Source organism: Phaeobacter sp. JH20_29 (genome assembly GCF_048056175.1).
Taxonomy (GTDB): Bacteria; Pseudomonadota; Alphaproteobacteria; order Rhodobacterales; family Rhodobacteraceae; genus Phaeobacter; species Phaeobacter bryozoorum.
Map to the genome: position 1 here is coordinate 52698 of NZ_JAYMWO010000004.1, position 111027 is coordinate 163724.

108 protein-coding genes and 1 other RNA gene (2 of these 109 running past the window's edge) are annotated in these 111027 nt (G+C 63.4%); 58 read left to right on the forward strand and 51 right to left on the reverse strand.

Going from position 1 to position 111027, the window contains the following annotated elements:
• The 14 genes from VWZ85_RS02020 to VWZ85_RS02085 form a co-directional block, all read right to left on the reverse strand.
• Positions 1–488 carry the 5' portion of an alkaline phosphatase family protein gene (locus VWZ85_RS02020; protein WP_260081714.1) on the reverse strand. 349 nt of this gene lie to the left of the window's left edge, so 488 of the gene's 837 nt are visible here — the first part of the coding sequence; its start codon is at positions 486–488; the stop codon falls past the left edge of the window.
• A 123-nt stretch (positions 489–611) separates the two neighbouring features.
• Positions 612–2249, reverse strand: coding sequence for an ABC transporter ATP-binding protein (locus VWZ85_RS02025; RefSeq protein WP_416586878.1), 1638 nt, complete (start codon positions 2247–2249; stop codon positions 612–614).
• Positions 2246–3061, reverse strand: coding sequence for an ABC transporter permease (locus VWZ85_RS02030; RefSeq protein ID WP_340546085.1), 816 nt, complete (start codon positions 3059–3061; stop codon positions 2246–2248). Before VWZ85_RS02030 ends, VWZ85_RS02025 begins: the two co-directional genes overlap by 4 nt.
• On the reverse strand, positions 3058–4014 hold the full coding sequence (locus VWZ85_RS02035) for an ABC transporter permease (protein ID WP_416535138.1): 957 nt from the start codon (positions 4012–4014) through the stop codon (positions 3058–3060). Before VWZ85_RS02035 ends, VWZ85_RS02030 begins: the two co-directional genes overlap by 4 nt.
• Positions 4015–4028: 14 nt before the next feature.
• Complete coding sequence (locus VWZ85_RS02040) at positions 4029–5615, reverse strand: ABC transporter substrate-binding protein (RefSeq protein WP_061048721.1); 1587 nt, start codon at positions 5613–5615, stop codon at positions 4029–4031.
• 476 nt (positions 5616–6091) lie between these two features.
• A complete protein-coding gene (gene dtd, locus VWZ85_RS02045; protein WP_416535081.1) occupies positions 6092–6538 on the reverse strand; it encodes a D-aminoacyl-tRNA deacylase in 447 nt (148 codons plus the stop codon).
• Positions 6539–6566: 28 nt separating this feature from the next.
• Positions 6567–7238 (reverse strand): nitroreductase, encoded by a 672-nt coding sequence (locus tag VWZ85_RS02050; protein WP_416586880.1) that lies wholly within the window; start codon positions 7236–7238, stop codon positions 6567–6569.
• 50 nt (positions 7239–7288) lie between these two features.
• The gene (locus VWZ85_RS02055; RefSeq protein ID WP_416586883.1) at positions 7289–8443 is read right to left on the reverse strand and encodes a TFIIB-type zinc finger domain-containing protein; all 1155 of its coding nucleotides are present in this window, start codon (positions 8441–8443) and stop codon (positions 7289–7291) included.
• Positions 8444–8454: 11 nt separating this feature from the next.
• The gene (locus VWZ85_RS02060; protein WP_340546078.1) at positions 8455–8982 is read right to left on the reverse strand and encodes a cytochrome b/b6 domain-containing protein; all 528 of its coding nucleotides are present in this window, start codon (positions 8980–8982) and stop codon (positions 8455–8457) included.
• An 87-nt stretch (positions 8983–9069) separates the two neighbouring features.
• On the reverse strand, positions 9070–10257 hold the full coding sequence (locus tag VWZ85_RS02065; protein WP_416539063.1) for an SPFH domain-containing protein: 1188 nt from the start codon (positions 10255–10257) through the stop codon (positions 9070–9072).
• A gap of 56 nt (positions 10258–10313) precedes the next feature.
• The gene (locus VWZ85_RS02070; RefSeq protein ID WP_340546338.1) at positions 10314–11198 is read right to left on the reverse strand and encodes a DUF2927 domain-containing protein; all 885 of its coding nucleotides are present in this window, start codon (positions 11196–11198) and stop codon (positions 10314–10316) included.
• Positions 11199–11284: 86 nt separating this feature from the next.
• Entirely contained in the window at positions 11285–12481 is a 1197-nt protein-coding gene (locus VWZ85_RS02075) for a toxic anion resistance protein (protein ID WP_416535086.1), read from the reverse strand.
• A gap of 22 nt (positions 12482–12503) precedes the next feature.
• Positions 12504–13421: a 5-bromo-4-chloroindolyl phosphate hydrolysis family protein gene (locus tag VWZ85_RS02080; protein WP_416586886.1), complete on the reverse strand. Its 918-nt coding sequence runs from the start codon at positions 13419–13421 to the stop codon at positions 12504–12506.
• A gap of 191 nt (positions 13422–13612) precedes the next feature.
• The gene (locus tag VWZ85_RS02085; protein WP_416586889.1) at positions 13613–14977 is read right to left on the reverse strand and encodes a pseudouridine synthase; all 1365 of its coding nucleotides are present in this window, start codon (positions 14975–14977) and stop codon (positions 13613–13615) included.
• 62 nt (positions 14978–15039) lie between these two features.
• On the opposite strand from VWZ85_RS02085, the gene VWZ85_RS02090 reads away from it, so the two are divergent.
• Both VWZ85_RS02090 and VWZ85_RS02095 read left to right on the forward strand, forming a co-directional pair.
• Positions 15040–15501 carry a nucleoside deaminase gene (locus tag VWZ85_RS02090; RefSeq protein WP_416586891.1) on the forward strand — a complete coding sequence of 154 codons (462 nt, stop codon included), beginning with the start codon at positions 15040–15042 and terminating at the stop codon, positions 15499–15501.
• Positions 15502–15584: 83 nt separating this feature from the next.
• Positions 15585–16208, forward strand: a complete 624-nt coding sequence (locus VWZ85_RS02095) for a DNA-3-methyladenine glycosylase I (RefSeq protein ID WP_416586894.1) — start codon at positions 15585–15587, stop codon at positions 16206–16208.
• Between the two features lie 147 nt (positions 16209–16355).
• Here the strand turns inward: VWZ85_RS02095 and VWZ85_RS02100 are convergent, their stop codons facing one another.
• Entirely contained in the window at positions 16356–17048 is a 693-nt protein-coding gene (locus tag VWZ85_RS02100; RefSeq protein ID WP_340546071.1) for a metal-dependent hydrolase, read from the reverse strand.
• A 193-nt stretch (positions 17049–17241) separates the two neighbouring features.
• Between VWZ85_RS02100 and gatC the strand changes: the two genes are divergently transcribed.
• The 6 genes from gatC (at position 17242) to rpmG (ending at position 21425) form a co-directional block, all read left to right on the forward strand.
• Positions 17242–17529 (forward strand): Asp-tRNA(Asn)/Glu-tRNA(Gln) amidotransferase subunit GatC, encoded by a 288-nt coding sequence (gene gatC / locus VWZ85_RS02105; protein WP_008561736.1) that lies wholly within the window; start codon positions 17242–17244, stop codon positions 17527–17529.
• 3 nt (positions 17530–17532) lie between these two features.
• The gene (gene gatA / locus VWZ85_RS02110; RefSeq protein WP_340546070.1) at positions 17533–19020 is read left to right on the forward strand and encodes an Asp-tRNA(Asn)/Glu-tRNA(Gln) amidotransferase subunit GatA; all 1488 of its coding nucleotides are present in this window, start codon (positions 17533–17535) and stop codon (positions 19018–19020) included.
• 39 nt (positions 19021–19059) lie between these two features.
• Positions 19060–19833 (forward strand): hypothetical protein, encoded by a 774-nt coding sequence (locus VWZ85_RS02115; protein ID WP_340546069.1) that lies wholly within the window; start codon positions 19060–19062, stop codon positions 19831–19833.
• 15 nt (positions 19834–19848) lie between these two features.
• Positions 19849–20559, forward strand: coding sequence for an N-acetylmuramoyl-L-alanine amidase (locus VWZ85_RS02120; protein ID WP_416586897.1), 711 nt, complete (start codon positions 19849–19851; stop codon positions 20557–20559).
• 170 nt (positions 20560–20729) lie between these two features.
• An RNA gene (gene rnpB / locus VWZ85_RS02125) (RNase P RNA component class A) lies at positions 20730–21150 on the forward strand.
• A 107-nt stretch (positions 21151–21257) separates the two neighbouring features.
• A complete protein-coding gene (gene rpmG, locus VWZ85_RS02130) occupies positions 21258–21425 on the forward strand; it encodes a 50S ribosomal protein L33 (RefSeq protein WP_007814563.1) in 168 nt (55 codons plus the stop codon).
• A gap of 400 nt (positions 21426–21825) precedes the next feature.
• On the opposite strand, the gene VWZ85_RS02135 is transcribed toward rpmG, so the two are convergent.
• From VWZ85_RS02135 to VWZ85_RS02145, 3 genes are all read right to left on the reverse strand, one after another.
• Positions 21826–22299: a GNAT family N-acetyltransferase gene (locus VWZ85_RS02135; protein ID WP_340546337.1), complete on the reverse strand. Its 474-nt coding sequence runs from the start codon at positions 22297–22299 to the stop codon at positions 21826–21828.
• Between the two features lie 115 nt (positions 22300–22414).
• On the reverse strand, positions 22415–23191 hold the full coding sequence (locus VWZ85_RS02140; RefSeq protein WP_340546067.1) for a Bax inhibitor-1 family protein: 777 nt from the start codon (positions 23189–23191) through the stop codon (positions 22415–22417).
• 507 nt (positions 23192–23698) lie between these two features.
• On the reverse strand, positions 23699–23914 hold the full coding sequence (locus VWZ85_RS02145; RefSeq protein WP_340546065.1) for a DUF1127 domain-containing protein: 216 nt from the start codon (positions 23912–23914) through the stop codon (positions 23699–23701).
• 127 nt (positions 23915–24041) lie between these two features.
• Here VWZ85_RS02145 and VWZ85_RS02150 point away from each other — a divergent pair, with 127 nt between their 5' ends.
• Positions 24042–24935 carry a LysR family transcriptional regulator gene (locus tag VWZ85_RS02150; protein ID WP_416535096.1) on the forward strand — a complete coding sequence of 298 codons (894 nt, stop codon included), beginning with the start codon at positions 24042–24044 and terminating at the stop codon, positions 24933–24935.
• Between the two features lie 59 nt (positions 24936–24994).
• On the opposite strand, the gene VWZ85_RS02155 is transcribed toward VWZ85_RS02150, so the two are convergent.
• Positions 24995–25963, reverse strand: coding sequence for an NADPH:quinone oxidoreductase family protein (locus tag VWZ85_RS02155; RefSeq protein ID WP_416535097.1), 969 nt, complete (start codon positions 25961–25963; stop codon positions 24995–24997).
• Positions 25964–26330: 367 nt separating this feature from the next.
• Here VWZ85_RS02155 and VWZ85_RS02160 point away from each other — a divergent pair, with 367 nt between their 5' ends.
• The 3 genes from VWZ85_RS02160 (at position 26331) to VWZ85_RS02170 (ending at position 29018) form a co-directional block, all read left to right on the forward strand.
• On the forward strand, positions 26331–26702 hold the full coding sequence (locus VWZ85_RS02160; RefSeq protein WP_340546062.1) for a helix-turn-helix domain-containing protein: 372 nt from the start codon (positions 26331–26333) through the stop codon (positions 26700–26702).
• A 65-nt stretch (positions 26703–26767) separates the two neighbouring features.
• Entirely contained in the window at positions 26768–27562 is a 795-nt protein-coding gene (hisN, locus tag VWZ85_RS02165; protein ID WP_416586900.1) for a histidinol-phosphatase, read from the forward strand.
• Positions 27563–27677: 115 nt separating this feature from the next.
• Positions 27678–29018 (forward strand): 8-oxoguanine deaminase, encoded by a 1341-nt coding sequence (locus tag VWZ85_RS02170; RefSeq protein WP_416586901.1) that lies wholly within the window; start codon positions 27678–27680, stop codon positions 29016–29018.
• A 107-nt stretch (positions 29019–29125) separates the two neighbouring features.
• Here the strand turns inward: VWZ85_RS02170 and guaD are convergent, their stop codons facing one another.
• Positions 29126–30412: a guanine deaminase gene (gene guaD, locus VWZ85_RS02175; RefSeq protein ID WP_416541370.1), complete on the reverse strand. Its 1287-nt coding sequence runs from the start codon at positions 30410–30412 to the stop codon at positions 29126–29128.
• 136 nt (positions 30413–30548) lie between these two features.
• Between guaD and mgtE the strand changes: the two genes are divergently transcribed.
• From mgtE to VWZ85_RS02195, 4 genes are all read left to right on the forward strand, one after another.
• Positions 30549–31937: a magnesium transporter gene (gene mgtE, locus VWZ85_RS02180; protein ID WP_416535100.1), complete on the forward strand. Its 1389-nt coding sequence runs from the start codon at positions 30549–30551 to the stop codon at positions 31935–31937.
• Between the two features lie 60 nt (positions 31938–31997).
• Positions 31998–32558, forward strand: coding sequence for a 5-formyltetrahydrofolate cyclo-ligase (locus VWZ85_RS02185; RefSeq protein WP_340546058.1), 561 nt, complete (start codon positions 31998–32000; stop codon positions 32556–32558).
• Between the two features lie 115 nt (positions 32559–32673).
• Positions 32674–33486, forward strand: a complete 813-nt coding sequence (locus VWZ85_RS02190) for a TIGR00282 family metallophosphoesterase (RefSeq protein WP_340546057.1) — start codon at positions 32674–32676, stop codon at positions 33484–33486.
• 297 nt (positions 33487–33783) lie between these two features.
• The gene (locus tag VWZ85_RS02195; protein ID WP_340546056.1) at positions 33784–35562 is read left to right on the forward strand and encodes an SLC13 family permease; all 1779 of its coding nucleotides are present in this window, start codon (positions 33784–33786) and stop codon (positions 35560–35562) included.
• Positions 35563–35613: 51 nt separating this feature from the next.
• Here the strand turns inward: VWZ85_RS02195 and VWZ85_RS02200 are convergent, their stop codons facing one another.
• Both VWZ85_RS02200 and VWZ85_RS02205 read right to left on the reverse strand, forming a co-directional pair.
• The gene (locus tag VWZ85_RS02200; protein WP_416586905.1) at positions 35614–37284 is read right to left on the reverse strand and encodes an FAD-binding dehydrogenase; all 1671 of its coding nucleotides are present in this window, start codon (positions 37282–37284) and stop codon (positions 35614–35616) included.
• Between the two features lie 111 nt (positions 37285–37395).
• Positions 37396–39171: an SLC13 family permease gene (locus tag VWZ85_RS02205; protein WP_416535104.1), complete on the reverse strand. Its 1776-nt coding sequence runs from the start codon at positions 39169–39171 to the stop codon at positions 37396–37398.
• Positions 39172–39351: 180 nt separating this feature from the next.
• Here VWZ85_RS02205 and VWZ85_RS02210 point away from each other — a divergent pair, with 180 nt between their 5' ends.
• Both VWZ85_RS02210 and VWZ85_RS02215 read left to right on the forward strand, forming a co-directional pair.
• Positions 39352–40092: a YebC/PmpR family DNA-binding transcriptional regulator gene (locus tag VWZ85_RS02210; protein WP_340546053.1), complete on the forward strand. Its 741-nt coding sequence runs from the start codon at positions 39352–39354 to the stop codon at positions 40090–40092.
• An 88-nt stretch (positions 40093–40180) separates the two neighbouring features.
• A complete protein-coding gene (locus VWZ85_RS02215) occupies positions 40181–40651 on the forward strand; it encodes a GNAT family N-acetyltransferase (RefSeq protein ID WP_416586908.1) in 471 nt (156 codons plus the stop codon).
• Positions 40652–40660: 9 nt separating this feature from the next.
• Here the strand turns inward: VWZ85_RS02215 and VWZ85_RS02220 are convergent, their stop codons facing one another.
• The gene (locus VWZ85_RS02220) at positions 40661–41491 is read right to left on the reverse strand and encodes a hypothetical protein (protein ID WP_416586910.1); all 831 of its coding nucleotides are present in this window, start codon (positions 41489–41491) and stop codon (positions 40661–40663) included.
• 110 nt (positions 41492–41601) lie between these two features.
• The gene (locus VWZ85_RS02225) at positions 41602–42486 is read right to left on the reverse strand and encodes a LysR family transcriptional regulator ArgP (RefSeq protein ID WP_416546339.1); all 885 of its coding nucleotides are present in this window, start codon (positions 42484–42486) and stop codon (positions 41602–41604) included.
• 138 nt (positions 42487–42624) lie between these two features.
• On the opposite strand from VWZ85_RS02225, the gene VWZ85_RS02230 reads away from it, so the two are divergent.
• From VWZ85_RS02230 to VWZ85_RS02240, 3 genes are all read left to right on the forward strand, one after another.
• Entirely contained in the window at positions 42625–43230 is a 606-nt protein-coding gene (locus VWZ85_RS02230; RefSeq protein WP_416541376.1) for a LysE/ArgO family amino acid transporter, read from the forward strand.
• Positions 43231–43357: 127 nt separating this feature from the next.
• Positions 43358–44335 carry a DMT family transporter gene (locus VWZ85_RS02235; RefSeq protein ID WP_416546337.1) on the forward strand — a complete coding sequence of 326 codons (978 nt, stop codon included), beginning with the start codon at positions 43358–43360 and terminating at the stop codon, positions 44333–44335.
• Positions 44336–44401: 66 nt separating this feature from the next.
• Entirely contained in the window at positions 44402–45472 is a 1071-nt protein-coding gene (locus tag VWZ85_RS02240) for a DUF1036 domain-containing protein (protein ID WP_416586914.1), read from the forward strand.
• A 55-nt stretch (positions 45473–45527) separates the two neighbouring features.
• Here VWZ85_RS02240 and betI read toward each other — a convergent pair whose 3' ends face one another.
• On the reverse strand, positions 45528–46103 hold the full coding sequence (gene betI / locus VWZ85_RS02245; protein WP_340546046.1) for a choline-responsive transcriptional repressor BetI: 576 nt from the start codon (positions 46101–46103) through the stop codon (positions 45528–45530).
• Between the two features lie 159 nt (positions 46104–46262).
• Here betI and VWZ85_RS02250 point away from each other — a divergent pair, with 159 nt between their 5' ends.
• The 5 genes from VWZ85_RS02250 to VWZ85_RS02270 all read left to right on the forward strand — a co-directional run bounded on the left by VWZ85_RS02250 (position 46263) and on the right by VWZ85_RS02270 (position 52944).
• Positions 46263–47471, forward strand: coding sequence for a BCCT family transporter (locus VWZ85_RS02250; protein WP_416542073.1), 1209 nt, complete (start codon positions 46263–46265; stop codon positions 47469–47471).
• Positions 47472–47653: 182 nt separating this feature from the next.
• Positions 47654–49162: a choline-sulfatase gene (gene betC, locus VWZ85_RS02255; protein WP_340546044.1), complete on the forward strand. Its 1509-nt coding sequence runs from the start codon at positions 47654–47656 to the stop codon at positions 49160–49162.
• A 66-nt stretch (positions 49163–49228) separates the two neighbouring features.
• On the forward strand, positions 49229–50686 hold the full coding sequence (gene betB, locus VWZ85_RS02260; RefSeq protein ID WP_416586917.1) for a betaine-aldehyde dehydrogenase: 1458 nt from the start codon (positions 49229–49231) through the stop codon (positions 50684–50686).
• A 211-nt stretch (positions 50687–50897) separates the two neighbouring features.
• A complete protein-coding gene (gene betA, locus VWZ85_RS02265) occupies positions 50898–52553 on the forward strand; it encodes a choline dehydrogenase (protein WP_416539040.1) in 1656 nt (551 codons plus the stop codon).
• Between the two features lie 151 nt (positions 52554–52704).
• Entirely contained in the window at positions 52705–52944 is a 240-nt protein-coding gene (locus VWZ85_RS02270; RefSeq protein WP_340546041.1) for a YdcH family protein, read from the forward strand.
• A 110-nt stretch (positions 52945–53054) separates the two neighbouring features.
• Here VWZ85_RS02270 and VWZ85_RS02275 read toward each other — a convergent pair whose 3' ends face one another.
• The 4 genes from VWZ85_RS02275 to VWZ85_RS02290 all read right to left on the reverse strand — a co-directional run bounded on the left by VWZ85_RS02275 (position 53055) and on the right by VWZ85_RS02290 (position 57727).
• Positions 53055–53552 carry a hypothetical protein gene (locus tag VWZ85_RS02275; protein ID WP_340546040.1) on the reverse strand — a complete coding sequence of 166 codons (498 nt, stop codon included), beginning with the start codon at positions 53550–53552 and terminating at the stop codon, positions 53055–53057.
• 135 nt (positions 53553–53687) lie between these two features.
• Positions 53688–55076: a helix-turn-helix domain-containing protein gene (locus VWZ85_RS02280; protein WP_340546039.1), complete on the reverse strand. Its 1389-nt coding sequence runs from the start codon at positions 55074–55076 to the stop codon at positions 53688–53690.
• Between the two features lie 162 nt (positions 55077–55238).
• Positions 55239–56450 (reverse strand): multidrug effflux MFS transporter, encoded by a 1212-nt coding sequence (locus tag VWZ85_RS02285; RefSeq protein ID WP_340546038.1) that lies wholly within the window; start codon positions 56448–56450, stop codon positions 55239–55241.
• 47 nt (positions 56451–56497) lie between these two features.
• A complete protein-coding gene (locus tag VWZ85_RS02290; protein WP_416542076.1) occupies positions 56498–57727 on the reverse strand; it encodes a M10 family metallopeptidase in 1230 nt (409 codons plus the stop codon).
• Between the two features lie 217 nt (positions 57728–57944).
• Here VWZ85_RS02290 and VWZ85_RS02295 point away from each other — a divergent pair, with 217 nt between their 5' ends.
• From VWZ85_RS02295 to VWZ85_RS02325, 7 genes are all read left to right on the forward strand, one after another.
• Complete coding sequence (locus VWZ85_RS02295; RefSeq protein WP_416535113.1) at positions 57945–59477, forward strand: acyl-CoA carboxylase subunit beta; 1533 nt, start codon at positions 57945–57947, stop codon at positions 59475–59477.
• A gap of 404 nt (positions 59478–59881) precedes the next feature.
• Entirely contained in the window at positions 59882–60277 is a 396-nt protein-coding gene (locus VWZ85_RS02300; RefSeq protein WP_260104883.1) for a DUF6497 family protein, read from the forward strand.
• Positions 60278–60560: 283 nt separating this feature from the next.
• On the forward strand, positions 60561–60701 hold the full coding sequence (locus VWZ85_RS02305) for a hypothetical protein (RefSeq protein WP_014880466.1): 141 nt from the start codon (positions 60561–60563) through the stop codon (positions 60699–60701).
• Positions 60702–60770: 69 nt separating this feature from the next.
• Positions 60771–61127: a hypothetical protein gene (locus VWZ85_RS02310; protein WP_416535115.1), complete on the forward strand. Its 357-nt coding sequence runs from the start codon at positions 60771–60773 to the stop codon at positions 61125–61127.
• A gap of 552 nt (positions 61128–61679) precedes the next feature.
• Positions 61680–61883: a hypothetical protein gene (locus VWZ85_RS02315; protein ID WP_340546034.1), complete on the forward strand. Its 204-nt coding sequence runs from the start codon at positions 61680–61682 to the stop codon at positions 61881–61883.
• Between the two features lie 227 nt (positions 61884–62110).
• On the forward strand, positions 62111–64156 hold the full coding sequence (locus VWZ85_RS02320) for an acetyl-CoA carboxylase biotin carboxylase subunit (protein ID WP_416586921.1): 2046 nt from the start codon (positions 62111–62113) through the stop codon (positions 64154–64156).
• 9 nt (positions 64157–64165) lie between these two features.
• Positions 64166–64690, forward strand: coding sequence for a hypothetical protein (locus VWZ85_RS02325; protein ID WP_416595421.1), 525 nt, complete (start codon positions 64166–64168; stop codon positions 64688–64690).
• Between the two features lie 97 nt (positions 64691–64787).
• On the opposite strand, the gene VWZ85_RS02330 is transcribed toward VWZ85_RS02325, so the two are convergent.
• Positions 64788–65390 (reverse strand): DUF4174 domain-containing protein, encoded by a 603-nt coding sequence (locus tag VWZ85_RS02330; RefSeq protein WP_416586926.1) that lies wholly within the window; start codon positions 65388–65390, stop codon positions 64788–64790.
• Positions 65391–65592: 202 nt separating this feature from the next.
• Here VWZ85_RS02330 and VWZ85_RS02335 point away from each other — a divergent pair, with 202 nt between their 5' ends.
• The 7 genes from VWZ85_RS02335 to VWZ85_RS02365 all read left to right on the forward strand — a co-directional run bounded on the left by VWZ85_RS02335 (position 65593) and on the right by VWZ85_RS02365 (position 72410).
• On the forward strand, positions 65593–66528 hold the full coding sequence (locus VWZ85_RS02335; protein ID WP_416586929.1) for a hypothetical protein: 936 nt from the start codon (positions 65593–65595) through the stop codon (positions 66526–66528).
• On the forward strand, positions 66491–68617 hold the full coding sequence (gene scpA / locus VWZ85_RS02340; protein ID WP_416535118.1) for a methylmalonyl-CoA mutase: 2127 nt from the start codon (positions 66491–66493) through the stop codon (positions 68615–68617). Before VWZ85_RS02335 ends, scpA begins: the two co-directional genes overlap by 38 nt.
• A gap of 412 nt (positions 68618–69029) precedes the next feature.
• Entirely contained in the window at positions 69030–69632 is a 603-nt protein-coding gene (locus VWZ85_RS02345; protein WP_416586932.1) for a VOC family protein, read from the forward strand.
• Positions 69629–70153 carry a GNAT family N-acetyltransferase gene (locus tag VWZ85_RS02350; protein WP_416586935.1) on the forward strand — a complete coding sequence of 175 codons (525 nt, stop codon included), beginning with the start codon at positions 69629–69631 and terminating at the stop codon, positions 70151–70153. The genes VWZ85_RS02345 and VWZ85_RS02350 overlap by 4 nt, the downstream gene beginning before the upstream one ends.
• A gap of 9 nt (positions 70154–70162) precedes the next feature.
• A complete protein-coding gene (locus VWZ85_RS02355; RefSeq protein WP_340546028.1) occupies positions 70163–70861 on the forward strand; it encodes a molecular chaperone DjiA in 699 nt (232 codons plus the stop codon).
• Positions 70842–71837, forward strand: a complete 996-nt coding sequence (locus tag VWZ85_RS02360) for an endonuclease/exonuclease/phosphatase family protein (protein ID WP_340546027.1) — start codon at positions 70842–70844, stop codon at positions 71835–71837. Before VWZ85_RS02355 ends, VWZ85_RS02360 begins: the two co-directional genes overlap by 20 nt.
• 132 nt (positions 71838–71969) lie before the next feature.
• Positions 71970–72410 (forward strand): hypothetical protein, encoded by a 441-nt coding sequence (locus VWZ85_RS02365; protein WP_416586937.1) that lies wholly within the window; start codon positions 71970–71972, stop codon positions 72408–72410.
• Positions 72411–72474: 64 nt separating this feature from the next.
• Here the strand turns inward: VWZ85_RS02365 and VWZ85_RS02370 are convergent, their stop codons facing one another.
• Genes VWZ85_RS02370 through VWZ85_RS02380 form a run of 3 tightly spaced genes read right to left on the reverse strand, consistent with a single transcriptional unit; the run spans position 72475 to position 75914 of the window.
• A complete protein-coding gene (locus VWZ85_RS02370; protein WP_416586941.1) occupies positions 72475–74019 on the reverse strand; it encodes a Ppx/GppA family phosphatase in 1545 nt (514 codons plus the stop codon).
• Between the two features lie 47 nt (positions 74020–74066).
• Positions 74067–74837: a DnaA ATPase domain-containing protein gene (locus VWZ85_RS02375; RefSeq protein ID WP_340546024.1), complete on the reverse strand. Its 771-nt coding sequence runs from the start codon at positions 74835–74837 to the stop codon at positions 74067–74069.
• Between the two features lie 9 nt (positions 74838–74846).
• Entirely contained in the window at positions 74847–75914 is a 1068-nt protein-coding gene (locus tag VWZ85_RS02380) for an AI-2E family transporter (protein WP_340546023.1), read from the reverse strand.
• Positions 75915–76137: 223 nt separating this feature from the next.
• On the opposite strand from VWZ85_RS02380, the gene proS reads away from it, so the two are divergent.
• The 3 genes from proS to VWZ85_RS02395 all read left to right on the forward strand — a co-directional run bounded on the left by proS (position 76138) and on the right by VWZ85_RS02395 (position 79721).
• Positions 76138–77493, forward strand: a complete 1356-nt coding sequence (gene proS, locus VWZ85_RS02385; protein WP_340546022.1) for a proline--tRNA ligase — start codon at positions 76138–76140, stop codon at positions 77491–77493.
• A gap of 229 nt (positions 77494–77722) precedes the next feature.
• Positions 77723–79015 (forward strand): lipoprotein-releasing ABC transporter permease subunit, encoded by a 1293-nt coding sequence (locus VWZ85_RS02390; protein WP_416586944.1) that lies wholly within the window; start codon positions 77723–77725, stop codon positions 79013–79015.
• Positions 79008–79721 carry an ABC transporter ATP-binding protein gene (locus VWZ85_RS02395; RefSeq protein ID WP_416539029.1) on the forward strand — a complete coding sequence of 238 codons (714 nt, stop codon included), beginning with the start codon at positions 79008–79010 and terminating at the stop codon, positions 79719–79721. Before VWZ85_RS02390 ends, VWZ85_RS02395 begins: the two co-directional genes overlap by 8 nt.
• A gap of 10 nt (positions 79722–79731) precedes the next feature.
• On the opposite strand, the gene VWZ85_RS02400 is transcribed toward VWZ85_RS02395, so the two are convergent.
• The 4 genes from VWZ85_RS02400 to parE all read right to left on the reverse strand — a co-directional run bounded on the left by VWZ85_RS02400 (position 79732) and on the right by parE (position 86469).
• Positions 79732–80418, reverse strand: a complete 687-nt coding sequence (locus VWZ85_RS02400; RefSeq protein ID WP_416586948.1) for a hypothetical protein — start codon at positions 80416–80418, stop codon at positions 79732–79734.
• A 62-nt stretch (positions 80419–80480) separates the two neighbouring features.
• Positions 80481–82547: a molybdopterin-dependent oxidoreductase gene (locus tag VWZ85_RS02405; RefSeq protein WP_416586951.1), complete on the reverse strand. Its 2067-nt coding sequence runs from the start codon at positions 82545–82547 to the stop codon at positions 80481–80483.
• 101 nt (positions 82548–82648) lie between these two features.
• Complete coding sequence (locus tag VWZ85_RS02410; protein ID WP_416546302.1) at positions 82649–83401, reverse strand: hypothetical protein; 753 nt, start codon at positions 83399–83401, stop codon at positions 82649–82651.
• 1109 nt (positions 83402–84510) lie between these two features.
• Positions 84511–86469, reverse strand: coding sequence for a DNA topoisomerase IV subunit B (gene parE, locus VWZ85_RS02415; protein WP_416586954.1), 1959 nt, complete (start codon positions 86467–86469; stop codon positions 84511–84513).
• 226 nt (positions 86470–86695) lie between these two features.
• Between parE and VWZ85_RS02420 the strand changes: the two genes are divergently transcribed.
• Both VWZ85_RS02420 and VWZ85_RS02425 read left to right on the forward strand, forming a co-directional pair.
• A complete protein-coding gene (locus VWZ85_RS02420; RefSeq protein WP_416586957.1) occupies positions 86696–88111 on the forward strand; it encodes a pyridoxal phosphate-dependent decarboxylase family protein in 1416 nt (471 codons plus the stop codon).
• A 231-nt stretch (positions 88112–88342) separates the two neighbouring features.
• Positions 88343–88951, forward strand: a complete 609-nt coding sequence (locus VWZ85_RS02425) for a carboxymuconolactone decarboxylase family protein (RefSeq protein ID WP_416535697.1) — start codon at positions 88343–88345, stop codon at positions 88949–88951.
• Between the two features lie 9 nt (positions 88952–88960).
• Here VWZ85_RS02425 and VWZ85_RS02430 read toward each other — a convergent pair whose 3' ends face one another.
• Positions 88961–89695, reverse strand: a complete 735-nt coding sequence (locus VWZ85_RS02430; protein ID WP_340546012.1) for a DUF2461 domain-containing protein — start codon at positions 89693–89695, stop codon at positions 88961–88963.
• A 169-nt stretch (positions 89696–89864) separates the two neighbouring features.
• Between VWZ85_RS02430 and VWZ85_RS02435 the strand changes: the two genes are divergently transcribed.
• The gene (locus VWZ85_RS02435; RefSeq protein ID WP_416546296.1) at positions 89865–91262 is read left to right on the forward strand and encodes an MATE family efflux transporter; all 1398 of its coding nucleotides are present in this window, start codon (positions 89865–89867) and stop codon (positions 91260–91262) included.
• A 108-nt stretch (positions 91263–91370) separates the two neighbouring features.
• On the opposite strand, the gene VWZ85_RS02440 is transcribed toward VWZ85_RS02435, so the two are convergent.
• The 3 genes from VWZ85_RS02440 to VWZ85_RS02450 all read right to left on the reverse strand — a co-directional run bounded on the left by VWZ85_RS02440 (position 91371) and on the right by VWZ85_RS02450 (position 94208).
• Positions 91371–92237, reverse strand: coding sequence for a delta-class carbonic anhydrase (locus VWZ85_RS02440; protein WP_416586961.1), 867 nt, complete (start codon positions 92235–92237; stop codon positions 91371–91373).
• Positions 92238–92568: 331 nt separating this feature from the next.
• On the reverse strand, positions 92569–92991 hold the full coding sequence (locus VWZ85_RS02445; RefSeq protein ID WP_340546008.1) for a hypothetical protein: 423 nt from the start codon (positions 92989–92991) through the stop codon (positions 92569–92571).
• A 14-nt stretch (positions 92992–93005) separates the two neighbouring features.
• Entirely contained in the window at positions 93006–94208 is a 1203-nt protein-coding gene (locus VWZ85_RS02450) for a pyridoxal phosphate-dependent aminotransferase (RefSeq protein WP_416539018.1), read from the reverse strand.
• A gap of 109 nt (positions 94209–94317) precedes the next feature.
• Between VWZ85_RS02450 and VWZ85_RS02455 the strand changes: the two genes are divergently transcribed.
• From VWZ85_RS02455 to VWZ85_RS02465, 3 genes are all read left to right on the forward strand, one after another.
• Positions 94318–94713 carry a helix-turn-helix domain-containing protein gene (locus tag VWZ85_RS02455; RefSeq protein WP_416535692.1) on the forward strand — a complete coding sequence of 132 codons (396 nt, stop codon included), beginning with the start codon at positions 94318–94320 and terminating at the stop codon, positions 94711–94713.
• Positions 94710–94970, forward strand: coding sequence for a succinate dehydrogenase assembly factor 2 (locus VWZ85_RS02460; RefSeq protein ID WP_340546005.1), 261 nt, complete (start codon positions 94710–94712; stop codon positions 94968–94970). Before VWZ85_RS02455 ends, VWZ85_RS02460 begins: the two co-directional genes overlap by 4 nt.
• Before the next feature lie 73 nt (positions 94971–95043).
• Positions 95044–95541 carry a MarR family winged helix-turn-helix transcriptional regulator gene (locus tag VWZ85_RS02465; RefSeq protein ID WP_416555034.1) on the forward strand — a complete coding sequence of 166 codons (498 nt, stop codon included), beginning with the start codon at positions 95044–95046 and terminating at the stop codon, positions 95539–95541.
• A gap of 436 nt (positions 95542–95977) precedes the next feature.
• Here the strand turns inward: VWZ85_RS02465 and VWZ85_RS02470 are convergent, their stop codons facing one another.
• The 3 genes from VWZ85_RS02470 to VWZ85_RS02480 form a co-directional block, all read right to left on the reverse strand.
• Complete coding sequence (locus tag VWZ85_RS02470) at positions 95978–96406, reverse strand: VOC family protein (protein WP_340546003.1); 429 nt, start codon at positions 96404–96406, stop codon at positions 95978–95980.
• Positions 96407–96522: 116 nt separating this feature from the next.
• Positions 96523–97947 (reverse strand): hypothetical protein, encoded by a 1425-nt coding sequence (locus tag VWZ85_RS02475; protein WP_416586965.1) that lies wholly within the window; start codon positions 97945–97947, stop codon positions 96523–96525.
• Positions 97948–97951: 4 nt separating this feature from the next.
• The gene (locus tag VWZ85_RS02480) at positions 97952–98887 is read right to left on the reverse strand and encodes a thymidylate synthase (RefSeq protein ID WP_416586968.1); all 936 of its coding nucleotides are present in this window, start codon (positions 98885–98887) and stop codon (positions 97952–97954) included.
• A gap of 385 nt (positions 98888–99272) precedes the next feature.
• Between VWZ85_RS02480 and VWZ85_RS02485 the strand changes: the two genes are divergently transcribed.
• Together VWZ85_RS02485 and VWZ85_RS02490 are read left to right on the forward strand one after the other, a co-directional pair.
• A complete protein-coding gene (locus tag VWZ85_RS02485; RefSeq protein WP_340546000.1) occupies positions 99273–100106 on the forward strand; it encodes a thymidylate synthase in 834 nt (277 codons plus the stop codon).
• Between the two features lie 12 nt (positions 100107–100118).
• Complete coding sequence (locus VWZ85_RS02490; RefSeq protein WP_340545999.1) at positions 100119–100595, forward strand: dihydrofolate reductase; 477 nt, start codon at positions 100119–100121, stop codon at positions 100593–100595.
• A gap of 61 nt (positions 100596–100656) precedes the next feature.
• On the opposite strand, the gene VWZ85_RS02495 is transcribed toward VWZ85_RS02490, so the two are convergent.
• The 4 genes from VWZ85_RS02495 to VWZ85_RS02510 form a co-directional block, all read right to left on the reverse strand.
• Entirely contained in the window at positions 100657–101814 is a 1158-nt protein-coding gene (locus VWZ85_RS02495) for a M24 family metallopeptidase (protein WP_416586971.1), read from the reverse strand.
• Between the two features lie 92 nt (positions 101815–101906).
• The gene (locus VWZ85_RS02500) at positions 101907–102701 is read right to left on the reverse strand and encodes an arylmalonate decarboxylase (protein ID WP_416586974.1); all 795 of its coding nucleotides are present in this window, start codon (positions 102699–102701) and stop codon (positions 101907–101909) included.
• A 96-nt stretch (positions 102702–102797) separates the two neighbouring features.
• The gene (locus VWZ85_RS02505; RefSeq protein ID WP_416586976.1) at positions 102798–103235 is read right to left on the reverse strand and encodes a carboxymuconolactone decarboxylase family protein; all 438 of its coding nucleotides are present in this window, start codon (positions 103233–103235) and stop codon (positions 102798–102800) included.
• On the reverse strand, positions 103213–103917 hold the full coding sequence (locus tag VWZ85_RS02510) for a GntR family transcriptional regulator (protein WP_416539014.1): 705 nt from the start codon (positions 103915–103917) through the stop codon (positions 103213–103215). Before VWZ85_RS02510 ends, VWZ85_RS02505 begins: the two co-directional genes overlap by 23 nt.
• A 100-nt stretch (positions 103918–104017) precedes the next feature.
• On the opposite strand from VWZ85_RS02510, the gene VWZ85_RS02515 reads away from it, so the two are divergent.
• The 5 genes from VWZ85_RS02515 to VWZ85_RS02535 are packed head-to-tail and all read left to right on the forward strand — an operon-like array spanning position 104018 to position 108839.
• On the forward strand, positions 104018–104620 hold the full coding sequence (locus VWZ85_RS02515; RefSeq protein WP_416586978.1) for an amino acid synthesis family protein: 603 nt from the start codon (positions 104018–104020) through the stop codon (positions 104618–104620).
• Entirely contained in the window at positions 104592–105404 is an 813-nt protein-coding gene (locus tag VWZ85_RS02520) for an alpha/beta fold hydrolase (protein WP_416586981.1), read from the forward strand. Before VWZ85_RS02515 ends, VWZ85_RS02520 begins: the two co-directional genes overlap by 29 nt.
• Entirely contained in the window at positions 105401–106309 is a 909-nt protein-coding gene (locus tag VWZ85_RS02525) for a flavin reductase family protein (RefSeq protein ID WP_340545992.1), read from the forward strand. Before VWZ85_RS02520 ends, VWZ85_RS02525 begins: the two co-directional genes overlap by 4 nt.
• 14 nt (positions 106310–106323) lie before the next feature.
• The gene (locus tag VWZ85_RS02530; RefSeq protein WP_416586984.1) at positions 106324–107361 is read left to right on the forward strand and encodes an LLM class flavin-dependent oxidoreductase; all 1038 of its coding nucleotides are present in this window, start codon (positions 106324–106326) and stop codon (positions 107359–107361) included.
• Between the two features lie 11 nt (positions 107362–107372).
• A complete protein-coding gene (locus tag VWZ85_RS02535; RefSeq protein ID WP_416586987.1) occupies positions 107373–108839 on the forward strand; it encodes an aldehyde dehydrogenase in 1467 nt (488 codons plus the stop codon).
• 68 nt (positions 108840–108907) lie between these two features.
• On the opposite strand, the gene VWZ85_RS02540 is transcribed toward VWZ85_RS02535, so the two are convergent.
• On the reverse strand, positions 108908–109114 hold the full coding sequence (locus tag VWZ85_RS02540; protein ID WP_340545989.1) for a cold-shock protein: 207 nt from the start codon (positions 109112–109114) through the stop codon (positions 108908–108910).
• Between the two features lie 220 nt (positions 109115–109334).
• On the opposite strand from VWZ85_RS02540, the gene VWZ85_RS02545 reads away from it, so the two are divergent.
• Together VWZ85_RS02545 and VWZ85_RS02550 are read left to right on the forward strand one after the other, a co-directional pair.
• Complete coding sequence (locus VWZ85_RS02545; protein WP_416542097.1) at positions 109335–109655, forward strand: arsenate reductase family protein; 321 nt, start codon at positions 109335–109337, stop codon at positions 109653–109655.
• A 40-nt stretch (positions 109656–109695) separates the two neighbouring features.
• Positions 109696–110064 (forward strand): hypothetical protein, encoded by a 369-nt coding sequence (locus VWZ85_RS02550; protein WP_260102341.1) that lies wholly within the window; start codon positions 109696–109698, stop codon positions 110062–110064.
• A gap of 78 nt (positions 110065–110142) precedes the next feature.
• On the opposite strand, the gene VWZ85_RS02555 is transcribed toward VWZ85_RS02550, so the two are convergent.
• Positions 110143–110679, reverse strand: coding sequence for a DoxX family protein (locus tag VWZ85_RS02555; RefSeq protein WP_260102340.1), 537 nt, complete (start codon positions 110677–110679; stop codon positions 110143–110145).
• 3 nt (positions 110680–110682) lie between these two features.
• Positions 110683–111027: the 3' end of a putative DNA-binding domain-containing protein gene (locus tag VWZ85_RS02560; RefSeq protein WP_416539006.1), read on the reverse strand. The gene runs 411 nt beyond the window's last position; only the last 345 of its 756 coding nucleotides appear in the window; its start codon lies off the right edge, out of view; it ends in the stop codon at positions 110683–110685.

The window sequence follows — 111027 nt, forward strand, 5'->3', positions numbered from 1 at the left end:
CCGTAGTTCAGCCCGAACCGCAGGCAGAGGTTTGTCAGCGTGCCAAACAGATCGACGTCAGACGGGGTCATCTGGTTGTCCAGCCCGTAGCCGGTCATCGAATGGAACCGCCCGTGATTGATCGTGGCGCTGTCCGGTTCGTCATATTCAACGTCGCGCACGGGGTCATAGGGGTGACGGTTGAAGAAGGAGGACCAGAAACTATGCGCCACCGCACCGGTTACGCCGCCGCCCTCGCGAACCTGGCTGAACACATCCTTGTGGCCCAAGCGGAAGACATTGCCATTGCCGGTGCAGCCATGTTCGGCGGGGGCAACACCTGTGTGGATCGAGGCATAGCAGCTGGCGGAGATCGAGGGCAGCACCGACCGGTGTTTCCAGACCCGCGCTTCGCCGCTGTCGACCCAGCCTTCCAGATTGCCAAACAGCCGACGGAAGTTGCGCCACGGCACCCCGTCCAAGATGATAAGGAGAAGTTTGTTGTCCATCGCAGAACCCAAGGTCTTGTAAAGGTGAGTTAAAAAGGCGGCCGTGAGGAGTGTTCCTGCGGCCGCCTTTGAGTGCGTCCCGCCGCAGTTGCCTGCGACGGGGGGATATCAGGTGCTGGGCTGCTAGTTGCCCGCACTTTCCATCTTGCGGTTGGCGATGACCTCTTCCAGCCACCCGAGCCGCATTTCCGGCACCGAGCTGAGCAGCAGATCGGTGTAATCGTCAAAGGGGGGCGACAGCACTTCGGTCTTGCCGCCATAGCGCTGGACGCGGCCCTGATACATCACCGCGATATTATCCGAAATCGCCCGCACCGTGGCGAGATCGTGGGTGATGAACAGATAGGCGACATTCTCGATCTTTTGCAGTTCCAGCAACAGCTTCAGAATGCCATCGGCCACCAGTGGATCCAGCGCCGAGGTGACCTCGTCGCAGATGATCATCTTGGGCTTCGCCGCCAGCGCTCGTGCAATACACACCCGCTGTTTCTGTCCGCCCGACAGCTCCGCCGGGTAACGGTCGATGAAGCTTTCGCCCAGCTCGATCTCATCCAGCAGTTCGATGATGCGCTTGCGCTTTTCGCTGCCCTTCATGCCAAAGTAGAACTCCAGCGGACGGCCGATGATCGTACCGACGGTCTGGCGCGGATTCATCGCCACATCCGCCATCTGATAGATCATCTGCAATTCGCGCAGATCCTCGCGGGTGCGTCCCGCCAGATCGGAGGACAGCCGACGCCCGGCAAACTCGATATCACCCTCGCGCGGTGGCAATAGCCCGGTGATCACCCGTGCCAGTGTCGATTTACCAGAGCCGGATTCTCCGACCACGGCCAGCGTCTGACCGGGGTGCAGGTCGACGTTCACATTATGCAGCACATCGAATTTGGTGCCCTGGTAGCGCGCGGTGATATTGCGCACGCTCAGCACCGGCTCCGAGGTCGGGGCCTTTTCCTCATGCGTGATGGAGCGCACCGAGACCAGCGCCTGTGTGTACTCCTCCTGCGGGGCGTTGATGATCTGATCGACGGGGCCGTATTCCACCATATTGCCGTGGCGCAGCACCATGATGTCGTCGCTCACCTGTGCCACCACCGCAAGGTCATGGGTGATATAGAGTGCAGCCACACCCGTGTCGCGGATGGCTTCCTTGATCGCCATCAGCACCTCGATCTGGGTCGTCACATCCAGCGCCGTTGTCGGCTCGTCAAAGACCACCAGATCCGGCTCCGGGCAGAGCGCCAGCGCCGTCATGCAGCGTTGCAGCTGACCGCCGGAGACCTGATGCGGATAGCGCTCGCCGATATTGTCTGGATCGGGCAGACCCAGCTTGGCAAAAAGCGCGCGGGCGCGGGCTTCGGCCTCTTTCTTGGAGAACTTGCCCTGCTCAACCGCCGCTTCGATCACCTGTTCCATGATTTTCTTGGCCGGGTTGAACGAGGCCGCCGCCGATTGCGAGACATAGGTGACCTCGCCGCCGCGCAGGCGACGGATATCGCGCAGTTTGGATTGCAGGATATCGCGGCCATTCACCCAGACCTCGCCGCCGGTGATCTTCACACCGCCCCGGCCATAGGCCATGGAGGCCAGACCGATGGTGGATTTTCCGGCGCCGGATTCGCCGATCAGCCCCAGCACCTTGCCCGGTTGCAGATCAAAGCTGACACCATGCACGATTTCGATGTCATGGGGCTTTTCCCCCGGCGGGTAGACAGTTGCGCCGATCTTGAGATTGCGCACTTTCATAAGAGGTTCGCTCATCCGCGGCCTCCTTTCAGCGAGGTTGTGCGGTTCAGGACCCAGTCCGCGACAAGGTTGACCGAGATCGCAAGGGTGGCGATGGCGATGGCAGGCAGCAGTGCCGCCGGAATGCCATAGACGATGCCTTCCTTGTTTTCTTTCACGATCCCGCCCCAGTCGGCTTCTGGCGGTTGCACGCCAAGGCCGAGGAAAGAGAGCGTCGAGACAAACAGCACCATGAAGATGAACCGCAGGCCCATTTCGGCCACCAGCGGTGACAGCGCGTTGGGCAGGATTTCGCGGAAGATGATCCAGGCGGTTTTCTCACCGCGCAGACGCGCGGCTTCGACGTAGTCCATCACCTCGATATCCACCGCAACAGCACGGGCGAGACGATAGACGCGGGTGGAGTCCAGCAGACCCATAACCACGATCAGAACCGGCACGGTCACCGGCATCACCGACAGCACCACAAGGGCAAAGATCAGCGTCGGGATCGACATCACCAGATCGACCAGCCGCGACATCACCTGATCCACCCAGCCACCGGCAACGGCGGCAAAGAAGCCCAGCACCGATCCGGTGACAAAGGACAGGATGGTGGCCGCAGTGGCGATGAAGATGGTGGTGCGTCCGCCATAGATCATCCGGCTGAGAAGATCACGACCGATATTGTCGGTGCCAAGGAGATGCTCAGCCGAGCGCGGCTCCCATACGTCACCGACAATTTCAGCCATCCCATAGGGGGCCAGTAGCGGTGCAAAGATCGCCATCAGGAAGTAGAGGGCCGTGAAGAACAGCCCGATCATTGCAGAGATAGGGATATTCTTCATTTCGGATGCCTCAGACGCGGGTTCGACAGGATCGCCACGATGTCGGCAATCATGTTCAGCACGATGTAGACGGCGGCAAAGATCAGACCGCAGGCCTGCACCACCGGGACGTCACGCTTGGACACGTGGTCGACCAGATACTGGCCCATGCCCGGGTAGACAAAAACCACCTCGATCACCACGACACCGACCACCAGATAGGCGAGGTTCAGCATCACCACATTGACGATCGGTGCGATGGCATTGGGAAAGGCGTGACGGGCAATCACGTTGAAGGTGCTCAGCCCCTTCAGCTCCGCCGTCTCGATATAGGCCGATTGCATCACATTGAGGATCGCCGCCCGCGTCATGCGCATCATATGGGCCAGAACCACCAGTGTCAGCACCGCGACGGGCAGGGCAATGGCGTTCAGTTTTTCCAGCAGGCTCATGGATTCATTGATCATTGCGACAGAGCTGAACCAGCCCATCTGCACCGCAACGAAATAGATCAGCAGATAGCCAATCAGGAATTCCGGGATCGAGATCGAGGCCAATGTCACGGCCGAGATCAGTTTGTCAGGCCAGCGGTCGCGGTAACGTACCGCCAGAAGGCCCAGGAAGATCGCCAAGGGAACCGAGATCACGGCGGCCCAGAACGCCAGGAACAGCGTGTTGCCAAGACGGCGGCCAATGCTGGTTGCAATGTCCTGACCATTGGTCAGGGCGGTGCCCAGATCACCTTGCAGGGCGCCGAACAGCCAGTCGAAATAGCGCAGAACAGCCGGTTCATTCAGCCCCAGTTCCTCGCGCAGGTTGGCAAGTGCCTCGGGCGTGGCCGACTGGCCCAGAATGGACTGCGCCACATCGCCGGGCAGGATCAAGGTGCCCATGAAGATGAGCACGGATGCGGCGATCAAGAGAATTAGTCCCAGCGCGAGGCGCTGGGACACAAGTTTCACGACGGGGTGCATGGCATGGACCTCTATCAGGCCAACCAGCACTTATGCGACCATTTGCCGGCCATGGTGTCGCCGGTGGAATCCACCACCCAACCCTGAACCTTGCTGCTGGTCGCTTCGATGAAGTCGTTGAACATCGGGCAGATCAGACCGCCTTCGTCCCGCACCATCATGCCCATCTGGCTGTAGAGCGCCTTGCGCTTGGCTTCGTCCAGCTCGCCGCGGGCGGCAAACAACAGCTGGTCAAAGTCTTCGCGCTTGAAGCGGGTGTCGTTCCAGTCTGCGGTCGACAGATAAGCGGTCGAATACATCTGATCCTGCACCGGACGGCCACCCCAGTAGGAGGCACAGAACGGCTGGGCGTTCCAGACTTCGGACCAGTAACCATCACCGGGCTCGCGCTTCAGTTCCAGCGGGATACCGGCGGCATTGGCCGACTGCTGGAACAGCTGGGCTGCATCCAATGCACCCGGGAAGGCAACATCCGACACCCGCAGGGTGATCGGGCTGCCGTCATGGCCGGATTTCTTGTAGTGCTCTGCCGCTTTGGCCGGATCAAACGGGCGCTGCGGGATGCTGTCATCAAACAGCGGATAGGCGGAGTTGATCGGCATGTCGTTACCGACGGAGCCATAGCCGCGCAGAACCTTATCGACCATTTCCTCACGGTTGATGGCATATTTAAGCGCCAGGCGCAGCTCGTTGTTGTCAAACGGCGCGGTGTCGCAATGCATGATGAACACATAGTGGCCCGGACCGGCTGCGTTGCGCACGGTCAGGTTCGGTGCACGGTCGAGGAGACCTGCAACCTTCGGCTCAACACGGTTGGCGATATGTACCTGACCCGATTGCAGCGCCGCCATACGGGCGGTGGCGTCGTTGATTACCACGATTTCGACTTCATCAACATGGCCGCGGGTGTCATCCCAGTAGTTGGGGTTCTTCTTCCACATATGGCGCACGCCCGGCTCATCGGCGACCAGCATATAGGCACCGGAACCGATGCCCGCTGCCGGGTTGTCAAAGCCGCCATCAGGCTGGATCATCAGGTGATAATCGGCCATCAGATAGGGCAGGTCGGCGTTCGGCGTGGTCAGCGAGACGACGAAGTTGTCGCCATCGGCCTTCATGCTTTCGATGCCGCGCATAATGCCGAGCGCACCCGATTTACTGTCCTCGTTGGAGTGGCGCTCCATGGTGCGCATCACGTCCTCGGCCGTCACCGCCTTGCCGTTGTGGAATTCAACGCCCTTGCGGATCTTGAAGGTCCAGGTCTTGGCGTCTGCACTGGCTTCGACGCTTTCGGCGAGACGGTTTTCGATGCCGCCTTCGGGCGTCACGTTCACCAGCGTTTCACCGAACTGATAAAGATTGTGGTAGGGCACCTGGCTTGCGGCCACGGCGGGATCGAGCGAGTCGGTGCTGCCGCCGCCGATGGAGCCGAGCTTCAGCGTGCCCCCTTTGACCGGGCCTGCGGCCTCGACGGCGCGGGCAAACAGGCTGCCTGCTACTGCGGCGCTGATGCCGAGTGCGGCGGTTTTGCCCATGAATTCACGCCGGGTCATTTTCCCGGAGGTGACGCTTTGCGTCATGAAATCAATCTGGTCTTTCATTGCGGACTCCCTGTCGTATCTAGACGCTGAACACGTCATTTCTTGAATTGTCATTCAAGGTTTGCGCATTTGCTGCGACCTCGCAACCCTTATTAGCGTGCTTTCTGGCGCAGGCGGGGATGGCGAAGGCATAAAGAGACGGTGATCCCGTCGTCTTTTGGAACTGGTATGTCGTATTTGGTAAGAAGTGAATGGCTGGTGGGACAATATGTGGAAAAAACCAATGCACTCGCGATGCCAATTATTATCGCCGCCGCACCCCGTATTTCGCCAATGGATGGTGGACCCCGCCTGATTTTCGGCCAAAACGGGTGATCCGTGCCGGTTTTGCGACAGGCCGCAGCTGCGGGCGCGATGGTCGATCTGGCGTATTTTCGCGATTTTGGATGCTTGCTTTGGCACCAATGGGCGCGTCAGGACATGACGGAAAACGACATCCGCAACCTATCCGCAATCCGCCCGCAGAAAAGCGCAGTTCACCAGTCCGCGCTGTCCATCCAGATGGTCACCGGACCGGAGTTGATCAGCGCAACCTGCATGTCGGCCCCAAAGGACCCGCGCGCCACAGGCACCTCAAGCGCCGCCAGCTGATCGGCAAAACGGGTGTAAAGCGCGCGGCCCAGATCCGGCGCGGCGGCATTGGAGAAGCCGGGCCGGTTGCCACGGCGGGTATCGGCGGCCAGCGTAAACTGGCTGACAACCAGCGCGCCGCCGCCGATGTCCTTTACCGAGCGGTTCATCTTGCCCGCCTCATCGCGGAAAATCCGCAGCTTGCTGATCTTGGCCGCCATCTGATCCGCTTCGGCCGCGCTGTCCCCCGCCATCGCGCAGATCAGGATCAGCAGGCCTTCACCGATTTCACCGATGATATCGCCGTCGACGGTGACAGACGCCTCGGACACTCGCTGGATCAGGGCACGCATGGATTATCCTACTCAGTGATATGCGGCGTCAGTCGCGCCAGGTGGTGAAGTCGTGCAGTTCAGCGCGTTCAGTGCGGAACTGGTTGGCCGGGTGGTCGGGATCGGCATAGCCGAAAGACAGCGCACAAAGGATATTTCGATCCTCCGGTATGTCGCAGAGCTGATGCAGCATCGGCGCATAGGTGGCAACAGCGGCCTGCGCGATGCTGGCAACGCCCGCTGCGGTTGCGGCCAGCGTGAACCCGGTGACAAAGCCACCGCAATCCAGCGCACCATAGGGGCCAAGCTCCTTGGGGCTGGTCAGAATCGCGCAATGGGGGGCGTCAAAAAGCGTAAAGTTGCGCATCATCTGCCGGTGAGAGCCGGCGCGATCGCCGCGTTCAACACCAACCGCCTCATAAAGCGCCCAGCCGCAGGCCTGTCGCCGCGCCTTATAATCGCCACTGTAACGCTCGGGAAAGGGGAGGTCGGGGGCAACAGGATCCTTTGCGACCGCCTCCGCCAGGGCCACCCGCAGCGCATCCGTCGCCGCGCCGCTGAACAGCGTCACCTGCCAGGGCTGGGCATTGCACCAGGAGGGCACTTTCTGGGCGCAACGCAGGATATCCTCGATAACCGCACGGGGTACCGGATCGGGGCGAAAGCCGCGACAGCTGTGACGGCGGCTGAACAGCGCATCAAGCGCAGGAAGGGTGGTCATGGCGGATCCTTATGTCGGCTTCGGGGGGCTCGTGGTCTCGGCGCGGAATGTCAGCGTGATCCGAAATAGGCCACAGCAGCGCCGATCAGCAGTGCCAGAGCAACGGCGGCGGCAATTTTCCACACCGAATAGGGGCGTTCTCCCTGTACCCGACCGGATTGCCCGTTGACCACAAAACGATAAGTCTTGCCCCGATATTTATAAGCGGCCAGCCAGACCGGCAGCAGCACATGTTTGAAGGTGATATCGGAAAAATCGCTGTCGATATGTTCGATCCGTTGCCGATCCCCGCCAATGTCAAAACGCACGTCGCGTTCGATGACCCGGCGCATCCGTGCATTCGCCTCGCCGTAGCCATCGGCCAGTTCCACCGCATAGGCCTCGGCCCGGAACCCGGCCAGATACTGCGGCTGGTAAGGCTCCAGCGCCGAAAGGTCCCAGGGCTCCAGCGCATCGGTGTTCTTTTTCGGCAGGCTCTTGGAGGCGAGCACCAGCACATCGTCAAAGAACCGCTGCACCCGCCCCGAGACCGGCCGCCAGCGTATCTTCGGCACCTGCCGCGACTGGCGCTTGCCGTCGACCATCACGGTTTCGGTGACATAATAGACGGTGCCGCGCTGGCCGCGATACTGCGAGCGGGTGTCGGCGTCGAAGGTCCAGTAGGGGACATAGATGCCGTCCATGCGTCGGCCTTTGCGGGCATATTGTTGCAGGCCGCTCGGCGCAAACCACAGCTGGCCCAGCCAGCCCGACATCGCCTGATGGGCGCTGCGCTCATCAAAGGCGAAGGGCAGCACGCCCTTGGGCTTGATATGACGGTGGATCCCGGTGTCTGTGACCATCGGCGTGGCGCAGAACGGACATTCCCCCGCATGGTCCTTTGGGTCAAATTCCACCTGCGCGGCGCAGTTCGGACAGCGCAACACGCGGGTTTCTTCCATGTCGGCCTCGGCCAGCCCCGAGGAGAGCGCCGTCTCGAAATCCAGCTCCCGCAGGCTGCCACCCCGCCACGGGCCGGATCGGATCGCTTCCCGGTGGCCGCAATGATCGCAGGTCAGCGTGCCGTTTTCAGGATCATAGCGATAATCCGCGCCGCATTGCTCGCAGGGGAACCGATGTTCCTCAAGCGGTGCCTGCGTCTCGGCGCTGGCGGAGCTCTCGGCAGGCGACAGGCCGGAGGGCGGCGGCGGTGGGGGCTGGGTCACGTGGGGAAGCCTCAAAGATATCTATGCAGCAGTTTCGGCACCATGATGCGCAGGGCGTTGTCCTTCAACAGGAAATGGCGCCACAGATGGAACAGCCCATGCAGGACGATGACAATGAGCAGCGCATCAAAGGCAAGTTCATGCAGCTCTTCAGCCAGCTCATGCAGGGTGCGGCTGCCTGCGGCCGGATTGATCGGCAACACCCCAAAAGCGCGGATCGCAAAGGGAGCCAGCACCCCGGCCAGCGCTCCGGTTGCGACCATGACCGGCAGGCCGATCTGCAAGACACGGTGGTTCAACCCGTGGAACCGTCTGGCCCAGCCCGGCAGCTTGGGACCGGCGCGCCCGGCCAGCCCTTTGCGCAGATAGACAAGCGTCCAGATCAGCACGACCACGGCAAGGAGCAGGCCAACGCCCGCGTGGGTGGCCAGCGCCAGCCCCGGATCGGCGCGGTTTTCCTCCGGTTCCACGAGAAAGAAATAGAGGATCAATCCAAGGCTCAGCCAGTGGAGCCATTTGAGCGCGCTGCGTCGGGTCATATGCAGAAGGTCCTTCGTGGCACAGGGGCTGCGGTCTGTCCTGAGAAAGGGCGCCGGTGATCGCAGCGCCCTCGGGATTGTGTGATGTCAGCCAGCCGGCGGTGCGGGCGGCGGTGGCGGAGGCGGCGGTGGCATGATGGTGAACAGCTGCGCCAGTTCGATGACATCGCCTGCCGCCTTCCAGCCGTCCTGACCGGGTGTCCAGACCAGGCTGTCCCGGCGCAATCCGCCCTCCTGTGCCATTCGCCCCAGTCGGGCCTTGGAATAGGGGCCGGTGGTCTGACCGTTCTCGGCGATGTGCCAGACATGTTCCACCGGTGGAGGCGGCGGCGCCACCGGCGCGGCGGCCTGCGGCGCAGCGGGTGCGGGCCGCGCGCCCCAGGGACCGCTGGTCTGACCCGCTGCATGAGCGGCGGCACCCGGCTGCGCCATCTGCGCCATCTGCTGGGCCATTGCCATGCCCATCCCCATGCCCATTCCGGCCCCCATGCCGCTATTGGGCGCCTGGGCGGCGGCGGTCATCGCCTCGGCGGCGGAGAACTGCGTATAGCGGCCAAGATCACCGACGATTCCCATCTGTGTGCGCTTGTCCAGCGCCTGTTCGACCGCGGCGGGCAGCGAGATATTCTCGATATAGAGCTCGGGGATCGCGATGCCGTATTCGGCCACCGTGGCGGAAATCTCAGCCGCCACCAGCTTGCCCAGATCGGCGGTATTTGCAGCCATATCCAGAACCGGAATGCCGGAGCCTGCCAGCACCCGGCTCACCTGCTGGACAATGATATTGCGGATCTGGAAGGAGATTTCATCCATGGTGAACTCACCATCGGTGCCGACGATCTCACTCAGGAACCGGGCCGGGTCCACCACCCGGATGCTATAGGTGCCAAAGGCGCGCAGACGGACCGGCCCGAACTCCGGGTCGCGCGCCATGATCGGGTTCTTGGTGCCCCACTTCAGATCATTGAACCGGGTGGTGTCGACAAAGTAGATCTCGGATTTGAACGGCGACTGAAAGCCGTGATCCCAATGTTGCAGGGTGGTCATGATCGGCATGTTGTTGGTCTCCAGCATGTAGAGACCGGGGGTGAAGACATCGGCCAGCTGACCTTCATGCACAAAAACCGCCGCCTGACCTTCGCGCACCGTCAGCTTGGCGCCGTATTTGATCGCGTGGCCTTCGCGCTCGAACCGCCAGACCAGCGTGTCATTGGTGTCGTCGGTCCAGTGGATGACGTCGATGAACTCTCCCTTGAGAAAGTCGAAAATACCCATTGTCTTCATCCTCTTTCGGCGATGCCGGGGCATCGGGGTCGGCAAATGCGGAGCCGCTACTGCGGCTCTCCCATGATATCATATGCGATGGCTTGCACGATGGGCCGCGCCTCATCGGCGGACATGCCGGTGCGCAGGCGCGGATCGTACAGGATTTTCAGGAGTTTCTCATCCTGGCTGGTCAGCAGCGCAAATTCGTCATCATCGTTGAAAATCGAGGGGCGCGCCTGCGGGCTGTCGTTGCGCAGGCCAAGGCCCTGGGCAACTTCCTCGTGGATACAGCTGCGCCGCGCCAGATCCGGGTGCTCGGCGCGGATAAGCGCGACCCCGCGCATATAGGACGATGGATCCGCCTGCAGCCCCCCGGCGCGCACCAGACAATAGTAGCTCTGCGGCGGGTTGGCAAAAACCTCTAGGTCGGCGTCGCTGATCGACGGCAGGATCTCCCGCACGCGGCCGGCGACATAGGCGCTGTCGTCGGCGCCGGCAAAAATCACGTTGAAATTGGCGCGCGCGCGGCTGGTGGTGGTGCTGATCGGATGGCCGGTGATCCGGGCCAGCCGGGCGGCATAGGCATCAAGGGTGGCGCGATCCTTCTGCTGCTGTTCAGCGCTGACCGAGGGGCCAAAATCGGCCCGCAGACGCACCGGCCCGTCCCAGCGCCCAAGCGCGCCGGAGGTGCGCAGATTGCTGCTGCCATATTCGTCGTAAAAGGCGATCTGCTCAAAATTCCGGCGCAGATCATCGGCGTCATAGGGCGTCTCCGGCCCGCCCCCATCGGTCCGCAGCAGCCCGCGTGTCAGCAGGTCCTGCTGGAGGGCGCCATAGTAGCGGGCCAGCCGCTGGCTCTCGGCGGAGGGCGGCTTGGGCTGCGGGGCGAGATTGGCCGGGCGTGTCGGCGGCACCAGCGAGGTGCGCTGAGCGAGGGGATCGCATCCCATCAGGAACGCAGTCCCGGCCAGCGCGCCGACAAGCATCGGCACCAGCCGTCGCCTTCGGGCGCGCTGCGATATCGGCGCGGCTGCGGTCATGCGGTGCCGGGAACCGCCGTGGCGGCGGTATCGCCGACCCCGTCGCGCCGCGCCTTTGCCGAGGCCAGCGTGTCACGCAGCTCCGCTTCCATCTTCTTCAGCTCCGCCTCGGCGGCGGCGCGCTTGGCCTTGCCCTCATCGGCGATCTGAAGGCTTTCCTGAATGGTGCCGATCAGATCCGCATTCGCCTGTTTCACCGCTTCGATATCAAAGACACCGCGCTCCATCTCCTGTCGGATCATCTTGTTGCTTTCGCGCAGATTGGCCGCGTTGGAGGTCAGCAGCTCATTGGTGAGGTCATTGGCATCGCGCACCGCCGCCGCCGCCTCGGCGGAGCGCTGGATGGTAACAGCCTGTGCCAGCTGGGTCTCCCAGAGCGGCACGGTATTGACCAGCGTCGAATTGATCTTGGTCACCAGCGATTTGTCATTCTCCTGCACCAGCCGGATCGACGGCAGCGACTGCATCGTCACCTGGCGCGTGAGCTTCAGATCATGCACCCGACGTTCCAGATCGTCGCGGGCCGCGCGCATGTCACGCAGCTCCTGCGCGCGCATCACCTGATCGGCCTCCGGTGCGGCGGCCACTGCCGCCTCCAGCGCCGGGATTTCCTTGCTGTCCAGTTCGGCCAGCTTGGCCTCACCTGCTGCAATATAGAGCGCCAGTTCGTCATAGAAGCTCAGCGTCTTGGCATAGAGCAGATCCAGCGACTTGATATCCTTCAGCAGCTGATGCTCATGGCCAAGCAGATTGTCGGTGATGCGGTCGATCTGGCCCTGCACATCCTCAAACCGCGCGGTGAACTTCGCAAAGGGCGCAGCGCGACCCAGCAGCCGCTCCCAGAAACTGCGCTTGCGGCGCACATCCAGTTCGGACACCGAAAAGCCCCGGATCGTGGTGACGATATTGCGCAGCGAATCGCCGGCAGGGCCGACATCCTTGTTGCGCACATCGGTCAGCATGGCCTGGCTGATCTGTTGCAATTCAGCCTGCGCACCGGAGCCGAAGTTGATGATCGAGTTGCTGTCGGACATGTCGATCTGCGCCATGCGCGACTGGATGTCTGCACTGGTGGCGGCGTCGGCCTGATCCAGCGACTGGATTTCGGCCGTCGGCTCTGGCAGTGCGATCGCGGTGATTTCGGAGATCAGCTGAGCCTCCTGGGCGGCTTTCGTCTGGGTCGTCTTGGACATGTCGAAGTTCCTTATGGCTGTGTCAGCGGGGGTCCAGGTGAACGCCCTCGCGCTGCAAACGGTCCCGCAGCACGTCGATTTCAACGGTCAGATCGGTGCGGTCCTCCAGCAGCATCTTGCGGGTGCGGGCGGCAAAGTTTTCCTCAAGGTCGCGCAGCAGCGCCAGATAATCCTCGCGCGACCGGGGGTCGCCACTGCGCGTATAGATATCGGCAAACTTGATCGTGGCGTCGCGCGCGCCCATCAGATAGACGGTCAGATAGCGCCGCGCGCCGGTCAGGTCGCGGGGGTCTTCCTCAACCGTGCGGAAGAGATCGCGCGCCACCTCCTGAAAGGCCTCAACCCGCTGTTCGACCTCGCGGTCACGGGCGCGCAGAGCAGCATCCTTCATGGCCGAGAGATAGGTTTCCGCCTCTTCGACGACACGGGCGACCCGGTCGCGCTGGAAATCGTCGATGCCCTCGGCGCCCTTGTCGCGCAGGGGATCAAGCCCAAAGGCCGCCAGATGCAGGCCGCTCGCCGCCGCGGCATAGATCAGCGCCGTGAGCGCGCCGGGGTCCTGCCGCCAGGCGGCAAACAGCGCGCCGACACCGCAGAGCAGCGCGGCGAGGATCTTGCGGGGCAGCGCAGGGCGACGGGCGACCTTGCGATCGTCATAAGCGGCCTCGGCCCTCAGCCCGTCGCGCAGCAGATAGGCCGATCCGGCCCATATCGCGGCCGCAAGCAGCCCAAAGGCGAGACCGGCAGCCCCTGAAAAAACGGACATCAGCGCCACCAGACCGGCAGGCAGCGCCATCAGATTGGCGCGTGCTCCGACCGGATCGACGCGGGCATTGCGATAGCTGCCAGAACTGGAGCCCGCGCCGCCCGAAGCCGGTTCATCGGCGGCTTTCCGCTCTTGTTTGTCGGGACTGTATTTGCCGCCAAAACGCCGCGCCATGCGATCAGCCTCCGACCAGCCAGCCGGTTGCCAGACCGATCATCAGGATCAGCAAGGCCACAAAGGCGAGTTTCTGCACGTTTATTCCCCCGAGATGAGCGCTCCAAGCAATTGGAAACTTAGGATATGCAGCGCCATCTTGCTAGGGGGAAGTCTCAGGCCTTCGCCGCAGGGCCGTCTTTGGCGGTGGCTCAGCGCCGGGGCGGTTTGCCGCCACCGCGTGGGGCTGAACTGCGACCCGCATCACGGCCAGCTCCGCCGCCTGCGGGTTTGCCGCCGAATTTTCCGGTCGGTTTGCCTGTCGGCTTGCCCATCGGTTTTCCGGTCGGTTTGCCAGCTTGCTTGCCAGTCGGCTTTCCGGTCGGTCTGCCGCCCGGCGTCTCCGTGCTGCGACCCGCCGGTTTTCCGCCGGGCTTTCCGGCGAACCGGTCAGCGGGTTTGCCCTTGCCTGAAAATTTGCCGCCGGACGCGCCGCCAGGACCGGACCGGCCGGCGGGCCGGGCGCCTGAACGCTCTGCGGATTTGTCGCCAGAGCGGTCCGAGCCTGCAAATGAACGGCCCGCCAGTTTTCCGGCAGGTTTTCCGGCAGGTTTTCCGACGGGCTTGCCGCCTGGTTTTGTCGCTGGTCTTGCGCCGGCTTTCGTCGCTGGCTTGCCCGCCGGTTTCGCGGCACCGGGGCGCTGTCGTACCGGGCGGCCTGGGCGCTTGGGCTTGTCGTCTTCCTCGGTCTCGGGACCGGTCAGCCCCAGCTGATCGCGCACCACACGCGGACGCAGCTCCTCGACTTCGCCTGGCTTCAGATTGCCCAGCTGGAACGGCCCATACGACAGGCGCAGCAGGCGGTTTACGGTGAACCCGATATCCTCAATGGCGCGGCGGATCTCCCGGTTCTTGCCTTCGCGCAGGCCAATGGTCAGCCAGGCGTTTGCGCCCTGCTGACGATCCAGCGCGACCGTCATCGGCTGAAATCTCTCTCCCTCGATCACGAGCCCCTGACGCAGCGGTTCAAAATCGCTGTCCTTCGGTCGGCCGTTGATCCGCACCCGGTAGCGGCGCAGCCAGCCGGTCGACGGCAGCTCCAGCTGCCGCTTGATGCCACCGTCATTGGTCAGCAGCAGCAGCCCCTCGGAGTTGAGGTCAAGCCTGCCGACCGTCATCACACGGGGCATGTCCTCGGGCAGCTCATCAAAGATGGTCCGGCGGTCCAGCTCGTCGCTGGTGGTGGTCACCAGCCCCGCTGGTTTGTGATACATCCACAGGCGCGGCGGCTCCGGATCCTGCATCGGCATGCCATCCACCACGATCCGGTCCTTGCCCAACACCACATTCAGCGCCGGGCTGTCGATGACCTTGCCGTTCACGGCGATACGCCCTTCGGCAATCATCTTTTCGGCCTCGCGCCGCGATGCAACACCGGCGCGCGACAGCACCTTTGCGATGCGGTCGCCGTCCGGGCTCTCGCCGGTTGCGGAGGGGGCGGTCGGTTTCTTGCTGGCGCGGGCTGGTTTCGCCGCTGCGGGGCGCTGGCCCTTGGGGGAGGATGGTGTTTTGCTCATACCTGAGGCCATAGATCATTCCGCGCGGTTGCGAAAGCTCCCATTCTGGGGCAGGGAGAGCTATGCCGTTTCGTTCTCATATGGATATTGCGCTTGCCGAGGCGCGTTCAGCCGCCGCGCGCGGCGAGGTGCCGGTGGGCGCCGTGCTGATCGCGCCGGATGGCCGTGTCGTGGCACAGGCGGGCAATCGCACCCGCGAACTGAACGACCCCACCGCCCATGCCGAGGTGCTGGTGATCCGTGCGGCCTGCGCCGCCGCCGGTTCCGAGCGGCTGACCGGTCACGACCTTTACGTGACGCTGGAACCCTGCGCGATGTGCGCGGCGGCGATTGCTGCCGCCCGCATCGGGCGTGTTTACTACGGGGCGTCCGATCCGAAATCCGGTGGCGTCGCCCATGGTGCCTGCGTGTTCTCGCACCCGCAGGCTCATCACGCGCCCGAGGTTTACGATGGCATTAGCGCAGAGCCGGCTGAAACCCTGCTGAAGGAGTTCTTTGCGGCGCGTCGCGCCGGGGACGGTTGACCGCGCTGATTTCTTGCCCGTAGCGTGGCGGCGCGGCGGGCCAGCATATGAGCGGCCTGCACTGCCGAAAAGGGGGGCGAGTGATGAGCAAGGAATATCTGGCAGATGACGGGCAGCTGCGCTGTGGCTGGGCTGGATCCGCGCCCGAGTTTCTGGCCTATCACGATCAGGAATGGGGCTATCCGGTGGCAGATGATCGCCGCCTGCTTGAAAAGATCTGTCTGGAGAGCTTTCAATCCGGCCTGAGCTGGCGGACCATTCTGGCCAAGCGCGAGAACTTCCGCGCCGCCTTCCATGGTTTTGACTGGGACCGCGTGGCGGAATTTGGCCCGCCAGATGTGGAGCGCCTGTTGCAGGATGCAGGCATTGTCCGCCATCGCGGCAAGGTCGAGGCAGTGATCAACAATGCCCGGCGCGCGCAGGAGATGGTCAGGCAGGAGGGCTCGCTGGCGGCGTTTTTCTGGCGGTTTGAACCCGGTCCCGATGCGCAGGTGCCGCCGCAGACGGCCTCTATCACGCCGCAGTCCATCGCGCTGTCAAAAGAGCTGAAGAAACGGGGCTGGAAATTTGTCGGCCCCACCACCTGTTTTGCCTTCATGCAGGCGATGGGGCTGGTCAATGATCACGCGGAGCATTGCATCTGCCGCGCGCAGGCGGCCAGGGCACGCGCCAGCTTTCAATCCCCGGCCTTATCCGGCGGCGAGTGATAAGGCCGCACGCGTGATCTTCGCGCTTTTGAGGTCAGCGCGCTACCAGGCTTTCGCGCGTGCCCGCGCCGCCCCGGCCGGGGCGGCGCCACGCCCAACGGGACCGGATCTGCACCGCAGACCGGGGTCCGGGCGGGAGCCTGTCGGCTAGACGTCGATTACGTCCAGAACCTGCGGCTCGATCACCGTCACATCCGGCAGCGCCTCGGCCAGTTTCTCGGCGCTCTGCTCAAGGATCGGGAACGTGCGGTAGTGGCAGGGGATCACGGTCTTGAAGTTGAAATACCGTGTCGCCGCATAGGCCGCCTGCGCCATATCCATGGTGAAATGCCCGCCCGCGCTCAGGATGCCGATGTCGGGTTTGTAGTAATCCCCCATCCAGTCCATATCGGCCATCAACCCGGTATCGCCCGAGATATAGAGCGTCTTGTTTTCACTCATCAGCATGTAGCCGACTTCGCTGCCCCCGGTGCGCAGCCCGTCCTGGGTGGCAAAGGTCGAGCTGTGCGAGGCAGGCACCATCGCCAGTTGCGGCCCGTCCAGATTGACGGTTCCGCCTTTGTTGAAGCCGATGGTGGTGACCTCCTCGGTCTCGCCCCAGATGCCCATCAGGTCATATTGCCCCACAATCGGCACATCCAGGCGTCGCGCCAGCGCCAGCACGTCGATCACATGGTCGAAATGCGCATGGGTCAGAATGATATGGGTGGCGCCGGTGATCGCGGCGTCATGCTGGTCCTCGGCGAGCATGGGATTGCCGGTGAGCCAGGGATCGACCAGCAGAACCTGCCCTGCGGTCTCGATGCGAAAACTGCCATGGCCCAACCAGATGATCTTCATGTTCTGTCTCCCTCAATACTGTTACGATCGGCCCCGCTGGCGCATCGTCTTGGCCTAAGCCTATCGCGCTTGGTGCAAAAATCCACTCGCCCGCGCTCCGTCACGCCGATTTCACCGGGGTTTCGCGCCGCCACAGGCTTGCGGCGGCGGCGGTGCGGCGGTAAATGCGTCCTAACACGAGATGAGGGTTTCCATGTCGATTGACCAAAGCACCGCCGCAAAAGTGGCCAAACTGGCCCGTATCAAGGTCGAAGAGGACGCGCTGCCAGCACTGGCGGATGAGTTCAACACCATCCTCGGCTTTATCGAGCAGCTGAACGAGGTGGATGTTGAGGGCGTCGAACCGATGACGTCGGTGACGCCGCAGCGCCTGAAACGCCGCGTCGACGAGGTGACCGATGGCAATCAGCAGGACAAGATCCTGGCCAATGCCCCCGATGCCCGCGAAGGGTTTTTTGCAGTGCCCAAGGTGGTTGAATAAGACATGACCGAACTCAACAAACTCACCCTGTCCGAAGCCCGTGACGCATTGCGCAAGGGCGAGACTACCTCTGTCGAGCTGACCGAGGCCTGCCTCAAGGCCATCGAGGCCGCAGATGCCCTGAACGCGTTTGTGCACAAGACGCCCGAGATCGCGCTGGAGCGCGCCAAGGCAGCAGATGCACGGATCAAGGCAGGCGATGCGCCCGCCATGTGCGGCCTGCCGATCGGCATCAAGGACCTGTTCTGCACCAAAGGTGTCGCCAGCCAGGCCGCCTCCGGCATTCTGGAAGGTTTCAAGCCCGAATATGAATCCACCGTATCGCAGCAGCTGCAGGATGCAGGTGCTGTCATGCTGGGCAAGCTGAACATGGACGAATTCGCCATGGGCTCGTCCAATGAAACCTCCGTCTATGGTAACGCGGTCAGCCCCTGGCGGCGCGGCAATGATACTGCCGAGCTGACACCGGGCGGCTCCTCCGGCGGCTCCGCAGCGGCCGTGGCTGCGGATCTGTGCCTTGCGGCCACCGGCACCGACACTGGCGGCTCGATTCGCCAGCCGGCCGCCTTTACCGGGATCACTGGCATCAAGCCCACCTATGGGCGCTGCTCGCGCTGGGGCGTTGTGGCCTTTGCCTCCTCCCTGGATCAGGCGGGCCCGATGACCAAATCGGTGCGCGACGCGGCAATGATGCTTGAGGCGATGTGCGGCCACGACCCCAAGGACAGCACCAGCGCCGATCTGGCGGTGCCGAACTTCGAGGCGATGCTGACCGGCGATATCAAGGGCAAGAAAATCGGTATCCCGCGTGAATACCGCATGGATGGAATGCCCGGCGAAATCGAGAAACTCTGGTCCGAAGGCGCCGAGATGCTGCGTGCCGCCGGGGCCGAGATCGTCGATATCTCATTGCCGCACACCAAATACGCCCTGCCTGCCTATTACGTGATCGCCCCGGCCGAGGCCTCCTCCAACCTCGCGCGCTATGACGGTGTGCGCTATGGCCAGCGCGCGGCGCTGGAGGCGGGCGATGGCATTACCGAAATGTACGAAAAAACCCGCGCCGCAGGCTTCGGCCATGAGGTGCAGCGCCGCGTGATGGTGGGGACCTATGTTCTCTCGGCCGGTTTCTACGACGCCTATTACAACCGCGCCCGCAAGGTCCGCACCCTGATCAAGAAAGACTTCGAAGACGTCTTTGCCCAGGGCATTGACGCGATCCTGACCCCGGCAACACCTTCGGCCGCCTTTGGCCTCGGCGAAATGATCGACGCGGATCCGGTGCAGATGTATCTCAATGACGTCTTTACCGTCACCGTGAACCTCGCCGGCCTCCCCGGCATTTCGGTTCCGGCCGGTGTTGATGCGCAGGGCCTGCCGCTGGGGCTTCAGCTGATTGGCCGCCCCTGGGAAGAGGGCGATCTGCTGAATACGGCCTATGCGCTGGAAGGGGCCGCCGGTTTTGTGGCCAAGCCGGCCCAATGGTGGTAAACCCTGTCCTGATCTGAGCAGAACCAACAGGTGGTGATCATGCGTCTATTCCGGTCCATCTTGGCGACCAGCAGTCTTGTGCTGCTGGCCGCGTGCCAGCCTCCGGTGCCTGAAAGTGGCCCCGAGGCCGGATTTGGCTCCAGCCCCTTTGACCGGGCACCGGCGACAGGCACCACGATTAATGGCGATCCGCTGGTGCCGCCGGTCCGCGTCGCAACCGAGAGCTTGCCGGGCAGCGCGCAGCCCGCCCCCCGCGTCGCAGCCGCAGGCAGCAGCGCCGGATCCCTCGCACCCGCGACCGGCAGCAGCGACGATATTGCCCGCGAAACCGCCGCGGCCCTCGCGGCTGCACGCGGCAACTCGGGCACCGCACCGATCGAGGCCAGCCCGTCAAACCCGGCGCCGGCCCTTGCAGGCAATCCGCGGATCTCCGACGAGAATGATTTCGATGCGGTCGCCTCGCGCCAAAGCATCGAAAGCGATGCCGAGCGTCTGGCCCGTCAGCGCGCCCAGTACCAGGTGGTCAGCCCCACCGCAGTGCCCGAACGCAGCGGCGACCGCGATCCCAATATCGTGCGCTATGCGCTCAGCACCTCCAACCCGCGTGGGCAGCGGATCTATTCACGCTCCGGCTTCAACCTGGCGGCCCGCTCCTCGCGCAACTGCGCCGGATTTGCCTCGCCGGAACTGGCCCAGATTGCCTTTCTCGAAGCGGGCGGCCCGAAACGTGACCGCCAGGCGCTTGATCCCGATGGGGACGGCTACGCCTGCGGCTGGGATCCAGCGCCCTATCGACTTGCGGTGCAGAACTGAGGCGGCTGGCGCCTCATGACACCTCCGCCGACCTCTGCTGACACCGGGACGGATGCCATCTGGCATCCCAGTCCCAATTTCACTGCGCGCCGCCATGATCTGACGCCGCATCTGGTTGTGCTGCATTACACCGCGATGGACAGTGCCGAGGCCGCATTGGAGCGGCTCTGCGACCCGCGGTACGAGGTGTCGGCCCATTACCTGATCGCCGCTGACGGACGGCTGTGGCAGATGGTCAGGGAGGCCGACCGCGCCTGGCATGCCGGCGCCGGGGAATGGTGCGGGCAGGAGGATATCAACTCCCGCTCGATCGGGATCGAATTGGACAACCGGGGCGATCATCCGTTTTCTGCAGCCCAGATGAACCGGCTGGAGGGGCTGCTGCGGGCTGTGCTGTTGCGCTGGCGGATCCCGGCCTCCGGTGTGATCGGGCATTCCTGCATGGCGCCGGGGCGCAAATGTGACCCGGGCGCCCGCTTTGACTGGGCGCGGCTGGCCAGACAGGGGCTGGCCAGCGCCGCGCCGGGTGCTGCGGCGCGGCCAGAGACCGACGTCGGGATGGACCGCTTTCGCGCTCTGGCGCGGCGGCGTGGCTTTACGGCGGATGTGGATGACGCCACCCTGCTGCAGGCGGTGCGCCTCAGATTCCGACCATGGCAGACCGGTCCCTTGACCGACAGGGACGTCCTGCCGCTGCTGACCGATGCGTCCCGGGCAGAGGCCTGAGCGAGGCTCTGCCTCGCGCTCCGGGATATTTGACGCCAGAAGATAGAGAGCGTCCCGGCATCTTCTGGCCGCAAATATCCTGGGGTGAGCGCCGCAGGCGCGAGGGGGCAACGCCCCCGGTGCACTATCCGCTTGACCTTGGGCGCAGTAGTTTCTACGCCAACCCCTGCGCAGAGGGCCGGACGGCCGCGGGGGGCCGCAAGGCGTCGCGAGGAAAGTCCGGACTCTACAAAACAACGGTGCCGGGTAATGCCCGGGCAGAGCGATCTGACGGAGAGCGCCACAGAAAACAGACCGCCCATGTGCGCCTGCCTGTCAGGTGATCCCATGTGGGTAAGGGTGAAACGGTGGGGTAAGAGCCCACCGCGCCGCTGGCAACAGGGGCGGCACGGCAAGCCCCACCGGGAGCAATGCCAAATAGGACCCCCGCGCGGGCCGGTCGGCGTCAGCCGATACCGCCGCTAGGCATGTTTTGGCCAAGAGGGGTCGGGTTGGCAGCTGGAGGTGCACAGCAATGTGCATCCTAGATGAATGGTCGTCGAAAGGGCCCTGGCCCTGGAACAAAATCCGGCTTACAGGCCCTCTGCGCAAAATATCCCCTCGAATCCTATTGACTCGCGGGGTGGTGCAGGTAAAAGCGCACGCTCATATAGGAATTTACCGAGAGGCCCCTGCCTTTTCGGACGCAGGAGAATACCATGGCGAAGCCGACCACAATCAAGATCCGCCTGAACTCGACCGCGGGCACGGGCCACTTCTACGTGACCAAGAAAAACGCACGCACCATGACCGAGAAAATGGTTGTGCGGAAGTACGACCCGGTCGTGCGCAAGCACGTTGAATACAAAGAAGGCAAAATCAAATAAGCCTCTTGGTGTTGCGCTGCCTCCGGCCGCGACACCGCCCCCGATATTCGGGACAGTAGATCAGAAGGGTCGCACCAGGGTGCGGCCCTTTTTCGTGTGGCCGCGCTGTTGCCTGACTGACCGGGCGCCACTGACCGGGCGCCGCTTGCCGGGCTGCCGGTCGCGCGCATTTTTATGAAAATTCGGTAAATGAAAACACCGACGGCGCGCCGGATCGGCCCGAAAATGCCACATTTGGCCGTCACATATGTCTTGGGATGTGGGTGAGAGAGTGGGTCCGGGATGCAGCGCCAGAAGCGCGCGGTTTCGGAACTTCACAGCACCACAGGTCGGCTCGGGGGAGCGACCATGACAGGAGGCGACGGTGGGGTCGCCTCCTGTTTTTCGTTGTGGCCGCAGATTAGCCGCGCCACTCGGCCATGACCATCACAGGCAGCAGGCCCATACGCTGCATCAGCGCCGCAGAGGCGGTGTTGAAGGGGGCGTATGTGGTTGCGATCACCGGAACGCCCTTGGCCGCCACAGAGCGCTTCATATCGGTGATCAGCGCGGTTGCGACACCCATGCGCTGCCAGCTCTTGGCGACGGCGACATGGTGCAGCATGGCGCGGGTCTCGGCCCTGCGGACGGGGAGGGCAGGGCGCTCCTCGATGCCATAGATGACATAGCCCATGATCCGCCCCTGCGGGCTGACGGCGGCGCGGGCGGTCAGGCTTGGCTCGCTCAGCCATGTCTCAAGCCAGCGGGCCAGCGCTGCACCATCAGGATCGGCCGGGTAGCGGTCAGGCTGGTGGGTGACATGCAGCGCGTGCAGCTCTTGCAGCAGCGGGACAATGCGGTGCGCCTCTTTTGGGGCGATATCAATCAATCTCATCGGGGTCTCAAATTCGTTGCGTGACATGTCCCGGCCGCAACCGCAGCGCGGGCAAAGAAAAAGGGCGGATCGTGATGATCCGCCCCGGTCTTGGTTGGCTCTGGAAGGTGTCGCGTTATTCGCGATTTCCAAGCAGCTGGAGCAGCATCATGAACATATTGATGAAGTCCAGATAGAGGCTCAGTGCGCCCATGATCGCGGATTTCGCCAGCCATTCCTGGTCGCCCATATGGGCGTGCTGGAGATAGTCATTCTTGATCCGCTGGGTGTCATAGGCGGTGAGACCCGCAAAGATCAGCACGCCGATCACCGAGATCGCAAAGGCCATTGCCGACGACGCCAGGAAAATGTTGACGATAGACGCCACGATCAGGCCGATCAGGCCCATGATCAGGAAGGCGCCCATGCCGCTGAGGTCCTTCTTGGTGGTGTAGCCCACCAGCGACAGGCCCGCAAAGGCGATGGAGGTGATCAGGAACACCTGCACGATGCTTTCGCCGGTGAACACCAGGAAGATCGAGCTGATCGACAGGCCCATCACGGTGGCGAAGACGTAGAACAGCAGCTGGACGCCCGCGGCCGACATGCGGTTCGCGGCGGCGCCGATGCCAAACACAAAGGCCAGCGGGGCAAACATGATCACCCACTTCAGCGGCGAGGCGTAAAGCGCATAGCCGATGCTGGTCAGGTATTTATCGGCACTCAGCTGGGCTGCGGCATTGGCCGGATCGGAGGTCACCGCCAGGCCGGAGATGGCCCAGGCAGCCAGAAATGTAATGAATGTGCCCACGGCCATGGTGCCGTAGACCTTGTTCATATGGGCGCGCAGGCCCGCATCTATCTCCGCAGAGCGTGCGCCCGCTGTGGACCGGATGGTGTCAAACTGTGCCATGTATCATGGTCTCCGTCTTTAAACTCCCTCGCGCAGGTTTCCTGCTGCGTGCAGAGACCTGGCGTTCCTCGCAAATATCGGGTGAAGCGGGGCGCGGTTCAAGGCCGTAGACCGAAGTTTCGGTGGAATTATCGACAAAAAACCTGGGATGTTTGGCGAGGGCTTGCACAGAGCCAGACCAAAGTGTTCCGGATCCGGGTCCGCGCCCCCTCTGAGATCACCCTGAGGCAGTTTTCACAACTTGGGCGTGCGGTTCTGTAGGTGCTGTCTGGCGACCCTGTTGCAGGCTAACATCATGAACCCACAAAAGACGCACAAAGATTCCATCTTCACGGCATCGCCACAGGTGGCCGCCGGTCGTGCGCCGGCGACACCTCCGGCGACGGTCCCAGAGAGTTCCTTGACTCCCAACCTTGATCCGGGGGCAGACTGTTGGGGTGCAAAAGGTCCGCAGCGCGGACCTCTTTTCGTATTAGGCTTGGTGTGAGCCTTGTCGGCGCGTCGCCTTTAGCGGGTCCAGCTGCTCGGCGCGTCCCAGATCGGGCGGCGGGCCTCTGCCTGGGCTTCGGTCTTGCTGATGCCCATGTCGTCCAACGCGCTTTGATCAAGCGTGGCCAGCATCCGGCGTTCGCGCCAGATGGCGAGGCGTTGGGCAACGGTTGCGAGGAACGAGCGGCGGGGCGCGCAGGTGCAGTTGCGCAGGCTGTTGTCCATATAGGTCATGATTTTTGTCCTTTTCTGGAACTCTGATGAGGTTACGGTGTCTGATCAATTCTGTTGATATATATGGCGGAGTATGATTGATATGAAAAACGAATGTTTATGATTTAAACCATCAAGGATTGTGATGATGCGAAACCTCGATATCACCACGCTGCGCTCGTTTGTGGCGGTTGCGGACAATGGCGGGGTGACCCGCGCGGCCGGTTTTCTGCATCTGACCCAATCGGCGGTCTCCATGCAGCTGAAGCGGCTGGAGGAGCTGTTGGGCCTGCAACTGCTGGACCGTTCTGGCCGCACCATTGCGCTGACGGCCTCGGGCGAGCAGCTGCTGGCCTATGCGCGGCGGATGGTGGCACTGAATGACGAGGTAATCGGGCGGCTCACCGATCAGGCCTATGAAGGTGAAATCGTTCTTGGGGTGCCGCATGACATTGTCTACCCGGCGATCCCGCAGGTGCTACAGCGTTTCAATGCGTCGTTCCCACGGGTGAAGGTGCAGCTGATCTCCAGCTATACCCGCTCTTTGAAAGAGCAGTTTTCGCGCGGTGAATGCGATCTGATCCTGACCACCGAAACCGCCACCTCGGAAAACGGCGAAACGCTGGCCAAACGGCCGCTGTGCTGGATTGGTGCGCCCAATGGATCAGCCTGGCGGCAGCGCCCGCTGAAACTGGCCTTTGGCCGCTATTGCACCTTCCGGCCCAAGGTGGTGAGCGCGCTGGACGCCGCCGGGATCGCCTGGGAAATGGTGGTGGAGACCGATAGCGACCGCACCATCGAGGCGACGGTCAGCGCCGATCTGGCGATCCACACCATGATCGAGGGCACCGAGCCGCCGCATCTGCTACAGATCGACCACGGTGGCAGCCTGCCGGATCTGCCGATCCAGCTGATCAACCTCTATGGGGCAGAGACCTCTGGCTCTCCGATGGTGACTGAACTTGCCTTTCTGGTGCGGAAGGCCTTTCGCAACATCAGTACCCCGCTGGCGGCGGCGCAGTCCCATTGGACCGCAGCCTGACACCTGCGCCCTAACGATCGCGCCCTGCGGCTGCCCTGCACCGCGGCGGCTGCCGTCGCCTAGGCCTCTGGCCGGATCATGATCACCACCTTGCCGGTGGCTTTGCGGTTGCGCAGCAGCTCCAGCCCTGCGTCAGTCTCCTCCAGCGGCAGGCGGTGGCTGATGTGTGGGCGCAGCGAGCCGTCACGATACCAGTCGATCAGCCGCGCGATGGCGCCCCTGACCACCGCCGGGTGGCTCTTCAGGTAGCCGCCAAAGTAAAACCCGATAACGCTGAGGTTCTTCACCAGCAGGTGGTTCGCCGGGATCTGCGGCACCTCGCCGCCGGCAAAGCCGATGGGCAGCAGCCGCCCGCCCGGGTTGGTAGACCGAAAGGCCGCTTGCCAGACATCGCCGCCAATCGCCTCATAGACCACATCGGCCCCGCCCAGATCCTTGACCGCCTGCCGCAGATCCTCGTCGGCGTCGATCAGATGATCCGCGCCCGCCGCCTTGGCCACGGCCAGCTTCTCGGCTCCACGCGCATGGGCGATCACCCGCGCGCCCAGACGTTTGCCGATTTCCACAGCCGTCAGCCCGACACCACCGGCAGCGCCGGTGACCAGCAGGGTTTCCCCCGGCTGCAACCGCGCACAGTGATCCAGCGCAACCAGTCCGGTGCCATAGGTGATCTGAAACGCCGCCGCATCGGCAAAGGACATCTCATCGGGGATCCGCGTGACGCGATCGGCCGCAAACACCCCGGCCTCCGCCAGCCCGCCCTGACCGGAAAACACCGCCACCCGATCGCCAACCGCCAGCCCCTCCACATCAGGGCCAAGCGCCTGAATGACGCCCGCCAGTTCCAAACCGGGAATAAATGGCAGGTCCGGCGTATCCTGATATTTGCCACGGAGCAGAAGAAGATCGGCAAAGTTCAACCCACAGGCGTGTATTGCAACTGCAACTTCTCCGCTTCCCGGTGATCCTACGTCAACTTCTGCGATAGTCGGGGAAATGTCAAAACTGCTGACACTGTAGGCGCGCATATCATTTTTCCATATCTGGCATGGGGTAAGGTGATTCTGAATGGCCAAACCATGCCAGATTCGCCTTCAGATCACCTCACTATTTATGGGGAGGTGGAGAACATGTGTAAAACATGCAAAAAAGTGAAATAAAATTGGTACATGAAATCATGCGTTTGCCGCACAGGTGCTGACCCCGGCGAGAGTGAACGCTTGAATTCAACCGTTAAGGTCGTACACTCAACTCCAATGGGAGCGCCTTGTCGTTTGTCCAGAAACCCGTCGGGTTTTTTGGCAACATTGGCACCACGCGGGAATTGCCGGGTGGGCGGGGGTTTAAAAAGGCGGTTAGGGTGGCACCCAGTTTTGTAAATCTTAGGAGAAACGCATGGCTCATCCAGTGGACGTGCACGTGGGGAAACGTATCCGGCATCGCCGGTGGCTCATCGGCATGACGCAACAGCAGCTCGCAGAGCTGGTTGGTATTAAATTTCAACAGATCCAGAAATATGAAACCGGTGCAAACCGGGTCAGCGCCTCCCGGCTCTGGGATATTTCCGACGCGCTCAGCGTGCCGGTCAGCTTCTTTTTTGAAGGTCTGCAAGATGATGATGCCCCGGCATCGGACAAGGCACGCGTGCCTGACGATCTGATGGGCGACAAGGAGGCATTGGATTTGGTGCGCTCCTACTATGCGATTCCTGAAAACCAGCGCCGTCGTCTGTTCGAACTGGCGCGCGTGCTCAGCGACGCAGCCTGATTTTCCCGCCTCAAGTGGGGGCTTGGGGCTTGAAATATGCGCGGTTGAATGTCACCCCTTCGGGTATGACTTCAGCCGCGTTTTCAGATCTGGACGTTGCCCATCGGATGGCCGATGCCGCACGTCAGGCGATCCTGCCCTATTTCCGCTCAGCCGGGCTGCAATCCGACAACAAGCTGGACGAAGGTTTCGATCCCGTCACCATCGCCGACCGGGCCGCCGAACAGGCGATGCGCGCGGTGCTTTCGCAACTCAGGCCCGAGGACGGCATCCTCGGCGAGGAATACGGCGAGACCCGTGGCCAGTCCGGGCGCATATGGGTGCTGGACCCGATCGACGGCACCCGTGGCTTTATCAGCGGCACCCCGACCTGGGGGGTGCTGATTGCCCTTGGCGATGCGGATGGCCCTTTCCTCGGCATCATTGATCAACCCTATATCGGTGAGCGGTTCATTGGTACGCCCGAGGGGGCCAGTCTGACCGGCCCGCTGGGGGAGGTCGCACTCAGCACCCGCAAGACATCGGATCTGTTGGCGGCCACGCTGTTCACCACCTTTCCCGAAGTCGGCAGCGCAGCGGAACGCGCCGCCTTCCAGCGGGTCGCCAGCGAAGTTCAGCTGACCCGCTACGGGATGGATTGCTACGCCTACGCGCTGCTGGCCGCCGGGCAATGTGACCTGGTCATCGAGGCCGGGCTCAACGCCTACGACATCCAGGCGCCGATCGCGGTCATCGAGGCCGCCGGTGGCGTGGTGACCAACTGGCAGGGGGAGCCTGCGCATGAGGGCGGTCAGGTCCTGGCCGCAGCCACCGCCGAGCTTCATGCCGCGGCGCTTGCCCTGATCCGCAAAACCACTTGAAACGACCTCGGGCAATCCATTAGGGTTCGGCCACGCGCCGAGTCCTTTGCCCATATTCTGTCGGCGCGCCATCACACTTCTGAACCGAAATGGGCGGCCTGACGGAGTGTGACCTGTGCCTGAAATTCTGATCGAAGATATTGATATCGCGCTGACAATGGATGATCAGCGCCGCCAGCTGACCCATGCCGATCTGCGGATCCGCGACGGGGTGATCGCCGAGATCGGCAGCGATCTCGCCACGGAGGGCGAGCGGATCAGCGGCCGGGGCTGCGTGGTGACCCCGGGCCTTGTGAACACCCATCATCATCTCTATCAGAATCTCACCCGCGCGGTGCCCGGCGCGCAGGACGCGCTGCTGTTTGGCTGGCTCAAACGGCTCTATCCGATCTGGTCGGCCTTCACCCCCGATGACATCCATGTCTCCGCCCAGCTGGGGCTGGCCGAACTGGCCTTCTCGGGCTGCACGCTCACCTCCGATCACCTCTACCTCTATCCCAATGGCACCCGGCTGGAGGACAGCATCGAGGCGGCGGGTGATATTGGTCTGCGCTTCCAGCCGACGCGCGGCGCCATGAGCATCGGCGAAAGCGCGGGCGGCCTGCCGCCGGACAGTCTGGTCGAGGAGGAACGCGCCATTCTCGACGATATGATCCGGGTGGTGGACCGGTTCCACGATCCCGCCGAAGGCTCCATGTGCCGGGTGGCGCTGGCGCCCTGTTCACCGTTTTCCGTCAGCCGCGAACTGATGCGCGACACTGCGCTTCTGGCCCGCGACAAGGGGGTGATGCTGCACACCCATCTGGCCGAAAACGACGAGGATATCGCCTATTCCCTGGCGCAGTTCGGCTGCCGTCCCGGCCAATATGCCGAAGATCTGGGCTGGACCGGCCCCGACGTCTGGCATGCCCATTGCGTGAAACTGGATGCCGGGGAAATCGACCTCTTTGCCCGGACCGGAACCGGTGTTGCCCATTGCCCCTGTTCCAACTGCCGCCTTGGCAGCGGCATCGCGCCGCTGCGCGCCATGCGCGATGCGCAGGTGCCGGTTGGTCTCGGCGTGGATGGATCGGCCAGCAATGATATGGCCAGCCTGATCAGCGAAGCCCGTCAGGCGATGCTCTTGCAGCGGGTCGCACAGGGGGCTGATGCCATGAGCGCCTATGAGGCGCTGGAGATTGCCACCCGTGGCGGCGCGGAGGTGCTGGGGCGGCGCGATGTCGGCCAGCTGGCGGTGGGCAAACGTGCCGATATCGCGATCTGGGACGTGACCGGCATCGCCTCCAGCGGCAGCTGGGATCCGGCGGCGCTGCTGTTGGCGGGGCCGGCGCAGGTGAAACATCTCTTTGTCGAAGGGCGCCAGATCATCCGCGATGCCACGCTGGCGACCGTGGATCTGCCAGACCTTCTTGAACGGCACCAAAAAGCCACCACACGGCTGATGCAGCTGGCCTGACGCAGCTGACCAGATCGGCGACAGCGCGCGGCGCTCATCTTCTGGCCCGAAATATCCCCGCCGGAGGCAGAGGCGCATCAGCGCCTCTTTCCCCCTCGGTGCCCGGCTCAGCTGCGCGCGCCGTTGATCCAGACCTCGGTCACCGCCCGGTCATCGCCCATCATGATGGTGGCAAAGACCGCCTCCCAGAGATCGCGCGCGCCCGCGCAGCGCTGCGCAATCGCCGGGGTCGAGGCCAGATCCAGGACCACCAGATCGGCCTCCATGCCCGGGGCGAGATTGCCGATCTGGGCCTCCATGCGCAGCGCGCGGGCCGAGCCTTGGGTGGCCAGCCACAGCAATTGTGCAGCATGCAGCGGCGTGCCGCGCAGCTGGCCGATTTCATAGGCGGCCGCCATGGTGCGCAGCATCGAGAAACTGGAGCCACCACCGGTATCCGTCGCCAGACCAATGCGTTGCCCCTCAGCCATCAGCCCGGCCATGTCGAACAGCCCAGACCCGATGAAGGTATTGGAGGTTGGACAATGCACCAGCGCCGCGCCAACCTCGCGCAGGCGGGCGCGCTCGCGGTCTTCCAGATGGATCGCATGACCGTAGAGGCCACGTTCGCCCAGCAGGCCAAATTGCTCATAGGTGTCCAGATAGTCCCGGGCCTCGGGAAACAGCGATTTCACCCAGGCAATCTCGTCGGTCTGCTCGCTCAGATGGGTCTGCATCAGGCAGTCTGGGTGCTCGGCCCAAAGCGCACCCATCGCCTCCAGCTGTTCGGGGGTCGAGGTGGGCGAGAACCGTGGCGTGATCGCATAGGACAGCCGGTCCACCCCATGCCAGCGGCCAATCAATGCAGCGCTGTCGTCATAGGCCGATTGCGCGGTGTCGCGCAGGCCTTCCGGGGCGTTGCGGTCCATGCAGGTCTTGCCCGCAACCACGCGCTGCCCGCGCGCCTGCGCGGCGCTGAAAAACGCCTCCACGCTTTCGGGGTGGATGGTGCAGTAGCTGCACATCGTGGTGGTGCCATTGGCGCGTGTCAGATCCAGATAGCGGCCTGCGATTTCATCGGCATAGCCACGGTCGCCAAAACGCATCTCCTCGGGGAAAGTATAGCTGTTCAGCCAGTCGATCAGCCGCTTGCCCCAGCTGGCAATGATCGCGGTCTGCGGGAAATGCACATGGGCATCGACAAAGCCGGCGAGGATCAGGTGATCGCCGTGATCCACCAGGCTGGCGGAGGGGTGGGCCTTGCGCAGCGCATCAGCCGCGCCCAGTTCCAGCACCTTGCCACCACCAATCGCCACCGCTTCATGCAGCGTCGCCGCAGCCTCGGGGTGGTCGCCCTCAAACGGGTCTCCCGCAAATGACAGGACCTGCCCCCGTAAGATAAATTCTGCCTGCATCCGACGCGGTCCTTTCTTGCCAAACTGCGATGCGCAGGATACGCGCAGCGACATCGACGGTAAATTACGTCATTGTCATTGTTTTTCGGTAACAGCTTCTTTTATTCCAGAAGCAATCACCAAAAGGGGCCTCGGAATGATCGCAGATGACCAAAAAGAGCCAGTCGATGCCACATTCGAGGATGCCTACGAGCTGGACCGCAAACGGGTTGCCCAGATTCTGGAGGCGGTGGAGGCCGATGACCAGCCTCAGCTGACCGAGCTGATGGAGCCGCTGCACGCCGCTGACATCGCCGACCTTCTGGAACAGATCAGCGCCTACGAACGTGGCCGCCTGATCCGCCTTTATGACCGCGAATTCGACGGCGAGATCCTGTCAGAACTGGATGAATCAATCCGCGAAGAGGTGATTTCGCTGCTGGCGCCGCAGGTTCTGGCCGAGGCGGTGCGCGACCTCGAAAGCGATGATGTGGTCGACCTTCTGGAGGATCTGGAAGAGCCTCAGCAGGCGGCCATCCTCAATACGCTCGAAGATGCCGACCGGGTCGCGGTGGAGCAATCGCTGAGCTACCCGGAGAATTCCGCCGGCCGCCTGATGCAGCGCGAGGTGGTGATGGCCCCCGACCACTGGACGGTGGGGCAGGCGATTGATTTCATGCGTGAATCCGAACACTTGCCGGATCAGTTCTACCACGTGGTTCTGGTCGACCCGCGGCTGCACCCGGTGGGCAATGTCACGCTCGGCCGTATCATGTCCTCGAAACGGGAGGTGCGGCTGAGCGAGATCGTCGAAGACACCTTTCAGATCATTCCCGCCGATCAGGACGAAGAAGACGTCGCCTATGCCTTCAACCAGTATCACCTGATTTCGGCCCCGGTTGTCGATGACGAGGGGCGGCTGGTTGGTGTCATCACCATGGATGACGCCATGATCGTGCTGGATGAGGAACATGAAGAAGACATCCTGCGTCTGGCCGGTGTCGGTGAGGGCAGCCTGGCCGACCGGGTCATGGCCACCACGAAACAACGCTTTCCCTGGCTGGCGGTGAATCTGGCAACGGCGATTCTGGCCTCGCTGGTGATTGCCCAGTTCGAGGCGACGATTGCGGAATTTGTGGCGCTGGCGGTGCTGATGCCCATTGTGGCCTCGATGGGTGGCAATGCCGGCACCCAGTCGCTGACCGTGGCGGTGCGCGCGCTGGCCACCCGCGACCTCACCGGCTCCAACGTCTGGCGGGTGATCCGGCGGGAGGTCCTGGTGGGGTTGGTGAACGGCCTCGCCTTTGCGCTGATCATGGCCGTTGTCGGCATCCTCTGGTTCGGCTCACCTATGCTGGGCGTCGTGATCGCCGTCGCTATGGTGATCAATCTGGTCGTCGCGGGGCTGGCGGGGACAGCGGTGCCGATTATTCTGGAGAAAATCGGCGTCGACCCGGCGCTGGCCTCCGGCGCCTTTGTGACGACGGTCACGGATATCGTTGGTTTCTTTGCCTTTCTCGGGCTGGCCGGGGTGTTGCTGCTCTGATCCTGCCCGCTGTTGCCGCCCGTCCGGGTGGTGTTCACTTGCTTTGACAGGAGCCGCACCATGGATGACCTCACCCGGATCAAGGCCGACGCCCGCAAGGCGGCCTTTCAGCGCCGCAAGGCCGCCTTTGACATGAATAAACCCGGTGTCGCGGGGCATCTCTCGGAGGTGCTGGCAGGCTATCGCGGCGTGCCGCTGTCGGGCTATATGCCGATCCGCACCGAGATCGACCCGCTTCCTGCGATGGCGGAAGCCGCCGCTCATGGCCCTGTTGGTGTGCCGGTGATCCAGGCCAAGGATACACCGCTAAACTTCAGCCGCTGGCAGCCTGATGGCGCGCTGCGCGACGGTCCCTTTGGGGCAAAGGTGCCGGAGGTCGATGACTATTTCGAACCGGAAATCCTGATCGTGCCGCTGGTCGCCTTTGATGCGCGCGGCGGGCGGCTGGGCTATGGTGGCGGCTTTTATGACCGCACTCTGGAGCTGCTGCGGGCCAAACGTCCAACCCTCGCCATCGGTTTTGCCTTTGACGCGCAGGAGGCCGAAAGCCTGCCGCTGGAGCCCACCGACCAGCCGCTGGACATGCTGATCACCGAAAGCCGGGTGTTGCAGTTCAGCTGACACCCGCTGCGACGGGCCAAGGGTTTGTCAAAAAACCTTGGCAAAACTTTTCAAAAAGTTTTGCACCCGCAACGCGGCTCTTGTCCTGAGCCTTGCAACGGCGTACCACGCGGCAATGCGACTATTATTTCTTGGCGATGTCATGGGCCGTGCGGGACGCAAGGCCATTTCCGAACACCTCCCGCAGATGCGCAAGGACTGGCGGCTCGATTTTGTCGTGGTCAATGGCGAGAATGCCTCAAACGGTATGGGGCTCAATGGCGAACACGCCAAGCTGCTGCTGGATGCCGGGGCCGATTGCCTGACGCTTGGCGATCATGCCTTTGACCAGAAGGACATGTTGCAGGCCATTGAGAAAGAGCCGCGCATCATCCGGCCGCTGAATTTTGCCAAAAACGCGCCGGGGCGCGGCTACCGGCTGTTCAATGCTCCGGGCGGGCGCAAGGTGCTGGTGGTGCAGGCGCTGGGGCAGGTGTTCATGAAACGGGCCTATGACGATCCCTTCGGCGCCGTTGAGGCGGTGCTGAAATCGCACCCACGCGGTGGGCTGGCGCAGGCGGTGATCGTGGACATGCACTGCGAGGCCACCTCCGAGAAGATGGCGATGGGCCATTTCTGCAATGGCCGCGCGTCGCTGGTGGTGGGCACCCATACCCATGTGCCGACGGGCGATGCGCAGATCCTGTCGGAGGGCACCGGCTATCTGACCGATGCTGGCATGTGCGGCGATTACAATTCGGTGATCGGCATGGAGAAAGCCGAACCGATGCGCCGTTTCCTCACCGGCATGCCCAAGAACCGCTTTACCCCGGCCGAAGGCCCGGCAACCCTGTCGGGTGTTTTTGTCGAAACCGATGATCGCACCGGGGCGGCCAAATCGATCCGCATGATCCGGGTCGGCGGCCTTCTCGAGCAGGCAACTCCCTGACGCTGGCCACCCGATCCAGGCCCCCTAGTGCAGGCCACGGCAACCCCGCCCGTTCCATGCGCGAAATCTGGGCAGGCGGGGCGGGATATTCGCCTGCCAAACCCCTCAAATTCCGAAGCTTATTCGCAAAGGACCGCTAAATAGGGACCAGATGCTCCCATCGTGTTGCGAAACACTTGCCTCCGGTGACCGGATCAGGTTCACTCCCTTGGGCCGCGCGATATGCGAGGCGGTTCGCGCAGTTCTTTCAGGTCGCCGATGATTGATCTCTCAACCTCTTGGATGTCTTTACCCCTGATGCAGTTCATTCCCCTTGGCGAAACCGGTGGCGCGGTTCTGACGTTGCTGATCGTGGTGGCCATGTTTGCCGCTTTCCTGCGGGAAACCTTCCCGACCGAGGTGGTGGCGCTGGCCGGTGTCTCTGCGATGCTGGCAACCGGCGTTCTGCCCTATCAGGCGGCATTGCCCGTGCTGTCGAACCCGGCGCCCTGGACCATTGCGGCCATGTTCATCATCATGGGCGCGCTGGTGCGCACCGGCGCGCTTGATGCCTTTACCGCGCAGGCCCGCAAACAGGCCGAGGTCAATCCGAAACTGGCCATTGCGCTCTTGATGGTCTTTGTCGTTGCCGCCTCGGCGGTGGTGTCGAATACGCCGGTGGTGGTGGTGATGATCCCGGTGTTCATCCAGATCGCCCGCACAATGAACGTTTCCGCCTCCAAGATGCTGATCCCGCTCAGCTATGCGGCCATCCTGGGCGGCACGCTGACGCTGATCGGCACCTCTACCAACCTGCTGGTTGACGGTGTTGCGCGGGCGCAGGGGCTGACGCCTTTCACCATCTTCGAAGTGACACCGCTTGGCATCATTCTGGTGATCTGGGGCATGATCTACCTGCGCTTCATCGCGCCGCGCCTGCTGCCGGATCGCAGCAGCATGGCCAGCCTGCTCAGCGACCGGTCCCGCATGAAATTCTTCACCGAGGCAGTGATCCCCCCGGACAGCAACCTGATCGGCCGCGAAGTCACCGGCGTGCAGCTGTTCAAACGGCCCGGCGTCCGTCTGGTCGATGTCATTCGCGGCGATATCTCGCTGCGCAACGCGCTGAAAGGGGTTGAGCTTCAGGTCGGCGACCGCGTGGTGCTGCGCACCCAGATGACCGAACTCCTCAGCCTGCAACGCAACAAGGAACTGAAGCGCGTCGATCAGGTCTCCACCGTGGAAACCACAACCGTGGAGGTGCTGATTACCCCCGGATGCCGCATGGTGGGACGGTCGCTCGGCGCGATGCGCCTGCGGCGGCGCTATGGCGTTTATGTGCTGGCGGTGCATCGGCGCAATCAGAACATCGGTGTGCAGCTTGAGGATCTGGTGGTGCGCGTGGGCGATACCCTGCTGCTCGAAGGCAATGTCGAGGATATCCAGCGACTGGCCGCCGATATGGATATGGCGGCCGTCTCGCAACCCTCGGTGCGCGCCTATCGCCGGCGCCACGCCCCCATCGCCATTGCCGCGCTGATCGGGATCGTGCTGCTCGCCGCGCTCAATGTGGCGCCAATCCTGCTGCTGTCGGTGCTGGCCGTCTCCACCGTGCTGATCACCCGCTGCATCGACGCGGATGAGGCTTTCTCATTTGTCGATGGGCGCCTACTGACGCTGATCTTTGCCATGCTCGCGATCGGGGCCGCCCTGGAAAGCTCGGGTGCGGTGCGTCTGATCGTGGATGCCGTGGCCCCCTCGCTGTCGCTGCTGCCGCCGTTCCTACTGGTCTGGGCCGTCTATCTGTTGACCTCGATCCTGACCGAGCTGGTCTCGAACAATGCCGTGGCGGTGGTGGTCACGCCGATTGCGGTCGGGCTGGCACAGGCTATGGGCATTGATCCGCGCCCGCTGGTGGTTGCGGTCATGGTTGCGGCCTCGGCCTCTTTTGCGACGCCAATCGGCTATCAGACCAATATGCTGGTCTACGGTCCGGGCGGTTACAAATTCACCGACTTCCTGCGCGTTGGCATTCCGCTGAACTTCAGCGTCGGCCTTCTGGCCTCCATCCTCATCCCCTTCTTCTGGCCGCTTTAACAACGGCCGGTAAGGATTTGTTAACAATGAGTTACCGCAGGTTTTGGCCGCTCATGCGATGGCGCGGGACCGGCCTGCCTGACGACCGGTAAACAGGCAGCCGCCCAGAAAGCTGCCCTCCAGCGCGTTGTAGCCGTGATAGCCGCCACCGCCAAAGCCTGCGACCTCTCCGGCGGCAAACAGTCCCTGCACCGGCGTGCCATCGGCGCCAATCAGCTGCCCGTCAAGATCGGTCTGCAAACCGCCCAGTGACTTGCGGGTCAGGATATTCAGCCGCACCGCGATCAGCGGCCCATTGGCGCGGTCCAAAATCCGATGCGGCTTGGCGGTGCGGATCAGCCGGTCGCCCCGGTAGTTGCGCGCGGCATTGATGGCGATGATCTGCGCATCCTTGGCAAAGGGATTGTCGGCCTGGGCATCGCGCGCTTCGATCTGACGCCGCAGGTGGGTTTCCTCCAGTGCGACATCGCCGATCTCGTTCATGCCCGCCACCAGCTCGCTCAGCGTGTCGGCCACCACAAAATCCGCACCATGTTTCTTGAAGGCCTCAACCGGGGCAGGGGCCTTGCCCCGCGACAACAGCCGGGCGCGCAGCACCTCGCCCCATTTGCCGGAGGTGAGATCGGGGTTCTGTTCGGACCCCGACAGGGCGAATTCCTTCTGGATGATCTTCTGGCTCAGGATGAACCAGCTGTAATCATGGCCCGTCTTCAGGATCTCGCGCAGCGTGCCCAGCGTGTCGAACCCCGGCAGATAAGGCGCAGGCAGACGGTCGCCTCTGGCGTCAAACCACATCGACGATGGCCCGGGCAGAATGCGGATGCCGTGGTTGGGCCAGATCGGATCCCAGTTGCGCAGCCCTTCGGTGTAATGCCACATCCGGTCGGCATTGATGACATGGCCGCCCGCCGCCTGCGCAATCGGGATCATCCGCCCATCGACGTGAAAGGGCACGCCCGCCACCATGCGGCGCGGTGCAGGTCCCAGCCGCTCCACCGGCCAGTTCTGGCGCACCGCATCCAGATTGCCGCCAATCCCGCCCGAGGCGACCAGCACCGAGGGCGCATAGACCTCGAATTGGCCGATTTCCTGACGGTTGGTGCGGGCCCCATGCGGCGCGTCATCTGCCGCCAAGACCTCGCCGGAGACACCTTTGACAGTTCCGCCCTGAGTGATGATATGGCTCACCTGATGGCGAAAGCGCGGCTGGATCAGACCAGCCTCGATATGGGCTTCGACCCGCGCGGCGAAGGGGGCGACCACCCCCGGTCCGGTGCCCCAGGTCAGGTGAAAGCGCGGCACCGAATTGCCATGCCCCTCGGCGTCGCCACCGCCCCGTTCAGCCCAGCCGACCACCGGAAACCAGCGCATTCCCAGACCATGCAGCCAGGCCCGCATCTCGCCGCTGGCAAAGTCCAGATAAGCGCGCGCCCAGCGTTGCGGCCAATGGTCTTCGGGGCGGTCAAACTGGGCGCTGCCGAACCAGTCGCGCCGCGCCAGATCGGGACAGTCGCGAATGCCCATGCGGCGCTGCTCGGGCGTGTCGATCATGAACAGCCCGCCCAAGCTCCAATGCGCCTGACCGCCCAGGAAATGTGCAGGCTCCTGATCCAGCAGGATCACCCGCTTGCCCCGGTCGCCCAGTTCGGCTGCCGCCACCAGCCCGGCCAGCCCGGCCCCGACGATGATCACATCTGCGCTGTTGTCCGTCGGCTGTCCCATGGCGTGCCTCTGCTGTTGGTCCCGGTTGTGGGATCAGCCTAAGCGTGCAGAGGGGCGCGGCGCAAACCCTGCGGTCCCTGCCGTTGGGTCACAGCAGCGCCACAGCGCCGATCACAGCGGCCAGAACAGCAGGATTGCGGGGATGGAGACCGCGATGATCAGCACCTCCAGCGGCAGGCCAATGCGCCAGTAATCGCCAAAGTGATAGCCGCCCGGACCCAGCACCAGCGTGTTGTTCTTATGCCCGATGGGGGTCAGGAACGCCGCCGAGGCCGCCACCGCCACCGCCATCAGGAACGGATCCGGCGACACGCCCAGACCATTGGCCATCTGGATCCCGACCGGGGCCGCGACAATGGCCGTGGCGGTGTTGTTCAACACATCCGACAGCGTCATGGTCACCACCATCAGCACGGTCAGAATGGCCCAGGCGGGCATGCCTGCGGTCAGCGTCAGCAGGCTCTCGGCGATCAGCGCAGTGCCGCCGGCACTGTCCAGCGCCGCCCCCAAGGGGATCATCGAGCCGAGCAGAACCACCACCGGCCATTCGATATGGTCGTATAATTCCGCCAGCGGCAGGATCTTGGTCAGCACATAGGCCACCACCACCAGCCCCAGCGCAATCGGCAGGTAGATGATACCCAGCGAGGCCGCCAGCACCGCGCCTGCAAACAGCGCGATGGCAAGCCAGGTCTTGTCATTGGCCGTGACCGACAGGCCGCGTTCCGCCAGCGGCAGGCAGCCCAGCCATTCGGTGACATCCGTGCCGCGATCACGCGGGCAGAGCAGCAGCAGGATATCCCCCGCCTCGATCTGTTCCTGCCGGATATGCCGGGTCAGGCGGCGGCCCTGCCGCGCCAGCCCCATCAGCACGGTGTTCTGCCGCCAGGCCAGCCCCAGCGCCTGCGCGCTGCGCCCCTTGATACGGGCGGTTTCCGGCACCACCACCTCGACCAGCTCCAGCCCATCACCGGCGGCGCCCAGCTTCTCCTGCCGCGCGGCATCGGCAAAATCGAGCGAGGCGGCGGTGCGGAATTCATCCAGCGCCTCGGGCGTGGCCTCCAGCACCAGCGCATCACCGGCTCGCAGCAGCTGACCCGCCGCGCGCCCATAGAGCCGCTTGCCGTCGCGGATCAACCCGAGGATCGCCACATCGGCCTTGTCGGCCTCCGCGTCCAGCTCGCCCAGACGCTGACCGATCAGGCCCGATCCTTCGGGCACCGTCAGCTCGGCGATATACTGCGACAGCTGTGCCTCCGAGTCGCCGGCCGCATTCTGGCGCAGCGGGATCAGCCGCCAGCCGATCAGCGCCACAAACAGCAGCCCCGCCAGCGCCGCAATGCCGCCCACCGGGGCAAAGTCGAACATTCCGAAGGGTTCGCCCAGAGTTTCGGCCCGGATCGACGCGATAATGATATTGGGCGGCGTCCCGATCAGCGTCACCATACCGCCCAGAATGGTGGCAAAGGACAGCGGCATCAGGCTCAACCCCGGCGCCCGCCCGGCCTTGCGCGCGGTCTGGATGTCCACCGGCATCAGCAGCGCCAGCGCCGCCACATTGTTCATAAAGGCCGACAGCACCGCACCGATACCACCCATCAGCGCGATATGTGCGCCCAGATTGCGGCTGCTGTCGACCAGCGTGCGGGTGATCAGAAACACCGCACCCGAGCGCACCAGCCCGGCCGAAACCACCAGCACCAGTGCCACCACCAATGTTGCCGGATGGCCAAATCCGGCAAAGGCGTCATTGGCAGGCACTACCCCCAGCAGGACCGCCACCATCAATGCGGAAAAAGCCACTATATCATAGCGATACTTGCCCCACAGCAGCAGGCCAAAGACAGCAGCGAAGAGGGCGAACAATACAATCTGGTCAAATGTCATGGCGCCACTCTAGCGGTTGCGCGCTGCGGGACAAGCGCCTCCCTGCACGCCGGATGCAGTGCGGCTCACGGCTGTCACCGCCCGCATGGTGCGCCGGGCCGGATATGGGGCGCTTGAAAGCCCCCCGGTGTCGGGGCTATATGGGCTCCAGATCCGAAATTGAATTAGCAAGGATGCACCATGGCAGGCCATTCCAAATGGGCGAACATCCAGCACCGCAAGGGCCGTCAGGACGCCGCGCGGTCGAAACTGTTCTCGAAACTCTCCAAGGAAATCACCGTCGCCGCAAAGATGGGCGACCCCGACCCGGACAAGAACCCGCGTCTGCGTCTGGCCGTCAAGGAAGCCAAAAGCCAGTCCGTCCCCAAGGATGTGATTGACCGCGCGATCAAGAAAGCCACCGGCGGCGACGCCGAGAACTACGACGAAATCCGCTATGAGGGCTATGGCCCCAACGGTGTCGCCGTGATCGTCGAAACCATGACCGACAACAAGAACCGCACCGCTTCCAACGTGCGCTCCACCTTCTCCAAGAACGGTGGCAACCTCGGCGAAACCGGTTCCGTGGGGTTCATGTTCGAACGCAAGGGCGAGGTGACATATCCCGCCGCTGTCGGCGATGCCGATACCGTCATGATGGCCGCCATCGAAGCCGGTGCCGAGGATGTCGAAAGCGCCGAGGACGGGCATCTGATCTACTGCGCCGACACCGACCTCAATGAGGTCTCCACCGCGCTTGAGGCTGAACTGGGCGAATCTGAATCGACCAAGCTGGTCTGGAAACCCACCACCACAACCGAGCTGGATCTCGAAGGCATGCAGAAGCTGATGAAGCTGGTGGATGCGCTGGAAGATGACGACGACGTGCAGCGGGTCACCACCAATTTTGAAGCCTCCGACGAGGTGATGGCGCAGCTCTGAGCCAGCGTCCGATGCGATTTTCAAGGCCCGCCAGCCCGGCGGGCCTTTTTCTGTGACCCCCTTGGGAATGCTGTAGAAAGGCCGCCCGATGCAGATCAGAGAGTTCCGCGCCGAAGATGCCGCCGCGGTGGCGCAGATCTTTCATGCCGCCGTGCATGGTGTTGCGCGGCAGGACTACACCGCCGCGCAATGCGCCGCATGGAGCCCGGAAGCCGCCCCCGCCACGGTCTGGCAAAGCCGGGCTCTGGACGGGCGGGTCATCTTCGTTGCGGCTGACGGCCGCGATCAGCCGCAGGGCTTTATCGAGCTGGAGCAGGACGGCCATATTGATTGTTTCTACTGCCACCCGGATGTGGCGGGCACAGGCGTCGGCGTGGCGCTCTATCGTCAGCTGGAGATCCGGGCGCGCGATCTGGGGCTGAAGATCCTCTATGTCGAGGCCAGCGAGGCCGCAAAGCGCTTCTTCACCCGGCAGGGCTTCAGCGATGAGGGGCGGCGCGATTTCGAACGGCGCGGCGTGATGCTGCACAACTACCGAATGACCAAATCGCTGCTATAAACCCGCTCCTTAGGGCCGGGTCAGCACACCTGCGCGCCGCAGCTCGTCCGCATCCGGTGTCCAGAGCTGGCGATGGTCGGTGGCAAACAGCCGCTCGGCAAAATCGGCGCTGACCCCCTGTGCAATCAGAAAATCGCGGTCGCGGGCCTGTTCGCGGTTCAGATCGACCTGCGGCAACCCACCGGGAAAGGCCAGCGCATAAGAATGGAACCCAAGGCTGCCTCCCTTGGCGAGCCTGCGCTCCTCTCCGGCGGCAAAGACCAAGGTGCAGGCCGAGGCGCAGGCACCCTCGGCCACCGTGTCCAATGCGCGCTCCCGGATCAGCCGGGCCACACCTCGCGCCTCATAGATCAGCCCGCCCGGACCGCTCAGCGCCACCTCGCGCAGGGCCGGGGCCTCGGCCATCATCGCCGCCACCCGGCGCGTCAGCCCATGCGGGATTTCCCCGGCAAAGACCAGCCGACGCCCATCCGGGGTGATCGACAGATCATATAGCGCCTCGCGCGCCAGCCGTTCGGTTTCGGCATAATCCGGCTCCTCCGGGGTGGTTGCGATCAGCACTGCGTCCCACCACAGGGTCACCGTGGCAAAACCGGCGAAGAGAATGGCCAGATAGCCGCCCCAGACCGGCGCCAGATGACCGGTGTCGCGAATATGGGCATCGGCGCTGCGCAGGAAACTGCGCGCCTGCCACAGCAGCAACAGCCCATCAATCAGCACCAGCGTATAAAGCAGCCGAAGCGGCAGCACGACAACCGTGTTCAGCAGCGCCCATGTCAGCAGCACCAGCAGCCGTGGCAACACCAGCTGCCACAGGAAACTGCGGCCCAGCGTCAGCATATGCAGCCGCTCCGGCGAGCTGCGGGCGGGATCTGTCTTCAGGCTGGATAACCTGCCGTCCGTTCTGTTGCCTTTGTGGTCCTCTGGCACTGTATTCGTGCCCCCGGTGGTTAGATCGGCGTCAGATGCCGACGGGCTGATTTGAGCACGGCACGGGTCACATCGGCAAGGGCCGGGGCCAGAACCCGGCTCACCTGCCAGGTCAGCGGTACATCCAGCGGGGTGTCTGGGATCAGCGGGCACAGCTGCTCGGCCATCAGATAGGGCGCAGCCAGCTGCTCGGGGTTCATCCCCCAGCCGACGCCCGCCAGCGCCGCATCGACGAATCCCTGGCTCGACGGCAGGAAATGCGCAGGCGGCGCAATCCCCGGTCCCACATGCGCGCCAAGCCAGCGCGCCTGAAGCTGATCCTTGGCGTTGAAGATCAGACAGGGCGCGCGGCACGCTGTCTCCGGGGTCACGCCGCTGGCAAACCAGCGGTCGCGGAACGCAGGCGAGGTGGTCGCGATATAGCGCAGCGCCCCCAGCGGATGGGCATCGCAGCCGGTCACCGGCTTGGCGCGGGCCGTCACCGCTGCCGAAACCTCGCCCCGGCGCAGCCAGTCGGCGCTGTGGTCCTGATCGTCGATCACCAGATCAAACAGCAGCCCCTCGCAGGCCGCCATCACCGGAACGAACCAGGTCGCCAGACTGTCGGCATTGATCGCCACCCGCAGCCGCGAGGCACCGGGCGCGCGCTCCAGCCGCAGATCGTCGGACACTGCCGCCTCCAGCAGGGCGACATCCTCGGCATGTTTGGCGATCCGCAGACCGGCCTCGGTGCCCAGACAGGGGCTGCCGCGCTGCACGAGGCTGCTGCCAATGCGATCCTCCAGCGCCCGGATCCGCTGCGAGATCGCCGACGGCGTCACCCGCAAGGCCTGCGCGGCCGCCTCAAACGAGCCGAGCCGCAAGACAGCCGATAGCGCGGCGAGGTGATTGGGATCGAATTGCATTAGCAGATCTTAATTTGGGTAAGTCAGATTAATTTGCTTACACCCGCTCAGCGCCTTAGTCAAAGCACAGACCACGACCACCACCAGGTCAGCGGTTGGACCAGGCCGCCTGCACCAAGATAACAAAGGACAGATCCCATGCCTTCCAGCCTGATTGCCGGTTTCTTTCTCGGCCTGAGCCTGATCATGGCGATTGGCGCGCAGAATGCCTTTGTGCTGCGGCAGGGGCTCAGACGCCAGCATGTGTTCTGGATCTGCCTCACTTGCGCCAGCTCCGATGCGCTGCTGATTACCGCAGGTGTGCTGGGCTTCGGCTCTCTGGCGCTGGCACTGCCGTGGTTCGAGCTGGCGATGCGGCTTGGCGGCGCGGCCTTTCTGCTGTGGTATGGCGCGCGCAGCCTCAGGTCGGCATGGCGCGGCGGTGCGCATCTGGACAGCGCAGACGGGCAGGGCGCGCCGGTGACACTCTGGCCGATGCTGGCCACGGTGCTGGCGCTGACCTGGCTCAACCCGCATGTGTATCTCGATACCGTGGTGCTGCTTGGCTCGATCTCGGCGCAATATCCGCAGCCGCTGGTCTTTGGCCTTGGTGCGGCGCTGTCGAGCTTTGCCTTCTTCTTTACGCTTGGCTACGGGGCCAGCCTGCTGGCACCGGTCTTTGCCCGACCCCGAGCCTGGCAGCTGCTGGACGTGCTGGTGGGGCTGACCATGTGGGCCATCGCCATCAAGCTGCTGATGATGTGACAGTGCGGGGTGTCATACAGGTTCTGATGCGCCTCTGTGCGCGTCACGCACAAACCCGGTCGTGCCGCCCGGGACAAGAACATATTTCATATGTGAAGGGTTGTTCTGCGACCGCCCCGGTGCTCTCATGCGCGCCATGACCACTCCATCCGACGACCACCCCACATCCGACAGCGCCGCCGCCGCCGCCGCCGTAAGGCCGCCGGCGCCCCCCGTCGGCAACCCGGTAAAAGGGGTGTTCTGGATGCTGGTGACGGGGCTGTGTTTTGTCGCGGTGACCGCCCTTGTCAAATACCTCGGCAATCGCATCCCGCCTGCGGAATCGGCCTTTCTGCGCTACCTGATGGGGCTGGTGTTTCTGGTGCCGATGGTCGCGACGCTGCGCCGGTCGCGGCTCACCGCCCGGCTCTGGGGGCTGTTTGCCATGCGCGGCTTTGTGCATACGCTGGGGGTGATCCTGTGGTTCTTTGCCATGACGCAGATCCCATTGGCCGAGGTCACGGCGATGAATTACCTGTCGCCGATCTATGTCTCCATCGGTGCCGCCCTCTTTCTGGGCGAACGGATGGCCCTGCGCCGTGTGGGCGCCATTCTTGTAGCTCTGCTGGGCGCGCTGATCATCCTGCGCCCCGGATTTCGCGAGGTAGAGGCAGGCCATCTTGCCATGCTCTTTACCGCGCTGGCCTTTGGCGCGTCCTACCTTCTGGCCAAAACAACGGTTGATGGCACCAACCCGGTGGTTGTCGTGGCGATGCTGTCGATCTGGGTCACGGTGTTTCTGGCTCCCTTTGCCGCCGCGGTCTGGGTGACCCCGAACATCTGGGAGCTGGCTGTCCTCTTTGCGGTCGCCTGTTTTGCGACAGCGGGGCATTTCACCATGACGCTTGCCTTTGCGTCAGCGCCGGTGACGGTGACCCAGCCGGTAACCTTTCTACAATTGCTTTGGGCGACACTTCTCGGCGCCCTCGTCTTCGAAGAGGCGGTGGATATCTGGGTTGTCGCCGGTGGCTGCCTGATCCTGGCGGCTGTCAGCTTCATCACCTGGCGGGAGGCGGTGCTGAAACGCCGGGCGCTGACACCTGCCAGCCTCGCCACAAAGGTCTGATTTCGCAAAACCGTCACAGAGCACTGATAGGGACACCGGAATAATTCGAGAATAGAGGTGAACGACATGCGCGTCCGATGGATCTTGGCTCTTCTGATTGCACCGGCGGCGCTGGTGAAATCGGCTTGGGCCGACACCGGTCATGTCGGGCTGGAGATCTGCAATGACACCGCAGTGCCGCAGTCGCTCAGCCTGGCGTTCCGCGATGACGGGCGCTGGATCTCCCGTGGCTGGTGGCAGCTGCCACCCGCCACCTGCGAGCGGGTGATCGACGCCCCGCTGCGCAACCGCTTCTACTACTTCCGAAGCGAGGCACAGGACTGGCAGTTTCAGGATGAGCGGATTTCCTTCTGCACCGCGCCGGATGAGTTCACCATCTATGGCGACCATGATTGCGCCATACGTGGCTATGACAGCGCATTTTTTGCCAAGATCGACACCCAGGCGCCCGCCACCACCACCGATGCCCCCGGCGCCAAAATCGCCTATGTGGCGCAGCTCAGCGAACATTCCCGCCCGCGTCACGCCCCGCCTGAAAGCGCGGCGTCAGGTGCCACCGCGCCGCCGGGCAGCGGGTTTGATCGGGATGTCACCTTTCAGGGCTGCGAGGTCCGGCAGAGCGACGGGCGGGTGATCTGCAAGCTGGTGATGGAGGAGGGGCAGATCTGCGTCATCAATGACGGCGCGACAGAGCCTGCCATCATCGAGCGTCTGCTGACGCTGGATGCAGGCGCTCCGGTGCGGGTGGCCGGCAATCGTCTGGCGATCGGGGATCGCGTCATCCAGGCCAGCATCAGCGCGCTGACAGAGCGGGACGAGACCCGATATGACACCCTGCTTACTCAGCTGGCGGGCAGGTGGGTCTCTCAGTCGGATGCCTACGATCTTTTTGTAGTCGAAGGGGCGGCGCGGCGCAATTTCTACGGCTCGGTCGAAACCATGACCGAATTGCTCTCGGTGCAGACCGCCTGCGCTGATGCTGAGGGTGCGGGCCCGTTCCTCGTCGCCCAGGCCGAGGACGGCGGGCCGACCCATTGTTACCGCATCCTCTCCCTGACGGAGACCGATCTGGTGCTGGGCTACATGCCGCGTGACAGCCGATTGCACTATCGCCGTCAGGACCTGCCGCTGAACTGAACAGCCATCCGGTCGACGGGCCAGATCGTCGGGCAACGGCCCGGCTCACTGGCTGTCAGCCGATCGCCAGATCCACAACCCGATGTGCCGCCCGGCGCGCCTGTTCGGGATCCAGCGGCGTTTCGGACTGGGCCGCCTGAAGCCAGACACCATCCATATAACATTGCAGCGCCTGACGGGCGGTTTCGACCCGGTCCTGCGGCAACAGGCATTTCAGCTCGGCCCGGAAATGGCTGCGCACGCGGCTGCGGTTGATTCTGTGCAGCCGCGACAGACGACTCGAATAAGGCGCGCTGGCCCAGAACTGCATCCACAGGCTACAGGGCGCGACACGGAACAAATCATCGTCAAAATTGGCGTCCATCACCGCATAAAGCCGCTCTTTTGGCGTCTGCGCCGTGGCATATCCACGAATCATCGCCAGGCGCAGCTTGTTCAGCAGATGGCGCATCGTGGCCTCCATCAGCCCTTCCTTGGAGCCGAAATAATAGTTGATCGAGGCTGCCGAGGCCCCCGCTTCCTTCGCGATTTCCGCCATGGTAACAACACCATAGCCGCGGCGGTGGACCGCAACGATGGTTGCTTCGATCAGCTCTTCGTTCCGGATGTCGCGAATTCTTTTTCTAGCCATATAGAAGTCTTGCGCCAGCTCGGTCTGCGTTTCAACTCCTGTTATGACTATTCCGGATCTTGAATGGTCATTTAAAAACTATTTGGGGACCTCCCGTTTTCTGCTATGTCTGTCGCACACGTCAAAAGGGCGACCAACGCCCATCCAAGGGAGGGACGTATGACAACAATCATCTCAGCCGGGATCTTGCTGGCCTTTGCGCTGGTGATTTTCTGCGTGATCAAATGGTGGAACATGCGCATCGTCGGGGTCACCCCGGTGCCGCTGTTCACCTTCATCGCTATTCTTTTCACCTCGGGTCTGGATGTGGGGCTGATCATGTTCCCACTCGCCTTCGACTTCCCGCTTTACGCGGATACGGCGACAGAGCCCGCCTATGCCTTCACCAATCCGCTGGCGCTCGAATTTGGCTTCTGGGGCTTCCTGATCTGGGCGTTCTACTTCCTGACCGCCTTCTATTTCTGCGCCATCGAGCCGCGGGTGAAGTTCTTTGAAATCGGCATCGTGAAGCTGCTGAACAATCTGGTGATCATCACCACCTGCGCCTTCACCGGCGCGCTGTTCCTGATCTACATGCCATATTACATCGCCGAAGTCGGCGACGGCGAGACGGTCATCCCGGCCTTCTATGTGATCTGCTTCCTGGTGATCCTGGCGGCGGCCTATTCCTCGACCGATATCAAATACGTCCGTATCCTGTCGGTGGCCTCCACCTTCCTGTTCTTCGCGCTGATCCTCGGCATGTGGGCCTATGCAGGTATGGGGCTGGGTGAGTTTGTCAGCACGGCCGGCAATATCGGCGGCTACTTCGGCAATATCCACAAATTCATCCTGCCGCTGACCGAATACCATGAATTCTACCTGTTCTGGTGGTTTGCATGGTCGATCATGATCGGCCAGTTCACCTCGCGCTTTGTCGGTGGCCTGACCACATGGCAGCTGCTGGCGTCACTGCTGGTGTTCCCGTCGATCCCGCTCGCGGTCTGGTTCTCGGTGCTGTATTTCTACCACCTCAACACCATTCCCACCGCTGGTCTGATCAACTGGTCCATGACGGTTGTTGGCATCCTCTTCGTGATCAACTCGTTTGACTCGCTGATCCGCCTTTACACCGACAACATGAACCTCAGCGCCGAACGTCTGGGCAAGCTGCCTTACGTGCTTGGCAACGCCGTGGCGCTCTTTGCCCTGACCCTGGCCTTCCAGAGCCAGTGGCTGCAGATCCAGTGGGTCGGCACCGTGGTGATCGGCATCTACATCGCCTGCCTGATCTACATCTTCGTGAAGAAGCGCAGCGAAGTTGCGGCCATCACTGCCTCGCCTGAGGAAAACACCCTCGATTTCGATCGTATCAAGACAGCCCACTAAAAACCGGGCGCCCCGGCCCGCCAGATGGCAGGGCCGGGGCCTTTCGCGGCATCGCCGCACCGAGACATCCGACAGGTTTGGTCTTTTGCGCCATGGGCCTCGCGCCTTGGCTCTCTCCAATCTGTCGCCCCAGATCACCCGGCCACAGGCCGCATCGCAGACCAAAAGGAGCGCTTCGACATATGACTGCCCCGAACATCCTGATCGTGATGGTTGACCAGTTGAACGGCACGCTGTTCCCCGATGGTCCCGCCGAGTTCCTGCATGCGCCGAACCTGAAAAAACTGGCCGCCCGCTCCACCCGTTTTGCCAATGCCTATACCGCCTCGCCCCTCTGCGCGCCGGGACGGGCGTCTTTCATGTCCGGCCAGCTGCCCTCGCGCACCGGCGTCTATGACAACGCCGCCGAATTTCGCAGCGACATCCCCACCTACGCCCATCATCTGCGCCGTGCGGGCTATTACACCTGCCTTTCCGGCAAGATGCACTTTGTCGGCCCCGACCAGCTGCACGGGTTCGAGGACCGGCTGACCACCGACATCTATCCGGCCGATTTCGGCTGGACGCCGGATTACCGCAAACCGGGAGAGCGGATCGACTGGTGGTATCACAATATGGGATCGGTCACCGGCGCAGGCATCGCCGAGATTTCCAACCAGATGGAATATGACGATGAGGTCGCCCATCACGCCAAGGCCAAGCTCTACGATCTGGCCCGTGGCAAGGACGATCGCCCCTGGGCGCTGACCGTCAGCTTTACCCATCCTCATGACCCCTATGTGGCGCGCCGCAAGTACTGGGACCTTTACGAGGACTGCGAGCACCTGCTGCCCGAAATCCCGGCAATGGCCTACGCCGACCACGACAACCACGCCAAACGGATTTTCGACGCCAACGACTGGCGCAGCTTTGATATCTCGCAAGAGGACATCAAACGTTCCCGCCGTGCTTATTTCGCCAATATCTCCTATCTTGATGACAAGATCGGCGAGATCCTTGAGGTGCTGGAAACCACTCGGCAAGAGGCGATCATCCTCTTTGTCTCCGATCATGGCGACATGCTGGGCGAGCGTGGATTGTGGTTCAAGATGACCTTCTACGAAGGCTCCGCGCGGGTGCCGCTGATGATCTCCGCGCCGGACCTGCCCGCGGGCCGGATCGACACCCCGGTCTCCACTCTCGATGTGACGCCAACGCTGGGCGCGCTGGCCGGTGTGGATATGGCAGAGATCGAACCCTGGACGGATGGGCAGAACCTGCTGCCTTTGGCCCTTGGGGAGGAGCGCAGCGCACCCGTCGCCCTGGAATACGCAGCCGAGGCCTCTTATGCGCCGCTGGTCTGCCTGCGCTATGGCAAATGGAAATACACCCGCTGCGCGCTCGATCCCGACCAGCTGTTTGATCTGGAGGCCGACCCGCACGAGCTGACCAATCTGGCAGCGGACCCGGCCCATGCCGGCACGCTGAACTCCCTGCGCGCCAAATCCGAGGCCCGCTGGAACCTTGAGACCTTCGACGCAGAGGTGCGCGCCAGTCAGGCCCGCCGCTGGGTCGTCTACGAAGCCCTGCGCCAGGGCGGCTATTTCCCCTGGGACTACCAGCCGCTGCAAAAAGCATCCGAACGCTACATGCGCAACCATATGGATCTGAACGACGTTGAGGACGGCAACCGCTTTCCTCGCGGCGAATAGACCACTCACACACACTCCTACGCCAGTTCTTCTGGCCCTAAATATCCCCGCCGGAGGCAGAAAATCATGACACACCCCGCACAGCCCAAAGCCAGCCATTTCATCAATGGCGCATATGTCGAAGACACCAGCGGCACCCCGATCCCGGTGATCTATGCCGCCACCGGCGAGCAGATCGCCACGGTCTACGCGGCCACGCCCGCAATCGTCGAACAGGCGCTCTCCACTGCAAAGGCCGCCCAGAAAGAATGGGCCAAGATGACCGGCACCGAACGCGGCCGCATCCTGCGCCGCGCCGCCGACATCATGCGCGAACGCAACCACGAGCTCAGCGTGCTGGAAACCTACGACACCGGCAAGCCGCTACAGGAGACGCTGGTGGCCGACGCCACCTCCGGCGCCGACGCGCTGGAGTATTTCGGCGGCCTCGCAGGCTCCCTCACCGGCGAGCACATCCCGATGGGCGAAGACTGGGTCTATACCATGCGCGAGGCATTGGGCCTCTGTGTCGGCATCGGCGCGTGGAACTACCCGACCCAGATCGCCTGCTGGAAAGGCGCGCCTGCGCTGGCCTGCGGCAATTCGATGGTGTTCAAACCCTCCGAGACCACGCCGCTCTGCGCCCTCAAGGTGGCCGAGATCCTGCATGAGGCGGGCGCTCCTGCCGGTATCTACAATGTCATTCAGGGCATGGGCGAGGTCGGGGCGGCGCTGGTCACCGACCCGCGCGTTGATAAGGTCTCGCTGACCGGCTCGGTGCCGACCGGCAAGAAAGTCTATGCGGCGGCGGCTGAGGGCATGAAGCATGTCACCATGGAGTTGGGCGGCAAGTCGCCGCTGATCATCTTTGACGACGCCGATGTGGAAAACGCCGTCGGCGGCGCCATCAATGGCAACTTCTATTCCTCCGGTCAGGTCTGCTCCAACGGCACCCGCGTGTTCGTGCAGAAGGGCATCAAGGAGAAATTCCTCGCCCGTCTCGCTGAACGCACCGGCAACGCAATCCTCGGCGACCCGATGGATGAGGCCACCAGCTTTGGCCCGATGGTCACCGAAAACCAGATGAACATCGTACTTGGCTACATCGAAAAGGGCAAAGAAGAGGGCGCCCGCCTGATCTGCGGCGGCAAGCGCGCAGACATGGATGGTTTCTTTGTCGAACCGACCGTCTTTGCCGATGTGACCGACGATATGACCATCGCCCGCGAGGAGATCTTTGGCCCGGTGATGTCGGTCCTCGACTTCGACACCGAGGAAGAGGTGATCGCGCGGGCCAACGACACCGAATTCGGCCTGTCGGCGGGCGTCTTCACCAATGACTTCAGCCGCGCCCACCGGGTGATCGGCCAGCTGGAGGCGGGCAGCTGCTTTATCAACTCCTACAACGACGCGCCGGTCGAGGCGCCGTTTGGCGGGGTGAAAGCCTCCGGCGTGGGGCGAGAGAACTCGAAAGAGGCGATCAAGCACTTCAGCCAGGTGAAATCGGTCTACGTCCGCATGGGCGACGTCGAAGCGGCGTTCTGATTGCCCTTTTGGGCAACGCCCACCCACCCGCCCCGTTGCCCAAAAGGGCAAGAGGGAAGGGGATGCTGAGAGGCCCGCTGAGGGCGCTTCGCGTCCTCGGCGGACCACAACAATGATGAGGCAGATTCGGGGGGCCTCAAGGACAGGCCGCGCCATGGCGCGGTGCCACAGGCATCCTTGACCCAACCCGGATCCGCAATGGAGAGACGCAATGAACGCGGATTATGTGATTGTCGGTGCCGGCTCTGCCGGCTGTGCCATGGCTTACCGCCTGTCCGAGGCAGGAAAATCGGTTCTGGTGATCGAACATGGCGGCAGTGATGCCGGACCGTTCATCCAGATGCCGGGGGCGCTGAGCTACCCGATGAATATGTCGATGTACGACTGGGGCTACAAATCGCAGCCGGAACCGCATCTGGGCGGTCGCGAACTGGTCTGCCCGCGCGGCAAGGTGATCGGCGGTTCCTCCTCGATCAACGGCATGGTCTATGTGCGCGGCCACGCAGGCGATTACAACCACTGGGCCGAGACCGGGGCGACAGGCTGGTCCTATGCCGACGTGCTGCCCTATTTTAAACGTATGGAAACCTGGGACGATCGCGGCCATGGCGGCGATGCGGACTGGCGCGGCACCGACGGCCCGCTGCATGTGACCCGCGGCCCCCGCGACAACCCGCTGCACGCGGCTTTTGTAAAGGCGGGCGAACAGGCCGGCTATCCGGTGACCGAGGATTACAACGGCGAGCAGCAGGAAGGCTTCGGCCCGATGGAAATGACCGTCTACAAGGGTCAGCGCTGGTCCGCCGCCAATGCCTATCTGAAGCCCGCGCTGAAGCGTGACAATTGCGATCTGATCCGCGCCTTTGCCCGCAAGGTGGTCATTGAAGAAGGGCGCGCCGTCGGCGTCGAGGTCGAGCGGGGCGGCAAGATCGAGGTGATCCGCGCCAACGCCGAGGTCATTCTTGCGGCCTCCTCGCTGAACTCGCCCAAACTGCTGATGCTCTCGGGCATCGGTCCGGCCAAACATCTGGCCGAGCATGGCATCGACGTTGTCGTCGACCGTCCCGGCGTGGGCCAGAACCTGCAGGACCATCTGGAATTCTATTTCCAGTTCGCCTCCAAACAGCCGATTACCCTGTTCAAATACTGGAACCTGCTTGGCAAGGCGATGGTGGGGGCGCAGTGGCTGTTCACCAAAACAGGTCTGGGCGCTTCCAACCAGTTCGAAAGCGCCGCCTTCATCCGCTCCGACAAGGGCGTCGATTACCCGGATATCCAGTACCACTTCCTGCCCATCGCGGTGCGCTATGATGGTCAGGCCGCAGCCGAGGGCCACGGTTTTCAGGCCCATGTCGGCCCGATGCGCTCGGACTCGCGCGGTGAGGTCACGCTGGCTTCCAGCAATCCCAAGGATGCGCCAAAAATCCTGTTCAACTACATGTCGACCGAGAAGGACTGGGAGGATTTCCGCAAATGTATCCGCCTGACCCGCGAGGTATTTGCACAGGATGCGATGAAGCCGTTCGTGAAATATGAGATCCAGCCCGGCGATGGGCTGCAATCGGATGACGAGCTGAACGGCTTTATCCGCGAACATGTCGAAAGCGCCTATCACCCCTGCGGCACCTGTAAGATGGGCGCGGTGGAGGATCCGATGGCGGTGGTTGATCCCGAATGCCGCGTCATCGGCGTCGACGGCCTGCGCGTCGCCGACAGTTCGATCTTCCCACGCATCACCAATGGCAATCTCAACGGCCCCTCGATCATGACCGGCGAGAAAGCCTCCGACCACATCCTCGGCCGCCGCCTGCCGTCGTCAAACGCGCAGGCCTGGTTCAACCCGAATTGGCAAACCTCCCAGCGCTGAACAGCCGGGGGATAGCCCTGAAACGCCCGCTGCACCCCGTTGCGCGGGCGTTTTTTAGTCGGACGAAGCTGCCGGTTTGATCCGCGTCAAAGTGGGCAGGGGCAGGGCTGGCTAAGGTCCGTCTGACGCTGAAAAATCAAGGAGCGAGCAGATGTCCAATACCCCCCACGAACTGGCCGAAGAATTTCCCGACAAGCAGTCGCAGATCCATGCGCTGAAGCAATCGGACGCCCATTTTGCCAAGCTTGCGGACAGCTATCACGCGGTGAACCGCGCGGTGCATCGCGCCGAAACCAATGTCGAGCCGATGTCCGAAACTGCCGAAGCCGACCTGCGCAAACAGCGCGCCGCCCTCAAGGATGAGATCTGGGGCATGTTGTCAAAGGCGTAAGAAACCCAGCCAACAACAGCAAAGAGGGGCGCCGCCGGTGCCCCTCTTTTCCTGTCACCCGCGCGATTATTCCTGCGATATCATGCCGAAGATCGGGGCCGAGATATCGCTCAGCCCATTTCTTCCTGACATTCGATTGCCGCTTCAAGCGCCTTGTAACTCCCGGTGAGGTCAATCGACATGACTTCGCCCTCGGTCGTGTAGAGCGTCATCGTCTGTTTGATCGCGAGGTCGAACAGGAAATCGGGGTTGTCAAAGGCGATATCCGCCCCGGGCACGTCCTCAAGATAGATGCCCGTCGCATCGGCATCATAATCCTGACCGTCAAGCGAGAAGAGAACCGGATAGGAGGCCCCTTCCTCGATGTCGCCCCAGCCCATGTTGAAGGCAGTGACATAGCCCGTGCCTTCGGTGCGGTCAAAACCGATGCGGACAACGGATCCATCGGTGAATTCCGACTGGATCAGGCAGCCGTCGCCCAGTGAGGGATCAATCAGAACATCCCAGTAATCAGAGGCCCCCCATTGCTCCAGTGTCTGGGCACCGACCGCGTTGGTATGGACCGCACCGATCAACAAGAAACTGGCGGCAATAGCTGGGATTTTCATGTGGTTACTCTCTTTTCCGGGGGACACTCGTATCTGGCTGCCGAGCTTGGAGGCTTGCCCCTGTTTCTGCAAGAAACTTTTCTGCCGGGGCGCTCAGGTCCTGCTGGGCACCGCGGCTGGGTTTTCCGCATCCTTTCAGCTCACCTCATAAGGCAGCACGCCGCGCTGGTCGGTGTTGATGCTCAGCCGCCGTTCCAGCGGTGGCACCGATCGCTGATGGCAATCGCGCCGTTCGCAGATCCGGCAGGAGATGCCAATCGGCTCATAGGCGCTGTCCTGACTCACATCCAGCGTATCGGCATAGACCAGAGCGTCGGCATGGCGCACCTCGCAGCCCAGGGCAATCGCGTAGCGCCGGACGGGAGAGCCAAAGGAACCGCCCGGTTTCGACACATCCCGCGCCAATGAGATATAGCGCACCCCGTCCGGCGTCTCCGCCAGCTGCCGCAGGAACCGGCCCGGCGTCTCAAAGGCGCGGTGCACATTCCACAGCGGGCAGGCGCCGCCAAACCGTGCAAATTGCAGCCGCGTGGCCGAGTGCCGCTTGGTGATGGTGCCCGCCTGATCAACCCGGACAAAGAAGAACGGCACCCCCTTGGCGCCGGGGCGCTGCAATGTGGACAGGCGATGCGCCACTTGTTCGATCGAGGCACCAAAGCGGGTGGCGAGCAGCTCCAGATCGTGGCGGCAGTCCACGGCGGCATCCAGAAACTGCCGGTAGGGCATCATCGCGGCCCCGGCGAAATAGTTGGCGAGGCCGATCTTGGCGATGGAGCGGGCCGCCTCGCTGTGAAACTTGGCAAAGTCCAGCGTGGCCTCCAGCAGGTCGTTCTGATGCAGCAGCGCCACCTGCAACAGCAGCTGGAACAGCTGCGTCTGCGGTGAGGCACGGTTGGACAACCGCAGCACCTTGCCTGCCGGATCAAACTTTCGCAGCCCGTCGATATCGCCGAAAACCACGCTGATCCCGGCCTGATCCAATGCGGCGATGGCGGCGCTGCGGGCGTCTAGCCTGCCGCTGAAATTCTCTGCCGCGCGATCCACCGCATCAATGTAGTTGTCACAATAATGGAAGAAATCGCGCACCTCTTCCCAGGGCGAAGCCTGAATGCGCGCATCCTCGCGCCCCAGCGCCTCATCCAGCGAGGCCAGCCGCTCATGGGTCTGACGGTAGGCGCGATGCAGCGTCAGCAGCGCGCGCGCCAGCGCCGGCGCGTTGGAAGCCGTCAGCCGCAGATCCGCCATTGGTACTGCCGCATCGGCAAAAACCGGGTCGGCCATCACCTCACGCATGTCGCTGACCAGTCGTTCGCTGTCACCGGTGGACAGCTCGGTGACATCCAGCCCGAATTCCTGCGCCAGCGCCAGAACCACGGTCGTGGAAACCGGGCGGTTGTTGTTTTCCATCTGGTTGAGATAGGGCAGGGAGACCCCCAGTTTGGCGGCGAACTCCTTTTGCGTCAGCGACAGGCGCAGCCGCATTTCCCGCAGCTTGGCTCCGGCATAGAGTTTCTGTTGCGCCATGGGTATCCCCTTTGCAAATCTTGGATGTTGCAACTGTAGAATTGCAAATCATGCGGTGCAAGAGCGGCACGCCCATCGGACGCGCTGGCGGGGAAAGTGCAAGGTGATGATGGGAGGGCGTTATGCGAGCACCCGAACCGGGCAGGGCGGCGCTAATGCCGCTCAGATCCCGAGGTTTTTCTCGCGGCGGATCACCACCTGGATCGACACAAAGCCCAGAACGGCGGTGGCCAGCATGATGGTCAGCAGCGGCACCGGCGTCGATCCCGGCACCAACAGGTAGCCCGCATAGGCGCTAAGCCCGGCGCCAACGCCAATCATGATCGCACCGGCAAGCCCTGAGGCAGTGCCCGCAAGATGGGGCCGCACCGAAATCGCACCGGCGGTGGCATTGGGGATCGCCATGCCGTTGCCCAGCCCGACAAAGGTCATGAAGCCAAAGAAGGAATAGACGCTGTCGGCACCCGCCAGCGCCAGTGTGAGCGACAGCGCCACGCCGATGCCGTTGATCAGACAGCCCCAGAGCACCATCCGATTGAGCCCGATCCGGGTCGAATAGCGCCCGGACAGGAAATTGCCGATGAAATACCCCACGGCCGGCGAGGCAAAATAGACCCCAAGCTCGGCAGCAGACAGACCATAGACCTGTGTGCCGACAAAAGGCGCGCCGCCCAGATAGGCAAAAAACGCGCCCGACGACAGGCCCGAGGCCAGCGAATAGCCCCAGAACCGAGGCGACCGCAGCAGCTCGGGATATTCGCGGAACTGCGCCATCAGGGTCTTGCCGCTCTTGCGGGCGGTTTCGCCAAGGTCGAGATAGGCAATCGCGAATGTTGCCGCCCCCAGCACCATCAGAAGCCAGAAATTGGCTTTCCAGCCGAGGGTCTCTTCCAGCGCGCCACCGATCACCGGGCCGATCATCGGCACCACCGCCATGCCCATGGTGACATAGCCGATCATGCTGGCGGCGGCATCATTGTCGTAGATGTCGCGCACGGCGGCACGGCTCAGTACCATCGCAGAGGCGACAATCGCCTGACACATCCGAAACAGCAGAAAGATCTCCGCCGTCGGCGCATAAAGACAGCCCAGCGTCGCCAGCAAGAACAGCGCCACGCCCCACAGGATGACCGGGCGGCGCCCCAGCTTGTCGGAAATCGGCCCGACAAAAATCTGCACCGCCGCGCTGACGGCAAGGTACAGCGCGACCGACAGCTGCATCAGGCTGTAATCGGCATCAAAATATCGGGCCATCCCGGGCAGGGAGGGCAGAAAGATATTCATCGCCAGCGCCGACAGCCCAGAGAGCAGGATCAGCGTGCCGATATTGGGGTTGGACCGACGGTCCAGAAATCGCCGCGGAATGGTTCGCATGTGAACGAATTAGGTCACACCGCGGCGATTGTCCATAATGCGCAGCCTCAGACCAGCAGATCGTCGCTGATCTGATCCAGGGTCATATTGCGCAGCGTGACGCTGTTGTTGCCATCAAGGTCGAAGTATAGATCGTCGCCCACCTCGCTGGCGCGGGCGAGCACCTCGGCTCTGCTGCCGTGGCCGACGATGCGCAGCGTGTCGATATCGTCCTGAAAGTCGCGGATGGTATCATTGCCGCCATTGCGGGCAAAGATGAAGATATCGGCGCCGCTGTTGCCCACCAGACGATCATTGCCGCCAGCGCCGTTCAGGCGGTCATTGCCGCCGCCACCGATGAGCAGGTCAATCCCGCTGTTGCCGTTCAAGGCATCATTGCCGCCATCGCCGCGCAGGGTGTCCCGTCCGCCGCCGCCGACCAGCCGGTTGTTGGCGTCATTACCGATGATCAAATCCCGGCCTCGCCCGCCGATGGCGTTCTCGATGGTGACGCCATGGGCTATTGTCACATCGCTTTCGGTGTCAAAGCTTGAGAAATGCATCTCGCGCAGATCCAGTGTCACCGCCGTGCTGCGGTCGCTGGCGTTGAAGGTGTCGCGGCCACTGGTGTCCCAGATCACATCCACGGTGTCGGTGCGCGATCCGCGATAGGTAGAGTTGCCGGTGTTGTAATCGACGGCACCCCAGATGTCCTGCAGCGCCAGCACGTCAAACAGCATCATCGCATCGCTGTCCTGACCGTTCAGCGGGTTCTCGCGGTAGGACATCACCGAATAGAGGTTGCTGTCATAGCCTTCGGGCAGGCTTGAATCATGGGTGTGCTGAAGACCAAGAGCATGTCCCAGTTCATGCAGGATGAGGCTTTCACGGTTGTCCTGTGACATATCCAGGGTGTTGTCAAAAACCGCATAGCCGTCCCAGCTGCTGATATCACTGCCGCGAAAGCTCATGCTGTAGCCGCCGATCCCGACCGTGCTGCCGGGGATGGTGACGGAGCCGAGGTTCAGGTCGGGATCAGCCGCGCCCCGCACCTCGACAAAATCGACGTTCAGGAAGGTTTCGATATGATCGAACGCCTCGGCAAAGGCAGCCCGTTCCGCGGCGCTGAAACTCTGCCAGCCGGAATATGTGCTGCCGGTCGGCAGATCGCCGGGCGCGGAGCTGCCCGCGAATTGATAGGTGATGGTCAGCCGGGGGGCGTTATCCGTGTTGATCGGATTGCGGGTGTAGAACCCGTCGAACTGCATGGCCTGTATGATCTGGGAAGGGTGTAACATGGGGGGTGTTCCGTCTCCGTTGCTCGGCCCCGGTGATACGAGCACATCGGTCAGCACATCAAGAACACCCGCCGCTTCGGCGGTTTCTGCGCGGTTCTGTGCCTGTTTGCAAATTAGCGCATCTGTTACGCAAATACTTTGCAAATTTGCCATTATTGACTTTGGCTTCTCCTGTGCAGCGTCTATGGTCGCCTGAAATTCAACAGGGGGCATGGCCATGAAAGATATCCTTTCCGAGCTGGAAGACCGTCGCAACGCAGCGCGACTGGGGGGCGGACAAAAGCGGATCGACGCTCAGCATGGGCGCGGTAAACTGACCGCGCGCGAGCGGATCGAGCTGCTGTTGGACGAGGGCAGTTTCGAAGAATTCGACATGTTCGTGGCGCATCGCTGCACCGATTTCGGCATGGAAAAACAGCGCCCGGCGGGCGATGGCGTGGTTACCGGCTGGGGCACCATCAATGGCCGGATGGTCTATGTCTTCAGCCAGGATTTCACGGTGTTTGGCGGCTCTCTGTCGGAAACCCACGCGCAAAAGATCTGCAAGATCATGGATATGGCGGTGCAGAATGGCGCGCCGGTCATTGGCATCAACGATTCCGGTGGCGCCCGTATTCAGGAAGGTGTCGCCTCGCTTGCGGGCTACGCCGAGGTGTTCCAGCGCAACATTATGGCTTCGGGCGTGGTGCCGCAGATTTCCGTCATCATGGGCCCCTGTGCCGGCGGCGCGGTCTACTCGCCCGCGATGACCGATTTCATCTTCATGGTGAAGGACACATCCTACATGTTCGTGACCGGCCCCGATGTGGTGAAGACCGTCACCAACGAGGTCGTCACCGCCGAGGAGCTGGGCGGCGCCTCGACCCACACAAAGAAGTCCTCGGTGGCTGATGGCGCCTTTGAAAACGACGTCGAAGCCTTGGCGGAGGTCCGCCGGCTGGTCGACTTCCTGCCACTGAACAATCGCGAAAAACCGCCGGTTCGCCCCTTCTTTGATGAGCCGGGCCGCGTCGAAGCCTCGCTCGATACGCTGATTCCAGAGAATCCCAACACGCCCTACGACATGAAGGAGCTGATTCACAAAGTCGCGGACGAGGGGGATTTCTACGAAATTCAGGAAGATTTCGCCAAGAACATCATCACCGGCTTTATCCGCCTTGAAGGGCAGACCGTGGGTGTTGTTGCCAACCAGCCGATGGTTCTGGCGGGCTGTCTCGATATCGATTCCAGCCGCAAGGCGGCGCGGTTCGTGCGCTTCTGCGACTGTTTCGAGATCCCGATCCTGACGCTGGTTGATGTGCCGGGCTTCCTGCCGGGGACCAGCCAGGAATATGGCGGCGTCATCAAACATGGGGCAAAGCTGCTGTTTGCCTATGGCGAGGCGACGGTGCCGAAGGTTACCGTGATCACCCGCAAGGCCTATGGCGGCGCCTATGACGTGATGGCCTCCAAACATCTGCGTGGCGATTTCAATTACGCCTGGCCGACGGCGGAGATCGCCGTGATGGGGGCCAAGGGCGCGACCGAAATCATCCACCGCGCTGATCTGGCGGATGCCGACAAGATTGCCGAGCACACGAAGGATTACGAAGAACGCTTTGCCAATCCCTTTGTGGCGGCGGAACGCGGCTTCATCGACGAGGTGATCATGCCGCAATCCACCCGCAAACGCGTCAGCCGTGCATTTGCGTCGCTGCGGGGCAAGCAGCTCAAAAACCCGTGGAAGAAACACGACAATATCCCGCTGTAACACCCGGACCCGTTCCGGATTTCCTGACCCAGACCCTTGCGGCCAAAGGTAAATATCGCCTTGGCTGCGAGGGGTGATGAGGATACAACTCAGATGTCAGCGCCTGCCTACGCCGCGATCTGCCGCCACCCCGATGGCAAAAGCCTGTTGGAAATCAGCGGGCTGGAACCAATCGCCGGCATATCGGGTGGATTGTTCGCAAAATGCGATCAATTTGAACAATCTCAGATGTTTGCGCCCACATTTGTATCTTTGTTTGACACCGGAACCGAATCTGACACATGATCCGCGCCAGCTCATATCGGACAGCGCGCACCGCGTGTGCAGCGCCTGCAGCCCCGACAGGAGGAGCCCATCGTTTTTGGGGTCGGGGCTGCGGTATTGGGCCTGCCATCAAATCTGCCGTGACGGCCTCCGGGGTCTCGGTTCTGCTTGCCCTTGGCGCGGCTGCGCAGGCCGGATCGCTGCCGATTGATCTGCCATCGGGGCAGGAAGTCGATCTGCATGAGGTTCTTCTGGACGACAGCACCGGCGAGCTTTGGGTGCGCTTTCGCTTTCTTGCGCCGCAGATTGCCCGCGACGCGGCGCTGATCAGCTATGAACAGGCCGCCCCGGATATGGATCACCTGTGCCAGACCCTGGTTCTGGCCTATCTGCACCAGCATGGGCTGGAGCCGGTCCGGGTGGTGATCTCGCTGTCGGACCGCGAAGTGCCCTTTGGGGCGGCGGATGCGGCGGCGACACAGTTCTTTGAAAGCTACCGCCCCGAGGGTGACAGCTGCATCTGGGAGGCATTCTGATGATCTGTTGTCTGCCCCGCGGGCTGCGGGCCACTACAGCCCGGCAGCTGCCGCCGGTTCTGGTGCCCCCCGGTGTCACAAAGACGCCGATGCAGGCTGAAAACTGGCGCTTTTTTGCAGCTTTGCCCGCCGAAGTGTCGTCGGATCCGGCTTTGGGATGTGAAACCCCGCGCATCTCCGCTACTCTCTCGTCAGATCACATGAGCGTGATCTGTTATTTGAGGATGAGGCAGGCGCCGGCCGTGGCCCGCGCAGGTTTCAAAGACACAATTGGGAGACAGAAATGTCCAAGAGCATCAAACTCGTTGCCCTGGCGGGCCTGCTTGCAGCCGCCGCAGCCTGCGCACAGCAGGAAGAAGAATACGTCGTTGTCGAGCCCGAGCCGATTTCGGCTGAGCCCGTTTACACCGGCAAATACAAGTAATCACGACAGGGGTCCGGCCCTGCGGCCGGACTCTACCGTCCCGCGGGGTGCCGGATCGGAGGCACCATCATGCTAAAACACCGCGGTTTCCCCGGCCGTCTGCCGGGCACCGATTTTCAATTCGTCATCCGCCGTCCCAACCCCAAGGGGGTTACGCCGATCACCCGTCGCGAACGGTTCCGCGACCGTCGCCCGGCAGACCGGCGCGCCGATGCGGGCTTCATGCAGGCGCTGTGGGACTGCTTTGGCGATCAGCCCTTTGAACGTGGTAATCTGGATGCAGGTCGTCTCAGCTGGCTGTTCGGCCGCGAGGTGATCCCGGCCGAAGACCCGTTTGATCCCGAAAGCTATGAGGCGCTGCTGGTCATCAATGTCGATGTTGCCCAGCTGTCCTTTCCCGAAGTCTTCGACGGGAGCGCGCGCTGAGATGTTTGCCGGGCCTGACCATATCCCTGTGCAGAGCTGTCGTCGCCTCGCGCGACCGCCGCGCAGTGGCTGTGATCGGGACCCGGCGAATCTCTTGCCCCTGCGCGATGTGGCGAGCCCCGCGGCAAACCCGGCCGCAGGGAGGGTCAGATCGCGGGGCGGTGACACTATATGCGGCGCGAGCCGGGCATTCCGGGCCGATTTCGGCGTAATCCTGCAGGGCAGATCCCGGTTTGCGCAACTTCTCGCCAAATTGGCGTGTTTTGCAACTCAGGGGATGTTTCTGTGGCGCGGGCTGTGCACTCTGGTCGTGACAGGTCAGCCTGTCGTGCATCTGATCCAGCCCCTTCGCCTGGAAGGGCAGGTTTGCCCCCCCAATCGCGGCCTGCCCATTTTTTCCTTGGATGCAAAGGCGGAAGCTTGCCAATTGCCCCCCAGTGTTTGGCAGGCTTCTGCGCATTCCCCTGATCCGCAACAGAAATCCTTGTTTGCTCTGGACCGTGCTGCGAACAGTTGCGCAGAGCTTGGATCACAAAACGAAGGATCATTCCAATGCAGGCAAAACTCATTCTTGCGGCTTTTGGCCTCTGCACCGCGCTTGCGGCTTGTGGCGACACCACCGGCGAACAGGTTGTTTACGGGGCCGGTGCCGGTGCCGTCGGCTCGGCGCTGCTCAACGGCAACCTGGTCACAGGTGCCGCTGTTGGTGCTGCGGCCAACGTCATCTACTGCAAGGAAAATCCGCGCAAGTGCTAGGCCTGCCGGTGGCGCCGCAGGCACGCGCCTGTATCGCCGCAGCCATGCCCTGACAGCAACGCCGTCTGACCGCCTCGCCGCAGGGGCGGTGGCCGCGCGCCACATATATATCACCGCACAAAGGCCGCACCCGGAGTCCCCTCCGGCGCGGCCTTTTTTGTGTTCTGACGAAGCCAAGACCGTGACGGGGCAGGGCTCCGTCACCCACCGAAGACAAGGGACAGCCAATGTTTGAAAAGATCCTGATTGCCAACCGGGGCGAAATCGCCTGCCGGGTCATCAAGACCGCCCGCAAGATGGGCATCAAGACCGTTGCCATCTACTCGGACGCCGACAAGCAGGCCCTGCATGTCGAAATGGCTGATGAAGCTGTCCACATCGGCCCGCCGCCCGCCAACCAGTCCTATATCGTCATCGACAAGGTGATGGAGGCAATCCGTGCAACCGGTGCGCAGGCGGTGCATCCGGGCTATGGCTTCCTGTCGGAAAACGCCAAATTCGCCGAGGCGCTGGCCGCCGAAGGCATCGCCTTTGTCGGCCCGCCGGTGGGCGCCATCGAAAGCATGGGTGACAAGATCACCTCGAAGAAGATCGCACAGGAGGCTGGCGTCTCCACCGTGCCCGGCTACATGGGCCTGATTGCCGACGCTGACGAGGCGGTGAAAATCTCCAACGAGATCGGCTATCCGGTGATGATCAAGGCCTCTGCCGGTGGTGGTGGCAAGGGGATGCGGATCGCCTGGTCCGATGAGGAGGCCCGCGAAGGGTTCCAATCCTCCAAGAACGAGGCGGCAAACTCCTTTGGCGACGACCGGATCTTCATCGAGAAATTCGTCACCCAGCCGCGCCATATCGAAATTCAGGTGCTCTGCGACGGCCATGGCAATGGTATTTATCTGGGCGAGCGCGAATGCTCGATCCAGCGCCGCAACCAGAAAGTCGTCGAAGAGGCGCCGTCGCCCTTCCTCGATGAGGACACCCGCCGCGCCATGGGCGAACAGGCCGTCGCCCTGGCCAAGGCGGTGGGCTACGCCTCTGCTGGCACGGTGGAATTCATCGTCGATGGCGACAAGAACTTCTACTTCCTGGAAATGAACACCCGCCTTCAGGTCGAACACCCGGTCACCGAGCTGATCACCGGTGTCGATCTGGTCGAACAGATGATCCGCATTGCCGGCGGTGAGCCGCTGTCGATCACCCAGAACGACGTCAAACTGAATGGCTGGGCCATCGAAAACCGCCTCTATGCCGAAGATCCCTATCGGGGTTTCCTGCCCTCCATCGGCCGCCTGACCCGCTATCGTCCGCCCGCCGAAGTCGCCGCAGGCCCGCTGCATGACAGCGGCAAATGGCAGGGCGACGCCCCTGCGGGCGAACTCGCCGTGCGCAATGACACCGGCGTCTTTGAGGGTGGCGAGATCTCGATGTATTATGACCCGATGATCGCCAAGCTCTGCACCTGGGGGCCGACACGCGAGGCGGCGATTGCCGCCATGCGCGATGCGCTTGACGGCTTCGAGGTTGAAGGCATCGGTCACAACCTGCCGTTCCTCAGCGCGGTGATGGATCACCCGATCTTTATCGCGGGCACCATGACCACCGCCTTTATCGAGGAGCAATATCCCGAAGGGTTCGTCGGGGTGGAGCTGCCGGAGCAGGATCTGCGCAAGATTGCCGCCGCCTCTGCCGCCATGCACCGGGTTGCCGAAATCCGCCGCACCCGCGTGTCGGGCCGGATGGACAACCACGAACGCAAGGTCGGCAGCGACTGGGTGGTCTCGCTTCAGGGTATGGATTTCAACGTCATCATCGACGCTGACCGCGACGGCTCCACCGTGCGGTTTGACGATGGCAGCACCCTGCGCGTCACCTCGGACTGGACCCCCGGCGATCAGCTCGCCCGGCTGACGGTTGGCGGTGATGCTCTGGTGGTGAAGGTCGGCAAGATCTCCGGCGGGTTCCGCATCCGCTCGCGCGGGGCCGATCTGAAGGTTCATGTGCGCACGCCACGACAGGCGGAACTGGCCAAGCTGATGCCCGAGAAAGTCGCCCCCGACACCTCCAAACTGCTGCTCTGCCCGATGCCGGGTCTGGTGGTGAAACTGGAGGTCGAAGTCGGCGACGAGGTTCAGGAAGGTCAGGCGCTCTGCACCATCGAGGCGATGAAGATGGAGAACATCCTGCGCGCCGAGCGGAAAGGCGTCGTCAGCATGATCAACGCCGCCGCCGGTGACAGCCTCGCCGTTGACGAAGTGATCATGGAATTCGAATAACACCAGATGATGTTGGTGCAGCCATATCGCAAACTGGCGCGTGTCGCCTGTCTGACGCTGGCCCTTTCGGGGCTGGCGGGCTGTGCCATGCAAGATGAGGCGGCGGCCCGTGCCGCCGTCGGCGACTGGGTGCAGCTGGGGGAGACACAGTATTACTTCTCCCGCCGCAACTGCGCCGCAGGCGTGTTCGAAATCAAGGCCACCCGGATTTCATCGCTGCTGACCAAGGCACGGTCGATCCGGGCGGGGCTGCGTCATCTTGACGACGATAAACCCGTTGCCTTTGAGGTGCCCGGACTGTCGCCCAATATGGTCTCGGTACAGGTGATGACGGTGGATCAGGGGCGCGGCAATGGCATCTTTGCCGCCGGGATCGTCGGCAAGGACTGCATGTTGGAGGAGGTGAGTCGCGCCTATCTGATGGCGCTGCTCGACCCGACATCGGTGTTGATCTATGAGCCACGCGCCCGGTTCATGGCGGTGGTGGACCGCACCAACAGGCGTCTGTTCTACGCGCAGGGCGGGGCGGTGTGATGGGCCTGCGATCTACCACCCAGCCGCTACGGGACGCGGCCCCGGATCACGGCGCGTTTCATCGCGCGGGTGCGGGGCACGGTGCATCGGCGGCGGCTCAGCTGCCGCGCCGTTCCTTCACCTCGCGCAGCCGGTCGGGGAATTTGTCGATCGTCCGGCTCAGCTCGCGCACGGTCCAGGGCTGCGGCTTGCGCAGTTTGACGCCGCCGTCCTTGCCGATCAGAACCAGCATGAACCCGCGCGGCCGCAGTGTTTTGCGCAGCGCAGATGTCACGCTTGGGTCGGTATCGGTCAGCACGATGACATCGCGATCCAGCAGCGCCTCGGCGCCGTCGGTCAGCCGCTCCATCTGCTCGTGGAACCGTGGATCGGCAGGGCTGTCGGCAAAGACCACGATGGGGCGGTATACCCACAGGAGACTGTCCAGATCGACGCTCTCACCGGCGCGGATCAGCTGGGTGATCGGATCCTGCGCCAGGTTTTCTGCGGTCTGCGGCAGCTCCTGCGCGGCGCTGGCGGGATCGGTGCCTTCGACCATCATCGTTGCGGTCTCACCGCGCGCGTCATCTGCGGCCTCGGTTGTTGCAGGCTCCTGCGCCATGGCCGGGCCGGGCAGCGCCAGCAGCAGCGCCAACGCGGCGCCCGCAGCTGGGACTGCTGGCCAAAATCGGGTTTTTCCAAAGACAAACAACTGTTTCATCGGCTCTCCTGTAGCGATGAATATATGCTCCACCCGGCCAATTGCGATGGGCAATCAGGCCTGCCGGGCAAAAAAATCCAACCCGCAGGTCGCGGCCAAAGCCGCTGTTAATCCTATTGTCAGCCTGCCCGTGTCATCCTCCCGGCCTCTGCAAACCGGGCTGCCGGCCTCGCGCGGCACCACCAACGGGACAGGACCGGCCATGGATATCATGCTGCACATTGGCGCACATCGCTGCGCTACCGGGTATTTTCAGGGCTTTCTTGCCCATCATGAAACGGCGCTGCGCGGTGATGGGCTGGCGGTCTGGGGACCGGCACAGACTCGCGACGGGCTGTTCCACGGCATCCATCCCGGCCCGGCCCCGGTGACTGGCCGCGACCTTGCAACCCGCGCCCGTGGTCGCCTGCGCCTGCGCCTCATGGCCGAGACGGCCAGCGGCAGCACGCGGCTGTTGATCAGCGATGCCAATATGATGGGCAGCCCTCATGACCTGCTGCAACAGAGCCAGCTATATGGCAGCATCGGCGTGCGTATGGCGCGGTTCGATGCCGCTTTTGACGGGCAGGTGCGCGATGTGATGCTGAACCTGCGCAGCCCGGAGCGGTTCTGGACCTCGCTGCTGACCCGGATGGTGACCAATGGCCACCCGTTGCCCTCGGCCGCGCTGCTGGGGCGGATCGCCGCCCATCCGCGCAGCTGGCGCGATGTGATCACCGATATTGCCTGCGCCATGCCCAATGCCCGCATCCGGGTGCTGCCCTATGAAACCTATGGCGACCGGCCAGAGGTGCAGATGGCGCTGCTGACCGGGACGCGGCTGGCGCGGTTCACCTGTTCGGATCGACTCAACCGCTCAGACGGGCTGCCGACTCTGCGGCATCGCCTGTCGGCAGCCGTCGCCCGCGACCTGCCGCGCGGCGAGGGCCGCTGGACCCCGTTTTCCGACATTCAATCCGCAGCGCTGCGCGAGCGCTACGCCGATGATCTGATGTGGCTGCAAGGCGGCGCGGACGGTCTGGCAGAGCTGATGCGTGACCCTGACAAACATGCGGTGGGCTCGAACCCGCCCTCATACGACCTGACAAGAGGAACTTCCGATGACGACCAAAACCGACGATTGGCGGGCTCTGGCTGAAAAAGAGCTGCGCGGACGCCCGCTGGACGCGCTGACCTGGAATACGCTGGAAGGCATTGATGTAAAACCGCTTTATACTGAGGCCGACAGCAAGGATCTGCCTCATATGGGCACGCTGCCCGGCTTTGGACCCTTTACCCGGGGCGTGAAGGCCACGATGTACGCAGGCCGCCCCTGGACCATCCGCCAATATGCGGGCTTCTCCACGGCTGAGGAATCCAACGCTTTCTACCGCCGCAACCTCGCGGCCGGGCAGCAGGGCGTTTCGGTGGCCTTCGACCTTGCCACCCACCGCGGCTATGACAGCGACCACCCCCGCGTGATGGGCGATGTCGGCAAGGCCGGTGTGGCCATCGACAGCGTTGAGGATATGAAAATCCTGTTTGATGGCATTCCGCTGGATCAGGTCTCGGTCTCGATGACGATGAACGGCGCGGTGATCCCGATCCTGGCCAGCTTTATCGTCGCGGGCGAAGAGCAGGGCCATGACAAGGCGCTGCTGGCAGGCACCATTCAGAACGACATCCTGAAGGAGTTCATGGTCCGCAACACCTATATCTATCCGCCGGAACCCTCGATGCGGATCATCTCGGACATCATCGAATATACCTCGAACGAGATGCCGAAATTCAATTCCATCTCCATTTCCGGCTATCACATGCAGGAAGCCGGCGCCAATCTGGTGCAGGAGCTGGCCTATACGCTGGCGGACGGTCGCGAATATGTCCGCGCCGCGATTGAGGCGGGCATGGATGTTGACAAATTCGCAGGCCGCCTGAGTTTCTTCTTTGCGATTGGCATGAATTTCTTCATGGAAATCGCCAAACTGCGCGCCGCCCGCACGCTCTGGCACCGGGTGATGACGGACTTTGGCGCCAAATCCGACCGCTCCAAGATGCTGCGCACCCACTGCCAGACCTCAGGCGTGTCCTTGCAGGAGCAGGACCCCTACAACAACGTGATCCGCACCGCCTATGAGGCGATGTCGGCGGTGCTTGGCGGCACGCAGTCGCTGCACACCAACGCGCTGGACGAGGCCATCGCGCTGCCCACCGATTTCTCTGCCCGCATCGCCCGCAACACCCAGCTGGTGCTGCAGGAGGAAACCGGCGTCACCAATGTGGTCGATCCGCTGGCTGGCTCCTACTATGTCGAGAGCCTCACCAATGAGCTGATCGAGAAAGCCTGGGCGCTGATGGAAGAGGTCGAGGAGATGGGCGGCATGACCAAGGCCGTGGCCTCCGGGATGCCGAAACTGCGCATCGAGGAAAGCGCGGCCCGTCGTCAGGCGATGATCGACCGGGGCGAAGAGGTGATCGTCGGGGTCAACAAATACCGCAAGGAAAAGGAAGATCCGATCGACATTCTGGATGTCGACAACGTCAAGGTGCGCGACAGCCAGATCGCCCGGCTGGAACAGATCCGCGCCAGCCGCGACAGCGCCGCCTGCGAGGCCGCGCTGGACAATCTGACCCGCGTCGCAAAGGAAGGTGGCAACCTTCTGGCCGCCGCCGTCGAAGCCGCCCGCGCGCGGGCCTCAGTCGGAGAGATCTCCATGGCAATGGAAAAGGAATTCGGCCGTCACAGCGCCGAGGTCAAGACCCTGGCCGGTGTCTATGGCGCCGCCTATGAGGGCGACGAAGGCTTTGCCGCCATTCAGAAATCCATCGAAGACTTTGCCGAGGCAGAGGGCCGTCGCCCGCGTCTTCTGGTGGTCAAGATGGGGCAGGACGGTCACGACCGCGGGGCCAAGGTGATCGCCACCGCCTTTGCCGATATCGGCTTTGACGTTGACGTCGGCCCGCTGTTCCAGACCCCGGAAGAGGCCGCACAGGACGCCATCGACAATGACGTCCATGTGGTCGGGATTTCGTCGCAGGCCGCAGGGCACAAGACGCTGGCCCCGCAGCTGGTGCAGGAGCTGAAGGCGCAGGGCGCCGAGGATATCATCGTGATCTGTGGCGGGGTGATCCCGCAGCAGGATTACCAGTTCCTCTATGACAATGGCGTCAAGGCGATCTTTGGCCCCGGCACCAATATTCCCGAAGCGGCGCAGGACATCCTGAAGCTGATCCGCCAGGGTGGGTAACCGGCGCGGCTGATCAGGACCGCCGGCATTTGCGGCCCGGCAAGGGCGGCGCTGCGGCCTGACCGCCTTGCCCATGCTCATAAGCGCTCCCGCGCCCGCGGGGGCCTTTGCCCGATGGGCAAATCCCCCCTTGCGGCCTTGGGCGCGGCAGCCAGCCTATCCGGCTGGCTGCCGACATCGCGCGATGCGCGATGCCATGCCCAACGGGAGCGGGGGCGTCTGTGACGCCGCCGCCGACGGGCGGGAGAGCTGCTGCCTCCCATCTGTGCCCGGATGTATCTGTGCCCGGATGTTAGGCAGCCACCTGCCGTGACATCGCCAGTGTTGGGGGCGCCCGCACGTGGTTCCAACATTGCCGCTTGCACCCCGGCGGCAGGTGGCTAGTCTCGCCGCCATCAGCGGGGAGCATGTCATGGAACTCGATCATCTGGCCGTTTCGGCCGCGACACTGGAAGAGGCGGTTGCCCATGTGGAGGAAAGCCTCGGCGTGCCGATGCAGCCGGGCGGCAGCCATGCGGTCTTTGGCACCCACAACCGGCTTCTTGGGCTTGCTGATGGCCTCTATCTCGAGGCCATTGCCATCGACCCCGCCGCCACACCGCAGCGCAGCCCGCGCTGGTTCGATCTGGACCGCCGCTACGGCCCCGCACGGATCACCAACTGGATCTGCCGCTGCGCCGATCTCACGGCCGCGCTGACCGCAGCCCCGGAGGGCGCGGGCGAGATTGTCGATCTGCACCGGGGTGATCTCAGCTGGCAGATGGCGGTGCCGAAGGATGGCATCCTGCCGTTTGACAATATGTTCCCGGCCTTGATGCAATGGCACAGCCCCCATCCCGCCGCCGCGCTGGTCCCGCAGGGCTGCACCCTGCGCCGTCTGCATCTGTCGCACCCGGACAGCACAGCACTGGCGCAGGCGCTGCCGTTTGATGATCCGCGGGTCGAGATCCACAGCGGTCCTGCCGCCTTCGAGGCTGAGTTCGACACGCCCCACGGGCGTCGGGTGCTGCGATGATCGTCCGGGCGGCCACCGCAGCGGATGCAGAGGCAATCGCCGCGATCACCAACCAGATCATCCGCGACACGCTGATCACCTTCACCACGGCGGAAAAGACCGGCGCGCAGGTCAGCGATGAGATCGCCGAGAAAGGCGCCTATGTGCAGGTGGCCGAGGAGGCGGGCCAGATCCTTGGCTACATCAGCCTTGGCGGGTTTCGCAGCGGCCCCGGCTATGCCCGCACCGCTGAACATGCGATTTACCTCACCGAAGCGGCCCGTGGCCGGGGCACCGGCCGGGCGTTGATCGCCGCCATCGAGGAGGTCGCACGCCGCGACGGCATCCACGTGCTGGTCGCAGGCATCAGCGCGCTCAATGCAGGCGGGCTTGGCTTTCACGCGGCCATGGGATTTGTCGAGGTCGGACGGATGCCGGAGGTCGGCTACAAATGGGGCCAGTGGCTGGATCTGGTGCTGATGCAGAAAATTCTCTCTCCCAAAGGGGTTGGCCCCGCTGACAGTCCGGCCAAAGCAGGCTAGGCTGGCCATATGTCACTTTGGACCCGCATCACCGAAGCGCTCGCTGCGCTGGCCTCTGGCCAGAGCCTCAGCGATGTCTTCGACAGCCTGCGCGCGCCACCGGAACGCACCGTTGCCTTTGCCATCGCGGTGATTGCGCTTGGTGCCAAAATGGCCAAGGCGGACGGGCAGGTCACCCGCGACGAGGTCACCGCCTTTCGCGAGGTGTTCCAGATTGCGGCGGAGGATGAGGCAGGTGCTGCGCGGGTATTTGATCTCGCCCGGACCGATGTTGCGGGCTATCAGGACTATGCCGCGCGGATCCAGAAGATGTTTGCCAATGACCCGCAGACGCTGTGCGATCTGATGGAAGGACTGTTTCACATCGCCATGGCGGACGGGTTTTATCATCCCGGCGAAAACGAATTCCTGTCCGAGGTCAGCCGCATCTTCGGTCAGAGCGAGCAGCAGTTCATGGCGCTGAGGGCGCGGTTTGTTGCCGATGCGCCGCGCGATCCCTACACGGTGCTGGGGGTGACCCCAGAGATGCCGCGTGAGGAGATCCGCAAACATTGGCGCAAGCTGGTGCGAGAGACCCACCCGGATGCGATGATGGCCCGTGGCGTCCCCGAAGAGGCGGTGCGGCTGGCGGAAAAGCGGATGATCGACATCAACCGCGCCTGGGATGAAATCAACGGATGTGCGGCCCATGCGGCTCGTCACGTATAACGTCGAATGGTTCTCCTCGCTGTTTGACGCCGGGGACCGCCTGCTGATGGACGCTGGCAGTTCGGGCCGCTACGGGGTGGATCGCAGCAGTCAGACACGCGCGCTGGCGCGGGTGTTTCAACGCCTCGATGCCGATGGCATCATGGTGATCGAGGCCCCGGATACCAATGGTCGCCGCCAGACCGTGCGCGCGCTGGAACATTTCGCGCGAGAGGCCGGGCTGCGCAGCACCGAAGCGCTGATCGGTTTTGCCAATGACACCCAGCAGGAAATTGCCTTTCTCTACGATCCGCAGGTGCTGCGGGTGGCCCATACACCGGCGCAAACCACCGAGGCACCGCGTTTCGACGGTGTCTTTCACATTGATCTGGATATTGATGCCAAAAAGGATGCGGTGCGGTTTTCCAAACCGCCGCTGGAGCTGACCCTGACCACAAACGGCGGGCGCGAGGTGGCGCTGATCGGCGCGCATCTGAAATCGAAAGCGCCCCATGGCGCGCGCTCCGAAGGGCACGCGGTCAGCCTGTCGATTGCCAACCGGCGCAAACAGCTGGCACAGGCGATCTGGCTGCGCCGCCGGGTTGAGCAGCTTCTGGCCGAGGGGCGGGATGTCATCGTGATGGGCGATCTCAACGACGGGCCGGGGCTTGACGACTATGAGCAGCTGTTCAATCGCTCCTCGGTCGAGATTGTGATGGAGAGCGATCTCTATGATCCGAACGCCCAGAGCCTGCTGCAACCCCGGCTGCGGGTAATGCCCAGCACGGCACGCTTTTATGACAAGGCAAACAAACGCTATTTCAGTGCCTTGCTGGATTATGTCATGGTCTCCTCCGGGCTGCGCCAATCGGCGCAGAGCTGGCGGATCTGGCACCCGTTCGAGGATGCCGCCTGTTATGAGGATGTCGATCTGCGCGAGGCGCTGCTGGCGGCCTCCGATCACTTTCCGGTCAGCCTTGATCTCGATCTTGGGTGAAGGCCCTCAAAGGTTCACCGGCGGCACCGGGGGCTGCGCGACGCCGCCGGTGGTGGTCGCCACTTCAATCCTGACGTGTTTCGCCTATATTGACGGCAAGCAATCCCGTCCAACCCTAAAGGGGGCAATGACATGATGCCTAGGTTCCGAATGACGCCTCAGTCGATGCGCGGCCTTGCGCTTGCGGGGCTGCTGGTGCTGCCGCTGACAGCGCCGGTGGCTGCCGAAACCGCACCCGCGCCAGAGGACGAAGGCAGCAGCCTGATGCAGCGCGGGGCAGAGCTGTTCTGGGAGGGGCTGCGTCAGGAAATGGCGCCCGCGCTTGACGATCTTCAGGCGCTGGCGGATGAATTCGGGCCAAGCCTGCAAGGGTTCCTGTCGGAGATGGGGCCTGCACTGGCAGAGATCGCGGGCAAGGTCGAGGACTGGAGCGTTTATGAACGTCCCGAAATCCTGCCCAATGGCGATATCATCATTCGCCGCAAGCCGCAGGACGCTCCAGACGTGCCGCCGGGTGGATCCCCGGAGGCCAGCCCGGACACCGATCTGCCCGAAGGCACAACCGACCTGTGACGCGCTGAAGATCGGCCCAGAGCGGCAAGGGAGGGTCTGACCCGATGCGGGGCAGGCGCTGCGGTCACTTGCGGATCTTAACCCGCAGCTCGGCCTCCAGCGAGCGGGCGAGCGAGGCCAGACGGGCCTCTGCCACCTCGCCAAACAGCGGCTCCGCCTCGGCCGGCAGTTCCAGCAGCAGGTGTTTCTTGCGCGGTTGCCAGACCAGCTTGCCAATGTCGCCATCCTTGCTGACCATCAGCATGGCGCCGAACCGCATCGCCTTGCCCAGGATCTCGGCCTCTTTCTTGCCGCGCTCGTCCAGAAGATCATAGAGATATTCAAACGCCGTCCCCTGCCGCTTGTTGCGATAGCGGTGCAGCAGCGCAAGGCCGAGAAAGATCCGTTCGGAGTGTTTCAGCCCGCCCAGATTGGCCCGTGTGGCGTTGTCGAAACAGACCTCGGCGCGATAGTCGGGATGGGCGCGCCAGCTGACGTCATGCAGCAGGCAGGCGGCTTTCACCAGCCGGGTCTTGGCATGGTCGGAGGATCTGAACAGCGGCGAGACGAATTCATACAGCGTGCGGCCAAAACCGGGGATGCGGGCATCCTTCTGCTCGGCAAAGCGGCTGGCTTCGATCAGCGGATCGCGGTCGCGCAGGCGCTGGGGCATCTGCTCATAGAGCAGCCCCTCGCGGATGCCATAGCTGGAGACCGCGATATCCTTGGGCCGAAAGGTCTTGACCAGCCGCGACAGCACATCGGCGGCATAGGGCACCAGCGACATCCGGGCGCTGGAAACACCGCATTCGGCGCGCAGCTCTTCCAGGTCCTGGGTCTCGATATAGCGCAGGGTCTCGCGCACGGATTGGGCGCTCATGCGGTATTCATGCAGGACCCGCAGCGGGTAGCCGCGCCGCGCCATGTCGATCCGCGCAATCGCCCGCCAGCTGCCGCCGACCAGAAACAGCCGGTCGTTCTGCTGGCCCATCTCGCTGCGCAGGCCCTCCATCACCTCGGTGATATGCGCCTTGCGGCCACGCCTGCCTCCCGCAACGTCGCGCAGTTTCAGCGGGCCGAGTGAGGAGGTCACCCGTTTGCCGACCTCACCGTCATGGATTTCTGCCAGCTCCATGGAGGAGCCACCGATATCGCAGACCAGACCATAGGATCCGGGCCAGCCCAGCAGCACGCCCTGCGCAGACAGGCGCGCCTCTTCCTGACCGTTGATGACCCAGATCTTCAGCCCGGTTTCGCGCAGCACCTCGTCGCAGAAATCCTGCCCGTCGCTGGCATCGCGCACCGCCGCAGTGGCCACCACCGACAGCGGCGGCATGTCCATGCCCGCGGCCAGATGCTGGAACCGGCGCAGCGCCGACAGGGCGCGGATGCGCCCCTCCGGGTTCAGCCGACCGGTCTCCGACAGGCCAGCGCCCAGGGCACACATGATTTTTTCGTTATAGAAATAGGCGGGGCTACGGGCGGCCCCGTCAAAGATCACCATCCGCACCGAGTTGGAGCCGACGTCCACCACGCCCACCCGTGACAGGGCGCGGGCGCCCGGATCGTCAAACAAGGGTCGGCCAAAAGGCCCCCAATCGGCGGTGGCAGGCTCCGGTGTCACGTGCATGTTGGCTCCGTTACGTGTCGTCAGGATGGGGGATCGGCAAAGCCGGGTCAATCGCAGGCTGCGGCAGCGCCGGACCTGTCTGCGGCATCGGCTGATGCGGTGGCGGCTGGTTTCTCCGCAGGCCGCGACGGGCTGCGCGCGGTTCGGGCAGGGCGGTCCGACATCAGCTCGACCGCCAGCACCCGCGACACCATCCGCCCTTCGGCGAGGGACAGGCGGTCCAGCTCCTCGACGATCTGCGAGGCTGCGGCAAAGGAGCGGTCCATATGCGCCACCAGATAGGGGATCACATCGGGTTTCGGGGTGATCTGCCGGTCGTTGAACAGTTTTGCCAGCACCACCGACAGCAGCGCGTCATCCGGCGGTTGCAGCTGGGCATGGGTCGCGCCTTCGACCCTGCTTTGCAGATCGGGCAGCGACATCGCCCACAGATGCGGTGCGGCCCGCCCGGTCAGCATCAGCGCATGGCCATTGGCCAGAACCAGATTGTGCAGGTGAAACAGGGCATCCTGCGCCTCGGCGTTATCGGCAATATCCGGCACGTCCTCGATGGCGATCGGGCCGTCAGCCAGATGCGGCACATCCGCCTTGGTCAGCTGCCAGGCGGGCAGGATGCGCGCGCCGGAGTTGCTGGCCCAGACATGCACCAGATGGGTCTTGCCGGAGCGTTTCGGCCCGCTCAGCACCAGCTTGCCGCCGGGCCAGGCAAAGGCGGGATCCAGCATCGCCACCGCCATCGCATTGGAGGGCGCGACAAAGAAATCGTCCCGTCCAAGCGCCGGTTTCGCCGGGAGGTCAAAGCTCAGCTGTTGTGCCATGGGTCAGGTTCAGTCCGCGTCGTGAAAGGCTTTGCCCTGGTAGAGGCGACTGTCCAGATAACGCTCAACCAGGAACCGCGCAATCACCCCGAGTGCGGCGGCAACCGGCACCGCGATCAACATGCCGACAAAGCCGAACAGCGCGCCAAAGACCGACAGCGCCAGCAGCAGCCAGACCGGATGCAGCCCAACCGAATTGCCGACCAGCTTGGGGGTGAGCAGATTGCCCTCAACCACCTGACCGATCACGAAAATGCCTGCGACCATGCCGATCGACCACCAGTCGCCCCAGAACTGGAACAGCGCCAGCCCGATGGCCAGCGCGCCGCCGATCAGCGCGCCGAGATAGGGGATAAAGGTGACCAGACCGGCGATGAACCCCACCGCAAGACCGAAGTTCAGCCCCACCAGCATCAGCGCCACCGCGTAATAGGTGCCGAGAATCAGGCAGACCGTCCCCATGCCGCGGATAAAGGAGGCCAGCACCTTGTCGATGCGCGCGGCCAGCTCGCGGATGGTGGGGGCGTGATCGCGCGGCAGCAGCTCGTCGATCCGCGCAACCATGCGATCCCAATCGACCAAAAAATAGACCGCGACCACCGGAACAATCACAAACAGCACCATGACGTTGACCAGCGAAACCGCGGAGCCGACAACGCCCTCCAGCACGCTGATCGCCTTGCTTTGCAGGGTCTGGGCGATGGACACGATGGTCTGCTGGGCACGGCTGCCCTCGTCAAACAGGGACGGGGCCTGTTTCTGGGCAAAGTCGCGCAGGTTCTTGAAGGCCTCCGGCAGCACCTGCGCGAGGTCGATCATCTGGTAGATCAGCGTCGGCACCACCACCAGCAGCAGCACCACGAACAGCAGTACCGCCGCAACGGTGATGGTTGCGGTGGCCGCCGTGCGGCTGAGCCCCGCCGCTTCCAGCCGGTCGGCAATCGGATCAAGGAGATAGGCAATCGCGGCGCCCAGGACAAACGGCAGCAGGACATCGCCCAGTGCCCACATGGTCACCGCAAAGACGACAGCGGCAATGCCCCAGTATTTCAATTGCTTCTGTGCCGGAAGTGCCATGTGTTGCGTCCTGCTCTCAGCCTGATCCTAGGGGCCTGTTTGGGCAGAAGTCTTCGCCCATGCGCCCCGTCGATGCAACCCCAATGACCGGCCACCGGTTCCCGCAGGGGGGCGGTCAGGTCATCCGCCCGGTCAGCCACGTGCCGAAACGCAAAGCACGATTGCCTGAGGCGCGTCGATGGCTTAGACCGCTTGCGAACCCAGATTGATAAATGAGACCGCCATGCGCCTGTCCCGCTATTTTCTTCCCGTGCTGAAGGAGACCCCCTCCGAAGCCCAGATCGTCAGCCACCGCTACATGCTGCGCGCCGGCATGATCAAGCAGTCCTCTGCCGGGATCTATTCCTGGCTGCCCTTGGGCTTCAAGGTGCTGAAGAAGATCGAAACCATCGTCCATGAAGAGCAGATGCGCGCGGGTCATATCCCGATGCTGATGCCGACGCTGCAATCGGCCGATCTGTGGAAGGAATCGGGGCGCTATGATGACTATGGTCAGGAAATGCTGCGGATCTCCGATCGCCATGGCCGCGACATGCTCTATGGTCCCACCAACGAAGAGCTGATCACCGATATCTTCCGCAGCCATGTCGGCAGCTACAAGGATCTGCCGCTGACGCTCTACCACATCCAGTGGAAATTCCGCGACGAGATCCGCCCGCGGTTCGGTGTCATGCGGGGCCGCGAATTCTACATGAAGGACGGCTATAACTTCGACCTGACCAAAGAGGACGCGTTGCACGCCTATAACCGTCATCTGGTCAGCTATCTGCGCAGCTACGAGCGTATGGGGCTTCAGGCGATCCCGATGCGCGCCGATGGCGGGCCGATTGGCGGCGATTATACCCATGAATTCCTGGTTCTGGCCGAGACCGGCGAGAGCGAGGTGTTCTATGACAGCGCAGTCACCGATCTGACCTTTGGCGATCGCGAAATTGATTACGACAGCGTCGAGCAGTGTCAGGGCGTGCTGGAGGAGTTTACCTCGAAATATGCCCGCACCGATGAAACCCATGACGAGGCGCTGTTTAACGAGGTGCCGGAAGACCGTCGCCGGGTGGCGCGCGGGATCGAGGTTGGCCAGATCTTCTACTTTGGTACCAAATATTCCGAAGCGATGGGTGCCAATGTGCAAGGCCCCGATGGCAAGCAGTCGCCGGTCCATATGGGCTCGCACGGGATCGGCGTTTCGCGTCTCCTTGGCGCCATCATCGAGGCCAGCCACGACGAAAAGGGCATCATCTGGCCCGAAGGTGTGACGCCGTTCCACTGCGGGATCGTGAACCTCAAACAGGGCGACGAAGAAGCCGACGCCGCCTGTGAGAGCCTTTATGACGCGCTGACAGCTGTCGGGCTGGAGCCGCTTTATGATGATCGCAAGGAACGGGCAGGCGGTAAATTCGCCACCATGGACCTGATCGGTCTGCCCTGGCGCATCACCGTCGGCCCGCGTGGTCTGAAAAACGGCGTGGTCGAACTCACCTCGCGCCGCAGCGGCGAAAGCGAGGAACTCTCGCCCGAGGCGGCAGTGCAGAAGATCGTGGAGATCTATGCCGCCCACCGGACCGGCCGGGGCTTCTGAAGCGGCGCATAGCCCGCGACACGCCCTTATGGAACGATCAGCACGGTCCGCGCCCCATTGGTGCGGACCGTTTGCGTCTGGGCCTGGAATTTTGCCAAAAAACCCAGCGCCCGGCCGATGGCGGTGGATTGGTGTCATCGCCGGGGAATGCTGCCGGGGCGGAAACCAGATCTTGACCTTGGGCCGTGGGCAGCACAGGTTGCGCTGAACTTTGCCCGGCAGGATCATTATGGCCACACCACTCCCTTTTTCCCGTTTTGAATGGCTGATCGCCTGGCGTTATCTGCGGGCGCGCCGGGCCGAAGGGGGCGTCAGTGTGATGACCTGGATCAGCCTCATCGGCATTGCGCTTGCCGTCTTTGCGCTGATTGCCACATTGGCGGTGCGCACCGGGTTCCGCTCGGAATTTGTCGGCACCATTCTGGGGGCCAATGCGCATGTGACGCTCTATTCACATGGCACGGTGACCGAACAGGGCCAGCTGGACCGCAAGCTGACAGAGTATGACGCCCTGGCCGAGGCCGCCGCCGCGGTGCCGGGTGTGATCCGCAGCGCGCCGCTGATCAAAGGGCAGGTGATGGCAAGCCTGCGCCAGCGCAGCGCCGGGGTTGAGGTCTTTGGCATCTCGGCTGCCAATATCGCCAGCCTGCCGGGGATTGCCCAGAGCGAGGCGGCGATTGGTGACCTGTCGCGGTTTGACGAAGGCGTGGCGCTGGGATCTGGCGTGGCCCGTGAACTGGGCGTGAGCGTCGGCGACCGGATCAAGCTGATTTCCCCCGATGGGGTCAAGACCGCCTTTGGCACCAGCCCGCGCGTCAATGCCTATGAGGTGGTCTATATCTTCACCGCCGGGCGCTATGACATCGACCGCACCCGGCTTTACATGCCTTTTGCCGAGGCGCAGAGCTATTTCAACCGCGAAGGCTTTGCCGATGAAATCGAGGTGATGGTGGAGGATCCCGAAACCGTTGACCGTCTGGTGCTGCCGCTGTTGCAGGCCGGGGATGAGGTTGCCCCGGGCATCGGCGTCTGGACCTGGCGCGATGCCTCGGGTGGCTTCCTGCGTGCGCTGGAGGTCGAGGACAATGTGATGTTCATCATCCTGTCGATCCTGGTGCTGATTGCCACGATGAATATCGTCTCCGGGCTGATCATGCTGGTCAAGAACAAGGGCCGCGATATCGGCATCCTGCGCACCATTGGCCTCAGCGAAGGGTCGGTGATGCGGGTGTTTTTCCTCTGCGGGGCCTGTACTGGCGTTGTGGGTACCCTGCTGGGCGTGATCCTTGGCTGCCTATTCGCGATCTATATCGATCCGATTTTCTCCTTTGTGAACTATGTGATGGGGGGCGGGGTCTGGGATCCGGCGATCCGGGGCATCTATGCGCTGCCCGCCGAGCTGCGGCTGGCGGATGTGCTGTCGGCGGTGGCGCTGTCGCTGACCTTGTCCTTTGTCATCACCATTTTCCCGGCACGGCGCGCGGCGCGGATGAACCCGGTGGAGGCGCTGCGCTATGAATAATTTCGAAATGCAGACAGGCGCGCAATCTGCCGTATTGCAGCTGAGCCAGGTCGGCAAATCCTACAACCACGGCCTGCCAACGCAGGTGGATGTGCTGACTGGCATTGATCTGACGGTGAAGCCCGGAGAGATCGTGGCGCTGGTGGCGCCCTCTGGCGCCGGCAAATCCACGCTGCTGCATACGGCCGGCCTGCTGGACACGCCCGATCGCGGCACGGTGCGGATTGGCGGGCAGGATCTGACCGGCAAATCCGAGCGGCGGCGTACGGCGGTGCGGCGGCAGGATGTGGGGTTTGTCTACCAGTTCCATCATCTGCTGGCGGAGTTCACCGCGCTGGAAAACATCGTGTTGCCGCAGCTGGCCAATGGCATCAGCCAGGCCAAGGCAGAGGCGCGGGCGCAGGATCTGCTGGCGCGGGTCGGGCTGAGCGACCGCGCCGGGCACCGCCCTGCGGCGATGTCGGGCGGCGAGCAGCAGCGGGTGGCGTTTTGCCGGGCGCTGGCCAACGGGCCGCGTCTGCTTCTGGCGGATGAGCCGACAGGCAACCTCGATCCCGCTACCGCCGATCAGGTCTTTGCGGTGCTGATGGAGCTGGTGGCCGAGACCGGCATGGCGGCGCTGATTGCCACCCATAATCTGGAGCTGGCAGAGCGCATGGACCGGGTGGTGCGGTTGGACGGCGGGCAGCTCCATCCGGGGCTCTGAGCCGCATCGGTCAGGCGCAGATACCGCCCAGCTCGGCGCCTTTCCACGGCAGGTAGACATCGCTTTCGCGGCTTTGCGGCAGGTCTGAGACGGGCATCGCCGCCTTCAGCATTACATGCAGCCGCTTGGTGCGCGCGCCGGTTGGGTCCAGCGCACGGCAGCAGACGTATTCTTCGACAATCGCGCCCTGCTGTTCATAGGCAAAGTCGATGAAGCGGTCGTCGCCTTTCAGATCAAACAGATAGGGATCATCCGTCGCGCGGTGTTCGGCAGCGGCGCGCAGCGGGTGATAGCCGGTCTTGGCGCGTTGCTGCCATTGCCAGACATGGGTCGCCTCATGGGCCAGCAGCATCGCCTCCACCAGATAGAGCCGCTCGGGGTAGGCGGGCATGTAGTCGTCGATATACCAGTCGCGCACGAAGAAGATGCGGTTGAACAGAGCCAGTGCGGCGGGGGAAGAGGTGACGATCTCATCCTTTACGGGCGGCAGGATGCGTTCGCGGCAGGTCACGCGGGGGCGTGGCTTGCGGCGAAATGTGACCTGCGAGAGTGGCGCGCCCTTGACGATGCGCAGGCGGTTCATATCCAGTTCGGGCCCGTGAATACGGCTGAGGAACTGCTGTTCGCCTTCGGACAGCGGACGCCCGCAGGACAGCAGGGCAAGACACCCCAGGACGAGACAGAACCGCGCGATCATGGACCCACCCTAGGACAAGTTGCGCCTGGGTGGGAACTGGTTTTGCGAGCTTTGTTGCGTGGTCAGCTGGCAGCGCGGCGCAGGTCCACGAAGGTCTCGTTATAGCAGGCGCCATCTTCGGTATCGGTGCGGATATCGGCGGGGATCAGCGCGTTGACGGTCAGACCCGTGGCGCTGCTGGCGCGCCAGGTGCCCTTGGGGCTGTAGAGCACGCCAGGTCGGGTCGCATCGCTGATTTTCAGCCGCAGGGTGACGGTGGCCCGATCGTTGAAGACCTCCAGCAGATCGCCATCGGTCAGCTCACGGCTGGCGGCATCCTTTGGGTGCATTTCGAGCATTTCGGCCCCATCTGAGGGTGGCTGATCGCCAAAGGTGGCATTGGTGCGTTTCGCAGAGGACGGTGTGATCAGCACAAAGGGGGCGCTGCGCGGCACCGGATCATAGCGCGGCACGCCAAAGCCGTAGCGGGTCTCGTAGTCCTCGCTGAACAGCTCAATCTTGCCCGAGGCGGTGGCCGGCGCAATTGTATCACAGAGGATCGGTGCGGCGCCCTCGGCAGCGGTGATTTCCAGCGCCCGGTCGAGGGGGATTTCACTGGGGCGGTGGCCCTGAAGCTGTGGATGATTGCCGTCCAGCGCCTGATCCATCAGCTCGGCATCGCTGGCCTGAAACAGCGGGTCGTCATAGCCGAACCGCGCGGCCAGACGGCGGAAAATCTCGGTATTGGGCAGGCTGTCGCCCACCAGCGGAATGACCGGGGCGGCACGCTGGATGAAGTTCTGGCCGTAAGCACCATAGACATCGTCATATTCGAAATGGCTGGCGGCGGGCAGGATCACATCGCACATCCGCATGGAATCGGTCATCGCCACATCGCAGCCCGCGATAAAGATATCCTCCTGGCTGAGCGCTTCGATCAGGCGGGCCTGATCGGGGTGGGTGGCGACCGGGTTGTGATTGTAGATCATCACCGCCTTGACCGGGATGCGCATATCGCGATCCAGCAGTTTGCGCGCCACATCGACGATGTTGAACACCCGTGTGTCCGGGTCGATCAGGTGGCTGGCCTGCAAGCGGTCCTGTGTTTTGGGGGTGGCGAGGCCGGGTTTGGCCAGCACCCCGGCGCCCAGCCGCCCGTGATGGCCGGTCAGCGCCTGGAGCGCCATGGCCGCACGCAGGCCGGAGCCGCCGGAGCGTCCGCGTTCGATCCCGTTGCCGAGCGAGGTGGACATGCAGCGGGCCTGTGCGATCCAATCCGCCAGCTGGTGGAACTGCGCCAGCGGGATGCCGCAGACCTCGGCCACCTGATCGGGGGTATAGCTGCGCGCGGCCTTCACGTATGGTTCGGACCCCGTGGTCCACTGGGCGATGAAGTCATGATCCAGCGCGCCGCGCCGCTCCAGCTCAGCCGCCAGTGCCATCGCCAGCACCACATCGGTGCCCGGCACCGGTTGCAGATGCAGGTCGCAGTGTTCGGCAATCTTGGTGCGCTTGGGGTCGATCACCACCAGCCGTGTGCCCTTGGCGCGGGCTTGTTTCAGCAGCGGCGCCATATGCAGGTTGGAAACCGTAATGTTATTGCCCCAGACCAGCACCAGATCCGAATGCAGCAGCTGGTGTGGCGGCATGCCGGGAGCGGCGCCGAACAGGCTCTCATAGGCGCCACCGCGCACCCCGCCGCAGAGCGGCCCCCGGTTCAGCCGGGTTGCGCCCATGTGGTAGAAAAACCGCCGGTCCATCGACCCGCCGGCCAGCTCGCCGTGGGGGCCTGCGTAGTTGAAGGGCAGCACCGATTGCGCGCCGTGGGCGGTGATTGCGCGCATGAACCCGGCGTGGATCAGGTCCAGCGCCTGCTCCCAGCTGATCGGCTCATAGCTGCCGCTGCCGCGCGGGCCGCTGCGGCGCAGCGGCTGGGTCAGCCGGTTGGGACCATGCACGAAGCCTGCAAAACTGCGCGCCACCTTGTTGCAGATCACCGCGTCGGTCAGCGGATTGGCATGTGATCCGCGCACCGCCGTGATCTCGCCATCCGTGACACTGACGCTGAGGCTGCAGGTGTCGGGGCAATCCAGCGGGCAGACGCTGGGCAACTGGGTGGTCGGGCTATCGGCAGGGGCGTTGTCGCGCATGGCTGGGCTCGCAAATCTGAAAGGGTCTGTTGCGGTCAGCCTAGCCTGGAATGTGACCTTGTCGAAATGGCCAGTTCGGTGAGTTTTGATAAGGCCAGGACCTAGCGCAGATCCACCACCGATTTGCCCAGCCGGAACGGCGCGGCAAAGGCCACCATGCAGAGCGCGAGGATCTGCAACACCAGAATATGAGCGTTGTCCTGAAGATATTCCCATTCGCTCTTGAGCTGGGTGATCTGCCCGATCAGCGCGTCATAGGCGCGGGCCAGGATCAGAAAATCGCCCGCAATGGTCGGCACCTTGCGGCGCAGGGTGTCGACGGCGGCTTTGGTCGGGGCATCCAGCGCGGTAAAAACGGTGAAGGCCGCGGGATCGAAGGCATCCGCCTTGGCGGCCATTTCCATCATCTCAGGCGTGTGCTCGGCGCGGCCAAAGATCAGCCGCAGCCCCTGCAGCGGGGTGACCTGATCGGTGACGGCGATGAACAGCGGCAGCTCGGCATTGCCCGCGGTGGAGGCGGAGAGAAACTCGATCTTGTCGCAGAGCGTGGCGATATCGCTGTCATAGGCCGGATCGCAGAAGCGCAGGCGAAAGCGCGCGGCGTCGCGGTCAAAAGAGGCGGTGGCGGCATAGGCGATGTCGATCTGCCGTTCCAGCCGCCCGGTGTCGGCCTTGTAGATGCCCGCCAGCACAGCGACCAGCGCGCCGATACCGCCGAGCACCACCCAGCCCAGATCCGCCAGCCGCCAGACGCGGTGTCCTGCAGGATGGCGAAACAGCAGCGCGGTGCCAAGGCTGCCTGCACCGAAACACAGGAGGATCAGCAGCAGCTGATTGTCGGCGATGGTCATCATGGCGGCGGCTCCTGCGGGTGGGTCCGGGGTGGGCTGGCTCAGGGGAAGTGTAGAAAGACCAGCGCCTTGCAGGCAAGCGCTATCACCGCGCGGCCGGTGATGCCCAGTGGCGCGGTGGGGGATGTCCTGATTGTGATGTCACCCGCGTGGTGGGGAACGGGTCGGTGCTACGGGCAGCAAAGAGCAGGCGGCGCCGCCAAGGGCCCAATGTCTCCACTGGGGCCAGAGGCGGAGGGTGGGATGGGGTTTGCCCATCTTCGCGAGATATCTGCGAACCGCCCCGGTTGCTGGCCGTGGCGTCCGATCTCCAGGTGGTGGGGCGGGGTGTCAGTCCGCCCCGGATGTCGCGACGGGATCAGCCTGGCAGATCGGGTTTAAGCGAAGGTGGAGGGGGCGTGCGGTGGTCCGGGGGCTGGCGCAACGGGGGTACGAGGCACCTTGACCGGGCCGCGTGCCAGCCCCCGGCAGGCGCAGACCTATAGGCGGGATGCCTTCCCCCTCTCGGCGGCAAAACCGCCTGCCGGGCAGGGGGCGGGAGTATTTGGGGAAGGTGAAGGGGTTGGCGGTGTGCCCCTTTGGGACGTGGGGCGCCAGCCGCACGGCCCGCGCCTGACCTTCCCCCCCGGGAAGGCGCTTCACGCCTCCCCAAGGTCAGGCGCGGGCCTTGTGGTGCGGGAGGGAAGCAGGAAAGCAATGAAGCAACAGGATTTTGATAATGTGGGTTCGGCGCCTCGTCTCTTTCAGATGATCAGAGGCGGGGTTGTCTCGCAATAGTCGCGAGGGCCGACCACTTTCACAAGAGCGCCCAGACGAGACGCCTCAGACCTTATCCGCGGGGCGGCGAGCCCTATCGCCACATTCGGGTCCTGGGTTTGAGCCAGTCCTCCTGGGCAATCCGCTTTATTGCGGACCTCGTTGGTAGTGCGCAGAGGCAACAATTTGATCCTAACCCGGTTTCCCTTTCGGGCGCTCCAAGAGGCCACTACACCTCCTGCCTCAAGTCAGGGAGAAAGAAAAACGCTTCCAAGAGAAGCTCCTTCCTCCCGCACTTGTGCGGGTCCACTACATGTAGGGGGCGGATGAACTAATGCAAGCATATGGTGTGAAATTTATACATCCAGCTCCTCCACGAACTTTGCGTTTTCCTGAATATACTGGAAACGAAGCTCGGGTTTCTTGCCCATCAGACGCTCGACCAGGTCGCCGGTCTCGCCGGGCTCGTCCTCGTCGATGGTGACGCGGATCAGCTTGCGGGTCTTGGGGTCCATCGTGGTCTCTTTCAAATCCTTGGCGTCCATTTCGCCAAGACCCTTGAAGCGGGAGACGTCGATCTTGCCCTTGCCGCCGAGGCCCTTTTCCAGCCATTTGTCGCGCTCGGCCTCATCGAGGCAGTAGACGCGGCGCGCACCCTGGGTCAGGCGGAACAGCGGCGGGCAGGCGAGATAGAGGTGGCCGCCGTCAATGAGCGGGCGCATCTGGGTGAAGAAGAAGGTCATCAGGAGCGAGGCGATATGGGCGCCGTCGACGTCCGCATCGGTCATGATGATGATCTTGTCATAGCGCAGATCGTCGAGGTTGAATTTGGTGCCAAGGCCGACGCCAAGCGCCTCGCAGAGGTCGTTGATCTCCTGATTGGAGCCGAGTTTGTTGGAGGCCGCGCCCAGCACGTTCAGGATCTTGCCCTTCAGGGGCAAGAGCGCCTGATTGACCCGGTTGCGCGCGCCCTTGCCGGAGCCGCCCGCGGAGTCGCCCTCGACAATGAACAGTTCGGTGCCGGCGCGGTCCTTGGAGGTGCAGTCGGTCAGCTTGCCGGGCAGGCGCAGTTTCTTGGTGGCGGATTTACGCTGGGTCTCTTTCTCCTGCTTGCGGCGCAGGCGTTCCTCAGCCCGCAGCACGAGAAAGTCGAGGATGGCGCCGGCCGATTTGGTGTCAGCCGCCAGCCAGTTGTCGAAATGATCGCGGACCGAGTTTTCCACCATCTTGGCGGCGGCCTCGGTCGAGAGGCGGTCCTTGGTCTGGCCGACAAAGGCGGGATCGGCGATGAAACAGGAGACCAGCGCGCAGCCGCCCGCCATCAGGTCGTCGCGGGTGATATTGCCGGCCTTCTTGTTGCTGACCAGCTCGCCGTAGGCCCTGATCCCTTTTAGGATTGCGGCCCAGAAGCCCGCCACATGGGTGCCGCCCTCGGGTGTGGGGACGGTGTTACAGTAGGACTGGGTGAAGCCGTCGCGGGACGGCGTCCAGTTGATCGCCCATTCCACGTATCCCGGCGCGTTGAATTTCTCGCGGAACTCAACCTTACCGGCAAAGGGTTGGTCGGCGTAGACGGAGGATTTTCCGAGCACTTCTGTCAGGTAGTCCTTGAGGCCGCCGGGGAAGTGGAAGGTGGCCTCGGTCGGGGTCTCATTGTCGTCGATTTCCGATTTCCAGCGGATTTCGACGCCGGAGAACAGATAGGCCTTGGAGCGCACGAGGGTAAACAGGCGCTTGGGCTTGAACCGGTGGGAGCCGAAGATCTGTTCATCCGCGTGGAATGTGACGAAGGTGCCGCGCTTGTTGGGGGCGGCGCCGATTTTTTCCACCGGACCCTGGGGGAGGCCGCGCGAGAAGCGCTGTTCGAACAGTTCCTTGTTCTTGGCCACTTGCACGACCATGGAATCCGACAGTGCGTTCACCACGGAGGAGCCGACGCCGTGCAGACCGCCAGAGGTCTGATAGGCCTTGCCGGAGAATTTGCCGCCTGCGTGCAGGGTGCAGAGGATCACCTCAAGTGCCGATTTGTCCGGGAACTTCGGGTGCGGATCAATCGGGATGCCACGGCCATTGTCGGAGATGGTGACGGAAAAATCCGCGTGCAGCGTCACCTCGATCCGGTTGGCGTGGCCCGCGACGGCCTCGTCCATGGAGTTGTCGAGGATCTCGGCGACCATATGGTGCAGCGCGCGCTCATCGGTGCCGCCGATATACATGCCGGGGCGCTGGCGGACCGGTTCGAGGCCTTCCAGAACCTCGATCGAGGAAGCGTCATAGGTCTCAGAAGCGGGCGTGCTGAGGAGGTCGTCGGCCATATGCGGGGCTGCTCTTGGTTGGTTTTGATTGGCCGCCATTATGGCAGGTGTTGGGGCCGGGTGGAAGAGGCACGCAAGGGGCTGTGGATAAGGCAGGGCAGGGCGCGCGGCGATCAGTTCATCGACGGTAAGGCCGGGCAACCGGGCCGCGGCGATATTCTTCGTGCGGTGTCTCGGCTTGCGGGCTACACCTGTGGGCAGCGGCAGGCAGGAGGAGGGCGCGCGGGTGGCTGAGACTGGGATCAAGACGCAGGATTGGGCGGTGTTCCGCGCTGAGGCGCAGCGGATGCTGGAGGCGGCGCTGGACCAGATGCAAGAGGCAGCGGAGCGCCCCTGGCAGCCGGTGCCGGAGGATATTGACGCGCGCTATGCGGTGACGGCGGAGGCGCTGGGGCCGCAGGCGGCGGTGGACCGGATCATCCGCGATGTGCTGCCCTATCACGGTGGCAACACCCATCCGCGGTTCTGGGGCTGGGTGCAGGGATCGGGTCTGGCGACGGATCTGATCGCCTCGGTTGCGGCGGCGGCGGTCAATGCCAATATGGGCGGGCGCGACCATGGCGCGAACTACATGGAGCGCGCGGTTGTCGACTGGACGCGCCGCAAAATGGGGATGCCGGAGGGGGCCAGCGGCATTCTGGTGACCGGCACCTCGCAGGCGACGGTGATTGCCTTTCAGGCGGCGCGGCTGCGGGTGCTGAAGGATGTCCGCAAGACCGGCCAGGGCGCGGTGCGGCTGACCGCCTATGCGGGCGAGGGCGTGCATAATGCCTCGCTGAAGGCGGTGGAGCTGTTGGGTATCGGTTCGGACAATCTGCGCAAGGTGCCGCTGGTCGATGGCCGGCTGGACTGCGCGGCCTTGGCCCGGATGGTGGCCGAGGATCGGGCCAGGGGCGCGCTGCCCTTTCTGCTGGTGGGCAATGCGGGCACCGTGGATCTGGGGCAGTTTGACGATCTGAATGCCTTGGCCGATGCGGCAGCGGATCTGGGGCTGTGGCTGCATGTGGACGGGGCCTTTGGCGCCTGGACGCGGATTGCGGCGGAGCCTTACCGGTCGCTGAGTGACGGGATCGGGCGGGCCGACAGCATCGCGCTGGATTTCCACAAATGGATGTATGTGGGCTATGACTGCGGCATGGCGCTGCTGCGCAACGAGGACGAGCACCGGGCGGCCTTTGCGGCGCGGCCTGCCTATCTGGAAGGCGCCGAGCGCGGGCTGGCGGGCGGTGAGCCGTGGTTCTGCGACTATGGCATTGACCTCAGCCGTGGCAACCGGGCGCTGAAGGTCTGGACGGCGCTTGAGACCTATGGCGAGGCGGCGTTCTGCGAGGCGATTACCGGCAATTGCGAGCTGGCGGCGCTGATGGCGGCTGAGGTTGAGGCGCAGCCGCTGATGGCACTGGGCGCGCCGGTGGTATCGAATATCTGCGTCTTCACCGCGCGCAGCGATCTGGCGCCGGAGGCGCAGTCTGTGATCAACGCGCATATTGCCCAGACCCTGCAGGAAAGCGGCGAGGCGGTGTTCTCGACCACCCGTGCGGAGGGCCGCGTGATGCTGCGCGCGGCGATCACCAACCACCGCAGCCGCGCGGCGGATGTGCGGGCGGCGATTGCCGCGGTGGCGCGGGAGGCGTCGGCGTAAAGCGATGAGCCCCGCGCCTGCCTGGGCGGGCGCAGGCGTGACGGCGCGGCTTGGCGTCCGGCGCGATAGATGATTGCCGTTGCGTCTTGTTGCGCCGGTGAACGCGCCTGCCGGGGGGCAGGCAGGCGCGGGGCGGCGGTGCCGCCTTGCGTAACATCTGTGACGTTCGGTTCCGTCTTTCCGCCACGTCAGATCCCGCTACTCTCGGGTCAGACAATCAGGGAGAGTAACATGGCCTGGATCAGGACCGTTCCGTTTGAAGAGGCAACCGGCAAGCTGAAAAAGCTCTACGAGCGGGTGACCGGGCCGGGCAACAATGTCGACAACATCATGATGGTGCACAGTCTGCGGCCGCATTCGATGGAAGGGCATATGGCGCTTTACAAGAATGTGCTGCACCACAGCGGCAACAGCCTGCCGAAATGGTATCTGGAGGTGCTGGGAGTCTGGGTCTCGTCCCTGAATGACTGCGCCTATTGCGTGGAGCACCATTTTGCCGGCCTCCAGCGGCTGCTGGCGGATGAGGCGCGGGGGCTGGAGATCCGCGCCGCGATCGAGGCGCGCAACCCGCAGCTGGCGCCGTTGGATCCGGCGCAGCGGGCCGGGCTGGTCTATGCGCGCAAGCTGACCGAAGCCCCGGCCGCGCTGATCGAGGCGGATATCCATGCGCTGCGGGCCGCCGGTCTGGATGACGGGCAGATTCTGGAGATCAATCAGGTCTGCGCCTATTTCTCCTATGCCAACCGCACCGTGCTGGGGCTGGGCTGTTCGATCCGGGGGGATGTGCTGGGGCTGAGCCCCAACAACAGCGACAACCCGGAGGACTGGGGCCACAGCTGATCCCGGCGATCAGGCAGCGACCGGCTTGGTCAGGATCGGGCGCAACAGGGTGAAGACGGGTGCCAGCACGAGGGCCGCGCTACAGATCGCGGCCTTTGGATCCACCGGCGACGTGAGGTCGAGATCAGACCACAGGGTCAGCGACTTGCGGCGCAGGAGATCGGCGTGGGGATGGGTCTGATCCTGTGGCCCGGGCACCCGTTTCAGCTCAGCCGCATTGGGTCGAAACCCTTTGAGGGTGAGGATATCCAGCAGCGCCGCCAGCTCATCGGCAAAGCCGCTGTCGGGGGGCTGTCGGCGCCCGTCGATCTGGTCGAGGCCTGCCGTCGGATAGACCCGGACCAGCGGTCGGCCCGCAACCGCAATGCGCCAGCGGCTGAGCGCAGCACCGTCAAGGCTCATGACACCGCCGCCGACGCGCAGCCGGGCCGGGTCGATGCCAAAGAACAGCCCGGCCCCCGGCAGCAGCGGCAGCTTCCACAGCATATGCAGATGGGTGTGATAGGGGGTCTTGTCCCTGGAAAACCGCAGATCGCGCTGGGGCCGGAACAGCTTGCCCTGAATGCCGGGGTGATGCGGGCGCAGGTAATCGGCAACCTCGGCCAGCAGCGCCTCTGCCGGGCGGCGCAGCTGGTCGTCATAGCGGGCCTTATGCGTCTGGAACCAGTCGCGGCTGTTGTTCTGCGACAGCTCCGTCAGGAAGGCCTGCGCATCAGGGATCAGCTGGCGTGTGAGATCGGACATGCAGGCGCTCCTTGCTGGCGATGATCGGCACCGCCAGCATATCACATTTGCCGCAGATCGTACGCATAAGACGGCGCGCATAACCGGCACGGCAGACGTCGGCGGGCAGATTGCAACCGGAGCGGAAATGAGGCTTGCCGTCCTGTCGACCCGTGCCTAAGGCTTGCATATGACACAGAGATTGCCCGCGCCCGCCCCGAACACACTCCTTGCCCATAGTCGCGCCATTGCCGTGCTTGGCCTGCCGTTGATTGGCGGGCATGTGGCGCAGTTTGCCATCGGGCTGACCGATACGGTGATGCTGGGCTGGTATGGGGTCGATGAGCTGGCGGCGGTGACGCTGGGCTCGTCCTATTTCTTCTCGATCTTCCTGTTCGGATCCGGCTTTGCCTTTGCTGTGATGCCGATGGTGGCCGCCGCAGCCGGTGCCGGCGAAGAGCGTCAGATCCGGCGTTCTACCCGCATGGGGCTTTGGCTGTCGCTGGTCTACGGGGTGCTGGCGATGCCGCTGTTGTGGTGGTCAGAGGCGATCCTGCTGTTGCTGGGCCAGGAGGAGAAGGTGGCCCATGACGCGGCGGAATACCTGCGGATTGCAGGCTGGGCGCTGTTTCCGGCGCTGCTCTATATGGTTGCGAAATCCTATCTGGCGGCGCTGGAACGGACCCAGATCGTGCTGTGGCTGTCGGTTTTTGGGGCGGTGGTGAACGGGCTGGTGAACTATGCGCTGATCTTTGGCAACTGGGGCGCACCTGAACTGGGGATTGCCGGGGCGGCGCTGGCCTCGCTGGTGACCAATGGCCTGTCCTTTGTGCTGGTGCTGGTCTACGCGCTGAAGGCCTTGCCGGAGCATGAGCTGCTGAAGAATTTCCAGCGTCCGGACTGGGAGATGCTGGGCCGGGTGCTGCGCATGGGGCTGCCGATCGGGCTGACCACGCTGGCCGAGGCCAGCCTGTTTGCGGCCTCGGCGATGATGATGGGCTGGCTGGGCACGGTGCCGCTGGCGGCCCATGGTATCGCGATTTCGCTGGGCGGGCTGACGTTCATGGTGCATCTGGGGCTGTCGAATGCGGCGACCATCCGGGCGGGCAATGCCTATGGCCGTGGCGACCGCGAGCATCTGGCACGCGGCGGCAAGGTGGTGACGCTGATGTCGCTGCTGGTATCGTCGGTGGCGATTGTCCTGTTCCTGACCGTGCCCGGCCCGCTGATGTCGCTGTTTCTGGACAGCGCCGACCCGCAGAAGGCCGAGATCCTGCTGATCGGCGGCGTGCTGCTTGCGGCGGCGGCGCTGTTTCAGCTGATGGATGGTATGCAGGTCATCGCGCTGGGCCTGTTGCGCGGTGTGCAGGACACCGGCGTGCCGATGGTGATTGCGGGGCTCAGCTATTGGGCGGTGGGGATACCGGCCTCTTATCTGCTCGGCTTTACCTTCGGCATGGGCGGGCTTGGCGTCTGGCTGGGGCTGGTGATCGGCCTGTCGGCGGCGGGGCTGTTCCTGATGATCCGGTTCTGGCGCCGCTCGATCAAGCGGGTGGGCGCCCCCTCCGCAACGCTGACCACCGGATAGCGGCACGGAGGCACCTGTCAGCCACGCACCGGAAAGGGGGCGGTATCGCCCCCTTTGGCTCTCTTGCCGGGGCATCACCGCGACCACCGGTAGCCGTGGCGGCGCGGGCTAGTTGCTGATCGGTGCCAGCAGATCGGGGTTGGTCACCAGATTGCGGACGCCATGGGCGTGGGTCTCGTTGAAATAATTATGCTCGAGCCAGGTGCCGACGCTGTGGATATTGACGCGGATCACCTTGGGTCGGACGCTCCAGGTGACCTGAAACGGGGAGCCTGTGGTATTGTACCCCGGACCGGTGGTGGAGCCGGCATAGCTGATCGGGGTGCCGGAATTGGCCGGGATGTTCTGCGCCTGATAGAGGTTGTTTCGGACCGTGAGACGGGTCAGCTCGGTGAAATCGGCGGCGTTTTCGTCATTGACCAGCACATAAACCTGCGCCTCAACCCGCAGCTGCGGGTTCTTGATCGCATCGCTGAGGCAGGCGCCCAGCGTTGGCCCCGGGGTCACCTGCGCGGTGGTGTGGACGTAATGCACCTCGATGGTGTCGCCCGGTTGCAGATCGCCGTGGCCACCCTCGGCGCCGATGGGGCTGTCCAGCGGCGCGAGTTCCGCCTCGCTCAGCGTGCCGTCGTATTGATAGCCGGTGCCATAGCCCTTGCCATCGCCATTGCCCGCGTAGCTGGTGAATTCACCGCCGCGATGTTCTGCGTTTTCATGGAAATGGATATTGCAGAGGTTCATCTCGGTGGCGGGCGGTGCCGCGCTGAAGACGCGCAGGTTCTGCCCCTCGACCATGTCGATGTCGCGCGGCGATTGCGGACCAAATCCGGCCCCGAAGGTGCTCATGGCCAGTGCCGCACGTTGCCGGTCGATTTCGCTGTCCTTGACGGTCTGCGCACTGTCTGCGGCCAGTGCCATACCGCTGGCGAGGGTCAGGGCGCCAAAAGCGGGCATGATCGAAATATATGACGTCATCGGGAATCCTGTTGTGACTGAATGATACTGGTAACAGTGGCGGCAGTGGCGGATCTGCGCAGGACCAGAACAGGGGGCCGGGGTGATCGCGCTACAGTCCGAAACTGCCGCCAATGGTTCCTATAGTGATTGTGTGATAAAAATATTAATCGCCTTATGGTTGCCATTGCAACCCACCCCTCACCGGAGGGCTGGCGGTGGCGTCCAGCGACAGAGGACGTAAGGAGCGGCGGCGCGACACGCATGATGTGCAAGCCGCCAAAGATCCGCGCGTACGCATCGGGTGATGTTCAGATCCGGCGCCACCGATGGCCGGTCATGCCCACGCTAATTAGGAGGGGGCGCTGTCCTTGGCGCCACGGGCCAGATGATCGGCCTTCTTGCGCACCAGCACCGAGCGCAGGTCGTGCATGGCGAGCAGCAGCTGGTCGGTGATCTCCTCCAGCTGCGCGGCGCTGGCCTTGCTTTGTGCCCAATGGGCGGTGCTGTTCAGATGCTCGATGGTGCGGTGAATGTCATCCATCTCGCGCGTGGCCAGCGTCTCGCGGCGCTGATCCATCCAGCTGCGGATCGCGTTCAGATCCTCGGCACTGAGGTCACGGTCGCCATGGGCGCGGATCTCGCCGCTGCGCAGCTTCACCACGGCGATCTGATCCATGTCCAGCCGCCGTTGCCGGTTCTCACTATCGACGCGGAACACAAAGGCTCCGTTGTCGCGCACGCGAAAGTAATAGTCCGGCAGGGAGGCAGCCATGCGAAACGCTCCGTTCAGCGCAGCGCGGCGCAGAAGGCCTGAATGCGGCGGCAGGCCTCGGTCAGGACGTCATCGGCCGCGGCGTAGCTGATGCGGAAGTTCGGCGACAACCCATAGGCGGCGCCATGGACCACGGCCACATTGGCCTCCGCCAGCAGCGCCTTGGCAAAGGCCTCGTCGTCGGTGATCTTGACGCCCCCGGCAGAGGTCCGCCCGATCAGCGCATGGATGGAGGGGTAGACATAGAAGGCCCCATCCGGCACCGGGCAGGCAACGCCTTCGATCTGGCTGAGCATCGAAATCACCAGATCGCGGCGGCGGCGGAACACAGCGGTATTGGGCAGGATGTAATCCTGGGTGCCATTCAGCGCCTCAACCGCAGCCCATTGGCTGATGGTGCAGGGGTTCGATGTGGATTGCGACTGGATCTTGCGCATCGCGTCGATCAGATGCTTGGGACCGGCGGCATAGCCGATCCGCCAGCCGGTCATCGCATAGGCTTTGGAGACGCCATTGCAGGTCAGCGTGCGGTCATAGAGCCGCGGTTCGATCTGCGCCGGTGTACAGAAGGTGAAATCATCGAACACCAGATGCTCATACATGTCATCGGTCATCACCCAGACATGCGGGTGGCGCAGCAGCACCTCGGTCAGCGCCTTCAGCTCCTCCGGGTGGTAGCCGGCCCCGGTCGGGTTCGAGGGTGAGTTGAAGATGAACCATTTGGTCTGCGGCGTGATTGCCTCCTCCAGCTGGGCCGGGGTGATCTTGAACCCGGTGTCCAGCGAGGAGTCGACACAGACCGGCGTGCCACCGGCCAGCCGCACCATATCCGGGTAGGACACCCAATAGGGGGTCGGGATCACCACCTCATCGCCGGGATTGAGCGTTGCCATCAGCGCATTGTAGAGGATCTGCTTGCCGCCGGTGCCAACCGAAACCTGCGCCGGGGTATACTCCAACCCGTTGTCGCGGGCGAATTTATCGCAGACCGCCTGCTTCAGCTCGGGGATGCCGTCGGGGGCGGTGTATTTGGTCTTGCCTGCCTGAATGGCGCGGATCGCGGCGTCCTTGATATTGTCGGGCGTGTCAAAGTCAGGCTCACCGGCGCTCAGGCCGATCACGTCACGGCCGGCTGCACGCAGTTCAGCGGCCAGCGTGGTGACGGCGATCGAGGGTGACGGTTTGACGCGGGAGAGGCTATCGGACAGAAATTGCATGGAAAGACCTCTGTTTGAATGTCATCTAGAACTGTCATAGGGTGCCGCTAACTTCCGATCAAGCGGGATCAGGAGACCGACAAACCGATAGGCCAACAGGAGCGGGCAAATGAGCAACGACGACATGAATTGGTATGGCCCTGACGCGGCAACCTTTGGTGACCGGGTGGCCGCTGCACGCGATGCAGCAGGCATGACCCAGGCGCAGCTGGCCCGTCGGCTGGGCATCAAGAAATCAACCCTGACCGGCTGGGAACAGGATCTGTCGGAACCGCGCGCCAACAAGCTGTCGATGATGGCGGGGCTGCTGAATGTGTCGATGCGCTGGCTGCTGACCGGCGAGGGCGAAGGCATGGAAGCCCCGGCTGGCGAACAGATGCCGCAGGACCTGGCGGCGGTGATGACCGAGCTGCGCCAGCTGCGCGAGGATCTGCGCAGCAATGCTGACCGGGCGGCGCGGCTGGAAAAACGCCTGCGCCTGGTGATGGAAGGCAGCGCACAATGAGCGAACTGCCTGCCCACCGGCTGAAGCGGTTGCAGATGCGCTCGATGCGGCGCGGAATCAAGGAGATGGATATTCTTCTTTCCGCCTATGCCGAGCGGACACTGGCCACGATGGGCCCGGCGGATCTCGATCTCTACGACCTGCTTTTGCAGGAGAATGATCAGGATCTGTACCAGTGGGTGACGGGGCAGGTGGCGGCGCCGGATCGGTTCTCGGCGCTGATCGACGACATAGCGCAAACCCATCAAAAAGAATAAAATTTCAGCTTAACGGATTTTTCGGGAATTTTCCGCATTGTTGCTCTCAGACACCATCGAGTCGGAGATGCGGATGAGTATGGAAATGCCAATCGGCCAGCAGGACACCAAAGGGTTCATGACTGGCTACCTTGAGGCGCTCGCAATGGTTGAGCGTCTTCACCGTCTGCTGCTGGACGTCATCAAGGACGAGTTTGAGCGTGTCGGCGTGCTGGAGATCAATGCGGTTCAGGCACTGCTGCTGTTCAATATCGGCAACAATGAGGTCACGGCGGGCGAATTGAAATCACGCGGCTACTATCAGGGCAGCAATGTCAGTTACAACCTGAAGAAACTGGTCGAGATGGGCTATATGCACCACCAGCGTTGCGAGATTGATCGCCGTTCGGTCCGGGTGCGCCTGACCGAGCGCGGTCGCGAGATTCGTGATATTGTTGCGGCGCTGTTCTCGCGCCACGCAGAAGGCCTGGAAGGCAAAGCTGTGATCAGCAGCGAGGGCATCGCGGATATCACAGCCTCGCTGAAGCGGGTGGAGCGTTACTGGTCCGACCAGATCCGCTACATCTATTGAGCCGGGTTTTGCACGCCTGAAACGGGGCGTGTTCCATCGGTCGCAACGCATATCCCTCTCGGCAGAACGCCGACTATCACCGATATGCCTGACCCTTTTGATTTGCTGCGCGGCAGCTGATCTGACCAAGCCATACCGACGCTGACCGGGCAGAAGGCCGGGAGCGGAGCGGATCCGGGGACCAGAAGGCCCATCAGGCTTGGACCATCTTTTCGGACAGCAGCATGGCTGACACACCACCGGGGCAACCGGCTGGTGCAATTTTGCGTGCCCTGCGGGTTGGCATGCCCTGATGGTGCGGCTGGGACGGGATGGTGCGGTTGGGCGGCCTGCGCGCAGGGCGGCACAGATATGCCGCAGAGGTCAAGCGCCGCGCCGTCAGGCGCCGGGAGGACAGGGCGCGCGATGATGGTGCTGCCCTCCTGGCGGTTGCGGCTTACCAGCTGCCGGTGTTTTCCATGCTGGCCCAGGGTTCTGCCGGGTCCAGCGCGTCGCCGTTTTGCAGCAGTTCGATCGAGATATTATCGGGCGAGCGGACAAAGGCCATGTGGCCGTCGCGCGGCGGGCGGTTGATGGTGACACCATTGTCCATCAGATGCTGGCAGGTGGCGTAAATATCATCCACACCATAGGCCAGATGGCCGAAATGGCGGCTGTCGCTGGGCAGGCCATCATCGCCGTCCCAGTTATAGGTCAGCTCGATCGGGGTTTCTTCCTGCCCTTCGGCGGCCATGAAGATCAGCGAGAAGCGGCCTTTTTCGCTGTCGTAGCGTCGGGTCTCCTTGAGACCCAGCAGCTGGTAGAAGGCCATGGATGTCTCCAGGTCTTTGACGCGAACCATAGTGTGCAGATATTTCAGCGGCATCGGTGTGTTCCTCATGTCAGGACGGCTGGCCCAGGGGCGCGGCCTCGTGTCAGATATCTCAGGCCCCTGACCATAATGCGTCCGGAGCCGTTGACCAGAGCGATTGCGGGACCCGCTTAGAATTTGGACTGAACACCCAGCGAGAGCGATAGCTCGCGCGACTGGAAACGGCTGTGATTGCTGTCTTTTTTGCCCGCGCGCAGGCGCAGCGTCGGGGCAAATCCGGCATAGTCGTAGTCCTCGAAGAAGAGGTTTACATCGGCATAATAGGACCGGTCTTCGCGGCCATCGGCCAGATAGCGGGCGGGGAGGCCTGCGATGAACTGCGGGTAGTCGGATTGGCCAAGGATCAGTCCGGTGCTGATTTTGGCTGGCCCCAGCGGTTTGGCGAAGTGATAGCCGAGCCGCAGCGTGGCGCTGCGGCTGGAGGTGTTCACATGGCCCGATCTGCTGTCGCGCAGCGCAAGGCTGACGTCGATCTGATCGCCATTTTGCAGCCCGCGATTGACGCGGAGGCCCAGGCCGAACACCTCGCCATCCTGCGAGGGGCCGCGCGGGTCGAGCCGCTGTTCTGCCATGCCATCCAGTGTCAGTCCGGTGCGCGCCGACAGCTGCCAGCTGCGCCGGGCGGTCAGTTTGACCAGATCATAGCTTTTGTCGCTGCCATACCAGGCGGTCCCAAAGCTGAGCCCGAGGGCGGCGGAGCCTTTGCGTTCGGGCGGGCCAGCGGCAAAGGCATGGGTCAGGGTGATCTCGCCGTAGGTCGATCCGAATTCGCTGTTGCGCGGCACCGTGGTGCCGGACTGCTGGGCGAGGGGGGCGGCCTTGGCCTTGGCGGCTGACGACAGTGCCACCCGCTGGACATAGCCGCGCGCGCTCAGCGTGGTGAGGCTGCTGCGGCTTTCCCGCAGGCGGTAGCCGATCGCGGCATCGAGCACGGCAACGGTCCCCTCCAGTGCCACCGACCGGGGACCAAACCGGCCCAGTGTCGGCACGCCGTCGATCACTTCCAGCGTGTTGTCGGCGCCGTTGTTGACGTTGTTTGAGGGCTTCAGCTCGCCGCGCAGCTGGAAGGACCAGGGGTTGATCCGCCGCAGGACCTTATAGTCGGCGGCGATGCGTGTTTCGCTGATCTCATCGGGGGCGTGAATGGCGGTGCGGCGCAGCCAGACCTGCGCCAGCGTCGGCCGGGCGTCCTGCACCGCCAGCCGTGCGGCCAGCTGGGCTGCGCGGAATTTGCCTGCGCTGTCAGGGGCAAAGCGATAGGCGCGCGCCGCAGAGCGGCGCCCGGCGCCGGGCGATTTCAGCTGCGCCTGCGCGGCGGCCCGCAGGTACCAGGCCAGGTGATCGCGCCGGTCGGCCCGCAAGAGGGCGCGGGTCAGGTCCAGCGTCAGCTCCGGTTTGCCGGTGCCAAGGGAATGCGCCGCCAGCAGGCGGCCCTGTTCCAGGCTGAGATGTTGTTCGGGGGTCGGCTCGGTCGCCGTTGCCGGCGCTGCGTGCAGCAGCGCCAGCGTCAGGGCTGCGGCCAGACAGCGCCGCATGAGATCAGGGTACCGGCTGATCGCAGACGGCCGAACTTTCTGCGGTGCCGCATTGGCCCAGAACAAAGATCCCGTATTCCTCGATGCCGTCGATATTCTCGACGTGGTTCTGGGCAAAGACGGACCCGGCAACCGATGTGGCATCGGTCCCGGCGAAGATGCCGCCATAGGTGCCGACATTGGTGCGGGTGCCGTTGACCACCTGCGAGGCGGTGCCGGTAAAGGTGCCATTGGCGGCAATATCGGTGGGCGCGAGGTCGAGTGTCACCAGCGTCTGTGGGGTGCCGCCCGCTGTGGTCGGCTCAATCTGGCGGTTGTAGATGGTGCCATTGACGACATTGTCGCGGAAATCGGCATTGACGAAGGCATCGCCGGTGACCTCGGCCGACTGGGCCGGGCGAATGTCAGCCGGAGTGCCGGGGGCGACGGGCAGCAGATCGCCGCCATCGCCTGCGATGTTCATCAGGCCCACATAGGTGCCAGCATAGCTCACCACACCTCCGGAGGCGACGTCTTCGGTCGGGGCGGAATAGCCGCCGCGACGGCCAAAGCTGGTGCCGGCAAAATAATAGGAGAACTGACCGCCGGTGGCGACGGCCACTGCAAAGCCGCCGTTTTCGATTTCACGGACATAGGCGGTGACATGACGGTCAAGCGAGCTGTCCTGCGCGGTATAGGCCTGATAGCCCTCGCGGTCGAGCGCCGGGCGGCGGCGGTAGTTGGCGGAAAACGGTGTGTCGTCAAGGCTGAGACCGCTGATCACCAATGTGCCCGCAGCGGCGTCATAGGCGACGCTATCAACGTCAGATGCCAGCACTTCGGGGACAATCGGATCGGTGGTGCCACCATCGGTATCATCCCCCGTGTCAAAGGGGTTGGTGCCCCCGCCACATGCCGACAGCAGCGTTGCTGCCGCAAGTCCAAGCATTGCCCGCTTCATATGAACTGACCTCAAATTTTCTTTGTTTGCGGCAGTGTCTTGTCATGGTTGCGGAAAGTCAATTGAATTGCCGCGCCGCCTGGGCTGTCCGCAGCCGACCGTGGCGCATCGGTGACCTTTTTGTTGCGGGGTGCGCGGGGCAGGGCAAGCCGCTAGGGTGTGGATCAGCTGCGCCACTTTGGGGGCAGATGTCCGAGTGGATATCGGGCAGGTGTCTGGGCGGCTGTCTGGCCGACTGTCTGGGCAGGTGTCTGGGTGCGGGGCGCCCTGCGGCTGCGGCTTACACACTCTTGAGATCGGGGGCGGCGGCAGGCTAGACAGAGGAGAAAACCTGCGGGCGCGCTCTGCGCCCCGACGGCAGGCAGATCACGAGGGAGAGATCGCAATGCGCCAGTACCATGAGGCCCTGCAGTATATTCTGGAACACGGCGAGGCCAGCAGTGACCGCACCGGCACCGGGACCATCTCCTGTTTCGGGATGCAGACCCGCTATCCGCTGGCCGATGGATTCCCGCTGGTGACCACCAAGAAGCTGCATCTGCGTTCCATCATCCACGAGCTTCTGTGGTTCCTGTCCGGCGACACCAATATCGGCTACCTGAAGGACAATGGCGTGTCGATCTGGGACGAATGGGCGGATGAGAACGGCGACCTCGGGCCGGTCTATGGCCATCAGTGGCGGCATTTTCCACGGCTTGAGCTGGTCCCCGGCACCAGCGGCGATGAGCCGCTTTATCGGGCGGGCACGGTCGATCAGATTGCGCAGCTGGTGGAGATGATCCGCAAAAGCCCCGACAGCCGCCGCCTGATTGTCACCGCCTGGAACCCCGGCGACGTGCCTGATATGGCGCTGCCGCCCTGCCATACCCTGTGGCAGGTGCGGGTGCAGGGGCGGCGGATGCACCTGCAGCTCTACCAGCGGTCGGCAGACATGTTCCTCGGCGTGCCGTTCAACATCGCCTCTTATGCGCTGCTGCTGAAGATGCTGGCGCATGTGACCGGCTATGAGGCGGGGGATTTCATCCATACCATCGGTGATGCCCATATCTATTCCAACCATATGGATCAGGTGACCCTGCAATTGTCGCGTACGCCGCAGCCGCTGCCGGAGCTGCGCATCACGCGCGACGTGCCCTCCATTTTTGACTTCAAATATGACGATTTCGAAGTGCTGAATTACACCCCCGATCCGGGCATCAAAGCTCCGGTTGCGGTTTGAGAGAGGACTGAAATGATCACGCTTATTGTTGCCCGCGACCAGAATGGCGCCATTGGCAAGGACAATACGATCCCCTGGCAGGCGCCGGAGGATCTGAAGTCTTTTCAGCGCGAAACGCTGGGCGGGGCTTTGATCATGGGGCGCAATACCTGGGACAGCCTGCCGGTGAAGCCGTTGAAGAACCGGCTTAATCTGGTGGTGTCCTCAAACCCGGATGCCGCCGATCTGGTCTGCCCCAGCATCGAGGCCGCCCTGGCGGAGGCGCGCGCGCAGGGCTATCACCGGATTTACGGCATTGGCGGCGCGCGGATCTACGAAGGTCTGATGGAGATCGCTGACCGGATGCTGATCACCGAGGTCGAGACCGAGGTCGAGGACGCCGATACCTATTTCCCGCCGTTCCGGGCCGGGCAGTGGGGGATCGCCAGCCAGACCCAGATCCGCAGCGAGGCACCGGCCTGCGTGGTGGTGGAGTACATGCGCCGCTAGGTTTGTGCCGCGCGCCGGTCTGTCACCGCCCAGATCACCGGCAGCTCAGATCACCGGCAGCTCAGATCACCGGCAGCTCTGGCGCCGCACGGGTGCTGAGCAGGCGGCCCCCCTGCGGCGTCACCACGATGTTTTCCTCATGGACCATCATCAGCCCGTCGCCATAGGACAGCGATGGCTCCAGCGTCAGGACCATGTTCTCTTGCAGCTCGGTGGTGTCAAAGGCGGCGTGTGAGGGCTGTTCGGTCAGCTGTAACCCCAGCCCGTGACCCAGACGGCCAATGTCGCCGCCGCTGTCGTCCATCTCTGCAATCACCGCAGACATCGCCTGAAACAGATCGCGGCAGCTGTTGCCGGGGCGGGCGGCGGCGAGCCCGGCCTCCGTCGCGCGCCACAGCACATCATAGGCGCGGCGCGCAGGGTCATCAGCATGGCCAATTGCCCAGTTGCGGTCGAAATCGCAGTAATAGCCGTCCAGCACCATGCCGCTGTCCAGCATCAGGATATCCCCCGCCGCCAGCGGTGTGGCATCGGGCGGCGAGATCACATCGGCATAGCCGCCCTGCGCGCTGGCCCCGACCACATAGGGCGCGCCATCGGCCCCCTGCGCCAGCGCCTCGCGGCGAAAGGCGCGGAACACCTCGTCCAGCGGAACATCTTCGCGGGCGAACTCCGGCACCGCGGCAAAGGTCGCAGAGCCAATGGCGCAGATCCGGGCGAGCTTGTCGATTTCCGCCGGGGATTTCACCATCCTCAGCCCCTGCACCAGCCCGGTTGCGTCGGCAATGCGAAGGTCGGGCAGGGCGTCCATCAGCCGTTCCCAGTCGCCCAGCGGCATCCGCAGATGGGTCTCATGTCCCTTCATCACGCCAAGCGTCTTCAGCGGCGACAGCGCCTCGACCAGCAGGCTGATGCCGTCATCTTCGGGCGCGGGCGCCGACCAGCAGCGAATATCGTCAAGCCAGCTGCGCCGCATCAGGCTGGCGCCGATTTCGGGAATGATGGCAATCGGTTTGCCGCTGGCGGGGATCAGCACAAACCACGGGCGCGTCGGGCTTTGCCAGAACAGCGTCTGAAAACCGGTGAAATACTGCACGTCGGGTTCGGTCATCAAGAGCAGCGCGTCGAAACCGGCGTCGGCCATGCGGGCCTGTGCCCGCCTGGTACGGGCGGCGTATTCTGTTTCGGGAAATCCGCGCATCGCGAGAGGTGCTGTCATGGTGATCTTCTTTGCAGGTGGACCGCCCGTCGGGCGTTAAGGGCTCAGAAACCGGCACCGGGAGGGCACCGGCCGGGGGCAGAGTGTCGGGGTCAGAGGGTTGGCGTCAGCGCGTGGCCGGGATGTTGGAAAATCTGCCCAAACCCCTGCAACTGATCGGTGATTCCGGCCCGGCGCAGGCAGGACCACATCAGCGCCTGATTGGACGTGATCACCGGCTTGCCTGCGGCCTGTTCGATCTCATCCACCACCTCAAGCGCGCGAATGCCGCTACAGGAGAGAAATATCGCATCGGCCTCCGGCTGATCAATCTCCAGCGCAAATTCCTTCCAGTAGGAGGGTTCGACCCGGCCGAATTCCAGACCGGTTTCCAGCCGCAGCCCCTGAATGTCGAGGATATCAAACCCGGCCGCCAGCAGATATTCCGCCTCGGCGGTGTTGATATCGTCAAGATAGGGCGTGCCGACCACGATCTGCTTGGCGCCGACTTCGCGCAGCGCGTCCATGACGCCGGTAACAATGGTCATCGGCTGCGTCTGCGGCGCGCCCTTGCGGATTTCGCGAAAGACGTTCTCTTCCCGGCAGACAATCGAGCCGGAGGTGCAGCAATAGGCGATGACCTCAGGGTTCATATCCGGTTGCAGCCGGCCGGCCGCCTCGGCCATGTGGTCGATGTGCCGCGCCAAGGTCTCGTTGGTGGTGTAGTCATCGGTCCTGAGCCGGGTGATATGCACGCCGACCCCTTCGGGGGCCATGGCAAAGAGGTCGGTTTCGCAGGCCAGATCGGTGGACATCAGGATAAAGCCGAGACTGGCGCGATGGGCGGTGCCCTTGCCCATCAGCGGGGTGCGGGGGCTGGACTGAACGGTTTGACCGGATTGAAACATCTGAGAAGGTACCTCGCTGTCGGCTCTTGGCCTGTTGACGTTGCGCTGTGAGGAAGGGGGGAGGACTGGCCTCTGCGGGCCGGTGCGGCTGCGGCGTCAGCCCGCGTCTGTCTGGTCCAGAACCGTCCGGGCGGCGCGGAAACACTCCAGCCCCTGCGGAACGCCGCAATAGATCGCAACCGCGTGGATAATCGCGCGGATCTCTTCGCGGCTGACACCGTTGTTCACCGCCCCCCGGCAATGCAGCTCCCATTCGTGCATCTTGCCAAGCGCGCCGATCATGGCAAGATTCATCATCGACCGGGTCTTGGCATCTATCGTGTCATCGCCCCAGCCAAAGCCCCAGCACCATGCGGTCATCGCCTCCTGAAAGGGGCGGGTGAACTCATCCGCGGCGGCGAGGTTCTTTTCCACATATTCCGCGCCAAGGGTGGCCTTGCGCTGCTCCAGACCCTTCAGGAACAGATCCTCGTCAAAGGTGCTGGTCCGGTGGGCTATGGCGCCGGGTGTGTCAGGTGTCGTTGGACGGCTCATCTGCTGGCTCCTTCAGGAAGCGTTCGGCCGTGCGGGCAGCATCGGCGATATGGGTCTCAACCGCCCGGCGCGCGGCCTCAGGGTTGCGGCTGAGAATGGCATCGTGAATGGCGGTCATATGGCTCATGCCGGAGGTTTCGCGGTCCTTTGCCGCGATGGTAAGGGCGCGCAACCGGCTGATCCGACCGTTCAGCCGCTGCACGATATCCCAGGCAATCGTATGGCCGGCCTCAAGGAATATGAGCTGGTAAAAGCCGGTGGTGGCGCGCAGCAGATGGCCCCATTCGGTGTCACTCATCGACGCCTCGACCTCGGCAAGCGCGCGGCTGAGGTCGGCGGCAAACTCCGGCCGCTGCACCTCGGCGCTGGCCGCTGCCGCTGCCGCTTCCAGCTGGCGGCGCACATCGTAGATCTGCCGCGCCTGATCCCAGGTCAGGCGGGCCACGACCGGGCCGCGATTGGGGATGATCTCGACCAGCCCTTCAGCCTCAAGATAGCGGATCGTCTCGCGGATCACGGTGCGACTCACACCCAGCTGATCGCAGAGCGGGCGTTCCACCAGCCGCTCCCCGGGGGCGAAATGGCCGTCGATGATCGCCTCCCGCATCCGTTCCTGCACGATATCGCGCAGGGTTTGCGGGGCTTTTTCGATTTTGCGGAGCGTTGTCTGGCTGGGTTCCATGGGATTTCCATAGCAGCGCGTCTGGGCTGCGGCAAGTATGATTGACATATCGTATAATGGTATACCATGATACCGCAGAGCTGCCGATCAGGAGATTCCCATGCCCGCCATCATCCGCAAAACCCTGCTTCACGTCGAAAAGACCCTGATCGAAGGCGGCAAGGCGGCGCCGGTGCCGCTGACGCTGATTGCCGCCATGGCCGTTATTCGCAATCCTTGGGCAGGGCAGGGGTTTGTCGAGGATCTGACGCCGCAGATCCGGGACTGCGCACCCGGTCTGGGCACGCTGCTGACCGGGATGATTCTGGAGGCCGCAGGCGGTGGTGACCGGGTCGAGGGCTATGGCAAATCCGCGATCGTCGGGATGAACGGCGAGGTGGAACATGCCTCCGCCCTGATCCACACACTGCAATTCGGCAATCCCTACCGCAGCGCTGTGGGGGCCAAATCCTACCTGTCATTCTGCAATACGCGCGGGCCTGCCAATGCGCCGCTGATGATCCCGCTGATGGATAAATGCGATGGCGGCAGACGGTCGCATTACCTCACCATCCAGACCTCCGTCGCCGATGCGCCCGGTGCCGATGAGGTGCTGATCGCGCTTGGCGCGTCGATCGGCGGGCGGCCGCATCACCGGATCGGCGACCGCTATCAGGATCTGAAAGAGCTTGGCAATGATGTCGACAACCCTGCAGCTGTCTGAGCCCACCCGCAGCGTCGCGCTGCGCGACTGCGGGCAGGGGCCTGCGCTGGTGCTCCTGCACGGTGTCGGAATGCAATCGGCAGCCTGGGGACCGCAGATTGAGGATCTGAGCCGGACCCATAGGGTGATTGCGCCGGATCTGCCGGGGCATGGCGGCAGCGCGCCGCTGCCTGCGGACAGCGAACTGCCGGATTTCGTGGCCTGGCTCAGGGATGTGCTGCGGGCGCTGGACCTCGGCCCGGTCAGCCTGGCGGGCCATTCGATGGGCGCGCTGATCGCGGCCGGTTTCGCAGTGAGCCACCCGACGCTGACCACACGGGTGGCGCTGTTGAACGGCGTCTTCTGCCGTGATCCGGCGGCGCGGGCGGCCGTTCAGTCCCGCGCCGCTGAGATCGCTGCGGGTCGCTGCGATCTGGACACGCCGCTGGCCCGCTGGTTCGGCGACAGCCCGACCGATATCGACGCCCGTGACCGGGTTGCGGGCTGGCTGAAATCGGTTGATCCCGCAGGCTATGCCACCGCCTATGCGGCTTTTGCGCGGGGCGATGCGACTTATGCCGGACGGCTGGCCGAGATTGCCTGTCCATTTCTGGCCATCACCGGCGATGGCGATCCCAATTCCACGCCCGAGATGTCGCAGGCCATGGCGCTGCGGGTGCGCCGGGGGCGCGCGGTGACCATCACCGGGCACCGCCATATGGTGAACCTGACCGCGCCGGATCTGGTCACCGCCGAACTGCGCGACTGGCTTGCCACGCCCACCCTTGAGGAGGATCCGTCATGACACCCCTTGATCCACGCGCCCTGCGTCAGGCCTTTGGCAGCTTCATGACCGGGGTGACGGTGGTCACCTCCCATGATGCCGGGGGTCGGCCCATCGGGTTCACCGCAAATTCCTTTACCTCCGTTTCGCTGGATCCGCCGCTGCTGCTGGTCTGTCTGGCCAATAGTTCGCGCAACTACGACGCGCTGGTCGGCGGCGAGGGGTTTGCCGTCAATGTGCTGGCGGAGACGCAGATCGAGATTTCCAATACCTTTGCCCGCCCGGCTGAGGACCGGTTTGCGGGCATCAGCTGGCACCGGGGGCCTGCGGGCTCGCCGCTGATCGACGGGGTGTCGGCCTGGTTCGATTGCAGCCTGCACAAGACGGTTGAGGCGGGCGATCATGTGATCCTGATCGGCGAGGTCCGCGCCTTTGGCACCGGCACCAGCCCCGGGCTTGGCTATGCGCGCGGTGCCTATGTGACGCCTGCAATGACCGCAGAGGCGGCGGTGGCCGGTCCAGATCTGGTGATCTCGGCCCTGATCGAGCGCGACGGCGCGGTGCTGCTGGTCGATGACGGATACGGCGGATCTACGTTGCCGGAGGCCTTGGTCGATGCCGAAGGCGCTGCCGCAACCATGCGCCGACTGATCGCCGAAACAGGGCTGAGCGGCGAGCCGGGCTTTGTCTATTCGATCTATGAGGACGTTGCCCGCAAACGCCAGCATATCGCCTTTCTGTGCCATGGCGCCACCGGCACCCCGTCGCGCGGGGTCTTTGTGCCGCTGGACAGCAGCGCGCTGGACGATGTCAGCGATCCGGCGATCCTTGCCATGCTGGACCGTTTCACCCGCGAGGCGGCTCTCGGCGATTTCGGCATCTATTCAGGCAATCAACGCAGCGGCGAAATCCGCCAGATCGCATAACGGCAGGTGGCATCATGCGCTTTTCTCTTTTTGTCCATATGGAACGCACGTCGGCGGAGCAGGACCAGCGGGATCTCTACGATGATTTCGTCACCCTGGCCAAAATCGCCGATCAGGGCGGGATGCACGCGGTCTGGACCGGGGAGCATCACGGAATGGATTTCACCATCGCGCCGAACCCTTTCCTGAACCTTGTCGATCTGGCGCGCCAGACCCGCAACGTGCGGCTTGGCACCGGCACCATCATCGCGCCGTTCTGGCATCCGATCCGCCTTGCAGGGGAGGCGGCGATGACCGATATGATCTTGGACGGGCGGCTGGAGCTCGGCATTGCGCGCGGCGCCTATAGCTACGAATACGAACGGATGGTGCCGGGCATGGATGCCTGGGATGCAGGCCAGCGGATGCGCGCGCTGATCCCGGCGCTGCGGGGACTGTGGCAGGGCGATTACGCGCAGGAGGGGGCCTATCATTCCTTTCCGGCCACCACCTCCTCGCCCAAACCGCTGCAACCGGGCGGCCCGCCGATCTGGGTCGCCGCCCGCGATCCCAACAGCCATGAATTTGCCGTTGCCAATGGCTGCCATGTGCAGGTGACACCGCTGTGGCAGGGGGATGAGGAAATCACCCGGCTGATGGAGACCTTCAAGGCCGCCTGCGCCAAATTCCCGGATATGCCGCGCCCGGCTATCATGCTGTTGAACCACACCTATATTGCCGCCGATGCCGCCGACGCCCAGCAGGCAGCGGAGGAGATCAACCGGTTTTACTGCTACTTCGGCGCCTGGTTCAAAAACGAACGGCCCGTGTCGCAGGGGCTGATCGCGCCGTTGAGCGAGGCGGAGATTGCCGCCCATCCGTTCTATTCGCCCGAGGCGATGCTGCGTGATAATGTGATCGCCACCGCCGAAGATGCGATTGCGCGGATCAAAGGTTATGAGGCGCTGGGGTACGATGAATATAGTTTCTGGATCGACAGCGGCATGAGTTCTGAGCGCAAGCGCGCCTCGCTTGAACGGTTCATTCGCGACGTCATGCCGGCCTTTGCCTGAAGGGGATCACCATGCAGCAGTTCCAGCAGTATATCGGCGGGGTGTTCTCGGATGGCTCCGCCCGTTTCGAGAGCCGCGATCCGGCAACCGGCGAGGTCTGGGCGATGATGCCAGAGGCCCGCGCGGCGGATGTGGAGGCGGCCGTGGCAGCGGCCCGTGCCGCGTTCCACGCACCGGACTGGGCGGGCATCACCGCCACCGCGCGTGGCAGGCTGCTTTACCGGCTGGCGGATCTGATTGCCGAAAACGCCGAGACCCTGGCCCGGATCGAGACCCGCGATACCGGCAAGATCATTCGCGAAACCTCGGCCCAGATCGCCTATGTGGCTGAGTATTACCGCTACTACGCGGGCCTCGCCGACAAGATCGAAGGCGCCCATCTGCCGATCGACAAACCGGATATGGAAGTCTGGCTGCGCCGCGAGCCGCTTGGGGTGGTGGCGGCGGTGGTGCCGTGGAATTCGCAGCTGTTTCTGGCCGCGGTGAAGATCGGCCCGGCGCTGGCGGCGGGCTGTACCGTGGTGCTGAAGGCATCGGAGGAAGCCCCGGCGCCGATGCTGGAATTCGCCCGCATCTTTGATCAGGCTGGTTTTCCGCCGGGGGTGCTCAATGTGATCACCGGCTTTGGCGCCGACTGTGGCGCGGTGCTGACGGCCCATGCCGGGATTGACCACGTGGCCTTTACCGGCGGGCCGGAGACCGCGCGCCAGGTGGTGCGCAACTCGGCTGAGAACCTTGCCTCCACCTCGCTGGAGCTGGGCGGCAAATCGCCCTTCATCGTATTTGAGGACGCCGATATCGACAGTGCGGTGAATGCGCAGGTCGCCGGGATCTTTGCCGCCACCGGGCAGAGCTGCGTTGCGGGCTCCCGGCTGATCATCTCAAACCGGATCAAGGCGGATTTTCTGCGCCGTCTGACGGAAAAGGCCGAAAGCGCCCGGATCGGTGCACCGGACGCGCCGCAGACCGAGATCGGCCCGCTCTGCACCGGCGCGCAGATGCGCCGGGCGGAGGATTTGCTGGCGGCCTCGGTTGCGGCGGGCGCGCGGATCGTGACTGGCGGGCAGCCGTTGCCGCGGGCCGGTCATTTCTTTCCGCCAACCATCGTGGATTGCAGCAACGCGCCGCAGGCGCCCTGTCTGAGCGAGGAATTCTTTGGCCCGGTCCTGTCGGTGTGCGGTTTTGACACCGAGGCCGAGGCGCTGGCGCTGGCCAATGACACCGCCTTTGGTCTTGCTTCCGGGGTGTTTACCCGCGACCTGACCCGTGCCCATCGCATGATCCGCGGCATTCGTGTCGGCATTGTCTGGGTCAATACCTATCGCGCGGTCAGCCCCATCGCTCCCTTTGGCGGGCACGGGCTATCCGGCCATGGCCGCGAGGGCGGGCTACAGGCGGCGCTGGATTACACAAGGGTAAAGACGGTCTGGCTGCGCACCAGCGACGATCCGATCCCGGATCCCTTTGTGATGCGCTAGGTGATGCGCTGGGGCAGGCGACGGAGTGGCTGCGCGCAAGGGGGAACCCCGGCGCAGCCGGAGTGTGGTCACAGTGGGCGGATGTCGCTGGCCATCTGGCGACCGTCACGCCCTTCGGTCATTTCAAAATCGACTTTCTGATTATCTGTCAGCCCGGTCAGCCCGGATCGCTCAACCTGAGAGATGTGCACAAACACATCCTTGCCGCCGCCTTCAGGCTCGATAAAGCCATAGCCCTTGGTTGTATTGAACCATTTCACGGTGCCACTCGCCATGTTCCCGTGTCTCCTTCCTGCTAGTGAGCCGCCCTGAATACACGATAATTTCGCGGCGCAGAGCGGGGTGATCGGTTTTGCCGCAGTGCGCAGACAAAACAGGCCGGGGAAGTTGTCCCAACCCGGTTTCAACTTTTGCACGGACCATGTAAAAATCAAGCAAAACAGTGCGGCTCTACCATCAATTGTGCTGAGCCGCCCCCTCGGGAAAGGAAAAAACGTGCAACTCTATGGATTGAAGACCTGTGACACCTGCCGCAAGGCGCTGAAACAGCTGCCGCAGGCGGAGCTGGTGGATGTGCGCGCCGATGGGGTGCCGGAGGCGATTTTGCAGGCCGCACTGGCGCAGTTCGGCGACCGGCTGGTCAACACACGTTCCACCACATGGCGCGGGTTGAGCGAGGCGGAGCGGGCGGGGGAGCCGCTGGATCTGTTGACGGCGCATCCGACACTGATGAAACGTCCGCTGATCAGATCCGGTGACGACCTGCACCTCGGCTGGGACGCCAAAACCAAGGCCGCCCTTGGCGTCGAGGGCTAGAACCCCCATCTGCATATCGGATTAGGTAAGGAGAGCGGCAATGCGCAATGCAGCGCTGGTGCTGGGCATCGTGGCCGGGCTGATCGGTATGGTGGTGGGGTTTGCGGGCTATGGCTATACCGCCGCCGTGGAGTATTTTGGCGAAATCGACGGGGTGGCCCGGCAGGTCGACGATGTCGAACAACTGCGGCTCCTGGCCGTGATCTCGCCCATCCTTGCGCTGGCCGGTGGCGCGATGGCGCTGTCGCGGGCGCTCTGGGGCGGGGTGCTGCTGCTGGCCTCGGCGGCGGGGCTATACGCCGGGTTCGGGCTTAATGTCTTTACCATCTTCCCGATCTCGCTGGCGCTTCTTGGCGGGCTGCTGGCGCTTGCTGCCGGCAAACCGGATGAGCCGAAGGCGCATTTCTGAACCGGATCGAACGCAAGGAATGAAAAAAGGCGCCGCTGCGGATGCAGGGCGCCTTTTTATGTTTGAGGACTGGCCGGATCAGGCGGTGGCAGGCGCCGTGGCGCGCCGCGCCAGCGCATCAAGGGACAGCGGACCAGCCCCCTTGAACACCAGCACCAGCAGCAGGAAGGTCCACATCACCCGCTGGTCGACCAGACCAATGGCGTTGTCAAAGAGACTGCCCAGTTTCACGCCATGGCCGGTCACATCGACGATGGTTTGCACCCAGATGAAACCGATGGTGCCAAGAGCGGCCAGACGGGTGAGCAGACCAACAAGGATCAGCGCGGGCAGCACATATTCGGCGACAGTGCCGGCAAAGATCACCAGCCGCTGAAAGATATTGAGCTGGCTGACATCATAAAGCACCGCCTCGGCGGCCTTGGGGAAGATCTGACCAAAGGCGCCGGCAGAGGGCGAGAAAATCGAACCATCCGTCTTCAGCCCGGCAGAGTTCCAGTAGTAGACCAAGAGCACCGCGGCAAAGACCAGCCGGGCCAGGGTCGGGACGATGATATCGGACAGCCGGTCAGCCTTGCCGAAGATCGAGGTATAGGAGGAAACAAGCGCGTGCATCGGTTATCCTTTGCGGTCTAGGTCAATGATTGCACCGCCTTGCAGCAACAGGGCGAGCGGGTGTGAGAGGTCGAAATCCGGCTGGTCGGCCTGAACGGCGGTCAGCGCCTCGTCCAGCGTGGCACCAGCGATGAGGGCGGTGATCCAGTCCGCGCCCCCGGCGGGCAGCTCCTGAACGATGGGGTCGAATTCGGGCCGGGTGATCAGCACGTCCTGCGCGATATGGCGGGGCTTGGGCGCGTTCTCTTCGGTGTTGAAGCGCCAGATGTCATAGATCGGCCAGGGCGAGCGCAGCAGGGTGACGGCGGGGGCCAGTGTCAGCCGGGTCGCCATCAGCTGATCGGGTGC

What these genes read in the sequence shown, in the direction of transcription:
- VWZ85_RS02430 (WP_340546012.1), bottom strand. Translation starts at nt 89,695, where the DNA reads ATGTCCGATCTCACACGCCAGCTGATCCCTGATGCGCAGGCCTTCCTG.
- VWZ85_RS02145 (WP_340546065.1), bottom strand. Translation starts at nt 23,914, where the DNA reads ATGACCTATATGGACAACAGCCTGCGCAACTGCACCTGCGCGCCCCGC.
- VWZ85_RS02290 (WP_416542076.1), bottom strand. Translation starts at nt 57,727, where the DNA reads ATGTTACACCCTTCCCAGATCATACAGGCCATGCAGTTCGACGGGTTC.
- VWZ85_RS02500 (WP_416586974.1), bottom strand. Translation starts at nt 102,701, where the DNA reads ATGTTTCAATCCGGTCAAACCGTTCAGTCCAGCCCCCGCACCCCGCTG.
- VWZ85_RS02235 (WP_416546337.1), top strand. Translation starts at nt 43,358, where the DNA reads ATGCGCGCCATGACCACTCCATCCGACGACCACCCCACATCCGACAGC.
- VWZ85_RS02435 (WP_416546296.1), top strand. Translation starts at nt 89,865, where the DNA reads ATGACACAGAGATTGCCCGCGCCCGCCCCGAACACACTCCTTGCCCAT.
- VWZ85_RS02050 (WP_416586880.1), bottom strand. Translation starts at nt 7,238, where the DNA reads ATGACCACCCTTCCTGCGCTTGATGCGCTGTTCAGCCGCCGTCACAGC.
- VWZ85_RS02140 (WP_340546067.1), bottom strand. Translation starts at nt 23,191, where the DNA reads ATGGCACAGTTTGACACCATCCGGTCCACAGCGGGCGCACGCTCTGCG.
- VWZ85_RS02030 (WP_340546085.1), bottom strand. Translation starts at nt 3,061, where the DNA reads ATGAAGAATATCCCTATCTCTGCAATGATCGGGCTGTTCTTCACGGCC.
- VWZ85_RS02120 (WP_416586897.1), top strand. Translation starts at nt 19,849, where the DNA reads ATGACACCTCCGCCGACCTCTGCTGACACCGGGACGGATGCCATCTGG.
- VWZ85_RS02525 (WP_340545992.1), top strand. Translation starts at nt 105,401, where the DNA reads ATGACACCCCTTGATCCACGCGCCCTGCGTCAGGCCTTTGGCAGCTTC.
- VWZ85_RS02330 (WP_416586926.1), bottom strand. Translation starts at nt 65,390, where the DNA reads ATGAAACAGTTGTTTGTCTTTGGAAAAACCCGATTTTGGCCAGCAGTC.
- gatC (WP_008561736.1), top strand. Translation starts at nt 17,242, where the DNA reads ATGTCGATTGACCAAAGCACCGCCGCAAAAGTGGCCAAACTGGCCCGT.
- VWZ85_RS02410 (WP_416546302.1), bottom strand. Translation starts at nt 83,401, where the DNA reads ATGATGACCATCGCCGACAATCAGCTGCTGCTGATCCTCCTGTGTTTC.
- guaD (WP_416541370.1), bottom strand. Translation starts at nt 30,412, where the DNA reads ATGCAGGCAGAATTTATCTTACGGGGGCAGGTCCTGTCATTTGCGGGA.
- VWZ85_RS02205 (WP_416535104.1), bottom strand. Translation starts at nt 39,171, where the DNA reads ATGACATTTGACCAGATTGTATTGTTCGCCCTCTTCGCTGCTGTCTTT.
- betA (WP_416539040.1), top strand. Translation starts at nt 50,898, where the DNA reads ATGAACGCGGATTATGTGATTGTCGGTGCCGGCTCTGCCGGCTGTGCC.
- VWZ85_RS02470 (WP_340546003.1), bottom strand. Translation starts at nt 96,406, where the DNA reads ATGCCGCTGAAATATCTGCACACTATGGTTCGCGTCAAAGACCTGGAG.
- VWZ85_RS02360 (WP_340546027.1), top strand. Translation starts at nt 70,842, where the DNA reads ATGCGGCTCGTCACGTATAACGTCGAATGGTTCTCCTCGCTGTTTGAC.
- VWZ85_RS02540 (WP_340545989.1), bottom strand. Translation starts at nt 109,114, where the DNA reads ATGGCGAGTGGCACCGTGAAATGGTTCAATACAACCAAGGGCTATGGC.
- VWZ85_RS02520 (WP_416586981.1), top strand. Translation starts at nt 104,592, where the DNA reads ATGATGTCGACAACCCTGCAGCTGTCTGAGCCCACCCGCAGCGTCGCG.
- VWZ85_RS02425 (WP_416535697.1), top strand. Translation starts at nt 88,343, where the DNA reads ATGGCCTGGATCAGGACCGTTCCGTTTGAAGAGGCAACCGGCAAGCTG.
- VWZ85_RS02460 (WP_340546005.1), top strand. Translation starts at nt 94,710, where the DNA reads ATGAGCGAACTGCCTGCCCACCGGCTGAAGCGGTTGCAGATGCGCTCG.
- VWZ85_RS02320 (WP_416586921.1), top strand. Translation starts at nt 62,111, where the DNA reads ATGTTTGAAAAGATCCTGATTGCCAACCGGGGCGAAATCGCCTGCCGG.
- VWZ85_RS02405 (WP_416586951.1), bottom strand. Translation starts at nt 82,547, where the DNA reads ATGCGCGACAACGCCCCTGCCGATAGCCCGACCACCCAGTTGCCCAGC.
- scpA (WP_416535118.1), top strand. Translation starts at nt 66,491, where the DNA reads ATGACGACCAAAACCGACGATTGGCGGGCTCTGGCTGAAAAAGAGCTG.
- VWZ85_RS02310 (WP_416535115.1), top strand. Translation starts at nt 60,771, where the DNA reads ATGCTAAAACACCGCGGTTTCCCCGGCCGTCTGCCGGGCACCGATTTT.
- VWZ85_RS02395 (WP_416539029.1), top strand. Translation starts at nt 79,008, where the DNA reads ATGAATAATTTCGAAATGCAGACAGGCGCGCAATCTGCCGTATTGCAG.
- VWZ85_RS02240 (WP_416586914.1), top strand. Translation starts at nt 44,402, where the DNA reads ATGCGCGTCCGATGGATCTTGGCTCTTCTGATTGCACCGGCGGCGCTG.
- VWZ85_RS02190 (WP_340546057.1), top strand. Translation starts at nt 32,674, where the DNA reads ATGCGACTATTATTTCTTGGCGATGTCATGGGCCGTGCGGGACGCAAG.
- VWZ85_RS02225 (WP_416546339.1), bottom strand. Translation starts at nt 42,486, where the DNA reads ATGCAATTCGATCCCAATCACCTCGCCGCGCTATCGGCTGTCTTGCGG.
- gatA (WP_340546070.1), top strand. Translation starts at nt 17,533, where the DNA reads ATGACCGAACTCAACAAACTCACCCTGTCCGAAGCCCGTGACGCATTG.
- parE (WP_416586954.1), bottom strand. Translation starts at nt 86,469, where the DNA reads ATGGCCGACGACCTCCTCAGCACGCCCGCTTCTGAGACCTATGACGCT.
- VWZ85_RS02230 (WP_416541376.1), top strand. Translation starts at nt 42,625, where the DNA reads ATGCCTTCCAGCCTGATTGCCGGTTTCTTTCTCGGCCTGAGCCTGATC.
- VWZ85_RS02200 (WP_416586905.1), bottom strand. Translation starts at nt 37,284, where the DNA reads ATGGGACAGCCGACGGACAACAGCGCAGATGTGATCATCGTCGGGGCC.
- VWZ85_RS02040 (WP_061048721.1), bottom strand. Translation starts at nt 5,615, where the DNA reads ATGAAAGACCAGATTGATTTCATGACGCAAAGCGTCACCTCCGGGAAA.
- VWZ85_RS02480 (WP_416586968.1), bottom strand. Translation starts at nt 98,887, where the DNA reads ATGAAGCGGGCAATGCTTGGACTTGCGGCAGCAACGCTGCTGTCGGCA.
- VWZ85_RS02355 (WP_340546028.1), top strand. Translation starts at nt 70,163, where the DNA reads ATGTCACTTTGGACCCGCATCACCGAAGCGCTCGCTGCGCTGGCCTCT.
- VWZ85_RS02220 (WP_416586910.1), bottom strand. Translation starts at nt 41,491, where the DNA reads ATGCTGACGCTGGGCCGCAGTTTCCTGTGGCAGCTGGTGTTGCCACGG.
- VWZ85_RS02350 (WP_416586935.1), top strand. Translation starts at nt 69,629, where the DNA reads ATGATCGTCCGGGCGGCCACCGCAGCGGATGCAGAGGCAATCGCCGCG.
- VWZ85_RS02295 (WP_416535113.1), top strand. Translation starts at nt 57,945, where the DNA reads ATGAAAGATATCCTTTCCGAGCTGGAAGACCGTCGCAACGCAGCGCGA.
- VWZ85_RS02345 (WP_416586932.1), top strand. Translation starts at nt 69,030, where the DNA reads ATGGAACTCGATCATCTGGCCGTTTCGGCCGCGACACTGGAAGAGGCG.
- VWZ85_RS02535 (WP_416586987.1), top strand. Translation starts at nt 107,373, where the DNA reads ATGCAGCAGTTCCAGCAGTATATCGGCGGGGTGTTCTCGGATGGCTCC.
- VWZ85_RS02080 (WP_416586886.1), bottom strand. Translation starts at nt 13,421, where the DNA reads ATGGCGCGGCGTTTTGGCGGCAAATACAGTCCCGACAAACAAGAGCGG.
- VWZ85_RS02070 (WP_340546338.1), bottom strand. Translation starts at nt 11,198, where the DNA reads ATGGGATGCGATCCCCTCGCTCAGCGCACCTCGCTGGTGCCGCCGACA.
- betI (WP_340546046.1), bottom strand. Translation starts at nt 46,103, where the DNA reads ATGGCTAGAAAAAGAATTCGCGACATCCGGAACGAAGAGCTGATCGAA.
- VWZ85_RS02135 (WP_340546337.1), bottom strand. Translation starts at nt 22,299, where the DNA reads ATGAGATTGATTGATATCGCCCCAAAAGAGGCGCACCGCATTGTCCCG.
- VWZ85_RS02485 (WP_340546000.1), top strand. Translation starts at nt 99,273, where the DNA reads ATGCGCCAGTACCATGAGGCCCTGCAGTATATTCTGGAACACGGCGAG.
- VWZ85_RS02505 (WP_416586976.1), bottom strand. Translation starts at nt 103,235, where the DNA reads ATGAGCCGTCCAACGACACCTGACACACCCGGCGCCATAGCCCACCGG.
- VWZ85_RS02490 (WP_340545999.1), top strand. Translation starts at nt 100,119, where the DNA reads ATGATCACGCTTATTGTTGCCCGCGACCAGAATGGCGCCATTGGCAAG.
- VWZ85_RS02550 (WP_260102341.1), top strand. Translation starts at nt 109,696, where the DNA reads ATGCGCAATGCAGCGCTGGTGCTGGGCATCGTGGCCGGGCTGATCGGT.
- VWZ85_RS02285 (WP_340546038.1), bottom strand. Translation starts at nt 56,450, where the DNA reads ATGCGAACCATTCCGCGGCGATTTCTGGACCGTCGGTCCAACCCCAAT.
- VWZ85_RS02380 (WP_340546023.1), bottom strand. Translation starts at nt 75,914, where the DNA reads ATGGCACTTCCGGCACAGAAGCAATTGAAATACTGGGGCATTGCCGCT.
- VWZ85_RS02115 (WP_340546069.1), top strand. Translation starts at nt 19,060, where the DNA reads ATGCGTCTATTCCGGTCCATCTTGGCGACCAGCAGTCTTGTGCTGCTG.
- VWZ85_RS02160 (WP_340546062.1), top strand. Translation starts at nt 26,331, where the DNA reads ATGGCTCATCCAGTGGACGTGCACGTGGGGAAACGTATCCGGCATCGC.
- VWZ85_RS02075 (WP_416535086.1), bottom strand. Translation starts at nt 12,481, where the DNA reads ATGTCCAAGACGACCCAGACGAAAGCCGCCCAGGAGGCTCAGCTGATC.
- VWZ85_RS02475 (WP_416586965.1), bottom strand. Translation starts at nt 97,947, where the DNA reads ATGCGGCGCTGTCTGGCCGCAGCCCTGACGCTGGCGCTGCTGCACGCA.
- VWZ85_RS02515 (WP_416586978.1), top strand. Translation starts at nt 104,018, where the DNA reads ATGCCCGCCATCATCCGCAAAACCCTGCTTCACGTCGAAAAGACCCTG.
- VWZ85_RS02035 (WP_416535138.1), bottom strand. Translation starts at nt 4,014, where the DNA reads ATGCACCCCGTCGTGAAACTTGTGTCCCAGCGCCTCGCGCTGGGACTA.
- VWZ85_RS02060 (WP_340546078.1), bottom strand. Translation starts at nt 8,982, where the DNA reads ATGACCCGACGCAGCGCGCTCAAATGGCTCCACTGGCTGAGCCTTGGA.
- VWZ85_RS02530 (WP_416586984.1), top strand. Translation starts at nt 106,324, where the DNA reads ATGCGCTTTTCTCTTTTTGTCCATATGGAACGCACGTCGGCGGAGCAG.
- VWZ85_RS02215 (WP_416586908.1), top strand. Translation starts at nt 40,181, where the DNA reads ATGCAGATCAGAGAGTTCCGCGCCGAAGATGCCGCCGCGGTGGCGCAG.
- dtd (WP_416535081.1), bottom strand. Translation starts at nt 6,538, where the DNA reads ATGCGTGCCCTGATCCAGCGAGTGTCCGAGGCGTCTGTCACCGTCGAC.
- rpmG (WP_007814563.1), top strand. Translation starts at nt 21,258, where the DNA reads ATGGCGAAGCCGACCACAATCAAGATCCGCCTGAACTCGACCGCGGGC.
- VWZ85_RS02325 (WP_416595421.1), top strand. Translation starts at nt 64,166, where the DNA reads ATGTTGGTGCAGCCATATCGCAAACTGGCGCGTGTCGCCTGTCTGACG.
- betC (WP_340546044.1), top strand. Translation starts at nt 47,654, where the DNA reads ATGACTGCCCCGAACATCCTGATCGTGATGGTTGACCAGTTGAACGGC.
- VWZ85_RS02150 (WP_416535096.1), top strand. Translation starts at nt 24,042, where the DNA reads ATGCGAAACCTCGATATCACCACGCTGCGCTCGTTTGTGGCGGTTGCG.
- hisN (WP_416586900.1), top strand. Translation starts at nt 26,768, where the DNA reads ATGACTTCAGCCGCGTTTTCAGATCTGGACGTTGCCCATCGGATGGCC.
- VWZ85_RS02400 (WP_416586948.1), bottom strand. Translation starts at nt 80,418, where the DNA reads ATGATCGCGCGGTTCTGTCTCGTCCTGGGGTGTCTTGCCCTGCTGTCC.
- VWZ85_RS02025 (WP_416586878.1), bottom strand. Translation starts at nt 2,249, where the DNA reads ATGAGCGAACCTCTTATGAAAGTGCGCAATCTCAAGATCGGCGCAACT.
- VWZ85_RS02155 (WP_416535097.1), bottom strand. Translation starts at nt 25,963, where the DNA reads ATGCGCGCCTACAGTGTCAGCAGTTTTGACATTTCCCCGACTATCGCA.
- VWZ85_RS02065 (WP_416539063.1), bottom strand. Translation starts at nt 10,257, where the DNA reads ATGGGTATTTTCGACTTTCTCAAGGGAGAGTTCATCGACGTCATCCAC.
- VWZ85_RS02510 (WP_416539014.1), bottom strand. Translation starts at nt 103,917, where the DNA reads ATGGAACCCAGCCAGACAACGCTCCGCAAAATCGAAAAAGCCCCGCAA.
- VWZ85_RS02195 (WP_340546056.1), top strand. Translation starts at nt 33,784, where the DNA reads ATGCAGTTCATTCCCCTTGGCGAAACCGGTGGCGCGGTTCTGACGTTG.
- mgtE (WP_416535100.1), top strand. Translation starts at nt 30,549, where the DNA reads ATGATCGCAGATGACCAAAAAGAGCCAGTCGATGCCACATTCGAGGAT.
- VWZ85_RS02440 (WP_416586961.1), bottom strand. Translation starts at nt 92,237, where the DNA reads ATGACGTCATATATTTCGATCATGCCCGCTTTTGGCGCCCTGACCCTC.
- VWZ85_RS02090 (WP_416586891.1), top strand. Translation starts at nt 15,040, where the DNA reads ATGCCGTTTCGTTCTCATATGGATATTGCGCTTGCCGAGGCGCGTTCA.
- VWZ85_RS02185 (WP_340546058.1), top strand. Translation starts at nt 31,998, where the DNA reads ATGGATGACCTCACCCGGATCAAGGCCGACGCCCGCAAGGCGGCCTTT.
- VWZ85_RS02100 (WP_340546071.1), bottom strand. Translation starts at nt 17,048, where the DNA reads ATGAAGATCATCTGGTTGGGCCATGGCAGTTTTCGCATCGAGACCGCA.
- VWZ85_RS02375 (WP_340546024.1), bottom strand. Translation starts at nt 74,837, where the DNA reads ATGGCACAACAGCTGAGCTTTGACCTCCCGGCGAAACCGGCGCTTGGA.
- VWZ85_RS02370 (WP_416586941.1), bottom strand. Translation starts at nt 74,019, where the DNA reads ATGCACGTGACACCGGAGCCTGCCACCGCCGATTGGGGGCCTTTTGGC.
- VWZ85_RS02280 (WP_340546039.1), bottom strand. Translation starts at nt 55,076, where the DNA reads ATGGCGCAACAGAAACTCTATGCCGGAGCCAAGCTGCGGGAAATGCGG.
- VWZ85_RS02445 (WP_340546008.1), bottom strand. Translation starts at nt 92,991, where the DNA reads ATGGCTGCCTCCCTGCCGGACTATTACTTTCGCGTGCGCGACAACGGA.
- VWZ85_RS02365 (WP_416586937.1), top strand. Translation starts at nt 71,970, where the DNA reads ATGATGCCTAGGTTCCGAATGACGCCTCAGTCGATGCGCGGCCTTGCG.
- VWZ85_RS02275 (WP_340546040.1), bottom strand. Translation starts at nt 53,552, where the DNA reads ATGAAAATCCCAGCTATTGCCGCCAGTTTCTTGTTGATCGGTGCGGTC.
- VWZ85_RS02555 (WP_260102340.1), bottom strand. Translation starts at nt 110,679, where the DNA reads ATGCACGCGCTTGTTTCCTCCTATACCTCGATCTTCGGCAAGGCTGAC.
- VWZ85_RS02305 (WP_014880466.1), top strand. Translation starts at nt 60,561, where the DNA reads ATGTCCAAGAGCATCAAACTCGTTGCCCTGGCGGGCCTGCTTGCAGCC.
- VWZ85_RS02270 (WP_340546041.1), top strand. Translation starts at nt 52,705, where the DNA reads ATGTCCAATACCCCCCACGAACTGGCCGAAGAATTTCCCGACAAGCAG.
- VWZ85_RS02455 (WP_416535692.1), top strand. Translation starts at nt 94,318, where the DNA reads ATGAGCAACGACGACATGAATTGGTATGGCCCTGACGCGGCAACCTTT.
- VWZ85_RS02495 (WP_416586971.1), bottom strand. Translation starts at nt 101,814, where the DNA reads ATGACAGCACCTCTCGCGATGCGCGGATTTCCCGAAACAGAATACGCC.
- VWZ85_RS02085 (WP_416586889.1), bottom strand. Translation starts at nt 14,977, where the DNA reads ATGAGCAAAACACCATCCTCCCCCAAGGGCCAGCGCCCCGCAGCGGCG.
- VWZ85_RS02210 (WP_340546053.1), top strand. Translation starts at nt 39,352, where the DNA reads ATGGCAGGCCATTCCAAATGGGCGAACATCCAGCACCGCAAGGGCCGT.
- VWZ85_RS02450 (WP_416539018.1), bottom strand. Translation starts at nt 94,208, where the DNA reads ATGCAATTTCTGTCCGATAGCCTCTCCCGCGTCAAACCGTCACCCTCG.
- proS (WP_340546022.1), top strand. Translation starts at nt 76,138, where the DNA reads ATGCGCCTGTCCCGCTATTTTCTTCCCGTGCTGAAGGAGACCCCCTCC.
- betB (WP_416586917.1), top strand. Translation starts at nt 49,229, where the DNA reads ATGACACACCCCGCACAGCCCAAAGCCAGCCATTTCATCAATGGCGCA.
- VWZ85_RS02095 (WP_416586894.1), top strand. Translation starts at nt 15,585, where the DNA reads ATGAGCAAGGAATATCTGGCAGATGACGGGCAGCTGCGCTGTGGCTGG.
- VWZ85_RS02390 (WP_416586944.1), top strand. Translation starts at nt 77,723, where the DNA reads ATGGCCACACCACTCCCTTTTTCCCGTTTTGAATGGCTGATCGCCTGG.
- VWZ85_RS02250 (WP_416542073.1), top strand. Translation starts at nt 46,263, where the DNA reads ATGACAACAATCATCTCAGCCGGGATCTTGCTGGCCTTTGCGCTGGTG.
- VWZ85_RS02465 (WP_416555034.1), top strand. Translation starts at nt 95,044, where the DNA reads ATGAGTATGGAAATGCCAATCGGCCAGCAGGACACCAAAGGGTTCATG.
- VWZ85_RS02315 (WP_340546034.1), top strand. Translation starts at nt 61,680, where the DNA reads ATGCAGGCAAAACTCATTCTTGCGGCTTTTGGCCTCTGCACCGCGCTT.
- VWZ85_RS02335 (WP_416586929.1), top strand. Translation starts at nt 65,593, where the DNA reads ATGGATATCATGCTGCACATTGGCGCACATCGCTGCGCTACCGGGTAT.